Source organism: Campylobacter coli, assembly GCF_009730395.1.
Classification (GTDB): domain Bacteria; phylum Campylobacterota; class Campylobacteria; order Campylobacterales; family Campylobacteraceae; genus Campylobacter_D; species Campylobacter_D coli.
The window spans coordinates 1152623-1267965 of sequence record NZ_CP046317.1 but is presented as its reverse complement, the minus strand read 5'-3'; the positions used below and the strand labels follow the sequence as shown (position 1 = coordinate 1267965).

Here is a 115343-nt window from a genome sequence, read left to right as displayed (position 1 = left end):
GGGGTAAAAGCGGGTGAAAATTCAGCTTTTAGCAATAAAATCAGTTTAGATCGTGCTTTTTATGATGAAAAGGGTAATAAAATCAGTCCTAGCGAGATTGGTTCTGGACAAACCTTTTATATGAGAATTTCAGCGAGCTTAAATGAGGGTGCAAATTATGTTTCTAATATCGCTTTAACACAAATTTTACCAAGCGGTTGGGAAGTGAGCAATACGCTTTTAGATGATAACACTCCAAGTTTTATTAAAAATTCAAGCTATGATTTTATTGATGTTAGGGATGATAAAATCATGTGGTTTTTTAGTTTAAATAAAAATCGCACGCATCATTTTTATATAAAACTTAATGCCATAACTCCAGGAAGTTATACTTTAAGTGGTGCTTATGTAGAAGCGATGTATGATGATACTTATAGAGCTTTAAGTGAAAGTGAAAAAGTAGTTGTGAAACGCTAAATAAAACATGAAAAATGCTTTAAAAATTTTTAGCTTTTTGCTACTTTTTTTTCTTGCTTATGTTTTTTATGTATATTTTTCTTTTGATAAAAATACCTTACTGGATGATTTTAAAAGCCGTTATAGTAAGATTTTATACGATAAAAATGGCGAAATTTTAAGTGTTTTTTTAAATGATGAAGAGCAATGGCATATCAAGAGCACTGATATTCCCAAGCGTTTGAAAGTCTCTGTGATTAATTATGAAGATAGGAAATTTTATTCTCATTTTGGAGTAGATTTTTTAGCTTTAATGCGGGCTTTTGTAAATAATTTTAATTCTACTCAAAGAAGTGGTGCAAGTACTATTAGTATGCAAACGATTAAGCTTTGGGATAAAAAAGATAGAACTTATTTTAATAAATTCAATGAAATTATACAAAGCTTAGCTTTGGAAAATGCCTTCAGTAAGGATGAAATTTTAAAGCTTTATTTAAGCAATGCTCCTTATGGCGGGAATTTAATCGGTTATGAAGCTGCTATTTTATTTTATTTTGATAAAAATCCTAAAGATTTAACTTGGGCTCAAGCTGCTTTGCTTGCGATTTTACCCAATCAACCAGGACTTATTAATTTAGAAAAAAATAAAACGAAACTTTTAGATAAACGCAACAAACTTTTAGCAAAACTTTATGAAAGAAAGTTAATCAACAAAGATATTTACGAACTTTCTTTAAAAGAGCCCTTGCCAAATTTTAAGCCTCGCAAAAATATTGCACCCCATCTTGCTTTAAGACTTTTAAGTGATGATAATAAAGAAATTTTTTCAAGCATAGATAAAAAAATTCAACTTAAAATCGAAAAAAAGGCTAAAGAATTTTCTTATACTTTGCAACAAAAAGGCATACAAAATTTAGCCATTATTTTAGCCGATACTAAAACACGCAAAGTTTTAGCTTATGTGGGTTCGCAAGATTTTTATGATATGGCAAATTTAGGACAAATTAATGGAAATATTGCCAAGCGCAGTGTGGGTTCTACTTTAAAACCCTTTTTGTATGCTTTAAGTATTGATGAAGGCATTATCGCACCGGATTCAATTTTGCTTGATGTTCCAACCTTTTTTTCTAATTTCAATCCCCAAAATGCAAATAAAAAATATTATGGGATAATCAGTGCAAAAGAAGCTTTACAAAGATCTTTGAATGTTCCTTTTGTATCGCTTTTGCAAGATTATGGTTATGAAAAATTTTTTTATAAATTAAAAGCTTTTTTAAATTTTGAAGATGAGAATTACAAGCGATATGGGCTTTCGCTTATTTTAGGAACTAAAGAATTGAGTCTTGAGGATCTTATAAAACTTTATTTGGGTTTGGCAAATTATGGAGAGCTTGCCAATCTTTCTTTTATAAGAGATGAAAATTTAAGCGGAGTAGCAAGAATGTTTTCTAAGGGTAGTGCGTATTTAACCTTAGAAGCAATGAAAGAACTTCAAAGAGTGGGTTTAGAAAATTACAATAAAGAAAAAATTATTTCTTGGAAGACGGGCACAAGTTATGGTAGAAAAGATGCTTGGGCCATGGGCGCAACTCCAAAATATACCTTAGGAGTTTGGGTAGGAAATTTTAGCGGTGAAGCTAATGCAAATTTATATGGCGTGAGTATAGCAGGAGATTTGCTTTTTGAGATTTTAGGACTTTTAGATGAGGTGGATTTGGAATTTGCGCCGCCTGATGATTTGATGACAATCAAGTTAGATAGTATCAGTAAATATAGATATGATGAGGATTTAAATACAAGTTATATTAATGTTTTATATCCTAAAGGGGCAAATATTTTAAGAACTTCCCCTTTTTTGAAAAAAGTTTATGAGTATCAAGGTAGGGAGCTTGATTCTAAGGATATTCATTTTAAAGATGCAAAAGCATTGATAAAGCTTGATTTTCCTGCTTATGCACTCCATTTCTTTCAGCAAAGAAATTTTAAATTTTCAAATAAAAAGGGTGTTAAGATTATCTATCCTAAAGATAATTTAAAACTTATTTTAGCCAAAGATTTAAATGGAATGAAAGGTCTTGTGGCAAAAGTAGCTAATTTAAATAATGAAAAGCTTTTTTGGTATTTAAATCAAAAACTTATTTATGAGGGAGATGAAAATACACAAAATTTAAATTTAAAAGAAGGCAAATATCAGCTTTTTATTATTTCTCAAAGCGGTGAGCAAGATACGGTTTGGTTTGAAATTAAATAATTTTTTTACAAATTTTAAAAATTTATAAAAATATAAGAGTTTTTTTGTATTATTTTTAAAATTTATCATCATAGGAATTTATGATGAAATGATTCGAGGGAATATGCAAAAAACATACTCTTTACTCGAACTCACCTTGCGCGGTTTGCTTTTGGGAAGTATTTTAACTATTATTTTTAAAGCTTCAAATGTATATTTGGGGTTAAAAGTGGGACTTACTTTTTCATCATCAATTCCAGCTGTAGTCATCTCCATGGCAGTTTTGAGTCTTTTTAAGACTTCAAATATTTTAGAAAATAATATGGTTCAAACTCAAGCTTCAGCAGCAGGAACTTTATCATCAGTTATTTTTGTTATCCCAGGGCTTTTTATGTGTGGGTATTGGAGTGAATTTCCACTTTGGCAAACTTTTATGATATGTCTTTGTGGTGGCGGACTTGGAGTGCTTTTTACCATACCGTTAAGAAGGGCTATGGTAGTTGAAAGTAAACTTGCTTATCCTGAAGGTAGGGTAGCAGCTGAAATTTTAAAAGTAGCCAATAAAGATCAAAGTGATAAAAAAGGCAAACAGGGTGTAAAAGAAATAGCCTTAGGCTCTTTTATAGCTGTTTTTTTAGTTTGTTAAGCAATGGTTTTAAACTTGCTGCAAGTGAAAGCAGTTTGGCTTTTATTTGGAATAAAATGGCCTTTGGTTTTTCAGCAGGATATTCTTTAGCGCTTTTAGGAGCAGGATATTTGGTAGGTTTAGCAGGTGCTATAGCACTTTTTGTAGGGATGTTTTTAGCATGGGGAGTTTTTACTCCTTATCTTTCAAGTTTTGAATTTGATGGTGTGAAAAATGCTAGTGAACTTGCTTCTAGTGTTTGGGCGGCTAAAGTTAGACTTATTAGTACTGGAGCTATTGCTATAGCAGCGCTTTGGACCTTAATAGAACTTTTAAAACCAGTGATTTCTGGCATTAAAGAAATTATTAAAAATGTTACAATTTCTAATACAAAAAGCCAAGAAAGCACCGATTAAGATCTTTCTTTAAAAAGCATTTTTATACTTTTTATAATTATGACTATAGGACTTTTCATTACTTTTTATAGTTTTGTATCGGATGCAAATTTAAATAATTATTATCAAATTTTATTTGCCTTTGTTGGAACTTTAGTTTCTGTTTTAATAGGTTTTTTTGTTGCAGCAGCTTGCGGATATATGGCAGGACTTGTAGGATCTTCTTCTAGTCCTATTTCTGGAATCGGGCTTATTGGGATTATTGTTTCATCCTTGGTTATTTTACTTTTGGGTGCAAATTTATTTGATGATCCTATGCTTTCTAAATTTGCTATAGCCTTGGCTATTTTTACTACAAGCGTAATTGTAGCAACTGCTGCTATTTCAAATGATAATTTACAGGATTTAAAAACAGGATATTTAGTGGGCGCTACCCCTTGGAAACAGCAAGTTGCTTTGCTAATAGGTTGTGTTTTTGGTGCTTTGGCTATAGTTCCTGTTTTAAATTTACTCTATCAAGCTTATGGTTTTGTTGGAGCTATGCCAAGAGAGGGTATGGATCTTTCATCTGCGCTTGCAGCTCCTCAGGCAAATTTAATGAGCACTATAGCACAAGGAATTTTTAATCACAATATAGAGTGGAGTTATATAGCATTTGGAGTAGTTGTAGGTATATTTATCATTATTATAGATAAGATACTAAGAAAAAATGGCAATTTATCCTTACCACCTTTGGCTGTGGGTATTGGTATTTATTTGCCACCATCTGTAAATATCCCTTTGGTAATTGGTGGAATTTTAAAATATTTTGTGATGAGATATTTAGCAAACAAATATCAAAATAATTCTCACAAAAATGAAAAAATAGCAACCCATGAACAAAAAGGGACTTTATTTGCCTCAGGACTCATCGTAGGGGAAAGTATTTTTGGCGTTATTATAGCTGCAATTACTGTTTTTTCTGTTAGCATGGGCGGAAGTGAAAGTCCTTTGAAATTAAGCTTTTTAAATATACACAATAATGAATTATTAGGTTTGATATTTTTCATAGGAGTCATACTTTATTTTATCAAGCGTATTGTTAAAATTCATTAGAATTTAAAACATTCATAAAGAAGAATTTTAAATTTTTTATAAAATTCTTCTTAGTTTATTTATCTTGTAACTTTATTTTTAATATCTTGATCCAAAGTATAAAATGCTCCAATAGTAAAAAATTGTATTCTTACCCAAGCCAGTAAAATGAGAAATAAAACTCAAAATTAATCAGCTTTTTCATACAAATAGTTTATTTTTATCGTCTGCTTTAAGAAATTGTTTTTATATTTTTGTCGTGTTTAAAAAAAGTTTGTAGAATTCTTTTTTTATTTTAAGGAAAAATATGGATAATTTACATGCTTTAATACTAGGAATCATTGAGGGTTTGACTGAATTTTTACCCATTTCTTCTACAGGACATATGATTTTAGGGACGACTATTTTAGGTATTGATATTAATGAATTTTGGAAAAGTTTTTTAATCATTATACAACTAGGATCGATTTTAGCAGTGCTTTTTGTGTTTTGGCGTAAGCTTTTTAAAGGACTTGATATTTGGTTTAAACTTGCAGTTGGTTTTTTTCCTACAGGGCTTATAGGATTTGTGCTTTATAAGTATTTAAAAGAGCTTTTTAATGGCTATGTAGTAGTTGTGATGCTTATTTTAGGTGGTATTGTTTTTATTGTTATTGAATTAGCTCATAAAAATAAAGAATACAAAACCAATTCTTTAGAAAAAGTGAGTTTTTTACAAGCTTTTTGCATAGGTATTATCCAATCTCTAGCAATGATTCCAGGTACTTCAAGAAGTGGAGCAAGTATTATAGGTGGACTTTTATTAGGACTTAACCGCAAAACAGCAGCTGAATTTAGCTTTTTACTTGCTATCCCTACGATGATAGTTGCAACTGCTTATAGTATTTACAAAGAACCTGAACTTCTTAGCAACGCTAATGCTTTAATCCCTTTAAGTATAGGCTTTGTTACAGCTTTTGTGGTAGCGGTTTTTGTGATTAAATTCTTTTTAAAATTCATTTCAAAATTTGATTTTATTCCTTTTGGAATTTATAGGATAGTGTTGGGAATTTTATTTTTTTATTTGTATTATAGCGGAATTTTAAATTCTGGGAGTGAGTTTAAGTTATAAACAAATATTAAATTTATTCTAAGATTTTTTTAAAAATAAGCTGAATTTCAAAAAAAATTAAGTCTTAGAAAGCTAAAATTAGAACTTTATAAACACTCACAGAGTCAGTGAGCAAAATAAGGTTAAAAGTTATGGAAAAAGAAGTTATTGCATACTTAGATGATGAAAAAATAGTTGATTCTCAAAGTAAGAATTCTATTGATTTAAAAGAAATTTATTTTGATAATTCTAAAGAAAGTTTAGAAGTAATCCGTCATTCTTGTGCGCATTTAATGGCACAGGCGATTAAGAGTTTGTATCCTGAGGCTAAATTTTTCGTTGGTCCTGTTATAGAAGATGGTTTTTATTATGATTTTCGTGTGAATTCTAAAATCGGCGAAGAAGATTTAGCAAAAATTGAAAAAAAGATGAAAGAATTAGTCGAAGCCAAACAAGAAATCGAAAAATATGAAATCACAAAAAACGAAGCTATTGCTAAATTTAAAGACGATGATTTAAAACAAGAAGTTTTACTCCGTATTCCTGATGGAAAAGTAAGTATTTATAAACAAGGAGAATTTGAGGATCTTTGTCGTGGTCCTCATGTGCCTAATACCAAATTTTTACGCAACTTCTCACTTACACGCGTCGCGGGAGCTTATCTTGGTGGCGATGAAAAAAGAGAAATGCTTACGCGTATTTATGGTACTGCTTTTGCAGATAAAGAGAGTTTAAAAGAGCATTTAAGAATCATAGAAGAAGCTAAAAAACGCGATCATAGAAAATTAGGAACCGAACTTAAACTCTTTACTTTTGATGATGAGATAGGGGGTGGACTTCCTATTTGGTTGAGTAATGGTGCAAGACTTAGATCTAAACTTGAACATATGCTTTATAAAATTCATCGCTTGCGTGGTTATGAGCCTGTGCGTGGGCCTGAGCTTTTAAAAGCAGATGCATGGAAGATTAGCGGGCATTATGCAAACTATAAAGAAAATATGTATTTTACACAAATTGATGAACAAGAATATGGCATTAAGCCTATGAACTGTGTGGGGCATATTAAAATTTATCAAAGTGATGTAAGAAGTTATCGTGATTTGCCTTTGAAATTTTTTGAATATGGCGTGGTACATAGACATGAAAAAAGTGGCGTTTTACACGGACTTTTTAGGGTAAGAGAATTCACTCAAGATGATGCGCATATCTTTTGTATGCCAAGTCAAATCAAAGAGCAAGTGCTTGAAATTTTAGCCTTTGTTGATAATTTGATGAAATTATTTGACTTTAGTTATGAGATGGAAATTTCAACCAAACCTGCTAAAGCTATAGGCGATGATGAAATTTGGGACACAGCTACTAAAGCTTTAAAAGAAGCCTTAGATGAACAAGGCTTAAAATATGGCATTGATGAGGGTGGAGGTGCTTTTTATGGGCCAAAAATCGATATTAAAATCACTGACGCTTTAAAAAGAAAATGGCAGTGTGGTACCATACAAGTAGATTTTAATCTTCCTGAACGCTTTAAGCTAGAATACACAGATAGTAACAATGAGAAAAAGCAGCCTGTAATGTTGCATCGTGCGATTTTAGGTTCTTTTGAAAGATTTATAGGAATTTTAACTGAACATTGCGCAGGGGAGTTTCCATTTTTTATCGCACCAACCGCAGTGGGTATAGTGCCGATTTCTGATTCTCATATTGCTTATGCGAAAGAAATTCAAAGAGCCTTGCTAGAATTAAATATCGATAGCGAAGTATATGAGAAAAATGAGAGCTTAAGTAAGAAAATTCGCACTGCTGAAAAACAAAAATTACCTATGATTTTAGTTTTGGGCGATGAAGAGGTGGCAAAGCGAAGCGTTGCTTTAAGAGATAGAAGAGCTAAAGAACAAAAAAATCTTAGCTTGGACGAATTTATTAAATTAGTTAAGGAGAAAATGAGTGAGGTACATTTTTGAGTAAAGAAAAAGAAGTATTGCTCAACGAAGAAATTAGAGCGGACGAAATCAGATGTATAGGTGATGATGGCAAAGCATATGGCATTATCAGCAGTGATGAAGCTTTAGAGATTGCAAATCGTTTAGGACTTGATCTTGTAATGATAGCTGCAGATGCAAAGCCACCTGTTTGTAAGATTATGGATTATGGAAAATTCCGTTATCAGCAAGAAAAAAAGCAAAAAGAAGCAAAGAAAAAACAAAAAGTAATCGATATTAAAGAGATTAAACTTTCTGTGAAAATTGCTCAAAATGATATAAATTACAAAGTAAAACATGCTTTAGAATTTTTAGAACAAGGTAAGCATGTGAGATTTCGTGTGTTCTTAAAAGGGCGTGAAATGGCGACTCCTGAAGCAGGTGTAGCTTTGCTTGAAAAAATTTGGACTATGATAGAGAATGATGCTAATCGTGATAAAGAGCCAAATTTTGAAGGACGCTATGTTAATATGCTTGTAACTCCAAAAAAAGCTTAATCTGTTTTTACAGATAAGCTTTTTAAAGGTTTAAAAATTTTGAAGGAAAATCCCTCTTTTTTAAAAGAACAAATCATTACTTATTTAGGCAATAAAAGAGCACTTTTAGGATTTTTAAATAAGGGCTTTAAGGTAGCTAAAAAAGAACTTGGTAAAGATAAATTTAGTTTTTGTGATATATTTAGTGGCTCAGGTGTTGTAAGTCGTTTTGCAAAAGCACACTCAAATTATATTTTAGCCAATGATTTAGAAAATTATTCCAAACTTATCAACAAATGTTATCTTTCTAATAAAGATAAAAATTTAACCGAGCTTTTAAAACATTATCATAAAATTTTAACCCAAAATTTAGAATTTCAAGCAGGTTTTATAAGTGAACTCTATGCTCCAAAGAATGAGGCTTGCATCCAAAAAGATGAACGCGTTTTTTATACTCTTAAAAATGCTTTATATCTTGATACTTTAAGACAAAAAATCGAAAAGGAAATTCCTGAAGAGTTAAAGCATTTTTTTATAGCGCCTTTAATCTATGAAGCAAGTGTGCATTCAAATACTAGTGGAGTTTTTAAGGGTTTTTATAAGGGTAGAGATGGAGTGGGTAAATTTGGTGGAGAGGCGCAAAATGCCTTAAAGCGTATCAAAGGTGATATCGAGCTTAAAATGCCTATTTTTTCAAATTTTTCTTGTGAATTTGAAGTGGTGCAAAAGGATGCTAACTTACTTGCAAAAGAGCTTGAAAATATCGATGTGGCTTATCTTGATCCTCCTTATAATCAACACCCTTATAGTTCGAATTATTTTATGCTTAATTTAATCGCAAATTATCAAAGGCCTGATGAAATTTCAAAGATTTCTGGTATACCAAGAGATTGGAACCGAAGTATTTTTAATAAAGAAAAACAAGCAGAAGATGCTTTGTTTGAGCTTATCAATGATTTAAAAGCCAAAATCATTTTGCTTTCTTATAATTGTGAGGGTTTTGTAAAGAAAGAAAAATTTCTAAAGCGTTTGCAAAGCTTAGGTAAATGTCAAATTTTAGAGCAAAAATACCCGACCTTTAGAGCCTCTCGCAATCTTAAAAATCGTTCCATTCATATACACGAACAATTATACATACTTAAAAAAAAATATTTAATTTATTAATCCATCAAAAGGCATTAAAATCTAGTAGCAAATCTTAGCGTCCATTGTCTTTGTATACAAAAAGCTTCGTGATAATTTTTGAGATATATGAGTATTTTTGTAAGAGTCTATCAAATTTTATAAACCCATAAGTGTTATTTTAAGCATTTTTTGTCTATAATTAAGCCATTTGAAATTCAGTAAGGACTAGGAATGAGATTAAAAGTAGGAATTTTGGGAGCAAGCGGATATGCAGGTAATGAGCTTGTGCGTATCTTACTGAATCATCCTAAAGTAGAAATTTCCTATATAGGTTCTAGTTCAAGTGTGGGGCAAAGCTATACGAAGCTTTATCCCAACACGCCTTTAAATTTAAATTTTGAAGATAAAAATTTAGATGAACTTGAACTTGATGTCTTATTTACCGCTACTCCGCATGAATTTAGTGCTAAACTTTTTAGCGAGTCTTTATTAAAAAAGATGAAAATCATAGATTTAAGCGCTGATTTTCGTCTTAAAAATCCTAAAGATTATGAGCTTTGGTATAAATTTACTCATCCTAATCAAGAGCTTTTAAAAAATGCAGTTTATGGACTTTGTGAGCTTTATCAAGAAGAGATAAAAAATGCAAATTTAATCGCAAATCCTGGTTGCTACACTACTTGCTCTATACTTAGTCTTTATCCGCTTTTTAAAGAAAAGATGATTGATTTAAATTCGGTGATTATCGATGCAAAAAGTGGAGTCAGCGGCGCAGGAAGAAGTGCAAAAGTAGAAAATCTTTTTTGTGAGGTAAATGAAAATATCAAGGCTTATGGATTAGCTTCACACCGTCATACCCCTGAAATCGAAGAGCATTTAAGCTATGCAGCAGGAGAGAAAATCACTTTACAATTTACCCCTCATCTAGTACCTATGCAAAGGGGAATTTTAACTACTGCTTATGCAAATTTAAAACATTCTGTAAGTGAAAAAGAAATTCGTGAAATTTATCAAAAATATTATCAAGACAGGAAATTCATAAGGCTTTTACCACCGCAGTCGTTTCCGCAGACTCGGTGGGTTAAATCAAGCAATTTTGCGGATATAAATTTCAGCATCGATGAACGCACAAATCGTATTATTGTTTTAGGTGCTATTGATAATTTAATCAAAGGTGCAGCAGGACAAGCTGTTCAAAATATGAATTTAATGTTTGATTTTGATGAAGATGAAGGACTTAAATTCTTTGCAAATTTGTAAAGGATAAAAATTGCAAGTTAGAGCAATGCAAAAAAGTGATTATGAAGGAGTTTACAAGCTTTGGTGTGATATCAAAGGTTTTGGAATTCGATCGATTGATGATAGTAAAGAAAATATAGAAAAATTTTTAGATAGAAACCCAAACCTTAGCGCAGTAGCTGTGATTGATCAAGAAATTGTTGGAAGTATACTTTGTGGGCATGATGGTCGCACAGGAGGTTTTTATCATGTGTGCGTGCATAAAGATCACAGAAAAAAGGGTATAGCCCATGAAATGACAAAATTTTGCCTTGAGGCATTAAAATCTGAGAAGATTAACAAGATCGCATTGATAGCCTTTAAGAGCAATGATTTGGGTAATGAGTTTTGGAAGCATTATGGTTTTACCTTAAGAGAAGATGCGAATTATTATGATTTATCGCTCAATTCTCACAATCAAACTAGTTTTAATGTTTGAGGGTAAATCATGCAAAAATATTTAGAAAAAGCAAATGTCTTAATCGAAGCTTTGCCTTATATACGCAAATTCAGCTCAAAAATTATACTTATAAAATACGGCGGCTCAGCTATGGAAAATGAGGAGCTTAAACATTGTGTGATGCAAGATATAGCTCTTTTAAAGCTTGTAGGCTTAAAGCCTATTATCGTTCATGGTGGGGGTAAAGATATCTCCAAAATGTGCGAAAAATTAGGCGTAAAAAGTGAGTTTAATAACGGACTTAGGGTGAGTGATCAAGCCACAACAGAAGTAGCAAGTATGGTGCTAAATTATATCAATAAAAATTTAGTTCACAGCTTGCAAAATTTAGGTGTTAAAGCTATAGGGCTTTGTGGCAAGGATGGGGGACTTTTAGAATGCGTGCAAAAGGATGAGAATTTAGGTTTTGTAGGCGAGATACAAAAGGTAAATTCAAGTGTTTTGCAAGATCTCTTAGAAAAAGATTTTTTACCCATCATAGCTCCTATTGGAATGGATGAAAATTTCAATACTTACAATATCAATGCCGATGATGCAGCTTGTGCTATTGCCAAAGCTTTAAAGGCGGAAAAACTTGCTTTCTTAACCGATACTGCAGGACTTTATGAGAATTTTGAAGATAAAAATTCTTTAATTTCTAAAATTTCTATAACCCAAGCAAAAGCCTTGGTTGACAAAATTCAAGGCGGTATGCATGTAAAATTAAAATCTTGTATAGATGCTTGTGAAAGTGGAGTTAAGAAAGTGCATATTTTAGATGGACGCGTGAAGCATTCTTTGTTGCTTGAATTTTTTACCGATGAGGGTATTGGGACTTTAGTGGGTTAAAGGATGAAAATGAATTATAAAGAGCAAAGTCATATTATCCCTACTTATAAGCGTTTTGATATTGTTTTAGAAAGCGGAGAAGGGGTTTACCTTTTAGATGATAAGGGTAAAAAATATCTTGATTTTTCAAGTGGTATAGGTGTATGTGCTTTAGGATATAACCATGCTGAATTTAATGCTAAGATTAAAGCCCAAGTTGATAAACTTTTACATACTAGCAATTTATATTATAATGAAAACATAGCCCAAGCAGCCAAGCATTTAGCTAAAGCGAGTGGCTTAGAGCGTGTATTTTTCACAAATTCAGGAGCAGAAAGTATAGAAGGAGCGATGAAAGTCGCTAGAAAATATGCTTTTAATAAAGGTATCAAGGGTGGAAATTTTATAGCCTTTAAACATTCTTTTCATGGAAGAACACTAGGAGCTTTATCTTTAACCGCTAATGAAAAATACCAAAAACCATTCAAGCCTTTAATTTCAGGTGTTAAATTTGCAAAGTATAATGATTTTTCAAGCGTAGAACGCTTAGTCAATGAAAAAACTTGCGCTATTATCTTAGAAAGTGTGCAAGGAGAAGGTGGTGTCAATCCTGCTCAAAAAGATTTTTACAAGGCTTTAAGAAAGCTTTGCGATGAAAAAGATATATTGTTAATCGCTGATGAAATTCAATGCGGCATGGGGCGAAGTGGTAAATTTTTTGCTTACGAGCATTCAGGAATTTTACCTGATGTAATGACTTCTGCTAAAGCTTTGGGATGTGGGCTTAGTGTCGGAGCTTTTGTAGTGAGCGAAAAAGTAGCACAAAAATCCTTAGAAGCAGGCGATCATGGAAGTACTTATGGAGGAAATCCTTTAGTTTGTGCAGGTGTTAATGCGGTTTTTGAAATTTTTAAGAAAGAAAAAATTTTAGAAAATGTTTCTAAACTTACGCCTTATTTAGAGCAAAGTTTGGAAAATCTTATCAAAGAATTCAGGTTTTGTAAAAAAAGAAAAGGTTTGGGTTTTATGCAAGGGCTTAGTCTTGATAAAAGTGTAAAAGTAGCTGAGGTGATTAAAAAATGTCAAGAAAATTCTCTTTTGCTTATCAGTTGTGGGGAGAATGATTTGAGATTTTTACCCCCTTTAATCATAGAAAAAAGCCATATAGATGAAATGAGCGAGAAGCTAAGAAAGGTTTTTAAAAGTTTTGAATAAATTTTTTATTGATAAAAATTTATTCTTTTCCATCTACTATGGGTACAAAAAGACATTCTTCTAGAATTTCTTTTTGTAAATGAGTACCGTTTTTGGTTATGCGAGTGATAAATTGTTTGCCATTGTGCAAAATAGGGGCTACAAGTATGCCCCCATCACTTAGCTGATCGAGTAAAATTTCAGGAAGTTGTGTCGTATAAGCAGAGAATAAAATTCTATCATAAGGCGCATAATTTTTCCATCCATTTTGTCCATCTTCAAATTTAACATTAATATTAAAAAGCTCGAGTTCTCTAAAGGTTTGTGCTGCTTTTTTGGCTAAATTTTCTATGCGTTCTATGGTAAAAACACGCCTTATAATCTTGCTTAAAATCGCTGCTTGATAACCACTTCCACAGCCTATTTCTAAGACACTGTCCGCATCTTTAAAATTTAAAGCCATAGTCATTTTAGCCACGGTTAAAGGAGAGCTGATCCATTGAGAATTAGCTAAAGGTAAAGCATCAAGACGATAAGCATGGGCTTTAAGCGGGGAAAAAATTTCGCGTGGAATTTGACAAAAAGCATTAAAAAGTTCTTCGTTGATGAATATTTTTTGTGCGATTTCTTCGGCCATACTTTGACATCGTTTTTGCTCAAATGCGTTCATTTTTTCTCCTCGTAAATGGCAAATTGTAACGAATAAAGTTTCAAAATTTGATTAAAAACTAAAAAATTTGTTTTTCTTATTGATATTTTGGTTATACTAAAAATAAAAAAGGATGAAAATGCTTATTCGATTTAAAGATAAATTTCCAAATTTGGGTCAAAATGTCTTTGTTGCAGAGGGTGCTAAGATTATAGGAGAAGTAGAGATAGGTGATGAAAGCAGTGTGTGGTTTAATTGTGTTCTAAGAGGCGATGTTAATTTTATTAAAATCGGTAAAAGAACAAATATACAAGATTTAACCACTATCCATGTGTGGCATAGAGAATTTAATAAAGATGGAAGTTTAAAAGATGCAGGCTTTCCTACTTGCATAGGAGATGATGTTACTATAGGGCATAATTGCGTGATCCATGCTTGCAAGATCGGCTCTCGTGTGCTTGTGGGGATGAATGCAGTGATTATGGATGATGCAGCTATAGGAGATGATAGTATAGTGGGTGCAGGTAGTGTGGTAACCAAAGGCAAGAAATTTCCACCCAAATCACTCATACTTGGAAACCCTGCAAAACTTATACGCGAACTAAGCGATGAAGAAGTGGCATTTTTAAAACAATCTGCTTTAAATTATGTTGAATTTAAAAATGATTTTTTGGATTGATTTAAAATTTTAACAACGCTGTTTTTATGAAAAAGCTCAAATTTATCCATTTTAAATAGACAAATGGAGCATTTGAGCTATATCGACAAAATTTCATAGAGTTGTGTTTGTAAAATTTTGTCTTAGCTTTGTTAAATCTTTTGAAAGTTTGATTTTATATTTTTCTTTGTTGTTAAAATTAAGAAATTTCTCATCCAGCTTTGAAATTTGACTTTTTGCATATAGGGCAATTTCTTCTACATTTTTTTGTTTATTAAGAATTTTACCCTCTTTAAAAACACATTTTAAAAGTTCTTTTCTTTCTAAATTTTCATCAAGTTTAGGTAATTTTTCATTATAAATATAAAGCTCATCAAAAAGCATTTTTTGAGTGTTTTTGTCATAAATTCTAAAAAGTTTTTTAAAATGCGGTAGGGTTATTTTTTGTTTGTCTTCGCTGATTTTAATTTTAGGCGTGATGAGTTTATCTTCTTCTATGGCAACGAGTTTATAAACACAGCCAAAAATAGGATCACTTGAAGCAGTGATGAGTTTTTCGCCTACCCCAAAAGCATCAATAGGTGCATCATTTTTAAGCAGTTTGTTTATGCTTTTTTCATCTAAAGAATTTGAAACGATGATTTTGCATTCTTTTAAATCATTTTTATCCAAGATAGTACGAATTTCTTTGCTAAGTATTTCTAAATTTCCAGAATCAATACGCACACCGCATTGTTTGATTTTAAATTTTTTAAATGCTTTGACTGCGTTTTCTAGCCCTTGTTTGTAATTATAAGTATCGATGAGTAAGGTAGGATTTTGAGGATAAAGTTCTAAATAATGACAAAAAGCACTCAATTCATCATCAAACATTTGTACCCAAGAATGCGCCATAGTTCCACTTGTCATAATGCTATAATTTTTCCCTGCAAGTGTACAAGAGCTAGCTTTGCAACCTCCTATTATGGCCGCTCTTGCCCCTTTGAGTGCCGCCTCGCTTCCATGAGCTCTTCGCGTGCCAAATTCAAGCACGCTAAGATTTTTAGCTGCTCTTACGATACGATTGGCTTTTGTGGCAATTAGGCTTTGATGATTGATACTTAAAAGTAAGAAGCTTTCAAGAATTTGTGCTTCAATAGCATTGGCTTTGATGATCATCAAGGGTTCGTTAGGAAAGATGATTTCGCCTTCTTGCATGGCATAAATTTCGCCCTTAAATTTAAAATTTTTCAAATATCTTAAAAATTCTTCTTTAAATATCCCTTGAGAGTGCAAATAGGCTATATCATCTTCATCAAAATGCAAACAAGATACAAAGTCTAAAATATCCTCAAGTCCTGCAAATATAGCAAAAGAGCCGTGATCGGGAATTTTTCTAAAAAATATATCAAAATAAGCTGTTTTGTTTTCAAAACCATTTAGAAAATAACCTTGCATCATGGTTAATTCATAAAAATCACAAAGCAAGGTGTTATTTGGTTTTGTATAAGAATCTTTTTTCATAAAAGTTAATTTCCAAGAAATTTAAAAATCATCAAAGCTTATACTACCTTTAGAATAGTTTGTGACCTTACTTTCAAAGAAATTGCTTTTTTGATCATTAAATTTAGAAAAATCATCTACCCATTTGATAGGGTGTTTTGCATTGTAAATTTTATCAAGATTGATAGCAACAAGTCTTTGATCTACAAGATAGTGGATGTATTCTTCTATAATATCGTCTGTAAAACCCATGATTTGATTTTGAGTGATGTATTTGCCCCATTTGATTTCTAAATCGCCCGCTTTTTTAAACATATCATAAATTTTGTTGATATTGTTTTCATTAAACAAATCAGGTCTTTCTTTACGAACTGAATTGATCATATTTTGAAAGAGTAAAAGATGAGTGATTTCATCTCTTTGAATGAAACGAATCATTTGAGCAGAACCAAGCATTTTACCTGCTCTTGCAAGCGCGTAAATCGCAGTAAATCCACTATAAAAATATACTCCTTCTAAAATTTGATTTGCTACCATGGCCAAAAGAAGTTTATTATCATCTACATCGCCCGCTAATTCTTCATAGATACTTGAAATAAAATCATTTTTTTCGCGCAAGGTTTCATCGTGCTTTTCCATTTCATAGATTAAATCCGTATTATCGCAAATGGCTTCAACCATTACTGCATAAGATTTTGAATGGTTAGCTTCTTCATAAGCTTGGCGTGCTAAAACCGCATTGATTTCAGGAGCAGTGATGTAAGGATTGATATTATCAGCTAGATTGTTGGTTTGAAAGCTATCCATAGAAATGAGCTGAGACCAAACAAGATCATACATTCTTTTTTCACCTGCAGTTAAATTACAGCGATAATCTAATGCATCTTTAGTCGTATCTACTTCTTTTGGAAACCAAGTGTTTGCTTCCATTAAATCCCATAATTTTAAAGCCCAAGTGTATTTTGCTTTTGTAAAATTTAAGATTCCATGAGGATTTCCGCTAAAAACTTTACGATCTGTTAATGTTTCATTTGAGCCTGGATTATAAATTCTTTTTCTTTGCATTTTTTACCTTTCTTTCATATCTTTGTGACTATGCAAGTTTGGGTTAGAATATCGTGTAAATTTAGTTTATCTTTTCTTAAAAAGCTTATAAATAAACCAAAAATCAACCCAAAACTTATAATAAATATAATATATCTTAATAAAATTCTAAAAAAAGTTATTTTCTTACCCGTTTTTAGATCGATTAGATAAAGATCATAAGCCTTAAGCCCTGGACTTTGAGCTTTTGAGGCTAAAAATAAAGCTTGAATAAAACCAAATAAGAAAGTACATAGGGCTGTGATATAGGAGTTGTTTAAAAAAGCCTCCTTAGAGCCCAATAAAAAATAAAATAAATATAAGATAGGGACATAAATTAAAAATATATCTATAAGCAAAGCTCTAAATCTTAACCATCTAGAGGCTATTTTTGCCTTAGTTTTCATTTAATTTCCGCGACTTCCTGGCTTAATAGCTTTACTTCCTTCTTTGCAAAACGGACAATCATTTTCATCATAAATTTGAAAATCAAAATTTCCTAAAGTAAAAAGAGGTAAATTATCAGGCAGTTTTGCACTCGGTTTTCTAGGATTTTTTAAATTTTCAACCGCGCAAAAACCGCGATTTGCCAATGCTGCAAAACCTAAAACTTTTCCTCCTAAGCTTTCTATGATTTTAGCACTTTCTAAAGCACTTCCGCCCGTTGTGATGATATCCTCGCAAATGATAAATCTTTCGCCTTCTTTTACCTCAAAACCGCGTCTTAGAGTCATTTCTCCATTAACTCTTTCGGTAAAAATAAAGCGTTTATCACAAGCTCTAGCAAGTTCATATCCTGCTAAAATTCCTCCCAAAGCAGGAGAACAAATGCTGTCAAATTCTATATTAAATTCGGCTATAATTTTAGCAAGCTCATCACAAAGTCTTGCTGCTAATTTTGGATTTTCTAAGACTTTAGCACTTTGAAGATAAAACTCAGAGTGCTTACCCGAACTGAGTAAAAAATGTCCTTGTAAATAAGCCCCACAATCTTTATAAATTTGCTCTAAATCCATTTTTAAACCTTTAAAAGTTCGCTTTCTTTGTTTTTTACACTTTCATCGATTTTTGCAGTATAAGTATCTGTTAGTTTTTGCACTTCATCATAGGCTTTTTTAGCTTCGTCTTCTGAAATGGCTTTATCTTTTTCAAGTTTTTTTACGGCATCGTTTGCATCTTTGCGAATATTTCTTACCGAAACTTTTGCTTTTTCACCCATAGCTTTTGCTTGTTTTACATTTTCTTCTCTTTGCTCTCTTGTCATTGGAGGGAAGAATAATTTTACACTTTCGCCATCATTGTTTGGATTTACCCCTATATTTGCTGCTGCAATAGCGCTTTCTATAGTTTTTAACATAGGTTTTTCCCAAGGAGTAATGCTTATTGTTGAAGCATCACTTGCTAAAACGGTTGCAACTTGATTTAAAGGAGTTAAAGAGCCATAGTAATCTACTTGAATATGATCTAAGATATGTGTATTGACTTTACCTGTGCGTAGGGTAGTAAAATCTTTTTTTAAAGCTTCTAAGCTTTTTTCACTTTGAGTTTTTTGTTTGTTTAAAATTTCATTAATCATATTTTTTCCTTATAAATTACTTACTTGTATTTGATTCGTTAGGTATTTGTGGAGCACTTGGAATAGCTGGCACGTTTATAGCATTTGGAGCAGTAGGAATGCTTGTATTTGTTTCAATTTTGATTTTTTCAGCTAAAGAATCTTTACTTGTACTATTGTATAAATATCCTAAACCTATAGTGTTTGCAATAAGTAAAATTCCCATGATGAAAGTAAATTTCGCTAAAAATCCTGCGGGTCCTTTTGCTCCAAATAAACTTTCATTGCTTCCGCTATAAGCTCCAAGTCCTATGCTTGAGCTCTTTTGAAGTAAAACAGCTATACAAATAATAACGACGATGACAAACTGCAAAATAGTTAAAAGAGTAATCATAAATTTTCCTAAATTTTAAAAATTTTTTGAGTTAGATATTGTAACTAAATAAAACTTGAAAAGATTTGAAATTTTAAGAATTTTGCGGGGACTTTCCCGCAAAAAATTATCTACTATTGAAACTTCTTAGGATATTAAGTAAAGATACAAAAAGGTTTACAAAATCAAGATAAAGCGCTACAGCACCTTCAATTGGAGTTTCATAGTTTCCGCGAATAATATTTTGTGTATCATAAAGAATATAAAATGAAAATAAAATCGCTGCTACGGCTGAAATAGCTAAATTTAATAAACTGCTTTGGAAGAAGATATTAAGCAAAGAAGCCGCTACAACCACGATTAAAACTATAAATAAAGCTTTACCCATTAGTGTGAAATCTTTTTTGGTATTCATAGCAAAAATACTAAGCGCTGCAAAAGCTACTGTTGTTAGAGCAAAAGCTTGAGCGATGATTACTCCACCTGCTGGTAGGGCAAGAACAGAAATGAGTAATGGCGTTAGGGTTAAGCCTGAACAAAAAGTAAAACCAAAAAGTAAAATTAAATTCAATGGAGCTTCGCGTTTTTTAAATTGCAAGGCAATCAAAAGTCCTATTTCAACAGCAAAAAGTATCCAAAAGGTTACTTGTGATTGTATAAAAAATGCCGCTAAAGCATAAATTCCTACATATGCACCAACAGTTGCTGCTAAAAGAGAAGCCGCAAAAAGTTGATAAGTTTGTTTAATAAAAATACCAAGTTCACTTGAACGAGTGTTTTCAAATTCTCTTGATCGTGAATAGTCTCTATCATAAAGACTCATATTCATCCTCCTTAAAAGATTTCGATTTTAACTTAAATCTTGAGCGAACTCTAGCATAAAAAATTTAATAAAGAGTTAATTTGCGAATGTTTGCTTGTAGGTGAAATTCTTTGCTGAAAATTTGTTATAATTTTAAGATTTTTCAATTAGGTTGATATATGGATAATCTTATTAGCGGTGCGATCAAATTTATGCAAGAGGATTTTAAAGAGCATGAAGAACTTTTTGAAAGTCTTAAAAATAAGCAAAATCCTCATACTCTTTTCATAGGTTGTTCTGATTCTAGAGTGATCCCCAATTTAATCACCAATACAGGCCCAGGTGAGCTTTTTGTGATACGAAATATTGCAAATATTGTCCCACCTTATCGCGTGGGTCAGGATTATTTAGCAACTACTTCAGCAATAGAATATGCTTTAAATTCTTTACGCATTAAGAATATCGTTGTATGTGGACATAGTAATTGTGGTGGTTGTAATGCATTATACTATTCTGATGAAGAATTGGATAAAATTCCTAATGTAAAAAAATGGCTCACTATGCTTGATCCTATAAAAAGGGATGTTACGATCTTTGCAAGAGATGATATAGCTATGCGTTCTTGGCTTACTGAAAAACTTAACTTAGTGAATTCTTTGCAAAATATTTTTACCTATCCTGGAGTGCAAGAAGCTTTAGATGAGGGAAGATTAGAAGTGCATGCTTGGTATTATATCATCGAAACGGGTGAAATATATGAGTATGATTTTAAGACTAAAATTTTTAAATTAATTCAAAATAGGAAAATGCAATGAAAAAAATAATCATTTTGTTTCTTTTAGGTATTTCATGTCTTTGGGGGGATGAATTTCGTCTTATAGATACCAATGCAAGTGCGCAAGATAAGAGTGTTTATAGTTTGGTGCAAAAATATATCGATTTAAATCGCCAAATTAAAGAATTTAAAAAAAATAATGATGAAAATTCAAGTTCCTATGATGGAATTTTAAGCGAATTTGAAAAAGATAAAAAGTCTATTCTTTCTAAAATACCCGATATGATAGTAAAGCAACAAATCAATGAAAAAGCAGTAGAAAGCTTTTTAAAAACAAGGCAAAATTTGTTAGATTTACAAAAGAAGAGCATAAACAAACCTTATGTTTATGTAGATACAACCTTAAATATTATGTATTTAGATGTTGTTAAAAGTTTTTATTCGTCTTTATTTGAGCTTGAAAGACTTTTTAAAAATGCAGCAAATAGTGAAAGTATAATCTCTACGGTCGATAAGGCAATGGAAAATTTGCAAAATTCAACCAATATAGATCTTAGTATTTATAAAGCTAAAATCAATAATCCATCTGAATTAGAGAAAATTTCCAATAAAGAAGAAATGATTTTTAATGCTGTGGATGCTTATGTAGAAATTTTAAAATATTTGCGTGCGAATGCAGATTTGTTAGAAAGTAATTATATTTTTTCTTTGCTTGAACTTCAAGTATGGATAGATCGTATCAATGAAATGGCCAATATTGATTTTATAAATACGGGTAAGATAGTTATTTCGATTTTAGTTTTAGTTTTTTTTATGTCTTTAAGACGCTTTTTTTCAAATATAGTTTATTTTATCCTCGTTCGTTTAGTTTATCACAATAAAAGCGATGCAGATGATATTAAGGTTATTTTTATAGACAATATTAAAAAACCTGTGGGTTTTTTGCTTATTTGTTATGCCATTTCACTTTGTCTTACAATAGCAACTTATCCTGCTCCTTTAAGTATTAATTTAAGTAATCTTTTCCACATAGTTTATGCTGTTTTAATCGCTTGGTTGATTTTAAGGATACTTGATGGATATGGCGTGGTTTTGGTTTCAAAACTTGCACAAAAGAGTGGCAAAAAAGAAGTGGTAAATTTAGTCATTAAAATTTTATATTTTGTTATTTTTGTGATCGCACTTCTTTATATTTTAGCACAACTTGGTTTTAATATCTCGGCTATTATTGCATCTTTGGGAATTGGTGGTTTAGCTGTTGCTTTAGCGGCGAAAGATATCATTGCAAATTTCTTTGCTTCTATACTCTTACTTTTTGATAATAGCTTTAATCAAGGAGATTGGGTAGAGGTTTCAGGCATAGAAGGAACCGTGGTTGAAACAGGACTTAGAAAAACTACTATTAGAACTTTTGATAATTGTCTTGTATTTTTACCAAATTCAACTATTATGGGAGCTAATATCAAAAATTGGAGCAAAAGACGCATGGGGCGTCATGTTAAAATGTATTTGGGTGTTGGTTATGATGCTACTCCTGAAAAATTAGAAAATTGTGTGAAAGATTTAAAAGAGCTTTTATATACAAGTCCTTTAGTAGCACATGAAGATGATGGAGCATTAAAGTATGGCGATCATACAACAAAATATCGTCAAAATTTAGTTTCTATCAATGATCTTGAGGGTTATAAAAATGCTTGTTATGTGGCTTTAAGTGAATTTGCAGATAGTAGTATTAATATAGAGCTTTATTTTTATATCAAAGAAATAGGTGGAAAAGATTTTAGAGAAGCTAGACAAAGTTTAATGCTTGAGTTTATGCGTATAATTGAAAAAAATGGTTTAACCTTTGCTTTCCCAAGTCGTAGTATTTATATAGAAAATTTACCACCCCTTGATTTGCAAGCAAAAGCTATAAAATAGCAAGATTTTATCCTTGCTATTTTTTAAACCGGCATAACGCGTATATTTGGACTTAATTCTTCTTGTAAAATTGTTTCAATAGCATAAAGTGTTGCACCACTTCCACTAGAACAACCACTACAAGCACCAAGATAACGAATATAAACATCAATTGCTGCACCTTCAGCCTTTTGTATATCAATCACTTCCAAATCTCCACCATCATTATGAAGCATAGGGCGAATTTCAGCATCTAAAACACTTTCAACTGCTTTTAATTGTCCCACTACGGTCATTTCATCAAAAGCTACATCACTTTTCATTGTATTTTTGAGTTTTTCTCTATCTATTTCAGCTCTAGTTTCAGCTAAAATATCTACAAGGTAATAATCTCTTTTTTCATGTCCGCCTGGTTTGATACAGGATTTACAAAAAGCACCCGCTTTAGTATATTGTGTGATTTCTTCTACAGTGTGTAAATCATTAAGTTTAATCACTTCTTTAATAGTTCCAAGACTTACCCTAGCGCACTCGCAAACTATAATTTGATCTTCAAAATCTTCAGGACTTATACCTTTATAATGCGCTGCTGCTTGTTTGATTACATCATAAGCCATAACCGAACAGTGCATTTTTTGAGGTGGAACAGCTGGAGTTTCTGGATTATCACGCATAGCAAATTCCACATCTAAATTTGTGATTTTTACTGCTTCATCTACAGTTTTTCCTATACAAAGATCCACCATAGTATCACTACTTGCTATAGCTGTACCACAACCAAAACTTTTAAATTTTGCATCGATAATTTTATCAGTTTTTTCATCTACAAGCCAAAAAAGTCTTACCGCATCGCCGCAACTTTCTGCACCAAAATCAGCTACGATCAATTTTGCATTGCGTGCTTTAGCATCTTCTTCACTAAATTCTCCCATATGTTGAGGATTATTCATTCTATCTTGAACTTTTTGTGAATACTCATCCCAGATAGATCCACCAATTAAACTATTTTTTCCCATTTTTCATCCTTATTTGTAATTATTTGGATTATAAGCATAAGTACAAGAAATTGCTCTTAATCTCTGTGTTGCATTTTTAATTTGTTTTGCTGCATAATCAATTTCTTCTTCAGTGTTAAAGCGTGATAAAGAAAGTCTTAAAGCTGTATGTGCTAAGTCATTTTCAGCTCCGATTGCTTCCATGATAGGATTGCTTTCTAAAGCTTCACTTGCACAGGCTGAGCCCGTACTTGCAGCTATACCATTTTTATTTAAATCCCAAAGCATTGCTTCGCCTTCAACTCCTTTAATACTTGCTAAGATTGTATTAGGCACACGGTGTTCTCTTTTTCCAACCACTGTTGTATCAGGCAAGGCTAAAATTTGATCTTCTAGTTTATCTCTTAAACGGCGTATATGAGAATCTTCAAAATCAAGCATAGTATTTGCAATACGCAAAGCCTCGCCCATAGCCACTATATAAGGCACATTTAAAGTCCCGCTTCTACGACCACCCATGTGTTCTCCACCGTGTAAAAGTGGAGTAAGCTTAAGACCTTTTTTGATAAAAAGTCCGCCTACACCTTTTGGTCCATGGAATTTATGAGCTGAAAATGAAGCAAAATCAACTCCTACTTGGTTTAAATTTACTTTGATTTTTCCTACTGCTTGGGTAGCATCTGTATGAAAAAGCGCTCCAAATTCATGAGTAATTTCTGCCATTTTTTGAATATCAAAAATCATTCCTGTTTCATTATTAGCCCACATAACACTTACAAGTGCTGTTTTATCGCTAATCACTTTACGCAAATCTTCTACAGTAGAAACTCCTTCTTCGTTTACAGGAAGTTCTATGACTTTTACTCCAAGACTTTTTAAAAAATAAGCAGCAGCAGCAACAGCAGGGTGTTCTACGCTAGAGATAATCACTTCATTGCGTTCTTTATCTAAAATATGATCAAAATATATACCCTTAAGCACCCAGTTGATACTTTCAGTAGCACAGGATGTTATAACTATATCATCTAAATCATTTGCGCCAAGTCCCGCATAAAGTTTATCCATAGCTTCTCTTAGGGCAGGATGAGTTGCGCTGCCCCATTGGTGAAGACTGTTTGGATTTCCATACATGTCTTTTAAAAATGGCAACATTAATTCGTATGCGCTTGGATCAAGCATCGTTGTTGCATTATTATCTAAATATACTTTCACTTTAATTTCCTTAAATTTTAATTCGGATATTTTTTATCTTTTTATGAAAATGGATAATAACAGAAAAATATAAATTCTAGTTTAAAAATTATAGCAAAAATATGAATATTAAAGTAAAAAAATACAAAGAATTATGGATTAAAATTTGTATTTTTAAATATTTATAAAATTACTTTAAAGTAATACTGATAAATAAGAATTTAATATCTTATTTAAATTGGCTTGTTTTTGACGACGATCTAAGAAATTTTCTATGGAGCTAGAACGCATATTATTAGCATTATCTAGCTTTTCTAAATCTTTATTTTGGCTTTGATATTCTTCTTTAAGAGAGTTAAATTCGCTATGATTTTCATCAATATAAATTTGGAAGATAGAGCTTGAATTTGCAAATTCTCTTAAATCCATATCTTTTTGATAATTGACATATTGTTGAAAAAAACTGAAAGCTTATCTTGAGAAGCGGTTTTTTTATCTACTCCATTCACATAAAGATATAAATCAAAGCTCATTTTTTGTTCGTTTTGTTGTTTGATATAGTCTTTTATATCCATTTCCCCTCTAAGGATTTTTTGAAAATTAGTATGAGCATTGAGATCCAAACTCGCAGGTTTCATAAAAAAATTAAGCTCGTTATCATTTTGTGTTTTGATATCATGATAAATAAAATTCATCAAAAGCCCTGATTTTGAAACTTCAGCATTTTTGGTTAGGTAAGGTTTTAAAATTTCATTAGATGAGGTATTGTTTAAAGCTCTATCGAAGTGAAAATTAGTAATTTTGTTATCTAGCATTAAAGTATTTAGGCTTAGAGTTTTGTTTAGCGCGGAGTTTAATTCTTCTTGATTGTTGTAAATTCTTGAAATTTTGCCTAAAAATTCCCCATTTTCAGTAGAAAATCCGGTGGCAAATTTTGAAATCATATCGCGACTTAAATTAGCATTATCATTTTCGCTAAATTCTAAATTGACAGACTTTAGCGAGCTATAATAGCTGTTTAAAAGATAGGGTAGGTCTATTTTGTTATAATTTAAAGTTGCATCTTGTCTTGTTAATTCTTTGGCTATATTTCTAACACTTTTGATGTTGATATTATAAGATTCAGGTATATTAGCGATTTTATTTAAATCTTTTTCAAAAAAACCTTTCTCGTCTATCCTAAAGCTAAATTCACTTGCATAAGAAGTGGTGTTAAAAATATAATTTAAATTTTCTAAATTGTTTTCATTTTCTTCTAAATTTGAACCTTTTTTATCTTTGATTAAATTCAAAGCTTGGCTATTTTGTAAAGGATTGGATAGGGCCAAATTTTGATAAGGGTTTGCCGAATTTATAGTCATTTTAAATCTTTCAAAAATATTGCTAGTTTTTTATAAGCAAAAGGTGTGCCAAGTTTTTTAAATACAAAATTCAGTCAAAAATTAGCAAAAATTTGCTAGCATTTAGCTTTTCTTTTTGAAAAAATTTAAAAATTTATCCGAAAGGAAAGCGTATGCCAAAGATGAAAAGCGTAAAAAGCGCAGTTAAACGCTTTAAAGTAGGTAAAAATAAAATCAAAAGAGGCTCTGCTTTTAGAAGCCATATTTTGACTAAAAAACCTGCAAAAAGAATGCGTGATCTTCGCACAGCTAAATATGTGCACAGCACTAATGTAAAAGCTGTAGAAAAAATGCTAGGAATTTAAGTTTTTGACATAAGTCATTCAAACTCTCCTTAAGTTGCTAAAAATTTAAGGGCAAGCTCCAAAATGGACGCCACTTTATGAAAGGAAATAAAAATGGCAAGAGTAAAAACAGGTGTTGTAAGACGCCGCAGACATAAAAAAGTTCTAAAATTAGCACGCGGTTTTTATAGCGGACGCCGCAAACATTTTAGAAAAGCAAAAGAACAATTAGAAAGAAGTCTTGTTTATGCGTATCGTGATAGACGCCGCAAGAAAAGAGATTTTCGCCGTCTTTGGATTGTGCGTATCAATGCTGCTTGCAGATTAAACGATTTAAGTTATTCTAAATTTATCAATGGACTTAAAAAAGCAGGCATTGAGCTTGATAGAAAAATTCTAGCTGATTTAGCAATGAATGATGCTGCTGCTTTTGCAAAAATCGCAGAAGCTGCAAAAAAAGCGCTTTAATTTAATGAGTTAAGATTTAAATCTTAACTCATGATTGTCAATATAAACTGCATTTAAATTTTAAAATACAACTCATTAAAAACTAATTTTATTTAGGATTTATTAATAAAATCATAAAAATTATATGATAATAAAATTAAAATATCACTTATAAGCCATAGAGTTTTGTAACACAATAAGGCCATTTTAGAAACTTTCTTGCATATATATTAAAAATCATCGTATAAGTAAATTAAAATTTAGTTATAATAATAGATTAATAAAAATTATAGCCCAAGGAAAATATATGGCAACTGATATGAATGAAATTTTACTTCGAAGTGTTGAAGTTTTACCTCCTTTGCCTGATACTATAAATAAACTAAGAAAATATATCAACGAATCGGGTTCTAATGTAAAAATTGATGAAATTGCTAATATTATTTCAAGTGATCCTTTAATGACTGCTAAGCTTTTACGCTTGGCTAATTCTCCCTTTTATGGTTTTTCAAGAGAAATCACCTCTTTGGCTCAAGTTGTCTCTCTTTTGGGTATAGGTAATATCGTTAATACTATCATGGCAGATTCAATTAGAGATAGTTTTAAAATCGATGTATCACCTTATGGATTAAGCACGACAGAATTTGTAAATAAATGCAGCGAGGAAACTTCTTTTATCATGGATTGGTTGGGCAATGAGGATAAAAAGCTATCGCATTTACTAGTGCCTTGTTCTATGCTTTTAAGACTTGGTATTGTAGTTTTTTCTAATTTTCTTATTCAAAATAAAAAAGATGCCGAGTTCTTAGCTAGATTGGAAAAAAATAATTTTAGTGATTTATCTATGGTAGAGAATGAATTTTTAGGTGTTGATCATATTTCATTCTTAGGATTTTTGCTTTATCGTTGGAAATTTGATGATATGCTAGTTGAAACTATTTGTTTTGCTCGCTCTCCGCACGCAGCTAGAAATGAGGTTAAAAAATCAGCTTACGCTCTTTCAGTTGTTGATCATCTTTTTACACCTCATAATAATTTTTCTTCTTTTAATATCAAGGCTTCTATCGCTTTGATTAATGAGGCTCGAAGTCAAGGGATTGATTTTAATCTTGATAATTTTATTTCAAAACTTCCAAAAGAAGCTAAAGAAAACCTAATAAAAGAAGGTTAAATTGTTTATTTTATTAAATTAATGAAAAGTATCATTTTACCTCCTAATGAATTTTTAGATCATTATGTTTTAAACGCGGAATTTCATCGTTTAGCTGGAATTTCAAAAAATGCTTATAAATTTTGGAAAAAAGTAGAAATTGGTAGATATCAAGGGACTCGTATTATTTTTTTACACAAGAATTCCATTTTAGAAAAACATCGAGAAGTTTTAAAACAATGTAGCGATTTAAGTGGTTTTGTGCTAGCAAGTGCTTTTTGTTCTTTTACGGGATTAGCTCCATCGCATCTTGTAAAAAAAAATAATTCTTCAATCTATAAACTTTTAGATTTAAAAGAAATTCATGGTATTAAATTTGTAAATTTAAAAAAATTTTATGATTTTTTAGGGCTAAATTATTATCAGCATATTTACATAGAAAAATGCCATTTTTTTAGCCCCACGCCTTTTGAAAAGCGTATAAAAATCACTGAGAGTATGTGCGTTGGGTATTATTAAGATATCTAAAAATAAAAGCTGATAATAAAGCCAATAAAACGATTAAAAACATATAATAGCCCAAAGAAAAACGCCACGCATTATCTAAATTTGCAAATGCAAATTTATGTAATAAAAGTGTAAGTTGAGGGGTTATACCTCCTGCAATGGCATAGGCGATATTATAAGAAAAAGAAAGTCCTGAAAATTTAATCTTTGCTTCAAAAGCTTCATTCATTATTAAAGGACAAAAATTCATCACTCCACCAAAAAGACAAGCTAGCAAGTAAAAAATACTGACTAGAGTTATATCGGCATTTGTATTGTAAAGAAAGTGAAAATAAAACGCACAAGCTAAGCCAAAAAACAAGGAAAAAATAATACTAGATTTAAAAATACCTATTTTATCAGCTAAAATTCCACTTATAATACAACCCAAAGAAATAAAGAAAATTCCACCCATTTGTAAATAAGTTTGGAAATTGGTATCAAATTGTAAAATTTCTGCCATATATTTTGGGATAAATAAAATCATTACAATAATACAACCTGTTAAAACCCAAGTGATTAGCATAGAGATAAGAACACCTGCTTTTGCTCTTTTAAATACTTCTTTAAGTGGAAATTTTTCTAAAACATTTTCTTTTCTCATTTGCTCAAAAACAGGAGTTTCACTTAAAAATTTTCTAAGATATATTGAAATAAGTCCAAAAATTCCACCTAAAAAGAAAGGAACTCTCCAAGCCCATTCGTATAATTCTTCTTGAGTGTAAATTTTGTGCATCAATAAAAATACTATACTTCCAAGTAAAATTCCACCCACCACAGAAGCTGTTAAAAAGCCTATATAAGTTCTTCTTTGTCCTTGCGGTGAATGCTCATATACAAAAATCCAAGCACCGGGTAATTCTCCTCCTATGGAAATACCTTGAGCTATTCTTATAAGCATTAAAAATACTACACAAAGATAACCAATACTTTCATAAGAAGGGATAAAGGCCAGTGCAAAAGTTGGTATTACCATAAGCAAAATACTTAGCATAAACATTTTTTTGCGCCCAAATTTATCGCCAAAATGTGCCATCACTATACCGCCTAGCGGTCTTACTACATAAGCTGCTGCAAATATGCCATAGGTATTAAAAAGTTGCCAAAAAGGGCTTAAATTTTCAGGGAAGAAGTTTTTTGAAATATAACTTGAAAAGAATGCAAAGATAATAAAATCATAAAATTCCAAGGTTCCACCTAAAGATGAAAGTCCTAGCGTTTTTATATCTTTTTTACTAAGAATTTTTCTCATTTTTAATCCATTTCATAAAAATCATCATCATTTACTTCATCATCAAAGTCATAATCATCATCATCATAATTATAGGATTTGTGATGATTGTGAGCATACTCATCCTCTTCACCTTCATAATCATCAAATTCTAAATCTTCATTATCATAAGCCATTATTTACTCCTTGATAAACAAAATAAAATCTAATTTTAGCTTAAATTTGATTGCTTTTGCTATAATTTTTTATATTTTTTAAAAAAGGTTGATTATGGAATTGACTCATTTAGATGAAAACAACCGCCCTAAAATGGTAGATGTAAGCCAAAAAGATATAAGTAAAAGAGTGGCTACAGCAAGCGGTATGATCAGTATGAGCGAAGAAGCTTTTAAGGCTATAAAAAACAATACTGCTAAAAAAGGCCCCGTACTTCAAACTGCTGTTATAGCAGCTATCATGGGTGCTAAAAAAACAAGTGAAATTATCCCTATGTGTCATCCTTTGATGATTTCTAAGGTTGAGACAGATATAGTTGAATTTCCTAAAGATTATACTTTTAAACTTATAGTAACGGTAAAATGTGAGGGTAAAACAGGGGTAGAAATGGAAGCTTTAAGCGGCGTTAGCATAGGACTTTTAACTATCTATGATATGATTAAAGCCATCGATAAAACAATGAAAATAAGTGAAATTGTACTTGAAAGCAAAGAAGGGGGTAAAAGTGGTAAATTTGTGCGATCTTAAACAAGAGCCTATTGTTAATTATCCTACTTTTTGGGATTATAAGGTGATTTTTGAAGCGCATGTTCATGCAGGAGCTTTGTTTGAAGAGCTTTTGGGACAAAGAGATTTTAAATACAAACATTCTAATGCAAGTTCTAGTGGAAAATATCAAAGTTTTTTACTCAGTGTTTATGTAGATAGCAAAAAGGATCGTTTGGATATTTTTGAAAAATTAAAAGCTAAAGCCAAATTTGTGCTTTAAGAAAGAGGGATTAAATGAAAAATACTTTGATTATATTTGAGAATTCTTTATCCAATCTCAAAAAAGATGAAGTGAAAGACTTGCTTGAGGATTTAAGTTTTAATCTTGCGTATAAGCAAATTTCACAAGATCCACACAGCACTAAAAAGATTTTAAATTCACTTTTGGTTGAGTTTTTAACCATTTTGAAAAAACTTGATTTATTTGATGATGAAAATGTTGCAAAAGTTATCAAAGCTTTGGTAAAAGCTAGTGTAGGAGATGCTCAAAATGTCCTTTATGAATACATCAGCGAGGCAGAATTATTAAACAAACAAATCGAAAATCAAAAGAATTTAATTAAAAATCAAATCAGTGATAATTTCCTTGAATTTGAAAATATCTTACAAGAATGTTCTTTTTGCGATGAATTTAGCAGCGGATTAAATGATGCGATTTTATTTGATATAGAAATGCTTGGAATTTTAAAAGAAACTGCTGAAAGTGCTTTTTTAACTACTCTTGAAAAAGCTGAAGATATAGAACTTACTAGCAGTGAAATTGCCAAAAGTCTTGTTTACAATGCTATTTGCGAGGCACATTTTGAAAAAGAGCGTATTTTAAAAATTTCAAGTATTATTTTAAATACAGCTTTTGAGATAGCAAATGAATCTATAGCTTATGCTAAAGATCTTTGTCTTGGTGCGATTAAAGGGACTAGAGATGGAATTTCTTTAGCTATGGAAAAATTTAAAACTACACTTGCTTACGCAAAATTCGAAGAAGATGTGAGTTTAAAAAGTAAAGAGTTAATAGGCATAGAAGATGATTTTATCGCACTTTTAAAAAGAGAAATTAAAGAACAAAAAAATCCATCAAAGGATATAGTTGAAAATTTATTAGAGCATGAGCTTGATAATCTTTTTGCTAAATTCAAACGCCTTGCTGTTGAGAGTAGGGAGCAATTGCTTTTGGTTTTAAATGATATCAAGAAAAACCCAAAAATCAATGATTTTAATAGACTAACTCAAAGAAAACTGCATCGCTTTAAGCAAGAAATTCTTGAGCTTGAGAAAGTAGCAGGGGAAAAATACAAAGAATTAAATTCAAAAAAAGCTAAAAAGTTAGGCGTAAGACTTTGGGAAAGGGCAAAAAAACTCATTAAAAAATAATATCCCATTTTGGGATATTAAATATCTATTTCTATGCCTACAGGTGCGTGATCTGAACCAAAAATATCATCTCTTATGAAAGCATTTTTCAGCTTGTCTTTTAAACCTGTTGAAATGAAAAAATAATCGATTCTCCAGCCCACATTTCTTTCTCTTGCCTTCATTCTATAACTCCACCACGAGTATTTTTCTTTGATATCGCCATTGATCTCTCTAAAAGTATCAATAAAACCAAGTTTTAGCAAATCATCAATCCAAGCTCTTTCTATCGGTAAAAATCCCGAGGTATTGGCATTTGCCTTTGGATGGGTAAGATCGATTTCTTTGTGTGCGGTATTGACATCACCACAAATGATAATTTCAAAGCCATCCTTTAAAAGTTTTTCTAAATACACCAAAAATTTCGCATAAAATTTCATCTTAAAGCTTAAACGCTCTTCATCTTTTTGTCCATTTGGAAAATAGATATTAAAAAGTGCTATGTTTTTAAAACGATGTTCTAAAACTCTGCCTTCTTCATCATCAAAAAATTCACATTTTTTAACTTCACTATCAAAATTGCAAAGGCTCATAACACCCGAGTATCCAGCCCTTTTGGCAGAATTAGAATACATATGCTTAAAAGGGTATTCATAAATTTTTTTAGGAAATTTATCTTCATGTGCTTTAATTTCTTGAAAACCTATAAAATCAATATTTTCTTTTATTATCCAATCAAGCGCATTTTTATCACAAATAGCTCTTAAGCCATTGACATTCCATGAAAGTAGTTTCATCAGTTAATCCTTAAATTTTTGAAATAAAAATAATATCATAATTAATAAAAAATATTACTAATGGTTAGTTTTTTCTTTCTAAACTTTGCTTTTTAGTTATTTTTAAGGGGAGAATATGTTTAAATTTAAACTTTCTTGGTTTGGATTTGTACTTTTTAATTCCATACTCATTACACTTTTAAATTTTAATTTACATTCATTTGTTTGTGAAAAATTATCCCAAAATTTACTGCTTACTTTAGTTTTTATCGTAGCTTATTTTGGTTTGGTTCATATGATTTTTTCACTTATTTTTGTAAAATATTTAACTAAAATATTGTCTATATTTTTTATTTTATCATCCTGTACCAGTCTTTATTTTATCACTTTTTATGGAGTTTTAATTGATTCAGATATGATACAAAATGTTATGCAAACTGACATAAAAGAAGTGAAAGATTTGCTAAGTTGGCGTTTGGTTTTATTGGCTATTGTCGTCTTGCTTTTTTGTGTTTTTATTTTAAGAATTCGTATTGAAAATAATACAGAGCAAGGTTTCTTTAAAAAGATACGGGTTAGAGTTTTAAGTGCTTTGTTGGGTTGTTCTATCTTTTTAATCGCCTTTGTGCCTTTAAGTAAAACCTTTATACCTTTTTTTAGAACTTACAATGAAATAAGAATGTATAATGTTCCTTTTTATCCAATTTATGCCGTATATCGCTATTGTGTTCGTTTTGTAAAAGTTAAGCCAGAATTTAAAACTATAGCTAATGATGCTTATAGAGAAAACAATCACACTAAAAAACTTTTAGTTTTGGTAGTGGGTGAAACCGCTAGAGCGGCAAATTACTCTTTGGGTGGATATGCTAAAAATGATACCAATTTTTATACCAAAAAAGATAATGTAGTATTTTTTGATAATTTTTCTTCATGCGGCACTGCTACAGCGGTGAGTCTGCCTTGTATGTTTTCTCTTTCAAAGCGTCAAAACTATTCAAGTAGTGAATATCAAGAAAATGTTATGGATATCTTGCAAAAAACAGGCGTAAAAGCTTCTTGGATAGACAATAACTCAGGCGGATGCAAGGGAGTTTGCGATAGATTATCTGACAAGCAGCAACTTTCTAGCGATTGGGATGAGAATTTATTGCCATTTTTAAAAGAAAGACTAGGAAATTTAGATACTCAAAATATCATAGTTCTTCATTTACAAGGCTCTCATGGACCAGCTTATTATAAGCGTTATCCAAGCGAATTTAAAAAATTTATCCCAACTTGTGATACTAATGAACTTTCAAAATGTGATAGTGAAGCTTTAATCAATACTTATGATAATACTTTGCTTTATACGGATTATCTTTTAAGTGAGATTATCAAACTTTTAAAAGAAAAAAAAGATTATGAGAGTTCTTTAATATACCTTTCAGATCATGGAGAAAGTTTGGGTGAAAATGGAATTTATTTACACGGAATGCCTTATGCTATAGCGCCAAGCTATCAAACTCATATCCCTGTCATTTTTTGGAGCAATGATAAAAAACTCATGATGACAGCTCAAAATCATAAAGGCTTAAAACTTTCTCAAGATAATCTTTTCAGCACACTTTTGGGTTATTTTGATGTTAAAACCATGGTTTATGAGTCAGATTATGATTTATTAAATCAAACCTTAAAGGCCAATTAATGAAACCAAAATATCATCTTTTAAACAATGCACGATATGCTCTAGAAGGAATTCTAGCCCTGCTTAAAAATGAAATGGCTTTTCGGCTAGAGCTTTGTGTGATTATCCCCGCTATCGTTTTTAGCTTTTTTTTAGATGTAAGCTTTTTGGAGCATTTGTTTTTAATCACTGTTTTAATTCTCATCTTAATCACTGAAGCTTTAAATTCAGCTATTGAAGCTTGTGTGGATTTGATTACAAATGAATGGCATGAAAAAGCTAAAGTTGCTAAAGATTGTGCAAGTGCGGCAGTATTTTTTAGTGTGTGTTTAGCACTTTTTATTTGGGGATTTATCTTAGGAAAATTATGGCTGTAAAAATTGAAAATTTAATGAGAGAAATTTTAGGTAAAAAACGCTTTGAGCTGCTTCAATTTTTATGTGAAAATGCGGATGAAAATGGTTTTGTGATGATAAAAATAAGCGAGCTTGAAGCAAGATTAAACCAAAGCAAACCTACCATCATCGCCACTTTTAAATTTTTAGAAGAAAAAAAGCTTTTTAAAAAGTTGAAAAATGGATTTTATCAACTTTGCATCCCTTGTGATTAGAAAATAAATTTTTATTTTAAGTATTCTTTATCTTAGAACCACTTTTTATTATTATTTTTAGCTTTATAGGATAAAATTTGCTGATTGATTTAGGAGAAAAAATGACACTTAAAAACCCACTAGATATGCATTTGCATTTAAGAGATAAAAACATGCTAAGCTTGGTTGCACCTTTTAGTGCTAAAGATTTTCGTGCGGGTGTGATTATGCCAAATTTAGTTCCACCGCTTTGTGATTTAGAGAGTTTAAAATCTTATAAAACGCGTATAATAAATGCTTGTGAAAATGAGAATTTCACTCCTTTAATGACTCTTTTTTTTAAAAATTATGATGAAAAATTTCTTAAAAGTGCTAAGGATGAAATTTTTGGTATCAAGCTTTATCCTGCGGGCATCACCACAAATTCAAAAGGTGGGGTTTCAAGTTTTGATATAGAGAATTTAAAACCCACTTTAGAAGCGATGAGTGATTTGCAAATTCCACTTTTGGTACATGGAGAAACCAATGATTTTGTGATGGATAGGGAAAGCAATTTTGCTAAAATCTATGAAAATTTAGCTAAAAATTTTCCGCGTCTTAAGATTGTTATGGAGCATATTACGACTCAAACCTTATGTGAACTTTTGAAAGATTATGAAAATTTATATGCAACCATTACTTTACATCATTTAATCATCACTTTAGATGATGTTATCGGTGGAAAAATGCAGCCCCATCTTTTTTGCAAGCCTATAGCAAAGCATTATAAAGATAAAGAAGCGCTTTGTGAGCTTGCTTTTGGTGGATATGAAAAAGTGATGTTTGGAAGCGATAGTGCACCACATCCTAAGCATGAAAAAGAATGTTGCGGTTGTGCAGCGGGTGTATTTAGTGCGAGTGTAGCACTTTGTGTTTTGGCTGATCTTTTTAGTAAAAATTCAAATGAAGTTAATTTGCAAAAGTTTATTTCGGATAATGCTTGTAAAGTGCATAATTTAACCTTTGAAAAAGAAAAAATCATTGTTTTAGAAAATCAAGAATGGCAAGTTCCAAACGAATATAAAAACGAGAATGAAAAAGTAGTTCCTTTTATGGCGGGGGAAAGTTTAAAATTTAGAGTAAAATAAAAACTAGTTTTAAAACTAGTTTTTATCTAAGTTGCTATTTTTATAATACAGCTAAGATTTTATTAAGATTGTCTTTTTTGATGCCTTTCCATACTAAAAACCAATCCACAATGCACCATATCCATAAAACGAATAAAATTAAACCACCGATATAAATCCAAATGGTAACAACACCTGCTAACCAAGTTATAAGTTTAGCAATACCCAAACCTATATCACCCTTATAAAAACGATCAATTCCAAAGGCACCTAAAAACAGACCTAAGATCAAACCTATAATATGACTTTTAAAAGGTAAGATAGCAAGAGAGTTGATTTTATCTTCACTTGCATTTTTAAGCTTATCTTGCACAAGGGGCAAGCTATTGGATGGAATTTTGTCTGAAATCATCATCAATACAGTATTTATATCCATAAAATCTCCTATAATAATATTAGAACAAAATAATAACTAAAATAATCTAAAATTAATTTTAAGTTTAATTTTATAAAATGAGCATTTTGATAAAAATATTTCAGTATTACAAGATTATATATCTACCTTAAGATAGAATTTTATCTCAAGGATTAAAAAACCAAAAGTTTGATTTTTGATTGTATGGTTTCTTTGATATCGCCTTTCACAAAAGTTTCTAAATCTTGCTTAGAAGCTTTAACTCCATTCATATTTAAATGCCACAAGGTATTTTCTATGGCTTCATCTTTTTTTCTTTCTACTATGCGTGTTTCATCAAAGATAAATTTATGAAATTTCACATTATTTTCTAACAAATAACTTTCCAAATCTTGTTTATAAATACCCTTAAATTCTGTATTAAAATGTTTAAATATAGGATCTAAAAAATCACTCTTTCTATAATCGGCCCAGCCAAGATAAATTCGAATTTTAGCCAATCGCATAAAGTTTAAATAGTCTTTTTTGTCTTGCAAAGCAGGGGACATACTTAAAAATGCTATGTCAAATTGAGCGTTTTGATTTTTATTTATCCATTCTGTAAAAGTGCAATTTTCGTATTTGATATTTGTTAGTTGGAGCTTGTTAGCATCTTCTTTTAAAATTTCTAACATAGCTTTTGCATTATCAAGAGCAGTGGTTTCTTTTGCATTTTGTGCTAAGTACAAAGTCCATACTCCTGTGCCACAACCTATATCTATAATCTTTTTATCTTTAAAGCTTATATTTAGTTTTTCTAATTCTTTAAAACTTTGCTCTTGTATGGAATTGAGTTTTTGATTGTATCTTGCGTAGCTCTTAGCTTTTTTATCCCAAAGATTCATTGATAGTCCTTATTTTTAAATCAATAAAATCATAGCATAAAAAAATACTAAATTATTAAATTATCTATTTGTAAATTCTACTAACACCTAGTTCAAACTAGGTGTTAGTGAACAATCAATCAAAACCTTTTCTTTTTCACATCTTCAAGTATGTTATTAGCTATATCACTTACTGTACTAGAAATAATAGCAGACTCATTAGCAATCTCTACATTATCCTTAGTGGTTTGATCAATTTGAGCTACACTCTCATTGATTTGAGTAATACCTGCAGTTTGCTCTTTAATAGATTCTGCCATATCATTGATAGATTGAACCAATAAATTAGTATTAGCTTCTATTTCAGATAAAGACTTTTGAGTTCTCTCAGCTAACTTTCTAACTTCATCAGCAACAACGGCAAAGCCTCTACCATGTTCTCCTGCTCTTGCAGCTTCAATAGCAGCATTTAATGCTAGAAGATTGATTTGATCTGCAATATCTCCAATAATACCTGTAACATTTTTAATCTCTTCAGATTGAGTGATAACATCACTAGTTTTAACTGAAACATTTTGCATAGAAGAAGTAATCTCTTCTAAAGCAGCTGCGGTTTCTTCTAAAGAAGCTGCTTGAGAATTAGAAGATGAAGTAAGGTTTTGAACTGCACTTTGAAGTTTAGAACTTTCACTAGCTAAGTGATTAGCAAAGTCAGAACTTTGTTTTAACATCTTAACAATTTCATCCCCTAAAGCATTAGTAGTAACTTCAACACTACCATTAGCATTATCAAGTTTATTTCTAAAGTCTAAAGACTTATATTCTTCAAAGATCTTATGAATAGCATTCATATCTGATCCTACTCTAGTTTGTAAAACATCTAAAAGTCTATTTAGAACATTTTTAAGTTCTATTAATTGTGGATTTCTAGGATTAGCTGTAATTCTTGCAGTAAGATTACCACTTTCTACTACTCCTACAGTTTCAACACTTTCTTTTACTGCTTTAGCATCTTGTTCTAAACCTTGTTTAGTAGCAAGGATGTTTTCGTTGATAGTTTTACCCATTTTGCCCAATTCATCATTAGCTTTAATTTCAATTGTCTGAACTTCTATTTTTTCATGATTTAAAAAGCGAAAGAAATTTTCCAAAGACTTAAGTATAAGAGGAATTCTAGAGCCTATGATTTTTCTTATAAAAAAGTACACAACAGCCAAAATAGCAATTAGTGCTATTATGGCAACACTAATAATAATATATTGTAGTTTATATAAAGGGGCTAAAACTGATTTTTTAGGAGCTGTTACAATTACACTCCAATGACTAGAATTACCTAAAGTGCTAAATGAAGAGATACTAGCATAACTAAGATCTCCTGTTGAGGCAATATAATTATCTAAGATTTCATCTTTATGGTTTTTAACTGCCTCAACAATTAATTGAGCAGATTGATCTTTGTTAATATCAAATAAAGTTTTTAAAATTGCATTTTTATTTTTATGAATAGCAATAATACCCTGATCGTTCATTAAGAATCTTAGATCCCCTTCAAAAAAGTCGAATTTTGGATCCAATATAGTCTCGGAAATTTCTAGTAAATCTATAGTATATCCTATAACTCCAATAAATTTGCCCTTATTGTTAAAAATAGGCATACCGAAATTTATACCTAAAAATTCATTATTATCATAATTAAGTTTTCTAGGAGAATCTACAAAAACAGAGTCTTTATCTCCATATTTTGCATTTTGTTCGATATTTTGTATTAGATTTAATTGAGAGAAATTGTTTGGAGTTGAAATAGTAGTTATTCCACCAGATTTTTCTACTATTTGATCAAAAAATATCATAGAAAAAGTTTTTCCATCTGGGCTAATATATTTTTTATCTACATTCTGCATATCACTTAATACAGTAGTATCTTTTAAATAGAGAAATGTATATGCTGCATAGTGACTACTATCAAAAGTATTTTTTATAAGACTTTCAATTAAATCGATATCTATATGATCATTATTTTGAAACATTTCATTTAACGATGTAGCAACTCCTTTGGTTAGTGTGACTTCTTCATTTAACATACCTTGTATATAATTCACATATCTTTTTGAAGATAATAAAATAGTATTTCTGGCTTCTTTTTCTGAATATGAAGCAACTTGAAAAGAAACAATAGCAATCATAAGAGCTGTAGCTAAAATAACACTAATAGCAACTGATAATAAGAGTTTTGAACTAACGCTCGATAGTCTAAACATGAAAAACCTCACATAAATTTTTTACTAAAAATAAAGCTCGTTAGCATATCAAAAAAAATAAAATTAATATAAAATTATTTTTTATAGATGTTTTAAAACTATTTAACAATATCAAATACATTTTAAGGTGTGATAAAATTCAGGATTATTAAAAGTTGGAGGAAAAGGAACGCTAGCTCTAAATTCTTTATAGGTATTACCCGGGAGTGTGTCTATGATTTCTATAGTATAAGAAACACTTGTATTTTGCATTTTAGCGTTACGGATATTTTTATCATTGAAAATTTCACCTCCAACTCGCTTTTTATTTAGTATACTTAGCATTAAATAGCATTTACGAATATTAAATTTGGTAAGATTTTGCACTCTTCCTGTAATAATAATACTTTCATGTCTTAAATCTCTAGAAAAGGTAAGTTTGCTAAGACTAGCTTGGGTTGTGAATTGATTGATAGTGAGAAATACAGAATAAATTAAAAGTGCGGTGAAAATGGTCGCGATAGTATAGGAAATAAGAGCAAATTCTTTTTGCTTCACTTTTAAAAAAATTAAAATACAAACTAAAATAAAGCAAAGAAGCAAGATAACAAAAGCCAAAATATGAAAAATTGTAAATTGCATTAAAAACACTCCGAATTGAGGCGTATGGTGTAATTATTGTCATAGTTGAAATTATCAAAAGAAATTCTTTGAAATTGAGTTGTATTTTTTTTCAGATTAAAAATTTCCCTGCTTTTTTGCCTAAAGGGAATGAGTTGATTTTTATATTCATTGATGAGATTATCTTCGGGTAATTTATCCTTGAAAATTCTAGCAATCACTTTACATTGTTTAAAGTCGTTTTTAGAAGTATTTGTGATATTAAAATCAATAATTAAAGCTTCAGAGCTTTGGATGAATTTTTGTTCTACAATGGTTGTTTTTCTACTCCTTACTTCGCTATCTATGAATTTATATCCATATGTATAAATCAAAAAACAAATAATTATATTAAGTGCGATGATCAAAAGAGCCGCCACAGGTTTGTGGCGTAAAAAGATACACAAGAGTAGAACGCAAGTAAAGAGGAAAAAGACAAATAAAATCAGCATATAATCCACTAAATATAAGTGAGTAGTGTAAAAATGCACAATTTCTTTTAGTCTTTCCACTTTATATATCCTAGTTCATGTTAGTAGAACTTTGTTTTTTAGCATCCTTAGTATCCACCCAAATATTTGGTACTGCTCCACCAGGAGTTAAGAAAATTTTAGCATCTTGATTGACTTTCAAGGCTTCATTAAATTCTTTTTGGGTTTCAATTTGTTTTAAGTTAAGCAAAGGAGTATTTAAACTATTCGCAATTTCTTTATTAGAATAAGCTTGCGCATCTGCTTCTATTTTTACAGCCATTGCTTTACCTTTAGCACTGATGATGGTTGCATTTGCTTCCCCTTCAGCCAAAGCAGCTTTTTTTAAAGCTTCTTGATTTGCTCTTTCTACCTCATATTTAGTTCTTTCTGCTTCTTGTTTTGCAATTTGCACGCGTTCAATTTGCTCTTTTACTTTCAAAGGCAATATAATTTCTCTAAGTTGAACCGCACGAAGTTCCACTGGCTCATTAGGTTGTGCTTCTATGGTTTTTCTTATCCCTTCTTCGATTTGGGTTGCGATTGCATTACGATTTGTTGGCAACTCTTCAGCAGTATATTTTCCTACAACACTTCGAACCACATCACGCACCACAGGATCTATGATTTTATTTTCCCAATTTAAACTCCAAGTTGCTATAGTTTGAGGAACTTGTAAAGGATTTAAGCGGTATTGAACTGTTACATCAATAGAAACAGGCAAGCCGCGTGAATCAAGCACGGAAATGCTGTTTTTATTAATCACACCTGAACCTGAAGTTAAATTCTCATTACTTCCTTCTATAGAAGCATAATTGATTTGTCTTACTCTCGTATCAATTGTAGTTATTTTTTGTATAAAAGGTATAAAAAAATGGAGTCCTGGCTCTAAAGGATTTGGGTCGTATCTACCTGTAGTGGATTTAATCCCCATTTCTCCAGAATTTATCACCATAAAAGGTTTTGCGATAATTAAAAACAAAACAATAATAATTACACCATAAACAAAAGGAGAAAATTTTCCAAAACCCTTGAAATTAAATTCAGGAGCTTTGAAATTGAAATTTTGTCGGTTGTTATTGTTATTAGAATTTCCATTTTTTTTATTGAAATAATCATTCAAATCAGCTGGCATTTATTTCCTTTATCTTTAAATATAAGTTAGCATAGATGCGTATTTTTCATTGCGTCCATAAACTACATCAAAATAAGCATCTTGAAGTTTTTTAGTAATAGAACCTCTTATACCACTGCCTATAATTCTTGCATCAACATTATTAATAGGAGTGATTTCTGCAGCAGTTCCAGTAAAAAATGCTTCATCAGCAGTATAAACCTCATCCCTTGAAATTCTTTGACGAAGTACAGTTAAACCAAGATCGTGAGCGATTTTAAGAACTGTGTCTTGAGTGATACTTTTTAAAGAAAAATCATTAGGTGGAGTGATTAAAACTCCATCTTTTACGATAAAGAAGCACTCTCCCGTACCTTCTGCTATAAAACCCTCTTCATCAAGCATCAAAGCTTCTTCATATCCTGCTTCAATAGCTTCAAATTTTGCAATTTGAGAGTTAAGATAGTTTGCGCTCGCTTTTGCTTTACCCATACAAGATTTTACACTATTTCTTACAAAAGATGAAATTTTTACTTTAATACCTTTTTCTAAACCTTCTTCACCCAAATAAGCACCCCATTCCCAAGCAGCGATGCCAACGCGTACAGGGGCTTTTACATGATAAAGTCCCATTACTCCATCTCCTAAGAAGATTACAGGGCGAATATAGACATTGTTTTTAAAATCATTTACTTTTAAAAGTTCAATTTGTGCCTTTTCAAGCTCTTTTTGAGAAAAAGGGCAGTTTAAAAGAGTAATTTTAGCAGATTCTAAAAGTCTTTTAGTGTGATCTTCAAGTCTGAAAATCGCTAAGCCTTTATCTGTTTTATAAGCTCTTGTTCCTTCAAAAACAGCATTACCATAATGTAAAGAATGGGTTAAAAAGTGCAAGGTTGCATCTTTAAAATCAACTAATTTTCCATCCATCCAAATTTTATCTGCTGAGATCATTTTTAGCCTTAATAGTCATATTTTTGTTAAAAAACTTTTAATTTTAGCAAAAGTAAATTAATGATAGCTTGATATATAAAGTATAAATTTAAACATTTATGAAGGATTTTAATAAAAAATAAAATCAAACTTTTAGAATTTATCGAGTCGATTTTATTAAGGATATGGCCTTTTTCTGATGATTAAAATAAGAATGAGAAATTTAATACCACGATTTTTAAGTCAAGATTGTGAAAAACTGAATTAAATTTTTTATAGAATTTAGTGTAAATTTAAAAATTTATTTATTAAAGTTTGAAATAATTATAAAAATCAAAGGAGAAAAAATGCCAATTGTAAATATTAAACTAGCAAAGCCAGCTTTAAGTAAGGAGCAAAAAGCTGAATTGATAGCCGATATAACTGAGCTTTTAAGCACAAAATACAACAAAAGCAAAGAAAGGGTAGTGGTGATGTTAGAAGATATCGAAAGTTATGACATAGGTTTTGGTGGTGAAAGCGTAGAGGCCATTAAGGCAAAGGCAAATAAATGAGTGTTTTAAAAGTAGGGGATGAGGCGCCACAATTTGAACTTTTAAATCAAGATGGGGTGAAAATCGCTCTTAAAGATTTTATTGGTAAAAAAGTGATTTTATATTTTTATCCTAAGGACAATACTCCAGGTTGCACCACAGAAGCTTGCGATTTTAGTGCAAATTATGATAAGTTTTGTGATAAAAATGCAGTGATTATCGGTGTAAGTCCTGATGGTGTGACAAGTCATGATAAATTTATTGCTAAATTTAATTTAAAGCACATATTATTAAGTGATAGCGAAAAAGAAGTGGCAAAAGCTTATGGAGCTTGGGGACTTAAGAAAAATTATGGTAAAGAATATGAAGGCATTATAAGATCGACTTTTGTTATCGATGAAGCGGGAAAAATTGCCCAAATTTATAGCAATGTCCGCGTAAAAGATCATGCACTAAAAGTGCTTGAAAGTCTTTAATGTTGGTGCATATTTGTTGTAGTGTAGACAGTCATTATTTTATAGAAGAGCTTAGAAAAGAATATCCTAAAGAAAAAATTATAGGATATTTCTATGATCCTAATATCCATCCTTTAAGCGAATATGAATTAAGATTTTTAGATGTAAAAAGATCTTGTGATAAGCTCGGTATCAAGCTTTATAAGGGCGAGTATGAGTATGAAAAATGGCTAAAAGCTGTAAAAGGCTATGAAGATGAGCCAGAAAAAGGTGCAAGATGTGAAATTTGTTTTGATCTAAGAATGGGTTCAAGTGTAGAATTTGCAGCCAAAATAGGAGAAAAAAAGCTTACAACAACACTTTTAACAAGCCCTAAGAAGGATTTAGAGCAGTTAAAAAATGCTTTGCAAAAAGAGTGTGAGCCTTATGGGGTGGAATTTTTAGCTCCTGATTTTCGTAAAAATGGAGGCACTCAAAGGCAATTTGCTTTAGCAAAAAAAGAAATGCTTTATCATCAAAATTATTGTGGTTGTATTTATGGGCTTAAAAAGCAAAAGCAAGATAAAAACTTTATTGATGAATTAATGTCACCTATTAATGCTCAAATTTTACCCGCAAGCATAGAAGCTAGAATAGCTCTTTATAAAAAAGTTAATTTATTAGAAAAAAAGGGTATAAAATTTGAAATCATAAGACAAAAATTCTTAAACTACCGACTTTTAAGTGCTTTAATAAAGCTTGATAAAAAAGCCGTTAAGAGTCATATTTTATTTTATTCTCATTTTAAAAATCATTATACAAGATTTAGTTTAGATGAGAAAAATTTAAATGAAAATTTAAAGAATGGAATCTATAAAAGCACGAAAGATGAAATCAGCTTTATAGAATTTTGGCGCTTTAATTCTGATTTTAAAAACAAATGGAAAAGTTTTGAAGATTTTTTAAAACATCCTTTAAAAATAGAAGAAGAAATTAAATGGCGAAATAAACATTTTGGAGCTTATGATCTTAGCCCTGTTATAGTGCTTGAAAAAATTTTACCTACAAGATATGAGATTGTAGCCAAGAGTGAAATTTACTATGATGTTAAGGAAGTTATAAAAAGAACATAGATTTAAAATATTTTAAAATCACTTAAAATTTTGACTAAAATTGATTGGATTAACATAATTTTTAATGATTTTTTTATATAATTATGTTTTTTAATTGTTTTTAAGGCCGATTTAATGATAGATGTAATGAAAATTCAAGAAATTTTACCTCACCGTTATCCTTTTTTGCTTGTTGATAAAATCACAGAGTTAAAAGTTGGAGAAGTTGTTCGAGGATATAAAAATATCAGCATAAGCGATCATGTTTTTATGGGACATTTCCCAGGTCATCCTATTTATCCTGGAGTTTTGATTTTAGAAGGTATGGCGCAAACGGGTGGGGTTTTGGCTTTTGAAAGCATGGATGCTAAGGTAGATCCAAAAAGTAAGGTTGTATATTTTACAGGTATTGATGGAGCTAAATTTAGAAATCCTGTTCGCCCTGGAGATAGACTTGATTATGAAATGCAAGTAGTTAAAAATCGTGGCAATATGTGGATTTTTAAGGGTCAAGCTTTTGTAGATGGAAATTTGGTTGCAGAAGCAGAACTTAAAGCTATGATAGTAGACAAATAAGAGAGAATCAGTGAAAAAAATTCATCCTAGTGCTGTAATAGAAGATGGAGCTATTTTAGGTGATGATGTTGTTATTGAGGCTTATGCATATGTAAGCAAAGAAGCTAAGATAGGCAATGGGGTTGTTATCAAGCAAGGGGCGAGAATACTTTCAGATACTACCATAGGTGATCATTCTCGTGTATTTTCATATGCTATAGTAGGTGATATTCCTCAAGATATATCTTATAAGGACGAGCAAAAAAGCGGAGTAATTATAGGGCAAAATTCTACTATTAGAGAATTTGCTACGATAAATTCGGGTACAGCTAAAGGCGATGGTTTTACTCGTATAGGAGACAATGCTTTTATAATGGCGTATTGTCATATCGCACATGATTGCCTTTTAGGGGATAATATTATTTTAGCCAACAACGCAACCTTAGCAGGGCATGTAGAACTAGGAGATTTTACCGTTGTGGGTGGTCTTACTCCTATTCATCAATTTGTTAAAGTGGGTGAGGGCTGTATGATAGCAGGTGCGAGTGCGCTTTCGCAAGATATAGTACCTTTTTGTTTAGCTGAAGGAAATCGTGCAAGTATTAGAAGTTTGAATTTAGTAGGAATTCGTCGTCGTTTTGATAAGGATGAAGTAGATAGGCTTAGTAAAGCTTTTAAATTCTTGTTTAGACAGGGGGATTTAAAAGAAAATGCTCAAAAATTATTAGAAAATAATGAAAGTGAAAATGTTAATAAAATGTGTAAATTTATATTAGAAACAAAACGCGGAATCCCTGTATATAGAGGTAAAAATAATGCCTAGAAAATGCAGTTTTTGTAATGAAGTGGAAAATCCACAAAGAAGAATTTTAGCCAATGAAAACGATGATGCATTTATTTGTGAGTATTGTGTTGAGGGGGCTTATAGTATTATCTATGGGGAAGAAAAAGAATTTAAAGAGCCAAAACATGAACATGGCGTTGATTTTAAAGATATTACCCCAAAAGAATTAAAAGCTTATTTGGATCGCTATGTCATAGGGCAAGATAGGGCTAAAAAAGTTTTTAGTGTAGGGGTTTATAATCACTATAAAAGACTTTTCAAATCTGAACTTCAAGATGATGATGTGGAGCTTTTTAAATCCAATATCCTTCTTATAGGTCCTACAGGTAGCGGAAAAACCTTACTTGCTCAAACTTTAGCTAAATTTTTGGATGTACCTATAGCCATTTGCGATGCGACTTCTTTAACCGAAGCAGGTTATGTGGGCGAGGATGTAGAAAATATTTTAACCCGTCTTTTGCAAGCTGCTGATGGAGATGTAGAAAGAGCTCAAAAGGGCATAGTATTTATCGATGAGATTGATAAAATAGCTAGAATGAGTGAAAATCGCTCTATCACTCGTGATGTGAGTGGAGAAGGCGTGCAGCAAGCTTTGCTTAAGATTATAGAAGGAAGCTTGGTTAATATTCCGCCTAAAGGAGGAAGAAAACATCCTAATCAAGATTTTATTCAAATTGATACTTCAAATATTTTATTTGTTTGTGGTGGTGCATTTGATGGCTTAGAAACTATACTTAAGAGAAAATTAGGCGATAAGGTCGTAGGCTTTTTCGATAATGAAAAAGAAAATAGCAAAGCTTTGCTTGAAAAGATAGAGCCTGATGATTTAGTGCATTTTGGCCTTATACCTGAACTTATAGGGCGCTTACATGTTATAACTTCTTTAAACGAGCTTAATGAAGATGATATGGTAAGAATTTTGACCGAGCCAAAAAATGCTATCGTAAAGCAATATCAAAAACTTTTTGCTATTGATGGCGTGAACTTAAAATTTGAAGATGATGCTTTAAGAGAAATTGCAAAATTAGCCTTAGAACGAAAAACGGGCGCTAGAGGACTTAGAAGTATTATAGAAGAAATAATGGTGGATTTGATGTTTGAGTTACCAGAATATAAAAATTATGATATCGTTATCACCAAAGAAGTGGTAAGAGATGGTGCAAAAGCGTTATTAATCAAAAAGAAAATAAGCTAAAAAAGGGATAAAAATGATTTTAGATCAACTTATAGGATTTTTTTCAAGCGATATGGGTATAGACTTAGGAACTGCTAATACTCTTGTTTTGGTAAAAGATAAGGGCATAGTTATCAATGAGCCTTCTGTTGTGGCAGTTGAAAGAGAAAGGTATGGTTCTAGGGCTAAAATTTTAGCCGTAGGTAAAGAAGCTAAAGATATGGTGGGAAAAACTCCAGGTAACATCGAAGCTATTCGCCCGATGAAAGATGGAGTTATTGCTGATTTTGATATGACAGAAAAAATGATTCGTTACTTTATAGAAAAAACTCACCGCAGGAAAAGTTTTTTAAGACCTAGAATCATCATTTCAGTCCCTTATGGCTTAACTCAAGTTGAAAGAAAGGCTGTTAGAGAAAGTGCCTTAAGTGCAGGTGCAAGAGAAGTATTTTTGATAGAAGAACCTATGGCAGCAGCTATTGGGGCAAATTTACCTATACAAGAACCTAAAGGAAATTTAGTTGTAGATATAGGGGGTGGAACAACTGAAATTGGTGTGATTTCACTAGGTGGGCTTGTTATTTCAAAGTCTATTCGTACTGCAGGTGATAAGCTTGATACAAGTATAGTAAATTATGTCAAAGAAAAATACAATCTTATCATTGGCGAAAGAACGGGCGAGGAGATTAAGATCGCTATTGGTTCAGCTATCCAGCTTCCAAAAGAACTTTCTATGGTTGTAAAGGGGCGCGATCAAGTGAGTGGACTTTTAAGTCGTATCGAGCTTACAAGTGAAGATGTTAGAGAGGCGATGAGGGAATATTTAAAAGAAATAGCAGATGCTTTAAAAATGGTACTTGAAATGATGCCACCTGATCTTGCAAGTGATATAGTAGAAAATGGTGTTGTCTTAACAGGTGGTGGAGCATTGATTCGTGGACTTGATAAATATTTAAGTGAAATTGTTCGCTTGCCAGTATATATTGCTGATGAACCACTTTTAGCCGTGGCTAAGGGAACGGGTAAAGCTTTGGAGGAAATTTCACTATTGCAACAATTGACGAATGAAGAATAAGCTTATCTTTGTCCTTGTTTTATTTTTTTTAGTTTTTATATCTTTTTACTATGGGGGCTTGGTAAAAAAAAATGTTCTTTTGGTAAATGATACGGTTTTAGAAAAATTTTATGGAATTAAGGATGCTATCACCGAATTTTTTTCCAAGCATTTTGATCAAGTAGATCAAATTGAACAATTAAAAGCAAGAAATCAAGAGCTAGAATATGCAGCTGTATTAACTACAAGCTTTGCAAACCAATTAAATCGTATTTTAGAGGATAAAAATTCAACAAGATACTTACCTCAAGTTTCTTTAGTAAGAGTTATTTCTTATGTAAAATTAAATGATTATAAAAGATTGTGGCTTGATTTTGCCAAAGTATCTCCTAATAAAAATAAAGGTTTGATTCATCAAGGATACACTATAGGCATTGCGATCAATAAAGATGGCAGAGCTATGGCACTTTTACAGGGTGATGAACAATGTGTTTTTTCTGTATATATAGGTAAAAATAAAATTCCTGGCCTTATCCAAGGCGAAGATGATAAACTTAAGGTTAAATTTATACCCAAATGGGCAAAAATTAATATAGGAGATGAGATTTTAACAAGTGGCCTTGACAATATCTTTTTTTCAGATGTTCCAGTGGGTATTGTAAGTGCAATCAAAGATGAGGATATGTATCAAAGTGTTGAAGTAAAACCTTATGCTAACATCAATATCCCTGCCTATCTTTATATAATCGATAGTTTATAAATCAACACTTAGACTCTTTTTAAATAAATTTCCATATGGGCTTTTTTTATCTAGGATATCACAGCTTTCTTTAATGTCTAAATTGTCTTTTAAACATTGTAATAAAATTTCCATGATAAAACATGCATCTTGAGTTAAAATATGCGCAGGACATTTTTTTGCATGGGTATAATGCTCGTGAATTTTATGAACTAGGGTTGAGTTTTTAATCTCGACTAATAGCATTTCCAAAGGGGCTTTAAAAAACATTGTATTTTCTTTAGCATTGATAGAAAGATAAAACACATCAAGCCCATAAATTTTTTTATCATAAGAATCAAAGAAATATAAAGATTTGTTAAGATTATCTTTAAAGGTATTAATCATGAGTTCTAAAATTTGAATTTTTTGTTCTTTTGTATAAAAATTTCCTATAGGCGAAAAACAAAATTCAAGTAAAGACTTGATAGAATACCACTCGCTTGCATTAAAAGAATATGCTCTCATTTTTTCACCCCTTTTTATGCGATATATTCTAGCCTCTTCGCTGTCGTTATTTTGATATACTAAAGGCACGATAAAATCCCTATAAGCGGGATTTGGAAAAGCAGGGTGTAATATAAGTGAACCTTCATTTTCATTTTCAAAAATATATTTTAATCCTCCGATGTATCCTTCGTCAATGATGCGAATTTCATTATTTTCTATTTGATTTAAGAGTGTATAAAATTCGTTTTCATTGCTTTCCCATATTTTAAAAGGATAGCGAAAAAATTCACAAATTTTTTCTTTACTTTTGGTATCGAGTTCTTTTACTGTGTCATTTTCTATAAATTTAGCAAGCGTTCTACGATCTTTGCCCAAAATTGTTGCAAATTTGCTCAAACTTAAGCCTGATTTTTCCAAAATTACTTGTGTTCTATCTTTAGAATTTAACATTGTCTCACTCTTAAAAATTATTTTTGTTACTTTTTGATACAAATATATTTTTTTCATTATTTTTTATATTTTCTAATTATTAAAAATATAGGTAAATATATATACAAAAATTAAAATTTTGTTCAAAAAATATACAAAATTTATTTTTTTAGCTACAAAATCACACAATTAAACCAAAAAATTGGCATTTTATTTTTCAAACAAAAACTCTATAATGCAAATTCAACTTATCAAGAAAGGATGGATTATGGGTATTGTTTATGAGCAGACTTATCGAGAATCTCTTCAAAATCCTGAAGCATTTTGGGCTGAAGCAGCTAAAAAAGTGCATTGGTATAATGAATGGGATAGGGTGCTTGATGATAGCGATGGGCATTACAGATGGTTTGTTGGCGGGTGTATGAATACTTGTTATAATGCGCTTGATTTACATGTACACAATGGCAGGGGCGATCAATTAGCACTGATTTATGATTCTCCTGTTACGGATACAAAGAAAAAATATACTTATAAGCAACTTCGTGATCGTGTTGCAAAAGTAGCCGGAATTTTAGCAAACAAGGGCGTGGTTAAAGGGGATCGCGTTGTTATTTATATGCCAATGATACCTGAAGCACTTATAGCTATGCTTGCTTGTGCTAGGCTTGGGGCTATTCATAGTGTTGTATTTGGAGGCTTTGCAGCACATGAACTTGCTACGAGGATAGAAGATGCTAAACCTAGAATGATTATCAGTGCAAGTTGCGGGATAGAAGTAAGTAGCATTATCGAGTATAAACCTATTTTAGATGAGGCTATTAAAAAATGTACTCATAAGCCTACGACTTGTTTGATTTGGCAACGCCCACAATATAGAGCAAATATGCTTCCTTGGAGGGATATTGATTGGGAGCTTGAAGAGGAAAAAACTCGGGGTGTAGATCCTGTACCTGTTTTAGCTACCGATCCGCTTTATATACTTTATACTTCAGGCACCACAGGTTCTCCAAAAGGAGTAATCCGCTCTAATGGAGGTCATTCTGTGGCTATGAAATGGTCGATGGATAATATTTATAATGCTAAAGCAGGAGATGTCTTTTTTACCGCTTCTGATGTAGGTTGGGTTGTGGGACATTCTTATATAGTTTATGCACCTTTGATGAATGGATGTACAACTATAGTTTATGAGGGAAAACCTGTAAGAACGCCTAATCCTTCAGCATTTTGGAGAATTATTGAAGAATATAAAGTGAATGTGCTTTTTTCAGCCCCAACTGCTTTTAGGGCGATTAAAAAAGAAGATCCTAAAGGAGAATGGATTAAAAAATTTAATCTTGATAGCTTAAGATCTATTTTTGTGGCAGGTGAAAGATGCGATAGCGATACGCTTAAATGGATAGAAAAGCTTACAAAAAAACCTGTGATTGATAATTGGTGGCAAACTGAAACAGGTTGGGCGATCGCGGCTAATCCTTTGGGCTTGGAAGCACAAGTTGTTAAAGCAGGAAGTCCTACAAAACCTATGCCAGGATTTAATCTTAAGGTTTTAGATGAAAAAGGTCAAGAGCTTGGAGCAGGAAAAAAAGGAATTTTGTGCCTAAAACTTCCTTTACCTCCAGCTTGTTTAATGGGAATTTGGGAGAATGATGAAAGATATCGTAGGGGATATTTAGATCAATTTCCAGGCTATTATCTAACAGGAGACACAGGCTATATCGACAAAGATGGCTATGTGTATGTTTTAGGAAGAATGGATGGAATCATCAATGTTGCAGGCCATAGACTTTCAACTGGAGAAATGGAAGAGATTATAGCAAAACATCCTGATGTTGCAGAATGTGCGGTTATAGGTGTAAATGATGAGCTTAAAGGTGAAATACCTATGGGCTTTATCGTTTTAAAAGAGGGTATAGAGCGAGATCATAGGGGTATAGTTGAAGGAGTTGTAGCTTTGGTGCGTCAAGAAATTGGAGCCGTAGCTTCGTTTAAAATTGCCACAGTTGTTAGTGCTTTACCTAAGACAAGAAGTGGAAAAATTTTGCGTAAAAATTTAAGAGAAATAGCTGATGGTTCAACCTTAAATGTTCCAGCTACTATAGAGGATAGTAATGTTTTAAAAGCTTGCGAAAAAGCTATTAATGCTTTAGGATACCCAAAAAATAAAGGAGAAAAATAATGAGTGCAGGAAAAAAATTTAAAGAATTAGTAAAGACAAGCAAACCTTTGACCATAGTAGGAGCTGTCAATGCTTATAGTGCTTTACAAGCTACTAAAATAGGACACAAAGCTTTATATCTTTCGGGAAGTGGCGTGGCAAGCGCGAGTTATGGCTTGCCTGATTTGGGGATTATCGCACTTGAAGAAGTATGCATTGATGTAAGACGCATTTGCTCTAGAGTGGATACGCCTTTATTAGTTGATGCAGATACAGGTTTTGGAGGTGCTTTTAATATTGCAAGAACGATAAAAGAATTAATTCGTGCGGGTGCAGCGGCAACTCATATTGAAGATCAAGTGGCTCAAAAAAGGTGCGGACATCGTCCTAATAAAGAATTAGTAAGCACTGAAGAGATGTGTGATCGTATTAAAGCAGCAGTAGATGCAAAAATCGATCCTGATTTTGTGATTATGGCAAGAACGGATGCGCATGCAATTGAAGGTCAGCAAAAAGCTATCGAACGGGCTTTAGCATATGTTGAGGCTGGAGCTGAAATGGTTTTTGCTGAAGCTATTACAAGTTTGGAAGAATATGAAGAATTTGTTAAAAATGTAAAAGTTCCAATTCTTGCAAATATCACAGAATTTGGAAAGACTCCTTATTTTACCAAAGAAGAATTAAATAGAGCAGGAGTGTCTATGGTGCTGTATCCTTTAAGTGCAAATCGTGCGATGAATAAAGCTGCAGTACAAGTTTATGAAAGTATATTGAAAAACGGACATCAAAAAGATGTTCTTGAGATTATGCAAACTAGAGAAGAACTTTATGAAATGCTAGATTATTATTCTTATGAGCAAAAATTGGATGAATTATTTAAAAGGGGTGCAAAATGAGTATAAGTGAAGCAACTAAAAAAACGGGTGGATTGGCAGGAGTTATCGCAGGACAAAGTGCAATTTGTACTTGCGGGCTTGGAAATGGACTAAATTATTATGGTTATAGTATAGAAGAGTTAGCGCAAAATGCAGAATTTGAAGAAATAGCTTATTTACTTCAGTTTGGAGAATTACCCAACGCAAAAGAATTGGAAAATTATAAAGAAAAAATCATTGCTCAAAGAGCTTTGAGTGAAAATTTAAAAAACGTTTTAAAAGCTATACCTAAAGAAGTTCATCCTATGAATTTGATGCAAACAGCTGTTGCAGCATTGGGAGCTTTAGAGGGTGAAAATGAGGATTTTAGCGATCAAGATGAAAAAATCATCAGACTTTTGGGAATTTTACCGAGCATGCTTTGTTATTGGCATCATTATGTGAATTTTGGTAAAGAAATTGATTTTGATTCCAATCAAACAAGTATAGCGGGATATTTTTTGGAAAAATTAAAACTTGAAGCTCCAAAAGAAGATTTTATCAAGGCTATGCAATGCTCATTAATCCTTTATGCAGAGCATGAATTTAATGCTTCAACTTTTACAGCTAGAATTTGTGCTTCTACAAAAAGTGATATTTTTAGTGCGGTTGCTGCGGCTATTGGAGCTTTAAGAGGGCCTTTGCATGGAGGAGCAAATGAAGCAGCGATGCACTTAATAGAAAGTTTTAAAAGTGTTGAGGATGCCATTGAGGGTGTGAATAAAAAATTAGAAAATAAAGAGCTTTTAATGGGTTTTGGTCACCGTGTTTATGGACTTGGAGGTGATCCTAGAAATGCACTTATTAAGGTTTGGAGTAAGCATTTAGGGGGCGATGATTTGCTTTTTAAAATCAGTGAAGCCATAGAAGCTTTGATGAAAGAAAAACGCCCAAGTTTGCCACCTAATGCAGATTTTTATAGTGCATCAGCTTATCATTTTATGGGAATTCCAACTGAGTATTTTACGCCGATTTTTATTATGAGTCGCGTAAGTGGTTGGTGTGCGCACATTAAAGAGCAAAGAGCAAACAATAAGCTTATACGCCCAAGTAGCGAATATATAGGCGTTGAACCAAGAAAATTTGTAAAAATTCAAGATAGATAAGGAGAAAAAATGAGTGATATGGGAATTTTAGAGGCAAAACGCCCTGAATTTGATGAACTTTTAACAAAAATTGCAAAATATGCTGATGAATTTGAAATTACAAGTGATTTGGCTTTAGAAACGGCTAGATATTGTTTGATGGATACTATAGGTTGTGGACTTTTAGCGCTTAAATATCCTGCTTGCACCAAGCTTTTAGGGCCAAGTGTTGAAGGGGCTGAATTTAGACCTTTAGGCGCAAAAGTGTTTGGAACTTCTTATCAATTAGAGCCAATCCGTGGAGCTTTTAATGTGGGTGCTATGGTAAGATGGCTTGATTTTAATGATACATGGCTTGCGGCTGAATGGGGGCATCCAAGTGATAATTTAGGTGCGATTTGGGCGGTAGCTGATTATGTAAGTCGTAAAAATATCAGCGAAGGAAAAGAGCCTTTAAAAGTAAAATGTGTCCTAAAAGCCATGATAAAAGCTCATGAAATTCAAGGAGTTTTGGCGCTTGAAAATTGTTTTAATAAAGTAGGAATGGATCATGTTTTACTTGTAAGAATAGCAAGCACTGCAGTAGCTGCAAAGCTTTTGGGTTGTGATTTTGAAGAAATTCGCAATGCTATTTCTCATGCCTTTATCGATGGTGGAGCTTTAAGAACTTATCGCCATGCGCCAAATACAGGCAGTAGAAAAAGCTGGGCAGCAGGTGATGCTTCAAGTCGCGGTGTGGATCTTGCTTTAAAAGCTAAAACAGGAGAGATGGGTTATCCTTCGGCTTTAAGCGCTAAATTTTGGGGTTATGAAGATGTGAAAATGAAAGGACAAAAACTTACCATTCCTCAAGAATTTGGTTCTTATGTAATGGAAAATGTTTTATTTAAAATTTCTTTTCCAGCTGAATTTCACGCACAAACTGCAGTAGAAGCAGCTTTAGCTTTACATGATGAGGTAAAAGATCGTTTGGATCAAATAGAAAAAATCATCATCACAACTCAAGAATCAGGACATCGCATCATTAACAAAGTAGGCGAGCTTGCAAACCCTGCCGATAGGGATCATTGTATCCAATATATGGTTGCTGTGCCACTTATATTTGGGCGTTTGAATGCAGATGATTATGAAGATAGTGTTGCAAGTGATGAAAGAATCGATGCTTTAAGGGCTAAAATGCAAGTAGAAGTGGATGATCGCTATACAAAAGAGTATTTAGAAAGCGATAAAAGAAGCATAGCTAATGCCGTGCAAGTTTTCTTTAAAGATGGCACAAGTACAAAAAAAGTCGAAGTTGAGTATCCTATAGGACACAAAAGACGCAGAAGCGAAGGAATTCCTCTTTTAATCGCAAAATTTAAAGCCAATCTTGCTACGCGTTTAAGTCCAAAACAATGCGAAAAAATAATGAAAATTTGCGAAGATCAAAAGAGCTTAGAGCAAATGAATTTTAATGAATTCAGCGATCTTTTTTGGCTGGGTTAAAAACATAAAACAAGACTATTTTGGTCTTGTTTTATGTTTAGATAGAGTAAAATAATAAATTAAAACTCATAACTGCTTAATATTTTTATAGTAAAAAACTAAAGCAAAATACTTGATAATTGAGATTAAAAAGTTTTTTTATGAAAGCCAAAGGAGAATAAAATATGCTAAAATCCTAAATTTCAAGCTTTCTTTTTTGCTTTTTTAGCCGCTATATTTAACGCTTTTGTTGGAATTTTTAGTGTTTTTCTTTTTAAAAAAGGTTTTATGAGTTCAGAAGTAGCTTTTTATAAATGCTTTGTGGCTAGTGTGATTTTGTTTGTGATGTTAATTTATATGAGAAAATTGACCACTTTGTTGGCTTTTATCAAGCAGAAAATTTTCACACTTTTGCTTCTTGCTTTTTTTGGATTTTTTATGCTTTATCATTTTGAGAGTGCTGCTTACACAAGTATGGGTGTGGCTAATGTAGTTTTTGTGCTTTTGGGACTTTGGATGATTTTTTTGGCTGAAGGTGGGACTTTGGAAAATTTTACTCATTTAAAAGGCCTTGTAAATGCTATTTTAGCAGGGATTGGCTATGCTTTATTTTTATTTTTTACTAGAAAATTAAAACTGGGTTTTGGGTTAATTCCTCTTTGTGCTTTGCTTTTTATAGGAAGCTTGTATTTGAGTATTCCTTTATTTGGAGCAAATTTAAATCTTAATTTTTCTTTAGAAAGTCTATTTTGCTTTTAGCTTTGGCGTTTTTGCCTACTATAGGTGGATTTTACTGCACTACTAGAGCCTTAATTCTTGCAAAGTCAAATTCAGTCCAGCTTATAGAACTTAGTGAACCTTTGTTTGCTATGTTTTTTGGGTCTTTGTTTTTGGCTCAAAGTATTTCGTTTTTGCAAATTTTAGGTGGAGTTTTTATACTTTTTGCTATTTTCGTCCATGAATTTAAATTAAAATTGTAAAAAGCAGTTTTTCAGAAATTTTTTTCAATTGGATTTTTAAAATTTCTTTAGAAAGAGCAGATGCTTTATGGCAAGCAAAAGATTGTTTATTGCTTGAGTTTTGACATTGATTTTGACTATTTTTTTGTGTGATTTTAATAAGATTTAATTGCATAGCTTGATCTTTGGAATTTTTATCAACTGCCATATTGCAATCAGTATAATATCCGGCCTGACAAGATTTATAAAAAAGTTTTTGGGCTAAAATATCATTTTGATTAAATAATTCAACCCAGCCTTGCGCAAAGCACAACTTTGTATCTTTTTCACAAGCTTTAGAGCTTAATTCTTTAGCTTTGATTAAGTCTTTTTCCTACCCCTTGTCCGCATGCATACATATAAGAAAGTCCTGCACAAATAGCATCATGCCTTGCTCGCAGCTTTTTTTTGGCTAGTATAATTGCTGATTTTATATCTTGTTTACTAAGCGTAGTGATATGTTCTAATAAAGCAAAACTTGAGTTTTGATCTAAAAAATATTTTAAATTGCTTTGATAAGTTTCTTCATCTAACTTTTTCAGTAATTTAAATTTTATATTGTTGATTCTCACGCAAGAGTCCAATCTCCCAAGTTTACAAGCTTTTTGGAAAAGCAATAAAGCTTTGTTTAAATCCAAAGGAAGTCTCGTGTTTGCTGCAAATTCTCTTCCTAATAAGCACATGCGGTGGCATTATTTTCTAAGCATTGTTTTTGAAAAAGACTTAAATTACCCTCGAAAAAATATTCCCCCTTTGGAGTAAGAGCAAATTTTTCCTTTAAGGGCTGATTTAAAATTTCTTTTAAACTCTCGTCCAAGAATTGATTAATGCCTAAATTTTCTTTTATATTTTGGGGTAAATTATTTGCTAAAACGGAAAATTGACAAAAAAATATTAAAAAAACTAAAATTTTAATTTTTTTCATGAGTATTTCTTTCTTGCCTATTTTTTTAAAATTATAACAGAATTTCAAAGTTTGTAAAACTAAAATTTGTTATAATCAGCCCAAATTTATGCTCTTAGGAAAATTCATGCCAAAACGAACAGATATTAAAAATATTTTACTTATAGGAAGTGGTCCTATCGTTATAGGTCAAGCTTGTGAATTTGATTATTCAGGAACTCAAGCAGCAAAAACTTTAAAAGAACAAGGGTATCGCGTAGTTTTAATCAATTCTAACCCAGCGACTATTATGACTGATCCTGAATTTGCTGATGCTACTTATATAGAGCCTGTAACCAAGGAAAGTATTTTAAGTATTATTAAAAAAGAGAAAATCGATGCCATTTTGCCAACCATGGGTGGACAAGTGGCTCTAAATGTAGCTATGGAAGTTTATGAAAGCGGACTTTTAGGTGATGTGAAGTTTTTGGGTGCAAACCCTGAAGCGATTAAAAAAGGCGAAGATCGTCAAGTTTTTAAAGAATGTATGAAAAAAATCGGCATGGATTTGTCAAAATCTATGTACGCGTATAATTATGATGAAGCTTTAAAAGCTGTAGATGAAATCGGCTTTCCTTTAATGATCCGTGCTTCTTATACCTTAGGTGGTACGGGAAGCGGTGTGGTTTATAATATGGATGAATTTAAAGAACTCGCTAATACTGCCTTAGCACTTTCGCCAATCCATGAAATTCTTATCGAAGAAAGTTTGCTTGGATGGAAAGAGTATGAAATGGAGGTTATCCGCGATAAAAATGATAATTGCATTATCGTGTGTAGTATAGAAAATCTTGATCCTATGGGAGTGCATACAGGAGATAGTATCACGGTTGCACCTGCTCTTACTTTAACTGATAAAGAATACCAAGTTATGCGTAATGCCTCTTTTGCCATTTTGCGTGAAATAGGCGTCGATACGGGCGGATCAAATGTGCAATTTGCTGTCAATCCAACAAATGGTAGAATGATAGTTATTGAAATGAATCCAAGGGTTTCAAGATCAAGCGCCCTAGCTTCTAAAGCAACGGGTTATCCTATAGCAAAGGTTGCAACACTTTTGGCGATTGGATTTAGCTTAGATGAGATAAAAAATGATATTACCGGTACTCCTGCTAGTTTTGAACCTGTGATTGATTATATTGTTACAAAAATTCCTCGTTTTACTTTTGAGAAATTCCCAGGAGCCAATACAACTTTAGGCACAGCGATGAAAAGCGTGGGTGAGGTAATGGCGATTGGCCGAACTTTTAAAGAAAGTATACAAAAAGCACTTTGTTCTTTGGAAAGAAATTTAAGTGGTTTTGATAGAGTGAAATTTGAAGATAAAAACGATCTTATCTTTAAAATTCGCAACGCTAACGAAAAGCGTTTGCTTTATGTAGCGCAAGCTTTTAGAGAGGGTTTTGATGTAAAAGAGCTTTATGAGCTTTGTAAAATTGATCCTTGGTTTTTATCCCAAATTAAAGAAATCGTAGATTTTGAAGAGCAAATTGATATGGATATCTTGCATAACAAAACCCTTTTAAGAAAAGCAAAAACTATGGGTTTTTCAGACAAGATGATCGCCTTACTTGTGAATCTAAAAGATAATTTAGAATTAAGTCAAAATGATATCTATTATGCAAGAATGAAGCAAAAAATCATAGCAGAATTTGGCGAAGTAGATACTTGTGCAGGGGAATTTGAAGCTTTAACTCCTTATCTTTATTCTAGTATCAATGTAAGTGAACTTACTCAAAGCAAAAATGAAGCAAGAGATAAAAAAGAAAAAAAAGTGATGATTATAGGCGGGGGGCCAAATCGTATAGGACAAGGGATAGAATTTGACTATGCTTGTGTGCATGCTTCTTTTGCATTAAAGGATTTAGGCGTAAAAACTATTATGTATAATTGCAATCCAGAAACCGTTTCTACAGATTATGATACGAGTGATATTTTGTATTTTGAACCTATTGATTTTGAGCATTTGCGTGGTGTAATTGAACGCGAAAAGCCAGATGGAGTTATAGTGCATTTTGGTGGTCAAACTCCGCTTAAATTTGCTAAACGCTTGAGTGCTTTTGGGGCTAAAATCATAGGCACAAGCGCAAGAGTGATCGATATGGCAGAAGATAGAAAGAAATTTGCTGAATTTATTACAAAACTTGGTATCAATCAACCTAAAAATTCTACCGCTACAAGCGTAGAAGAAGCGGTTTTAAAAGCGAGCGAGATAGGTTATCCTGTACTTGTAAGACCAAGTTATGTTTTAGGCGGAAGAGCTATGCGTGTGGTTACTGATGAGAGTGAACTTAGACTTTATATGCAAGAAGCTGTGGATGTAAGCGATAAAAGTCCTGTTTTGATCGATCAGTATTTAGATAATGCGACTGAAATCGATGTTGATGCTATCAGTGATGGTAAAGATGTTTATGTAGCAGGAATTATGGAGCATATTGAAGAAGCAGGAATTCATTCAGGTGATAGCGCATGTTCTTTGCCACCTTGCAATATTGATGAAAAAATGCAAGAACAAATCGTACAAAAAACCGCAGATATTGCTTTAAATTTAGGCGTTGTAGGACTTTTAAATATACAATTTGCAATTTACAATAACGAACTTTATATGATAGAAGTAAATCCTAGAGCAAGTCGTACCGTACCTTTTGTAAGCAAAGCTACAGGTATACCTTTGGCAAAAGTTGCAACACGCGTAATGTGGCAGGGGAATTTAAAAGAAGCTTTAAAATTTTATGATGCTTTTGGTGTGGTGAATTTTGATAATGCGATTTTGCGTCCTAAGCCTTCAAAATATATCAGCGTAAAAGAAGCGGTATTTCCTTTTGCTAAGCTTAGTGGAAGTGATTTAGAGCTAGGACCTGAGATGAGATCAACAGGTGAGGTTATGGGCATAAGTAAGGATTTTGCCAATTCTTACGCGAAAAGTCAAATTTCATCTTTTAATCATTTGCCAGAAAGTGGAGTGGTTTTCATTTCTTTAAAAGAAAAAGATAAAAAGTATGCTAAAAAACTTGCGAGTGAATACTCTAAATTAGGTTTTAAACTAATGGCTACAAGTGGAACTTGTAAAGAAATTGTAGAAACTGGTTTTGAGTGTGAGCTTGTACATAAAATTTCAGAAGGGCGTCCAAATGTGGAAGACAAGCTGAAAAATGGAGAAATTCAGCTAGTGATAAATACAAGTGATAGTCATACTTTTGCAGGGGATACGAAAAAAATTCGTGAAAATATTATCCGTTTTAAAATCCCTTATTTTACAAATTTGCGTTCAGCTCTTGCGGGTGCAAAATCGATTAAAGCGATACAAAATCAAAGTTATTTAGAAGTTAAAAGCCTGCAGGAGTATTTAAAAGCTTGATTTATCTAGCGCAAACAGATACTACAGCAGGATTTTTAAGTAAAAATTTAGAAGAAATCAATGCTTTAAAAGGCAGGGCTAAAGATCAGCCCTGCTTGATCACTTCTGCAAAATTTGACGAGTTAAAAAAAATCGTAAGAGTTCCAAATCAATTTAAAAACTGGGTGCGTCGTGCCAAAAAAACAACTTTTATTTATCCAAACAATCAAGCAGTAAGAATTGTCAAAGATTGCAAACACGCACAATTCTTAGAAAAAATGGGTTGTTTTTATTCAAGTTCTGCAAACAAGCACGGACAAAAATTTGATGAGCTTTGGGCTAGAAGTGTCGCAGATGTTGTGGTTGATGAGATATTTGTTGAAAATACCCCATCAAAAATAATAAAACTTCATCGTAAGAAGCTTAAAAAAATTCGTTAGTTTAGTGCTTGTAAAATTTCTTCAAAAGCTATGCAAAATTGCTCTAAACCATCTTTTAGTAATTCATCACAAGCTTTTTCTCTTTCATTTTGTGAAATAATAGCATTAAGTTGTGTGTAAATTTCAAAATTCATTAAAGGTTTTTTAAATTCAATTTCGGTTTTAAATGCATTGATAGCATCTAGTGGGGCAGTATTTATGCTATTTTCAAAAAGAAGTTCTTTGATATAATAATCTTTTGGTAAATCATCGCCTTTTACACCCGTGCTTGCAAATAAAGCTCGGATATTAGGTTCGTTTTTGGAGATGATATTATTATAGGCTAAATTTGCATTTAAAATTCCTATACGATTTTGTTCTTTTGCTTTAGAATTTAAAAGTCTATCAAAACGACTTACAAAGATGCTTATAACAGCTTGCGGAGTTCTTAAGTGAGTATTTTTTCCTTGCAAGGCTATATTGTTTTTTCTAAATTCAATCAAACCTGCATTTAAAGCTTCAAAGCATTTTTGGCTTTGCTCTAAAGAAAAAATTAAAGTAGCATTTACGCTGATGCCATTTTTCATCAATTCATACATTACTTCATAAGAAGCATTGGTTGCTGGAACTTTAATCATCACATTGTCTTTACCAATGGCACTATAAAGTTTTTTTGCTTCGCCCAAACTTAAGCTTGTATTATCATAAAATCTCGGATCGATTTCAAGACTTATAAAACCATCATTTCCCGTGTGATATAAAGGAGCAAGCTTGTCTGCTGCTTTTTGTATGTCAGCAATAGCAAGTTCTTCATAAATTTCTTTTGCCTTTTTTCCTTTTAATTTGGCTATTTTTTCTTTGTAGATAGGCGAATTTAAAATAGCATTTTTAAAAATAGCGGGATTTGAAGTTGCTCCATTGACACCGCGAGATAGTAAATTTAAAAAATCATCATCTAAAAAACTATTTTCTATAAAATCACACCAAAGAGAAAATTTTTTCATCTTATATTACCTTTATTATTTCTTTCAAGTCTTTATTGTCTACGCAAATATCTGCTTTTGATCGCAAAATTTCTTTAGCACAAAATGCGACTTTTAAACCGCTTTCATTAAACATAGCGATATCGTTTGCTCCATCGCCCACACACATGACTTCATGAGTTTGCAAATTTAAAAAGTTCTTGAGGCGTTGCAGCATTAAACCCTTTGAATTTGAAAACATCATTTCTCCGCCCACTAGTCCTGATAAAGTATTATTTTTATGATGTAGATAATTTGCAAAGCCTAAATTTACTTTTAGTTTTTTCATAGCAGGATCAATACCTTCATGAAAACCCCCACTAAAAATAACAACAAAAATATTTTTAGAATTTAAAAATTCAATAAGCTCATAAGCTCCATTCATCAATGGAAGATCTTGTCCTATTTTAAGAACAAGATCATAAGGCATTCCCTTTAGAAAACTGACACGCTCTTGCAGACTTTCAAAAAAATCAAGTTCACCCGCCATAGCGCGATGAGTGATATCCACCACTTCTTTTTCTTTGTCGTAAGCCTTAGCTAATATATCAATAGTTTCTCCATCCATCAAAGTGGAATCAAAATCAAAAACACAAAGTTTTATCATTAAAATTCACGCTTAAGTAAGGCTTCAACTTTAAGTATGGTAAGGATATTTTCATCTCTTTTGCCTATACCATAGATCATACCCTTATCTTTTACCAAAGTTTCAGGTGGCGGATCGATACGGTTTCTATGAATTTTGATAGCCTCGGTTAGTCTATCTATTACAAAGCCCGCATTTCCTCCAACACCACTTCCATTGGATTCGCCTCTTAAAACAATATAACGAGTTTGAGGAGTCATTTTAGAACTTCCTAGATTAAAACGCTGTGCCAAATCAATTAATGGCATAACATTTCCACGCATATTAAATACACCCAAAACATAATCAGGAACGCTTGGAACCCTTGTATATTCTATAGGTTTGATGATTTCTTGTATGTTAAGAATTGGAATAGCATATTCCTCATCTCCTACGACAAAACCTACAAGTTGTATGATATCATCTTCTTTTTGATCACCAACAGGACCAGCTATCTGAGTTTGCTGTTTTTGCAATATTTGCTCTAATTTTTCATTACTCATATTCTTATCCTAGTTTCAAATTTTTTCTAACCACATTTTCCAAATATTCTGGAGAATAAGGTTTGGTAATGTATTCCGTCATACCTACTTCAACACCTCTTAAACGGTCAGTTTTACTTGTTCTTGAAGTAACTGCAATGAGCGGTAAATTGCGATATTTAGAATATTTTCTAATTTCACCCGCTAAGGTATAACCATCCATTCTTGGCATCTCGATATCAATTAATATCGCATCAATATCATGATCGCCCGATTTTATAATATTTAATGCTTCAACGCCATTGGTAGCTTCAATAAGACTAACTCCTAGCGGTTCTAAAGCTTTTTGCATTAAAGTTCTATCCATTTTAGAATCATCAACGATTAAGACCTTGTAATCACTTGGTTTTTCTTTTGGTTTTTTAGCACTTGATTCAATCTGAGCTTTGATGTCAACTTTTATTTCTTTTGCCATATCCATCATAGCGCCTACATCTATGATAAGTGTTACTCTACCGTCACCACGGATAGTAGCACCTGCTATACCTTGGATGTTTTGTAAATAATCGCCCATAGATTTAATAACTATTTCTTCTTGTCCTACAAGAGTATCTACTATAATACCAAGCTTGCTTTCTGCTACCCCTATAACAACGACATAAGTTTGATCACCGCTTTCAAGCACTTGTTTAACTCCAAAGACATCAGAAAGTCTTACAAGAGAAAGTACTTCATCTCTAAGGCGCAATACATTTTTGCCTTCAATAGTGTAAATATCATCAATTGGCACTCTAACTGTTTCAAGAACGCTTGCAAGTGGAATTGCATAGAATTCCTCTTGAGTTCCTACAAGTAAAGATTGAATGATTGCCAAGGTAAGAGGAATTTTAAGTTTAAACGAACTTCCTTTACCTAACTCACTATCAATTTCAATTACCCCATTAAGTTTTTCGATGTTGGTTTTAACAACATCCATTCCTACGCCACGACCTGAAACATTTGTTACTTTAGCCGCAGTTGAAAAACCAGGCTTGAAAATCAAAGCAAAAGCTTCTTTGTCTGTCATTTGATCTGCTTCTCTTTCGGTAATCAAATTCTTTTCTATAGCTTTAGCTTTTAGGCTATTTGCATCAAGTCCCTTACCATCATCGGTAATTTCTACAACTATATGGTTTCCTTCATTGTAAGCTTTAAGTTGGACTATACCTTTTTCAGGTTTTCCATTCGCTGCACGAGTTGCTGGATCCTCAACACCATGATCACATGAATTTCTAATCATATGCATGATAGGATCGCCAATTTCCTCTACGATAGATTTATCAAGTTCAGTTTCTTCACCTGTAATTTCAAGTTCTATTTGCTTTCCTAATTCACGACTTAAATCACGAACAACTCTTGGGAATTTATTGAAAACTTTTGCTATAGGTTGCATTCTTGTTTTCATCACAGCAAGCTGAACATCAGTTGTAATAATACTTAATTGACTTACAACCTGATTAAGTTCTTCAAGGAATTTTTCTCCTTCATAACGCTCTTCAACATCATCGTAAATTTTAAGCAAACGGTTTTTGCCTAAAACAAGCTCCCCAATTAGATTCATTAAGTGATCTAATCTTTTTACTTCAACGCGTATGGTTTGATCCATACCGCCTCCACCGCCTCCACTAGCAGGAACTTTTTTCTCCATATTTTCAGCTTTTGGTGTGCTTGCTGCTGGTTTAGAAGTTGTAGAAGCTGCAGTATTTTGCTTTTTCTGAGCACGACGTGCTTGATCTTCTGCTTTCCTAGCCTTTAGTAATCTTTCTATTTCGGCTTCAACTTCAGAATCGCTTAATTGATTAACATCTACTTCAGGTTCTGGTGTAGGAGCTGGTTCTTCCTTTTGAGGAGCTTCTACAGGAGTTTCATTTTCAACGCCATTTGGAGATTCTCCTTCTGATATAGCTGTTAATCTTGCACAAATTGGTTCTATATCCATTCCTATAGCTGTATCATTGCCGTTATCGCGTATAGAGTTAAGTAAGGTTTTCATTCTATCGATGGATTCTAAAACAACATCCATAATATCTGGAGTGATTTTTAATTCTCCATGTCTTGCTTTGTTTAAAACATCTTCCATATGATGTGTTAATTTTGTTAAAACATCAAAATTTAAAAAGCTTGAAGAGCCTTTTACAGTGTGTGCTACACGGAAAATTCTGTTTAATAATTCTAAGTCTTCTGGATTTGTTTCAAGCTCCACTAAATCATGGTCGATTTGCTCAACTAGCTCAAAAGCTTCAACCAAAAAGTCTTCAAGTATTTCTTGCATATCTTCCATATTTTACCCCTGTTCTTGAGATTGGTGTTTTTTGATGACTTTAGCAATTTCATTGAAGAAATCACTTGCATTAAATTTAACCAAATAGCTTTCGCCACCGGCTTCATGAACACCTTTTTCATTCATAAATTCGTTAGATAAAGATGAGTTAAAGACTATAGGAATATCTTTAAATCTTGCATCTTCTTTGATGCGTGCAGCAAAATGAAATCCATCCATTTGAGGCATTTCAACATCACTTACGATAATTTTTAATACAGAGCTTAAGTTTTCTCCATAAACTTGACTGAGTTCTTCAAGTTTATTTAAGCCTTCAACTCCGTCTTTAGCTTCAATTACTTGGAAGCCCATTTGTTGCATCATTTCTTTAACGCGTTTTCTAGCTGTCATACTATCATCTAAAATAAGTGCTGATCCGCTGAATTTTTCAATTTTACTAAAATCTATATCGGTTTTAGGAGAGTAAATTCCTAAATCTTCAACAACACTTTCCAAATCAAGTATCAAAAGAACTTCATCATTTTCTATACGAGTGACACCTGTAATTTTTCCTTTATCTAAGGCACCTGAACCTGTAGAGAAAGTAGCTGGTTCTATATCTTTCCAATTGATACGGCGAATTCTTTTAGCTTCATGTACTATAAAGCCTATAAGAATATTACTAAATTCAGTGATAATAACTCTAGGTTTTAGCATAGTGCTTTCTGGCTCTGTGATTTGCATCCATTTAGCAAGATTTACTACCGGTATAACTACGCCTCGAAGATCGAAAATTCCTTCGATATAATCAGGCACACCAGGAAGTTCTGTGAGGCTTGGAATTTTGATAATTTCTCTAACCTTAGAGACATTTACCCCATAAATTCCCTCATAGACTTTATCGTGTCCTTGCTTAAAGATACGGAAATCGACAAGCTCCATTTCATTTGAACCCGTTTTCACGATATTTTCATCAAACATTTTGACCCCTCAATTTCTGTTCTCGAAATTTGATTTCTTGACAGCATTCTACTACAAAAAAACTTCTCTCATATGCAAAACTAGCTAAGTTGAAATATTTAACATCTTTTTCATCTAATATTAAATTTTGATGATAATGCCCTTCACATACCCAAAAGCCTAAATTTTCATATTTTTTATATCTTTCTTTGGCTAAATTTTTAAAATTTTCAATTTTATAAAAAAGATTTTTTTTATTTTGATTTTTAAGAATTTTATTTGAGATAGAATTGAAACTTATTTGATTTAAAAAATTTAAAAATACTAGCAAGTAATGATTTCTCAAGCTTTTAAGAGCAAATTGTAAAGGTGGAGATAAAAAAATATCCCCATGAGCTAGAGTGATAAAAGAATTTTTAAAATCGGTATTTTTACCTTTACTTGTATGTAAATTAAGTTTTAAGGGTTGTTCTTGTAGATTAAAAATTTTAACCCTTTGAAAAAAACGAGCGAGATTAAAATCATGATTTCCTTCAAGATAAATAATTTCCATTTTTAAAGCGAGTTCTTCAAGAAGTTTAATATAGGGTTTCGCAAATTCATGCGTAGCAGAGATTTCACCTATAAGTAAGTCAAAAATATCTCCCATTAAAATGAGTTGAGGTGTGGTAATTTCACTCCTTTTTAAAGCTTGTAAAAATTCCCAAAAGCCTCTTCTTTTATCATTTTCATGAGCATCTGCGATTAAAATCGCTCCATTTTGTAGTAAAATTTTCTATCCTTAAAATTTTAAAGGTTCATAGTTGATAGAGATAATTTCAAATTCGCTTTCTCCTTTTGGCAAACGCACTTTAAATTCATCTCCTTCTTTTTTACCAAGCATAGCCTTTGCAATAGGTGAAGCAATAGAAATATAACCCTTATCTAAATCCCCTTCACAAGTACCTACTAGGGTATATTTGTTTTCTTTTTCGGTGTCTAAGTCCATAATCACCACAGAAGATCCAAATTTAACGCTATCGTGCTCATAGCTCGAAGGATCGATTATCTGTGCTCTTGCGATTAAATCGCTAAGTTCTGCGATACGACTTTCTATCAAGGTTTGTTTTTCTCTTGCAGCGTGGTATTCTGCATTTTCTTTTAAGTCACCATGACTTCTTGCGGTATCAATTTCTATCACAACAGCAGGGCGTTGGTTGTCTTTTAAATCTTTTAATTCAGCGCTTAATTTATCATAGCCAAATTGGCTCATCGGTTCTTTTTGCATTTATATATCCTTAATTGTTATTGATTTAATATTTTAGCGAGATTTTTCGCACTTCCAAATTTTAAATATTCTTTTAGAAAGTGCACTTTATCAAAAAATGCCTTATAATCATATTTATTATAAGCTTCATAAAGGTTTAAAACATTGACTTGTTCTTGTAAAAATTCAGGGTTTAAAGCTTCTTTTCCAGCAAAATCACAAAAAATATTTGCAAGCCCAATGTGTTTTAATTTTACAAAAAGTCTTGCGATAAATATATCAATAGTCTTTGCTTTATAAGCAAGCACAAAAGGAGTTCCTACCAAAGCTGCTTCTAGGGTAGCAGTTCCACTACAAATAAAAGCAAAATCAGCTTTTTTAAGCACTTGGGGTGTATTGCTTTGTATTTTAAAATCCTTTACATCGCCATAAATTTCTAATCTTTCGAGATTAAAAGGTGGCACACAAAGGATTTTTTCTCCTTCAAATTTGCGTGATAATTCTCTAAAAACAGGCATTAAACGCTTGATTTCACTGCGTCTTGAGCCTGGTAAAAACGCTATAGTCTTTTCACTTTCGTTTTTGCTAAGTAAAATTTTAATATCGTTTTCGTTTTTAAAATCTTTGATTTCATCCAAAAGAGGATGTCCTACATATATGCTTTTACTAAAAAATTGCTCATCAAAAGGCAAGATAGAGGCTAAAACATCAAAATGGCTCTCTATAACAGGAATACGCCCTTTTTTCCAAGCCCAAACTTGAGGCAAGATATAATAAATTCTTTTTGTTTTTGAATTTGCCTTTTTTAAAGCCTTGGCAAAAGGGATATTAAAAGCGGGAGAATCGATACATAAAACCGCGTCCATTGTTTGGCTTAAAGTTAGATTTACTAATTCTTTGATCGCTTTTTTTGCTTTGAAAATCAAAGGCAAAATTTCTACAAAACCCATAGCACTAAATTCATGCGAGCTATAAAGTGGCTTAGAATTTAAGGCAAATTCTTTGCATAAATTTTCATCATAAATTCCATAAATTTTGAATTCGCCAAATTCTTCTTTATAGGCTTTTAAAACTTCTTTTAAATGTAGGTTTGCCGAAGGCTCTAAGGCGCATACTAAAAGATTTTTCATTTGAAAATATCCTCTATGTTTGATTTAACAAAATCTTTTAGCTCATCTGAAACATAATTTTTATTTTTATTGTAAAAAAATAAATTTACTTTTATATTCTTATCTTCATAAGTTAAATTTCTATTCTCAAATATCATTTTAAAGCCTTTTAGTTTAAATCTAGGATTATCTTCTATTTTTAAACCTTTTGGATCTATAAAATATATATCAAATTCTCCGCTTTGTTTATTCTTTAGCCAAAATATAAAATCAGGGTAAAATTTTCTTTCTTTTTGCTGTTCTTCATCAAAATAAGGAATATAAATTTCATCTTGATTTTCTACCAATTTAGAAAAATACCATTCGTATTGTTCAAAAAAAGACAAATTTAAATTCTTTTCTAGATCTTCTAAAAATTCTTTTTCACTTTCATTGGAAATAGCAAAGTTAATTTTGCTTTCTTTATCGTTTTTATTGTAAATGATTAAAGGGTTGTAGTAATGCTTGCTAAGCTTTGCACTAATTATATAGTTTTTTATTTCTTTACTTTTTTGATTTTCTTTTATGCCTTGCATTAGCTCATCTAAATTGATTTTTTTATTTTCAAAGTCTGCTTTTAATTCATCTTCACTTTTTGCATTTAAAACATCTTTTATAGTTTTGTTAATTTTTTGAACTGTTTCAAAATCTAACTTTGCTTGTATATTTTTATGGTGTGTTATTTCTTTCTCTAGCTTTACAAATTTATCCAAAACTTTAGTATTAGAATTTAACACGCTATTGATTGTTTTTAATATTGTTTTTTCATTAAATTCTACCTTATTTCCTGATAATTGTATTCTACTTTCTTTTCCTTTTATAAATTTGTTGAATTCTTGCAATGTAGAATATTTAAAATTTTTATACAAACACTGCTCTAAAATTAAAACATCCTCATCATAAGATTTTATCAATTCTTCTAAAGATTTTGCGTCATCTTTTGAAATTTTATAAATACTTTTTAGTTTTGTCTCATTTTTATACTTTGGTATAGGCAAATTAAACGACAATTTTGTTTCTTTAAATCCTTTTAAATGTTTGCTTTCTACAAATTCGTATTCTATACCTTCTATGATGGCTTGAATGGCTTCATTGTCACTTGCCATTACAAAAAGAGTTTCTAAGCCACATGCTAAATTTATACATCGCTCATCGATTTTAAATGTTTCTTTTAAAGCATTTAATCTCTTTCTTATATTTAAGAAAGGTTCTATTCTAACACCTCTCCCTATGGTTTGTAAAACATATTTTTTAGCATTAACACTGCCTATATTGATAAAAGAAATTAAATTTACACGATTGCTATCCCAACCTTCTGAAAAAACTTTGCTTCCTAACATTATATTGATAGAGGATTCTAGGCTATTGATGTTTTCAAAATGACTTTGCGATATATCGCTTATACTTTCTACTCCAAGTTCAAGCAAAAAGTTTTTTTCCCATTCTTTTGCGTTTGAAATATTTAAAAGCATAAAGGGTTTGTTTGAATTTTTGCTCTTAAAAGCTAATTCTTTGTCATTTCCTTTAATGCTATAGCACTCTAAATTTGCATTTGCACTCGCATAAAAAATATTTTCTCTAAGTTCATCGTTATTTGCATTTTTTATATATTTTAAAAAATCATCACTTAGTGTATTTATACCAAAATGTAAATTTTGATTTTGAAGTTTTTCATAAAGTTCTAAGGCTATGTTGCCTATATCTGCTTTATTTTTTAATACATTATGCACTGCTTTAAAATATGCTTTTATACCCGCATCTTGAGTATTTACTTTATCAGAAACTGCTATGATTAAAGGATTATGATATGTAAAATCTTGTCTTTTTAAAAACAATTCTTCTTTTGATTTTACAATAGCATTAAAGATTATAAAACTTTCTAAAATCGTTTTAATTTTTGCCTCTTCGTTATTTTCACTTTTAAAATCTAAATTCTCATTTAAAACCGCTATATTTTTACCATATCCTTCTTGATTGAATTTTTGAAGATTATAATTATAAGCACAAGTTATAAAGTCTATTTCATCTTCAAAAGTAGCAGAAAAATTAAAAACAAAGCCTTTTGGAAATTCATCTTCTTTGATAAAACCTCTAGCAAGCTCATGATAATAGTTTTTTCTTAGTGATGTTTTACTATCGCCTCTATGAGCTTCATCTAACAATATATACCAACCATCTTTATTAAGATAATTTTTATAGTTTAATCTTTTTGCTTTTTTATCTTTGCCTACATTTTCTTCACTCTCAAGTAAATCACTTCTTGCAAAATACACCACCGCTTCATTTAACAAACTAGCTTCTTTTTCTATGCTTTCAAAATCTTTTAAATCTTTTATTTTGATAAAATTGCTGTGATGATTGTTGTATTTAGCTATATTTGCTTTGAATTGATTTAAAATCTTATCATTTGGTGCTAAAAGCATAATGGGTTTTTTAGGTAATTGATTATTTTTAATAAATTCATGTATCAAAGCTATAAGTTTAATCATAACTATAGTTTTACCACTTCCTGTAGCCATCCAAAATGAAGCTCTTGCGATATGTTCTTTTTGTAGTTTTAAATCCTTGCCTTCATCTTGATAAAAATCTAAAAGTTTTCTGCGTTCTTGATTGTAATTATGCGAATTTAACTCATCTTCCATATAAAAAGAGAGTATAGCTAAAGCATTTTTAACACCTTCTTGCTGATAAAATTGCAAATTTATAGCTTGAGAAAAATTACTAAAATCATAACTTTCATTAAGCTTTTGCACTAGTGATTTATCATGGATAAATTGATTTAACAATAAATGTTTTTTTGTATTTTGTTTTGCTTTAGCCATTATTTTTCCTTTAAAGCTTTAATTGTTCTTTATCATTTTCAATATGTAAGAATTTTTACATACTGAAATTTCTTGTAATTACTTATCTTGCAAGTGGTGTAAAGAATGATGTTATTTCAATTGCTATTTACTCTCTAATTTTTAAATCTTCTTGTTTTAAAATATTAAAAATATTATCAATAATTTTTTGATTATAGTTTTTTATTATTATTTGAATTTTCTCCAAGATCTTATCTTTATCGCAAAAACTTTCTTTACTTTTTATCCAATCTTCAGTATTTATTTTTTCCCAATCATACCAGTTGTTTTTATAATATTCAATTATATTGCTATAAAAAACAATATCAAGATTATTATGAAAATTAATAATATTTATCAAATATCTATTAATATTATCAATATCTTCTTTAGGATTAAGAGATATAACAATACCTATTGGCAAAATATCATCTACTAAACAAATAGAATTAACTATATTTCTGTATTTTTGAACTTCTTTTTCTTCATAATTCTTACCCAAAAACTGATCATAAGAAAAACGCCCTGTAATATCATATGGATTTTTCTTTTTTGGAATCCACTCTGTAGTAGTATAAGCCTCTTGTTTATATTCAAGATTAATAAAAAAATGTTTTTTATTTTTTTCTATTTCATTATACAACTTATTGATATTATCAATATTATAATCATTGTGTTTTTCGATTTTTATATCATAAATTAACTTTATATCATCATTAAACATATTATTGATATTATTTTCATCAAAAATGTATTCAATAGTTTTTTGCGCTACATCTTTAACTATATATTTTTTAGATAAAGTTTTCAACTTTTCTACTATATCGATTTTATCATTTTCTATTTCTTGGATAATGTCTTCACCATTATTTGCCATGAGATCATTGTTTTTAAAAAATTTTTGTATGGATGTAAGATCACTGAGAAAAATTTCAGTTGCATTGGATTGATGTACAAAAAATGGTGTTTGAAGTTCATTTTTACCATTAAAATAATCGGCAATATAGGATTGAACATCTGCGTATCGAATAGAATCTGTTTTATGTGTTACGATTGATTCTATAATAGTATTTGTAAAATAACTACCCTTATCATCGCCCATCGAAGATTGATTATTCATAGAAGAAAAGAAAAAATAACATTTTTTAAAAGAATGTTGAGTTAAACTTTTTTTGACAGACATTTGGTCAGGTTCTTTGATATATTGTTGCCCTGATTGACAAGCATCAATTATTTTAATTACCATTTCCGTATCTAAACTTTTAAGCATATCATCCAGTTCATTATTAGATAAACTCGTTGTTTCAAATTGCTTATCAGTAAAATTAATTGGTAAATAATAAAATTGCTCTTTAAATACTCCGTGTCCAGTGTAATAAAATAGCAACTCATTAATTTTGGATTTTTCAAGTTCTCTAATAATTTTTGATAGTCCACTTTTTAATTGTTCACTTTGGTAATTTTCAAAAGTATGAATTTCAAATTTTTTACTCAAGCTTAATATTTTTTGCATAGAACTAATATCTTTTCTACAAAAATGTAATTTATTTAAATTTTGATATTCAGAATTTCCCACTAGAATTGCTATATTTTTCACTTTATTTTTCCCACCAAATTAGATTTTTTAGTTTTGGATATTTAATTAAGTCTATATTTTCTAAATTTACAATCTCATCGTTTTCAAATTTGCAAGATTTTATACCGTTGTTGTCTATAAAAATATTTTTGATTTTAAGTCCTAAAAGATTGGACATCGTTAAAAATATATCAAATTCTTTACCATAAGCTTTCATATCAAGGTATATATTTTCATCTTTTTTGAGTGCTTTTATAAGTTTGCGTGATTTTCTATAATCTATGAGTGAATTTTCATCAAGCTTATACTCACAATTTTCTAAACTTTCTTCATAGCTTTCAAGTTCATAATATCTAAAAGCACCACCACCTTTAAAATTTATCATTTTAGAAAGAGATGATCTTCTTTTTTTATCTATAGCACAAAATTCGATATCTCCAGCTATAACATTCTTCATTCTTCCAAGCAAACCCAACCTATATTCATATTTCTTGGTATCTTTGTTAATTGTTAAATATTTTTCATAAAAATGCTCACCCATTTCTATACCAATGTATTTTCTATTTAATTTATGAGATACAGCCAAAGTAGTTCCACTGCCTACAAAAAAATCCATTACAACACTATTTTCTTCAGAGCTAGACTGTATTATTCTTCTTAGCATATTTTCCGGTTTTTGTGAACTATAAAAAGATATATTTTCACTAACTCTCATTTCAGATTGAGTAAAAGAATACAAATCATTCCAAATATCACCCAATGGATATATTTTTTCATCTTTAATGTCAATCTTTTCATGATATAATTTACCATTTTTCCATTTTTGAACATAATATTCGTAATCTGTTATTTTTTTAGGTGTTTCAATTGTAGAAATTCCTATTAAATCAAGCTGCCCTAAATTTAATAAAGAAGAATTTCTATTTGGCTTCCACAGTTTATTGAAAATGCTATTTGTTTTTTTTAAAAAAAGAATAGTCGAGCTTTTTAAGACAAAATTATTACCAAAGCTTTTATATCCAAATAAATCAGCTTCTTCATCTTTGGTAGCATTTGTATCAAATGTAATTTTTTTACACTCCATTTCTCCAAAAAATTCGTTCAATAAAATTCTCCCAAAATAATCAGCATTTTCATCCAAATGCAAATAAAAACTTCCTTTATCGCTTAAAAATTCCTTTGCTAACTCTAAGCGATTGTGCATTAAAGAAAGCCAAGTGCTATCTTGAAATTTATCTTTGTAGTCAAAGTCACTTCCTGTGTTAAATGGTGGATCTATGTAGATTAGATCTATTTTGCCTTGATATTTTGGCATTAGAGAATTTAGCGCTTGAAAATTATCTGCTTTTACAAGTTCTCCGTTTAAAATTTCATCTAAATTCTCAAATGAACTTAAAAGTTTATAGTAGTTTTCTTCGCTTAAATACTTTGTATCAAATGGCAAAAATTTGTATTTTTCATCGTTTATAGCATTTGCATCAAATTCATCATTTATGAAATTTAATTCTTTCCATTCTGCGATTTGCTCATTAAAATTTACATCTTTGTAGATGGATTTTAAAATTTCATCGGCATTGTTTGAGTGTGATTTAATAGTATCTAAGCTAAATACATAGTGAACATTTTTAGCAAATTTTGGCTTTAGCCATATAGCTTTTAACTCATTTTCGAAGTCAGCTATCAAGTCAATAATATCAAAAGCGATTTGTTTTAAAGTTTTGATCTCATCTATCTTTTCTTGAGTCCATTCGGTAACACCATCATTTACATAAGAAAACAACCACAAATTAAATTGTTCTTTTAAAAAATCTTTCGCATTTTTATGTATGAAAAAATCTACTTCATTTTGTTTTTTATAAGTTTTAAAAAGCTTTTTTAGCTCTTCTTCTTTTATGTTTATTTGTGCATTTTTTAAAGTCTTTAAAAAAACATCGCTAAATTCACTTGAGTTTTGTTTAAAAACATTTGTGCCATCATGATTTTTAAAATTTATCACTTTTATGTTTATATTATCATCTTGTATATTTTGTAAATAAAAATTGATTTTACTTTTATTATTATCAGCATTTTGCTCATACTCATCGGTAAGAAAATTTAAAGTGTATTTTTTATCTTCACTTTGCAAGCTTAAAGGGTTATAAATAGTATCTGATTTTACATAGTATAAATTTTGTGTTTTATAAAAAAGATTTGTGTCTTTTGAGTTTGAATATACCCTTGCATAAATATTTTTATACATAGGTGTATCATAAAAAAATGGCGTTCCTGTTTCATTTAAATAAGTGCTAAAAAAATTATAAAGTTTATTATAAGTATCTGTATAAAGCTTTCGTGTGTTTAGATAGTCTTTGATTTTTTGAAAATATTTTTCTTTTATAGCAAGTAAATTTGTAAAACCATTTTTTGCTTGATTTTGCGAGTTTTTGATTTTCGCACCTAAATAACAATCCTCCAACTTTAAATAAAATGCTTTTTTATAATCCATGCTTTACCTTATAAATTTATACATTGAAATAATAGCTCTTTTTACTTTAAAAATCAAAGATAAAATTTCTATATAGTTGGTAATTTTTATTTTTTAAATTAAATATTTTTGATAAAAATTATCATTAGATAAAATTTATTTAATTATTTTTTGCTATAATGTTTTTATGGAATTTACATTAGATCAAATTTTAGTAGCGATGGCTTTGACCATCCTTGCCGGACTTTCAACCGCTATTGGTTCTGTGATAGCATTTTTTAGTAGAAATGACAATCTTAGAATTCTTTCTTTTGGCCTTGGTTTTTCTGCCGGAGTGATGATATATATCTCTTTTATGGAAATTTTGCCTTCTGCTTTTGTGGATTTTAAAAAATATTATCATTCAGGTTATGGAGAGCTTTTAGCGCTTTTATGTTTTTTTGGTGGAATTTTTTTATCAGCCATTATTGATAAATTCATCCCTGAAGATGTCAATCCTCACGATCCTAAAGAAGATCTAAGCGAGCTTAAGATTTGCCCTTTGCCTCAAAAAAATGAAAAAGCACCCGCTTTTCATGCAGGTGAGCCTTTAAAAAAAATCAATGTAAAGGCATTGAAAAGAACGGGTATATTTACTGCGCTTGCCATAGCGATACATAATTTTCCTGAGGGTTTTGCGACTTTTATCTCAAGCCTTGATAATCTTAGTTTTGGTGTGGCTATCGCCGTAGCTGTGGCTATACACAATATCCCTGAAGGAATGGCAGTTTCTTTACCGATTTATCATGCTACAAAAGATAAGAAAAAAGCCTTTATTTACTCTGCACTTTCGGGTATAGCCGAGCCTGTAGGAGCTATCGTGGGAGCGTTTTTGATCTTGCCTATCATGAATGAGCTTACTTTAGCTATCACCTTTGCTGTAGTGGCTGGGATCATGGTGTTTATCTCTTTTGATGAGTTATTGCCTGCAGCAAAAACTTATGATAAAGCCCACGATAGTCTTTATGGGCTTGTTTTAGGAATGGCTGTAATGGCAGTGAGTTTGATTTTATTAAATCCTTGAGTTAAATCAAGTTATAAACCAAGCCATGAAAGCTTGGTTTTGTTAGAAAAGTGTTAGTAAATTGCGCTTGCTTCGATTATAGCAGGGGAGAAAAAGAAAAGTTTGCTTAATACAGTTACGATAGAACGATCCAAAAGGTATTCTCCTAAACCAAAGCGATTTTCTATGGCGATACTAGAGTCAGGAAAAGTGCTCATGCATTGATTGCCACCATTGGTTAAAGATCTAATTTGTATAGAACCATTTGTCATTGGTATGATAGAAAAAATAGTCTGCATTGTTCCATCTTGCAAATCTTGTTTGCAAGATTTGGTGCCAAAACTTTTTTCACTTAAAACAGCTAGGCATATATCATCGCCCCTAGGGCTTATAAACTGAACATAGCCAAAAGGCAAATCTTTTGCGTGCATATCCCTAGCTTTTAGCTCATCATTTGCTACAATCTCTTTTAAAAACCAATTTTGATCTTCTAACCTTTTTGAAGTTTTTCTAAAAGGACTTAAAGAAATTCCTGTTTCTAAAGATCTTATAGCAAACATAGGAGTAAAGTCTGCTAATTCATCCAAGCTAGGCTCTGCTTTCAAAAAGCTCAAAAGGGCAAAAAATAAAATAAAAATTTTTTCATATTAAGCTCCTAAGGTCTTCTAAAATTTACAGGAAAATGATCTGAAGCCAAAAAGGTTCTTAATCCTGCTAAAGCTAAAATCGCAACTATCGGTGGTGGGTTGTATAAAGCTGCAGTGTTGGAATTTCCAGTGATAGCATAATCAATCGTTCTTCCACTTGTTTGCGTAGAAGAAGGCGGAACAACTACGCGAGTGCGCGCTCTTAAGTCAGGATCTAGCAAGGTTACTAAGGCGCCTGATTCTCTATTAAAATCGCCTAAAATCATCCAATTAATATCAGGTCTATTTCTAAAAAACATATCCACAGCAGCGACAATGGCTCCTGCGTCATTTCCCCCACTTGCTAGAGTGTGTATATTGAAAAAAGCATCATTGCCTATGCGTATGCCTATAATAGGTCTTGAAGCAACTGTTGGAGGGGGTAAAACAAAAACTTCATCCGCTTGCACTCTGCTAACGATAGCTAAATTCACACGATTTGCTCCTACATCCACTCTAGAATAATATATATAAACAGAGCTAGGTCTTGATACAGAGCCTAAATTCCATATGTATTCATGTATAGGAATACCCACGCCCACGGGTTGTACCTGTCTAGGAGTCATCATGGCTGTACTAGGTAAAACCCCCGCTTCTTGAACAGCTAAAACATCCATAGGATTTGCACCGGTTATGAGTTGTCTTATACTAACATTCCATTTGCTTTCAGTTGCAGCTGATGAGCCTTGCAAATTCCAAGTTCCGGTGTTGTAATTTTCTAAAGCGGCAAATAATACATTAAAACTTAAAATCAAAAATACTATTTTTTTCATTATCTTCCTTTCATAGCGAAAAAATTAAATAGGAGCGCCTATATACCACTGTCTATCCAAATTCTTTTCTTTTTCTTTCAAACAATCGGTTAAATAAATATTATAAAAGCTCAAATTAAATTCTTCCATTACATTTGAAACAGGTGTTTGTATACATTGTTGGGTGGCAAAATTTTGAATTTGATAAGCTCCATTAGTCATCGGATAAAGTCTCCAAAACTGCGCAAAATTTGTTTGATCACAAGGATAATGAACGATGCCATTTCTATAGGCGTTTAAGCAAGTAAATGTTTTTGCATTTTTAATCATTACTGTATTGTTTGGAAATTCAATAAGCTGCCAAGCTCTTGCATCTCCAAAAGGTCTACTAGCAAATAAACTATATCCCCATATCCAATTGCCAGGATTTAAAGCCCAGATTGTTAAAGATGCTCCATTAGGATTCATAATAGTGACAAAATCACTTACCATACCTGTGTTTTCGTATAAAGCATTTGAAGCAAATTCGTTTGGAGATTTTAGCCTTGGCAATGGACCTTTGACGGCATTATCTCCTTTAAAGGTATTAGGAGTGATTACAGGTGGGACAAGTGGTATGGCGGGAAATTTTTTACCTTCTACCAAGCTTGGTGTTTTTTGTTTGACAGGGGGTGTAGGTTTTGAACCAAGTTTTAAAGGATCGTTATCGTTAAATTTACCATAAGATCTTCCTAAATGATTGATTTGTTGTTCTTTTGAAGAACAAGCTGAAAAAAATGATTGTTACAATCAAAAACATTAGGCTTAATTTTATTTTTTGCATATATCCTCTTTTTTCTTAGCACCAAAATGACACAAGATAGAGCAAAGTATACAAAGTATACAAGCGCTTAGAAGCATTATAAGTCCAGCATTCCAACTACCATAGTAATCCACAGCCCAGCCTATAGCTTTTGTTCCAAGTGAAGTGCCGACTACATAACTCATAAAACCACGAAGTCCTACACAAGATCCTACTGCAAAAGCAGGAACGACTTCCATAGTTTGTACACTTGCTAAAAATTGTGGTATATAGACCAAACACCCCGCCATAGCTGCAAAGAAAGTAACCATATAAAGATTATTTGAAGTAAAATATCCAATAATCATAAAGAAAATAATCACCATAGCACCTATAGCAGGAGGCATTCTATAGCCTTTAAAAATTTTATCTGAAATATATCCTGCAAGTAAAGTAGAAGGTATAGCAGCCTATTCAAAAAGCCAAAAGGCAATACCCATTTGTTCTTTATTAAAGCCTTTTGTTTCTAGCAAGTAAATAGGAAGCCAAGAAATAAGCCTAAAACGCACCATATAAACAAAAGTATCCATCCAAGCCACATACTAAGCATTTTTGTTTTTAAGTACATAATGATAAAAAATTTCAAAACTGCTTAAATTTGGAGTTTCTATAGCTTTGATTTCTTCTGTTTTAATCCCTCGCATTTCATTGATTTCAGTAATATCAACCAAACCTTCATTTTTAGGACTTCCTTTGACTGCATAAAACACATAAAGGCTAATAAGCACAGCACAAAAAGCAGGAACATAAAAATGATTGATATGCTAATGTGTTTCATAAAATCTGCCAAGCTTACGCCTAAAAATGCTGCTAAAGCAAATCCAGAAAGCGACACTATAGGAGCGATTATACCTCCTCCTAAATTGTGCGAGATATTCCAAATAGCTGTATAAATTCCCCGCTCTTTTTAGGATACCAGTTTGCAAGAGTGATAAAAGAAGGACCTACCCCCATACCTTGAAAAACCCCAAGCGCGATAACAAAACCTACATAAGCGTAAAAAGAATTTGAAAAACCAAGTAAAACATTTACAAGAGCACATAAAATAAGACCTAAAGCCATGTATTTTTAGGATCAGCTTTATCGCTTATAACGCTCATTTCACCTTTGCTAATCCCGTAAGTTATAAGCATTGAGCCTGTGATTGTTCCGATGTCTGATTTACTGAGATTAAGTTGATTTTGTATAAATGGAGTTGAAAGAGTGATATTATTTCACACAAGATAATATCCCATATATCCTATAAAAACCCCACTTAAACTCCAAGTTCTCATTTTGTAATATCTAGGTAAAATTTCCTCTTTAGGAAATTTAATAGCTTTTGCCTTAGGTTTGAAAAAATCAAACATGCATGCTCCGCCTCCCTTTTTTGTAATTTATTATGTAAATATATTAATAAATATTAAATAAAAATATAATTAAAAATAGTATTAAAATTAATATTTTAAAATCAAAATTTATATTACAAAAATATGCTACAATCCAAATTTTATCTTTTGCAAGGAAGAGCAATGAAAGAAATTCTTATTACCAATGATGATGGTTTTGAAAGTGAGGGACTTAAAAAACTCATTAAAATGTTAAAAAAAGAATTTAAAGCAAAAATTACCATAGTTGCGCCTGCTACTGAAAAATCAGCTTGTTCACATTCTATAACCCTTACAAAACCCTTGCGTTTTATCAAAGTAGGAAAAAGATTTTACAAGCTTGATGATGGAACCCCTGCAGATTGTGTTTATCTTGCTCTTCATGCGCTTTATAAAACGCGTTTGCCTGATCTTGTGATAAGTGGGATTAATAAAGGTGCAAATGTGGGTGAAGATATCACATATTCAGGTACTTGTGCGGGTGCTATGGAAGCAGTTTTACAAGGAATTCCAGCCATAGCTCTTTCGCAATTTTACAAAAAAAGTGAAAAAGAGCTTGATTTTAAAAATGCTTTAAAAATTACTAAAAAAATCGTTCAAAATATTTTTGATAAAGGCTTTCCTTTAGGAAAAAAAGAATTTTTAAACATTAATTTTCCAGCAAAATCCAATATAAAAGGCATTAAAATTTGTAAAGCAGGTAAGCGAGTGTATAATTTTGAAGCGCATTCAAATATCAATCCACGCGGAGTGGAGTATTATTGGCTAGCAGCAGCAAATTTGGATTTTGAAGATGAGAAAGATAGCGATATAGCTTTATTGAAAAAGGGTTATGTGACTATAACTCCTATAATGCTTGATTTAAGTGCTTATGACAAAATGAAAAAAGTTAAAAAATGGTTAAAGGCAAATAATGAATGATAGATTTACGCGTATAAAATGGCTAGTAAGCGAGGAAAACTTCAATAAAATTTCACAAACCAAGGTGCTCGTATGCGGACTTGGTGGAGTAGGTGGGATGTGTGTAGACGCACTTTATCGTAGCGGTTTTCAAAAACTTACTTTAATCGATGCGGATAAATTTGAAATCACCAATCAAAACCGCCAAATTCATAGTGAAAATTTGGGCGAAGAAAAAGCTAAGGTTTTTGCTAGAATTTACAATGCTAAGGGTATAGTAAGTAAAATAGATAATGAATTTTTAGCGAATTTTGATTTAAGTGAATTTGATTTAATCATCGATGCAATTGATGATATTCCTGCAAAAGTAGCGCTTGCAAATTTGATCGATTTTAAGCGTCAAATTTTTATCTCTTCTACGGGTGGGGCTAGAAAGCTTGATCCTACGCGTATAAAAACTACAAGTATATTTAAAACCCACGGAGATGCTTTAGCGAAAAAATTCCGTTATGAACTTAGAAAATCAGGCTTTAAAGGAAATTTTGATGTGGTATTTTCAGATGAGGAAGCGCATTGTAAAGATCTTGGATCTTTTATGGGTGTGACTGCATCTTTTGGTTTAGCCCTAGCCAGCTTGGCATTAAGAAAAGTTCTTGCTAAGAAAAACTGATATTAAAGATTTAAATGCTTGTTTGTCGCTTTTTGAGCAAAGCGTAAAAACACTTTGTGCTAAGGATTATACAAAAGATCAAATTTGTGCTTGGATTAAAATTGATAGACAACAATGGGAAGAAAAATTTAAATATGATGAGATCTTTGTCTATGAAAAAAGAGGAAAAATCGCAAGTTTTATAAGTGTTAAACAAGAGCAGAAATTGCTTGATTTGCTTTTTACTCATCCTGATTTTGTTAGACAAGGTTTAGCACAAAATTTACTTGATTTTATTTTAAAAACTTATTTTCATAATGAAATTTACACTTTCGCATCCTTAAGTGCTAAAGATTTTTTCTTAAAAAATGGTTTTGAACTTATAAGGGAAAACAAGGTTATCAAAGAGGGACAAAATTTAAAAAAATTTTTAATGAAAAAAGATGTGGTTTATAAAAACTAGAAGTTAAGATAAGCAAAAATAATGGATTAAAAGATATAAAAATCATTTTTTACTTATCTTAGATAAATGAATTTATCTAAGATAGAAAAAATTACAAAAATAGCTAGATGTTAGAAAATAGCTCCGTGTTTTTCATAATTTGTTATTTTTGTAGCAGTGTTATTTTCATCCACAAAAACAACTTTTGGTTTAAATGTTTTTACTTCTTCTTCATTAAAATCAGCATAAGACATGATGATCACCTTATCTCCCACTTCTGCAAGACGAGCCGCAGCACCATTTAAGCATACAACTCCTTCTTCTTGCGTGGCTATGGTATAGGTTTCAAATCTAGCGCCATTATTGACATTGACTACTTGGACTTTTTCGTATTCTAAAATTCCACTCGCTTGCAATAATTTTTCATCTATACTTATACTTCCTACATAATCAAGCCTAGCTTCTGTTACGCTTGCGCGATGTATTTTTGATTTGAGTAAAGTGATATTCATTTTAATCCTTGTACTAAAAAATTATCAATGAGTCTTGTTTTTCCAACAAAAGCAGCCACCGCTCCTAAAACATTATCAGTGATATTTTCGATATTTTCCATGGTGTTAAAATCGACTAATTCTATATAATCGATTTTGATTAGTTTTTCTTTTTCTAAAATATCTTTCATAGCTTGGATGATCTTAGAAGTATTTTTTTCTCCCTCTCGGACTAATTTTTCAGCCAAAAAAATGCTTTGAGATATAGCTAGTGACGCTTTTCTTTCTTCTTTGCTAAGATATACATTTCTAGAGCTTTTAGCTAAGCCATCTTCTTCTCTAATGATAGGACAAATTTGAATTTTTAAATCAAAATTTAAATCATCAACCATATGCCTAACGACTACGCATTGCTGCGCGTCTTTTTGCCCCATATAGACTATATCAGGGTTTAGGATATTAAAAAATTTAGTTAAAACCGTGCAAACGCCTCTAAAATGCCCCGGTCTTTTAGCTCCACAAAGTTTATCAGTGATCGTATTCATATCTACATAGGTGCTAAAATTCTTAAGATACATTTGAGTTGCATCGGGGATAAAAACCATATCAACGCCATTATCTTGACACATTTTAATGTCGCGTTCTAAATCTCTTGGATAACTAGAAAAATCTTCATTAGGCCCAAATTGCATAGGATTTACAAAGATACTTACTATAACCTTATCTTGTGTTTTGGCATGTTTGACTAAACTTAAATGTCCATCGTGTAAAAAACCCATGGTTGGAACATAGCCTATACTAAGTTGATGTGATTTCCAATCTTTTACAATTTGTTTTGCTTCTTTGACAGAAGTAATGACTTGCATATTTGTATCCTTAGTATAATTTATCTAATAATTCATCATCTAAATAATCAAAGCTGTGCTCTTGGGAAGGAAAAATACCGCTTTTAACTTCATCTCTATATTTTTCAACTCCTACTTGAGGATCAATTTTATCAAAATGCTTTACAAATTTTGCTTTAAAATCTTTATTTAAACCCAAAAGATCGTGATAAACTAAAACTTGTCCATCGCAGTATTTGCCTGAACCTATGCCGATTGTTGGAATTTCTAAAATAGAGCTTATTTTTTGTGCTAGTTTTACAGGCACACATTCTAAAACCAACATACAAGCACCCGCATCTTGCACAGCTTTTGCATCATCTATAATTTTTTGGGCCGATTGTAAATCTTTACCTTGAACCCTATAGCCACCTAGCATATTTACAGCTTGTGGGGTTAGTCCTAGGTGAGCAACGACGGGTATTCCTGATTGGGAAATCAATTTAATCTTACTTGCGATTTCTATACCCCCTTCCACTTTTACCCCATTTGTGTGGCTTTCTTTGATAAATCTTGAGGCATTTAAGATAGCGTCACGATCTGAACTTTGATAAGACATAAAAGGCATATCAGCAAGTACGAAAGACTTTTTAGCTCCGCGAGAAACAGCTTTGGTAAAAATCAACATTTCATCCATAGTAACACTTAAAGTATCTTGCATACCAAGTACCGTCATGGCTAATGAATCTCCAACCAATATAATATCTATATCGCTATTGTCTAAAATTCTTGCACTATGATAATCATACGCACTTACCATGGTTATTTTTTCATTTTTGGCCTTTTTTTCCAAAAAACTAATCATACTTTTTCTCATTTTGCATACCTCAATTTTTAGCTATAAAATAATAAGCAAAAAACTAGCATATAATTTTTCATAAATAGTAAATGAATGATAAAGTAAGTTATATTTAATCGATGGATTGCTTTAATGGTTACAATTTTAGAAAATTTCAGTTCATGTTAAAGGATATTTAAATAAAATAAAGCTTTAAAAAGTATTTTGTTTAAAATTATTTAAATAGAAAGATATTTTATGAAAAAAATAACTTTATTTTTACTTTTCTTAAATTTAGTGTTTGGGCAAGATAAGATATTAAATAATTGGTTTAAAGAGTATAATACAAGCGGCACTTTTGTTTTTTATGATGGAAAAACTTGGGCGAGTAACGACTTTTCAAGGGCTATGGAGACTTTCTCTCCCGCTTCCACTTTTAAAATTTTTAATGCTCTAATTGCACTTGATAGTGGTGTGATAAAAACTAAAAAAGAAATTTTTTATCACTATAGAGGTGAAAAAGTATTTTTATCTTCTTGGGCGCAAGATATGAATTTAAGTTCAGCTATAAAATATTCTAATGTTCTTGCTTTTAAAGAAGTGGCAAGAAGAATTGGTATCAAAACTATGCAAGAATATTTAAACAAGCTTCATTATGGTAATGCTAAAATTTCCAAGATCGATACTTTTTGGCTTGACAACTCACTAAAAATAAGCGCTAAAGAACAAGCAATTTTGCTTTTTAGACTTTCACAAAATAGCTTACCTTTTTCTCAAGAAGCAATGAATAGTGTTAAGGAAATGATTTATTTAAAAAATATGGAAAATTTAGAGCTTTTTGGAAAAACAGGTTTTAATGATGAGCAAAAAATTGCTTGGATTGTAGGTTTTGTGTATTTAAAAGATGAAAATAAATATAAGGCTTTCGCGCTAAATTTAGATATTGATAAATTTGAAGATTTATATAAAAGAGAAAAAATTTTAGAAAAATATTTAGATGAACTTGTAAAAAAAGTTAAAAATGATGGCTAGTGAGTATTTCGTAAAATGCAAAAATACTTAATTGTATGATTTGCGTACACTTAAAGTACTCATTAAAAAATTAAATTTTTGCTCTTATTTATCAAGTTTTCCTACGATGATAGGGTTAAAGGCTTTTATGGATAGCAAAAGCGTATCGCCGATTTTTACATCTTGATAAGCTTTTAGAAATTCCTCTTCACTAAGAGTGATTTTAATAATATCTTGATTTAAAAGCAAGGTTAAAACCACTAAAATATCACTTTTTTTAATTTCTAGCAAAGTTGCACTTAAGCGTAATTTTGCGCTGATATTTGAATGAGTAAAAAATTCATTTTTAGGAAAATCTTTAATAATTTTTCCGTTTTTAAGCTCTAAAATTCTATGGCTCAATTTGTAAATTTCAGCCAAATCGTGACTTACTAATAAAGTCGTGATTTTAAAATGTTGTAAAATTTTCACAAGCTCATCTTGTAAAAAAGATCGCATTTTAAAGTCCAATGCACTCAAAGGCTCATCTAAAAGTAAAATTTGTGGCTCTCTTGCTAAAGCCCTTGCTAAAGCCACTCTTTGTGCTTGTCCGCCACTTAAATTTTTGGGATAAATTTTGGCTAAATTTTCCAAATTCATTAAGCTTAAAAGCTCTTCTGCTTTTTGTTTTGAAGTCGCAGCATAAGAAATGTTTTCTTTTACGCTCATATTTGGAAAAAGAGCGTAATCTTGAAAAACAAAGCCGATTTTTCTTTTTTGTATGGCTAAATTGACATTTTTTTGGGTATCAAACCAAAGCTCATCTCCTACTTCTATGCGTCCAAATTCAGGTTTTATAAGTCCTGCAATGATTTTAAGTAGAGTTGTTTTTCCCGCACCGCTTTCCCCAAAAATAGCAGTGATTTCATTTGCTTTTAAGCAAGTGTTTAATTCTAGTTGCTTCTTGCCTTTTGCTGTGTTGATGGGAAGTTTTATATCGATTTTTATCATAAAAGTGGCCTATAGAGCGATTTTTTTATTTACAAAATAAAGACTTAAGAGTATGGTAAAAGAAATCGCAAATAAAGTAAAAGCGTATTGATGTGCTAAAGTATAGTTTAAAACTTCAAGCTCATCATAAATAGCAATACTTGCGACCAAAGTTTCACCTTTTTTATGTCCACCTATCATCATCACCACTCCAAATTCACCGATAGTGTGTGCAAAACTCATCGCACAAGCGCTAAAAATCCCTACTTTAGAATTGGGCAAAATTACTCTAAAAAGTGTGTAAATTTTACCCTTTCCTAGAGTATAAGAAGCATCAAGTAGGTTTTGATTGATCGATGAAAAAGCGCTTTGTAAAGGATTTACCATAAAGGGTAGGGAAAAAATCAAAGAAGCAAATACCAAACCTTCAAAGCTAAAAACCAAAGAAAGGTTAAAATATTCTTTTAAAAATTGTCCTAAAAAGCTGTTTTGTGAAAAGCTTATGAGCAAATAAAAACCCAAAACACTTGGAGGCAAAACCAAGGGCAAAGCTACAAAGGTTTGCACCAAGCTTTTAAAAGGAAATTTCACAAAGCTTAAAAGATAGGCTAAAAATACTCCGATGAAAAAGAGCATAAAGGTGGTGATAAATGCAAGTTTAAAGGTAAGATAAAGGGTTTGTAAAAAATCATTATCCATAAACAGCCTTTAAAATGATATCATTTTCCTTGACAAAGCAGAGCCATTCTTGTCCTTCTTCAAGTTTGAGCTCTAAGGCTTTTTCTTTGGTGATAATGCTAGAAATTTCATCACCCTCAAAATCAAAAAAGATATGATATAGAATTTTGCCTTTTTTGATACTTTTAATCCTTGCTAGAAATGAATTTTCCACACTTAAAATAGAATGGGGTAAAGTAAAGCCAAGTTCGTGTTCTTTGAAAAGTACTTGAATTTTTGTACCTATTTTAAGATCTTGCAAAGAATGAAGATCAAGCATTAAAACTTTAAAAATTTGCTCTTTAATACTGATCTTAACGATGACAATCTCACCCTCATTTAAAAGCTCTATAATCTTACCATTTAAGATATTCAAGGTGTGTCAAATCCGTATTTTTTAAAGATTTCTTTTGCTTTTTGCGAACTGATAAAATCGCTAAATTCAAAGGCTAATTTTTTATCTTTAGCGTATTTTGTGATGACATAGCTTTGTTTTAAAGGAGTGAAGTATTTTTGATCAATTAAAATAGCTTTGCCTTTAGGATGATTGATAGAAGATACTAGAGAATAAGCCACAATACCCAAATCCGCATTATTGCTATCGACATGTAAAACAGGCACGGAGATATTTTCACCTAAAACAATTTTATCTTCAAAGAGTTTGTCTAAATTTAAATTTTCAAGCACTTCTTTAGCAGCTACTCCATAAGGAGCAACCTTTGGATTTGCAAGGCTTAGGTGATGAATTTTATTTGCTTTATCTTTTAGCTTTTCTATCCCACCTTCAAGTAAGCTTTCATCTAAGCTATATAGGGCTAAGATACCTAAAACATAAACTTTTGGTTTATCTAAAGCGTTTTGATCCTCATAAATTGCTTGCGCGTATTTTGTATCGGCTGAAAAAAATAGATCAAATTCCCGCCCTTGTTTCAAAAGTTGATAATACTTTCCTGAAGCGCCAAAAACAAGATCTATATTGTCATTAGGGTGTGATTTTAAAAATTCATTTTTGACCTCTTCCATAGCTTTTGAAGCCGAAGAAGCTACGAAAACACTTAAATTTTGTGCATTTAAATTTAAAGATAAAAACAACACTATAAAACATAACACGAGCTTTTTCATTGCACTTTCCTTTGTCGATAATCTTGATTTTTTGTATTATAACATAAGAAATTTTATTTTGTATCTTTTTTGCATAAAATAAAAATAGGATGATAAGTGAGTTTATTTTGAAATTTTTCTTCAAATTCTTTTAAGAATTGCTTGTTTAAGCGATAAAATCCCAAAGAATTTACTCCGCTTAATTTTAAATGTCTAAAAACTTCTAAAGCGTTTTGAAATTCCAAATTTACAATTTCTTCTGTGATTTTAATATCGGAAAAATAGGGTTTGAAAATTTGTTCAAGTTCTTTTGTGCTAAAATATTTTAAACCCAAGCTTGTGCTTTGTTTGATCTCTTTTAAATTCATTTCTCCAAAAGTAGAAAGAAGTAAAATTCCTTTTTTATTTAGCATATTTGCTAGCGTGGGCAAAACCTGCTTTAAATCAAGCCATTGCAAACTTGCATTAGAAGTGATAAGATCAAATTTTTGCTTGCTTAAATTCTGTGTAGCTAGGGTATTCATATCAAAAATTTCTACATTAAGATTATCAGGATAATCCAAAATATCATTTTTTAAATATTCATCAAAAGTGATAATTTTTGAAAGTTTGTCGCTAAATTCGCCCCTGCCACAACCAAATTCAAACACTTTTTTAAAATGCGAAATTTCTAAATTTTTTAAAATTTCACAAAGTTTTAAGCCCATTAAATCTTGCACTTTTGCGTGTTTTTGATAATCTTTTGCTTTTAAAAAATTCAAATTTCATCCCAAGTTTTAAAATGAAAAAAAGCAAAATGCGGCTCATCTAAAAAAATAAGCTTTGAAAAAGTATTTTTTAAAGCATTTTGAGGAAAAATTTCATCATGATTGCTTGAGTAAATTTTATCCCAAATAAAGCTTTCATTACGCTCTTTTAAGGCAAATTCGAAAAGTTTTTCAAGCTCGGTTTTTAAATCTTTTTCATCTTTAAAGATAAAATCTTTTGCTTCATTTTCGCGCTCTTTAAATAAAGATTTTTTAAAAGCTGTAAGATCAAATTTTTTAATTTGCTTAGCAAAAATTGCAGGATGAATTCCTTTTAATTTATCTATACCAAAAGGAGTACCATTGATAGCTATTTTTTGCGAAAACTCTATATTTTTTAAAACTCTACTTGCCACGCAAACTCCCATAGAAAAAGCTATGAGAGTGATTTTAGAAAAAGAGTTTAAATCAAATTTAAAGTCTAAATTTTCATAATCATAAACCAAAACTACATTTTTATCGCTTTTTAAATGTGCAAAATGACTAGGATGTGAAGCAAAACCACCAAATACCAAGATAAGTTCTTGTGAGTTTTCATTTTGAATTAAATTGCTTATTTTCATAAAAGTTCTACCACTTTCTTTAAGTCTTCTTTGCTAAGTCCTGCATGCAAAGAAAAACGAATTCTAGCTGTATTTTTAGGCACAGTAGGTTCTTTTATAGCGGGTGCAAAAATGCCATTTACTTCAAGTTTTTTTGCTAATTCTATAGCCTTTTGATTTTCTCCTAAAACCAAGGAGATGATGTAAGCATCGCCTAAAATTTGATGACTTTTTTCTATGAGTTGATTTTTAAAAAAATTGCCTATGATTTGTAGTTTTTCTCTTTTTTCTTTTAGTTCGCTCATTTTTTCAAAAATAAATTTTGTCCAAGCTATATTGATAGGAGGCAATGCTGTAGAATAAATAAAAGCTCTAGCCTTGTTGATAAAAAAGCTTTTATAAAGATTATTACAAATCATACAAGCACCCATAGAAGCAAGAGCCTTGCCAAAGGTAAAAACTATAAAATCAACCTTTTCTTCCAAATTTAAAGCTTTAACAAGTCCCAAGCCCTCCTCATCAAAGCAACCCACGCTGTGTGCTTCATCGATATAAAGTTTGATTTTAGGGTATTTTTCTTTAAAGGCGATGAGTGTATTAAAATCAGAAAAATCACCATCCATGCTAAATAACGCTTCGCTTAAAATGATGATATTTTCATAATGATCATAATGTTTTTGAATTAAATTTTCTAAATGATTCATATCGTTATGATAAAAGCGAAAAAATTTTGCTCCGCCAAGTTTTAGTCCATCAATCATACTTGCATGGATGAATTTATCTGCTAAAAAAAGTGTGTTTGGAATGCTTGCAAGTGCAGCTATACAAGAGATATTAAGATGATAACCGCTGTTAAAATGTAAGATTTCTTTTTCTTTAAATTTGGATTTTAAAAAGCTTTCTAATTCTTCATAAATTGTAAAATTTCCACTCAAGCTCCTTGAACTTGAGCTTGAAAAAAATAAGTCTTGTTCTTTGATATTGTCTAAAAATTCATCTTTTAAAGATTTGCAAGAGCTTAAATTTAAATAATCATTCCCCGCTAAATTTAAAAGCTTTTTGCCCTCTTTAAAAACAAAATTTCCTTCATGTTTGAGGCTTGTAAGTTTTCTAAGGTTGTTTTGTTCTTTTAATTTATCTAAAATTTGTTTGATTTGCATGTTTTAACTCGAATTTATCTTTTAAGTCTTGCGTAGTTTTTACAACCTGTATCATATTTTAGATCGCAAGCCTTACCATAAAATTTTAGAGCTTTAGAAATATCTTTTCTAACACCATAGCCATTTTCATACATACCGCCAAGGTTAACGCAGCTATTTGCGTAGTCCATATCGCATGCTATTTTTAAAAATTTTACCGCTTTAAAATCATTTTTTTCTACATATGTACCATTTGCATACATGGCACCGACAACACCGCAACTGCTTCCTTCGTTTAAATTACATGCTTTTTCATAAAGTTCTATCGCTTTAAATTTATCATCTTTAGTTCTCATGCCTAGCATATACATAAATCCTAAGTTGCTACAACCTTGCTTATAATTCAAATCGCAAGCTTTTTGATATGATTCCATTGCTTTAAAATTGTTTTTTTTGACTAGTGTATACATAGTACCAAGTTCATTGCAGCCATTTCCATTATTTAAATCACAAGCTTGTTGAAAATATTTTATAGCGTTTGTATAATCCTTATTTTTATAAGCATTTTCACCTTTTTCTATTAAATCTTCTTGAGAACATGCGAAATTTAAAAATATAAATCCCAAGATAATTAATACTTTTTTCATAGCTTACCCTATTAAGAAATTTCTGACTCAAAATAATAATTATATAAATATTTCCTAAATAATTCTTTTTAGTTATAAATGTATGATTTTAACTAAAAATTGTAGTATTATTGTATTAAAAAAATAAAGAAATGAAAATGAATTTAAAAGAACTAGACTTAAAACATATTTGGCACCCTTGTACGCAAATGAAAGATCATGAAAATTTGCCACTCATTCCTATAAAAAGAGCTAAAGGAGTGTGGCTTTATGATTTTGATGATAAGGCTTATATGGACTGTGTGAGCTCGTGGTGGGTAAATCTTTTTGGGCATTGTAATGAAAAAATCGCAAATGCCATTAAAAAACAAGTTGATGAGCTAGAGCATGTGATCTTAGCAGGCTTTACACATGAGCCCATCATCAAGCTTTCTGCAAGACTTTGCGAAAAAGTAGGCAGGAATTTTAACAAATGTTTTTATGCAGATAATGGCTCAAGCGCTATTGAAGTCGCACTTAAGATGAGTTTTCATTATCATTTAAATAAGGGGATGAAAAAAAGTAAATTTTTATCTTTAAGCAATTCTTATCATGGTGAAACCTTAGGGGCTTTAAGTGTGGGCGATGTTGCGCTTTATAAAGATACTTATAAGCCTTTACTTTTAGAGTGTTTAAGCACGCCTGTGCCACAAGGCAAAGACTACACTAAAGAGCTTGAAATTTTAAAAGATATTTTAGAAAAAAATGCAAGTGAAATTTGTGCTTTTATACTTGAACCCTTGGTGCAATGTGCAGGAAATATGCATATGTATCAAGCAGGGTTTATTGATGAGGCCATAAAGCTTTGCCATAAATTTGGAGTGCAAGTGATTTTTGATGAAATTGCAGTGGGCTTTGGACGCACAGGAACTTTGTTTGCCTTACATCAATGCAAACAAAGCCCCGATTTTATCTGCCTTTCAAAAGGGATAACGGGTGGATTTATGCCACTTTCTGTAGTGCTTACAAGAGATGAAATTTATAATGCTTTTTATGATACTTATGAAAGCCAAAAGGCTTTTTTACATTCTCATAGCTATACGGGAAATACCTTAGCTTGCGCGGCAGCAAATGCGGTTTTAGATATCTTTGAGGATGAAAATATTTTAGTAAAAAATCAAATTTTAAGCGAGTTTATCAAAAAAGAATTTTCAAGACTTGAAAAATTTGACTTTTTGGGTAATTTTAGAACTTGCGGGATGATCAGTGCTTTTGATATTTTAAGCACCAAGTATAAACGCGTAGGACTTTTTGTATTTCAAAAAGCCTTAGAAAAAGGTTTGCTTTTAAGACCTTTAGCAAATACGATTTATTTTATGCCTCCTTACATCATCACAAAAGAACAAATCGTTTATGTACTAGAGAGTTTAGAGCAGATTTTTAAGGAATTTTAAGTTGTAAAATTTCTTGCATTTGCTCTTTAAAATCTTTATTTAAAATGCTATTTTCATCAAAAAAATCAAGATTGATTATAGGAATTTTTGCATAATTTTTTATAAAATCATCTTGTAAGATATCTTTTTTACCCATCATTACAAGGGCCAAAAGATTGATATTTCTTTGCTTTAAAGCTTCAATGCTAAGCAAGATATGATTAATACTTCCAAGATAGTATTTTGCTACCAAAATCGTAGGGTGTTTGAAAATATTCACAAAATCAATCATAGTGTAATTTTCATCCATAGGAGAAAAAAGCCCACCCGCAAGCTCAATAAGTAGGTTTTTGCTTTTTGGTAAAATGATATCTAAGGATTTATAATCAAGCTTTTCTTTGATTTTTCCAAGATGAGGAGAAGCTGGAGTTTGCAAAAAAATACCTTCTTTAAAAATCTTTGTTTTTGGGCTAAATTTTGCAATAAACTCACTATCTGTTGGAGTTCCTGCTTGAATGAGTTTAAAATAATCATAGCTAAAATTCGCACAAAAAGCTGCGCTAAAATGTGTTTTTCCTACATCAGTATGTATTCCACTTACATAAATTTGCACAAAAAATCCTCAAGAAAGAAATTTTAAACCCGCTGTACAAGTAATAATCACAGCGATTAAAAAAAGTTTCAAAAAACATTTACTTTCTTTATAAAAAAGCACTCCTATCATTACCCCACCAGCGGTTCCAGCTCCTGTCCATATAGCATAAGCAACGCTCATAGCGATATTTTGCATACTTAAGCTTAAAAAAGTAAAAGAAAATCCAAAACACACTATCAAAACTAAAAGGTAAAGTTTGTTTTTAGTGCTTACAAGTTCTTTCATGATCACCACGCCAAAAATTTCACAGGCGGTAGCTAAAAACAAATAAAACCATTCCATAGATTAAGTTTCCTTGCTTACCCATTTAAGGGCTATAATACTTAAAAGTAAAATTGCTATAAGCACAAGTTTAATTATAGAAACAGCTTCGTTAAAAATAAACATTTCATTTAAAACCACCCCAATAGTGCCGATGCCTACAAAAACACTATAAGTAATACTTACTTCAAGTCTTTCACAAGCTTTTAAAAAGCAAGTAAAAGAAATACAAATCCCAATGGCTGTTAAAATATAGTGCCAAATTTCTGTAGAATATTTAAGTCCACTTACCCAAAAGCATTCTATAAGCCCACCAAAAATAACCATAAACCACGCGATATTGGTATTCATTATGCGCTCCTTAATATTTTTTGCGCGGCAATTATAACCAAAACAAAGTAAATAAAAAACTACCATAAATTTACTTTTACCTAAGCCAAGATTAGATACAATTATAAGCTTATTTTTTAAGAAAGGAAAAAGATGTTAGAAGGTATCGTTAGAGAGAGTATCGGTAGAAAAGCGGCTAAAGCTTTAAAAAGAGATGGTTATCTAATCGCAAACATCTATGGAAAAGGATTAGAAAACATCAATGCTGCTTTCAAAGTAAATGATTTTATCAAAGAAGTTCGCAAAAAAACAACTTTAGCTTTTGATGTAAAAGTAGGTTCGCAAACTTTAAATGTTGTTGTAGTGGATTATCAAAAAGATCCTGTGACTGCAGAACTTAAACATGTGGATTTAAAAGTTGCACAAAAAGGTGTGATTTCTAAATACATGGTTCCAGTTAAAATCACAGGAACAGCTATAGGTCTTAAAAATAAAGGTGTTTTAATCCAATCAAAAAGAAGATTAAAAGTAAAATGTGCAGCTGAAAATTTACCAAATTTCTTCGAACTTGATGTAAGTAAGCTTGATGTGGGTGATGCTTTACTTGTTCGTGATATTGTAGTTCCTGCGGGAGTAACTATGATAGATGCTGATAGAGTAGCGGTAGTGGGCGTAGAAAAAGCTAGATGATCTTAGTCGTAGGGCTTGGCAATATAGGCAAAGAGTATGAAGATACTCGCCATAATGTCGGCTTTATGCTTATTGACTTGCTTTTAAAAGAAGGCAATTTCACAAATCTCACAAACTCAAAATTCAAAGGAGAGCTTTTCAAAATGGGCTCTTCTTTACTTCTTAAACCTCATACTTATATGAATAATTCTGGATTAAGCGTAAAAGCGGTAAATGATTTTTACAAATGTGAAAGAATCATAGTCGTTCATGATGATATCGATATCAATTTAGGCGCTTTGCGTTTTAAAAGAGGCGGTTCTAGCGGAGGACATAATGGACTTAAAAGCATAGATAATCTATGCGGAAGTGATTATGAAAGAGTGCGTATAGGAGTGGGCAAGGGTGAGAATGTTATTTCTCATGTTTTAGGTAAATTTAGAGCCGAAGAAGAGTTAATTTTAAGTAAGGTTTTAGAGCATTCTAAAAAAGCTTTACTTGAGCTTATCCGCAATGATGATTTATCAGCCATATCTTCAAAGTATAGCTTAAAGGCTTAAGATGTGGATATTTTTTCGTTTTATTTCAGGAATTTATCTTAAGAATTTTTTTATTATCTTTCTGTCTTTACTGGGTTTTTATTGTGGTATTGATTTGCTTTTAAATTTCAATGATTTACCCGATGCAGCAAATCTTAGCTTGCTTTATGTGATTTTTTTGGCTTTTTCTGCTGTTACTTATGTCTTGCCTGTTTCTTTAATCTTTGCTTTGGTGCTTTCTTTGGTTTCTATGATAAGGGCTAATGAATTTGTAAGCCTTTATGCTTTAGGGCTTAGTAAAAATTTGGTCATAATATTTCCTTTTTTGTGGGCTTTATTTTTTTGTTTTGTGTATGTGGGGTTAAATTTTACTCCTTTTGCTTATGCAAATGATTATAAAAGAAATATTCTAAAAAATGGCACTATGCTAAAACAAAGCGGTGAAGTTTTTTTAAAATTTAATAACGAATTTATTTATATTTCTAAGGTTAATAATGGACAAAGTACCGCACAAAATATTAAAATTTTTAATATTAAGGATTTAAATTTAAGTTCTTTTATCGAAGCTAAGAGCGGTATTTTTGAAAAGAAAAATTGGATTTTAAAAGAAGGAAATTTAACCTTACTTCCTAAAGAATATGAGCTTGGCAATAAGGGGTTAAATATCAGCGAATTTAAAGAGCTTAATACTCTTGAAGGTTTTAAGCCTAAGATCATCGAAGGGGTAGCTAGTGATAGTGATTATTCTATCTTAGATATACTTGAAAGTTTGGAGCTTTTTAAAACACAAAATATCAGCATAGAATCGCTTAAAATTAGTCTTTATAAGCTTGTATTTATGCCGTTTTTTGCACCCTTTTTAATGCTTATTATGTATTATTTTTTCCCAGTTATTGCAAGATTTTTTAATTTAGCTTTTGTAGCTTTTGTAGCTTTTGTAGTCACTTTGCTTACTTGGAGTATGTTATTTTTACTATCAAGATTGAGCGAAAATGGTGTGATTTTAAGTGAATTAGGCATTGTTATGCCTATTGTTTTGTTAATTTTTTTAGGTGGTTTTATGTTTTACAAGCACCGATAAATTAAGCTTTAATATAGTAAAATTAAAAATAAAGGTGAAAAATGGATTATAAAAAACTCAAAGATGAATTTCAAACCCCTTTTTATATTTATGATTTTGATTTTATTAAAGAGCGTTTTTTAAAGCTTAAAAATGCTTTTAAAGCTAGAAAATCTCAAATTTTTTATGCGGTAAAAGCAAACTCAAATTTAAGTCTTTTACAAATGCTTGTAAAGCTTGACAGCGGGTTTGATTGTGTAAGCATAGGAGAGGTTAAACGCGCTTTAAAAGCAGGTGCAAAATCTTATAAGATAATTTTTAGTGGCGTAGGAAAAACTCAAGAAGAATTAAGACTTGCTTTAGAATACGATATTTTATATATCAATCTTGAAAGCGAAGCTGAAATGATGCTTTTAGAAAGTGTAGCTAAAGAGTTAAATTTAAAGGCAAGGATAAGTATCCGTGTCAATCCAAATGTAAATGCTAAAACTCATCCTTATATTTCTACAGGTTTAAATGAAAATAAATTCGGCGTAGAAATTGACCTTGCAAGAAAAATGTATCTTTATGCTAAAAATTCACCCCATTTAGAGCCTATTGGAGTGCATTTTCATATAGGTTCTCAATTATTAGATATCTCGCCTATCCATGAAGCGGCTGCGATTGTTGCAAAATTAGTAAGAGAGCTTAAGGCCTTGCAAATAGAGCTTAAATTCTTTGATATAGGCGGTGGACTTGGAGTAAGGTATGAAAAAGAAGATGTAGAGCCTGATCTTTATGATTATGCACAAGGAATACTTGCTCAACTACACGGACTGGATGTAACTATAGGAATGGAGCCAGGAAGATTTTTGGTTGCCAATAGTGGAGAATTTGTATGCTCTGTGCTTTATGAAAAACACAATAAAACAAAGCGTTTTGTTATAGTAGATGGGGCTATGAATGATTTAATTCGCCCAAGTTTGTATGAAGCTTATCATGAAATTTTACTGCCTTATAATCAAGGAGAAGAAAGTCCTTGCGATGTTGTGGGTGGAATTTGTGAAAGTGGAGATTTTTTTGCCAAGGCAAGGTCTTTGCCTAGCACTCAAAGTGGTGATATAATGGTTATTAAAAATACTGGAGCTTATGGTTTTAGCATGAGTAGTAATTACAATACTCGTAATAAAGTTTGCGAATTAGCCCTTGAAGAAGGACAGGTAAGATTGATCCGTCAAAGAGAAAATTTTGAAGATCAAATCGCTTTAGAAGAGAAATTTTTAAAGGCTTAAAATGTTTTTTTTAGATGTTCAAGGGACTTTAATTTCTGATCATGATAAATCTTTAATCCATGGTGCTAAAGAACTGATCGATTTTTTAAATGCAAAAAATCTTCCTTATCTTATCATCACTAACAATACAAAAAAACTTGATTTTTTAGAAAAATTACAGCAAAAAGGATTGGCTATAAAAGAAAATGCTTATATTGATCCTTTCAGCGTTTTAAAACACCTTTTAAGACCTTGTAAAGTTGCGGCTTTTGGTGCAGATGAGTTTGTAAAAAGTCTTGAAAATCTTGGTTTTGAGCTCGATTTTGTAAATCCTAGTGCTGTGCTTGTGGCTAGTTATGATGATTTTAAATTTAAAGATTTTGCCACTATGATAGAATTGGCTAGAAGAGAAGTTAGATTTATAGCTATGCACGAAACTAGTATTTATAAAAAAGATGGTAGGCCTTATCCTGGTGTAGGTAGCATTATGGCTATGCTTAAAAATGCTATTGATTTTGAATATGAGGTTGTGGGTAAGCCTAGCATTGCTTTTTATAAAGAAGCTTTAAATTTAATAAGAAGACAAAATTCAAAAATCGATTTTGAAGATATTAAAATCATTAGTGATGATTTTAGGGGTGACTTGCTTAAGGCAAAAGAACTTGGCATGAAAACCTTGCTGGTTTTAAGCGGAAAGATAAGCGACACAAAAGGGCTTGATACGGATTTGCTTGATGGAGTTTATCCTAGTGTTTTAGAAATTTTAAAGGATTTGAAATGCCAAATTTAAACTTAGAAGATTTTAGAAATAAAATCGATATGGTAGATGATAAAATTTTAGAACTTTTAAATGAAAGAATGAGCTATGTTAAAAGCATAGGAGAGATCAAGCAAACAAGTGGTGGAGCGATTTATCGTCCTGAACGTGAAAGAGCGATTATCAATCGCTTAAAAAATGCAAATTTAGGACTTTTGGATCAAAATGCCATAGAGGCAATTTATCAAGAAATTTTTGCTGTTTCAAGGAATTTAGAAATGCCTCAAATTGTTGCTTATTTGGGGCCTGAAGGTACTTATACTCATCAAGCAGCAAGAAGTCGTTTTGGTGCTATGAGTCGCTATATCGCACTTGCAACCATAGAGGATGTTTTTAAAGAGCTTAGCAATAAAGAAGCAAAATACGGCGTTGTTCCTATAGAAAATAATACAGAAGGCGCTGTAGGTGTAACTTTAGATTGCTTAGGTAAGTATAATGAGCTTAAAATTTTTGGTGAAATTTATATGGATATTCATCATTCTTTTGTAGGAATTAATGAAAATTTAAAAGAGATAAAACGCATTTATTCCCACCCACAAGGTTATAATCAATGTCGCAAATTTTTAGAAAGCCACGAATTAAGCAATATAGAATTTGTGCCTTCAAAATCTACAGCAAATGCTGCTTATTTAGCCTCTCAAGATAAGTACTCGGCTGCAATTTGTTCTAAAATAGCTGCAAAGCTTTACAATGTGCCTGTACTTTTTGATAAGATAGAAGATAATGCGGCAAATCGTACAAGATTTTTGATTTTAAGTGATATTAAAAATCCAAAAATGCCAAATTGCAAAACTTCTATTTTAGCTCACACTGCACATAAGCCTGGCGGTCTTAGTTCTTTACTGGAGCAATTTAAAAAAGAAAATATCAATCTTACCAAACTCGAATCTCGTCCCGTAAAATCAAAAGAATTTTTACATAGTTTTTATATAGATTTTGAAGGGCATATTGATGATGAAAATGTTCAACGCGCTTTGAAAAACGCAGATGAGGTAGTTTGGCTTGGATCTTATTTATCAGGAGAAAAGAATGAAATTCAATGACTTTTTAAATCATTTAAGCAATTATGAGCCGGGCAAGGATATTGAAGTTATCGCTAGAGAATATGGCGTAAAAGAAGTGATAAAATTAGCAAGCAATGAAAACCCTTTTGGTGCTCCACCTAAAGCGGTTAAAGTTTTGCAAGAAAATGCTTTTAAAGCAAATCTTTATCCAGATGATAGTATGGTAGAGCTAAAAGGTGAGTTAGCACAAAAATACAATGTAAAAAATGAAAATATCATCATTGGTGCGGGCAGCGATCAGGTTATTGAATTTGCTATACATTCTAAACTTAACCCTCAAAATGCTTTTTTGCAAGCAGGGGTAAGCTTTGCTATGTATGAAATTTATGCTAAGCAATGCGGTGCAAAATGCTATAAAACTCAAAGTATCACTCATGATTTATCTGAATTTAAAACACTTTATGAAGCACATAAGGATGAGATTGAGATCATATTCTTATGTTTGCCTAACAATCCTTTGGGCGAGTGCTTAGATACAAACGAGGTGTTTGAGTTTATACGCGGTATTGATGAGAATTGTTTAGTGATAATTGATGCAGCTTATAATGAATTTGCAAGTTTTAAGGATCAAAATAAGTATCTAAAGCCTTGTGATCTTGTGCAAGAATTTAAAAATGTGCTTTATTTAGGAACTTTTTCTAAACTTTATGGATTGGGTGGGTTGCGTATAGGTTATGGTATAGCAAATGCAGAAATTATCAGTGCATTTTATAAACTTCGTGCCCCTTTTAATGTAAGCAATTTAGCATTAAAAGCAGCGGTTGCGGCTTTACATGATGAAGAATTTGCTAAAAAAACTTTGGAAAATAATTTTTCTCAAATGGAGCTTTATAAGGAATTTGCCAAAAAGCATCATATTAAATTTATCGAAAGCTATACAAATTTTATCACTTATTTTTTTGAGGAAAAAAATAGCACAGATTTGTCTGAAAAATTGCTTAAAAAGGGTATAATAGTAAGAAATTTAAAAAGTTATGGTTTAAATGCTATGAGAATTACCATAGGAACGCCTTATGAAAATGAAAGATTTTTTACAGAATTTGAAGGAATTTTAAAATAGTCTTGATTTTTCAAATCAAGGATAATTTTTATGGTATTTAGAATAAAATGGGTAAGATTCACTAAACTAAGGGATGAGAATTAATGGATTTTAAAAATATGCTTCACCAAATTGGACAGCTTTATCAAAATTTGACTCGAAAGCAACGTATAGTTATCGCAGCTTCTATCGTTGTGGTTGTTGGATTTTTGGTATTTTTGGCACTATTTCGTGGAAGTGGCAGTGGTGCTAATAATGGCTATGCTGTTTTAGTTGATAATGTTGATCCAAGTTCTTCTGCAGCTATTGTAGCTAAACTTGAACAAAATAATGTACCTTATATACTAGAAAGCGAAAGTAAAATTTTAGTTCCACAAGATCAGGTATATCGTCAAAGAATGTTTATCGCTAGCGAAGGATTGATAAAAGATAGTCGCGTGGGTTTTGAAGCTTTTGATACGCAAAGTTTTGGAGCTACAAATGAAGAACAAAGAGTAAAGTATCAAAGAGCTATAGAAGGAGAGCTTGCAAGAACGATTGAAACCCTAGAGCCTATACGCAGTGCGGTAGTGCATATAGCCTTTCCAAAAGACAGTGTTTTTACCGAAAGACAAATTCCTCCTACAGCTTCAGTCGTTGTAAATGTGCGCGAGGGATTAAAACTTACTAGAAAACAAATCGATGGGATTAAAAATATAGTTTCAGCTGCTATTCCGAAATTAACCAAAGAAAATGTAAGAATTAGTGATCAAAGTGGTGTGCCTTTAGATGAGCAAGAAGCTTATGAAGATGATTTGGTTCGTGCTCAAATTAAATATAAAAGCGATCAAGAAAGAGCTTTAGAAGATAAAATCATAGAAACCCTAGCTCCTTATGCAGGAGGCACAGATAAAGTAAGGGTAAGTGTCAATATAGATTTTGACTTTTCTAAGCAAGAATCCCAAAGTGAAATTTATGATCCAAACCCTATAGTTCGAAGTGAGCAAACTCTTAATGAAGAAAGAACAGGCAGAAAAGAGCCTGAAATTCAAGGTGTGCCAGGTGCGGTTTCAAATATAGGTCCAGTAGAAGGACTTGATAATAAAGGACAAATTGATACCTATAAGAAAAATCAAGTTACTACAAACAATGAGCTTTCAAAAACTATCACAAATACCAAAAAACAATTTGCAACCGTTGTGCGTACTTCAGCAGCAGTAACAATAGATGGAAAATATCAAGATGTTGTGGATGAAAATGGGGATGTGAAAAGTGAATATGTTCCTTTAAGTAAAGAAGAGCTTGCAAGTGTAGAAAGCATAGTTAAAAATACTATTAATTATAGTGCTAATAGAGGGGATAGTGTAGTCGTGCAGAATTTACCTTTCCATCGTGAGTCTATTAGAGTAGAAAGCAAGGTTAAAACTTTCTATGGCCGTTTTATCGAGCCATTTATCCCACCGGTTAAATATATTATTGCGGCTATTTTGCTTTTTATTTTTTACAAAAAAGTTATTGCTCCATTTACGCAAAAAATGCTTGAAGATGTTGCAGCACAAGAGGAAGTGCAGCAAGGTCCAAATGCTGTTTTAGATGATGCTGAGGATGCGTTAGAGAAATTTAATGCAGCTAGGAAAAAGGTTGAAGAGCAGCTTGGTTTTGGGGAGAATTTCAATGAGGATTCTATCCAATATGAAGTTTTACTTGAAAAACTAAGAGGCTTAGTAAGTGATAAAAGCGAAGAAATTGCAGCACTTTTGCAAAACTTAATCCAAAATGATACCGAATTCGGCGAAAAGGATATGTGATGATAAAACTTAGCGAAGAACAAAAAATGCTTTATGATGATTTATCGATGCCTGAAAAGGTAGCGATATTTCTCATACAACTTGGCGAGGATGCAACGACTTCAGTTTTTTCACATATGGAAATTGATGTTATTACCGAAATTTCACGCTATATTGCTACGGCAAAAAATGTTGACCGCGCTGTAGCTACTGCGGTTTTGGAAGAATTTTATACCCTGCTTCAATCTAATCAATACATTAAAAGCGGTGGTTTGGAATACGCTAAAGAAATACTTTTCCGTACTTTTGGTCCAGAAATTGCCAATAAAATTCTTGAAAAACTTACCAAAAGTATGGAGAATAACCAAAACTTTGCTTATTTGGCTCAGATTAAACCTCAACAACTTGCTGACTTCATCACTAAGGAACACCCGCAAACCATTGCACTTATTTTAGCTCATATGGATTCAATTCATGCAGCTGAAACCTTAGAGTATTTTAGTGATGAGTTAAGAGCTGAGGTTGTTATAAGAATGGCAAATCTAGGTGATATTTCTCCAAGTATCATTAAAAGAGTGTCTGCAGTACTTGAAAGCAAACTCGAAAGTCTTACTTCTTATAAGGTTGAAGTGGGAGGCCCAAGAGCAGTTGCAGAAGTACTTAATCGCTTAGGACAAAAAGCAAGCAAATCTACCATTACTTACATCGAACAAAGCGATGAACGTTTGGCTGAAACGATTAAAGAATTGATGTTTACTTTTGATGATATACAAAAACTTAGCACTCAAGCTATAAGAGAAATTTTAAAAGTTGCAGATAAGCGCGATTTAATGATAGGTTTAAAGGGTGCAAGCGAAGAATTAAAGCAAAAATTCTTAGCCAATATGTCTACGCGTGCAAGTGAAGCCTTCCTTGAAGAAATGGGCTTTTTAGGTGCGGTGCGTGTTAAAGATGTTGAAGATGCCCAAAGAAAAGTGGTTGAAGTGGTGCAAAAACTTGCAGAGCAAGGACTTGTACAAACAGGCGATGCTGATGAAATGATAGAGTAGGTGAGTGATGGTTAATCGTAGTAATGTTATTTCAGGAGGAACTTCTGATCAACATGTTGTTGAAGGATATCGTTTTAAGGTAATTTCAGAATTTGATAACCATGCAGAAGAGAAGCAGCATTCACAGATTTCAAATGAAGAAAATATAACTACATCTTCAAAAGATGAAAGTCCTGTCGAAGAAAGTCAAACCCCCGCACCCTCTCAAGTAGTACAAGAGGTGCAAACTCCTGCATTTCAACCTAGTTTTGTTGAGGATTTGCTTAAAAAAACAGATGAAATGTCAAGCAATATCATTAAGCTTCAAATGCAAATTGAAAGTCAAGAAAATGAGTTTAATAACCGCTTAAATTCAGAGCTTGAAAGCGCTAAGGAAAAATTTTCTAAAGAGGGTTATGAACAGGCTAGAGCTGAATTTGAAAAAGAATTAAATGACTTGCGCGATAAGTATTTAAAAAGTGTTTCAAAGTTAGAAGAAGCTTGTGTAAATCTTAATGCTTTTATTGAAAAAAATGAAAAAGAACTTGCTGATACAGCTATAGATATTGCCAAAGAGGTTATTTTAAAAGAGCTTGAAAATAACTCAAGCAAAATTGCTTATGCTTTAGCTAAAGATCTCATCAATGAGCTTAAAGGAGCAGGTTCTATTGAAATAAAAGTAAATTCTATAGATTATAATTATCTAAAAGAGCATTTTAGTGAGAATTCTCATATTAAAATCACTCTTGATGATGCTATTAGCAAGGGTAGTGTTATCATTTTAAGCGATAGTGGCAATATAGAATCCAATTTGAATGCGCGTCTTATTAAAATCAAAAAAATGGTTAATAATGAATGAAATAATTAAAAAAGATTATCAATTTGCTTATACTAAAGAAGAGTTAGAAAAGCTAAATTTAACCCAGCTTGAAGATTTAGCGGCTCGCATTAGAGAAAAAATTATTGATGTAGTAAGTAAAAATGGAGGGCATTTAAGCTCCAATTTGGGAGCAGTTGAGCTTACTATAGCTATGCACACGGTATTTGATAATGGGATAGATCCTCTTATATTTGATGTATCCCATCAATCTTACACACATAAGCTTTTAAGTGGAAAAGAAAATGTTTTTGAGTCTTTGCGTCAATTTGGTGGGCTTAGTGGGTATACCAAGCCTAATGATGGGGATTATTTTGTAGCAGGACACTCAAGTACTTCTATTTCTTTAGCTGTAGGAGCCTGTAAGGCCATAGCACTAAAAGGCGAAAAACGCACTCCTGTAGCTTTGATAGGCGATGGAGCTCTAAGTGCAGGTATGGCTTATGAGGCCTTGAATGAATTAGGAGATTCTAAATTTCCTTGTGTAGTTATCTTAAATGATAATGAAATGAGTATTTCAAAACCCATAGGTGCAATTTCAAAATACCTCTCTCAAGCCATGGCAACGCAGTTTTATCAAAATTTCAAAAAACGCGTGGCTAAAATGTTAGATGCATTACCTGATTCTGCTACTTATATGGCTAAGCGTTTTGAAGAAAGCTTTAAATTAATAACCCCAGGACTCTTATTTGAAGAATTGGGTCTTGAATATATAGGACCTATTGATGGACATAATTTAAGTGAGGTTATTTCTGCATTAAAACAAGCAAAGGCTATGCAAAAACCTTGTATTGTTCATGCGCAAACTTTAAAAGGAAAAGGTTATAGTTTAGCCGAAGGAAAAAATGCTAAATGGCATGGGGTCAGTGCTTTTGATGTAGATAGTGGAGAGAGTGTTAAAAAAAGTGATACTAAAAAATCTGCTACTGAAATTTTTTCTAAGAATTTGCTTGATTTAGTCTCAAAATATGAAAATATTGTTGGAGTTACGGCGGCTATGCCAAGTGGAACAAGTCTTGATAAGCTTATAGAAAAATATCCAAATCGTTTTTGGGATGTGGGTATTGCTGAGCAGCACGCTGTTACTTCTATGGCGGCTATGGCTAAAGAAGGATTTAAACCTTTTATTGCTATATACAGCACTTTTTTACAACGCGCTTACGATCAAGTTATCCATGATTGTGCGATTATGAATTTAAATGTGGTTTTTGCTATGGATAGGGCAGGTATAGTAGGAGAAGATGGAGAAACCCACCAAGGAGCTTTTGATGTAAGTTTTTTAGCTCCCTTGCCTAATTTAACCCTTATAGCTCCAAGAGATGAGCTTATGATGAAAAATATTATGGAGTATGCTTATACCCATGAGGGATGTTTGGCTTTTCGTTATCCTAGAGGATCTTTTATTTTAGATGAGGAATTTAACCCTACCAAGATAGAACTTGGAAAGGCGCAATGGCTTGTAAAAAATCAAAGCAATATCGCTTTTTTAGGTTATGGACAAGGGGTGGGTAAGGCTTGGAAGGTTTTAAGAAAATTGCAAGATGAGGGGCAAAATGCTAATTTGATTGATTTGATTTTTGCTAAACCCTTAGATAAACTACTTTTAAAAGAGTTAGCAAAACAGAGTCAAATTTGGTTTGTTTTTAGCGAAAATGCAAGGATAGGTGGTGTGGCGAGTTTGCTAGAGAGCTTTGTACAGGAGAATGATTTAAAAATTAAAATTGTTTCTTTTGAATATGAAGATAGTTTTATTGAGCACGGCAAAACCAATGAAGTGGAAAAAGCTTTAAAACTTGACATTGATGGTTTGGTGCAAAGGGTAAAAATAAATTGGGTCGATAACATCCTTTAAATTTGAACCAAAACAACAAAAAAATGTTTAAAATTTCATAGCTTCTTATTATCTAATAAAAAATATCATTTGATATAAACTTTTTTTAATAAAAAATTTATTATTATTCCTAGTTAAAAAGAACTAGGATAAAAGAATGGAATTGTTACAAATACTTAAAAAACATGAATTGAAGGCAACCCCACAAAGATTGTGTGTTTTAAAAATTTTAAAAAGACATGAACATCCAAATATCGAAGAGCTTTATGAGGAAATCAAAAAAGAATACCCTTCCATTTCTCTTGCTACAGTTTATAAAAATCTTAACACTTTACAAGAACAAGGCTTAGTTGTAGAAATCAATGTAGCAAATCAAAAAACTTGTTATGATATCTATGAAGAAAGACATATACATATAATTTGCAACAAATGTGGCAATATCGAAGATATGAGTTTTCAAGATGCTGAACTTGATGAATATCAAGAAAAATTAGAGAAAAAAATGGGAAATATCATCGACCATTTAGCAGTTTGTGCTCATGTTAGCACTTGTAAAAAGTGCCATTAAGCAAAATAAAGTTAAAATAACCCAAAGAATTTAAGGGTTATTTTAATGGTTCATGAAATTCAGAAGACTTTTTTACTTCCTGATGCTACTCTTTTAGAAAAATTACAAAAAGATGGAATTGTTTTTGAAATTTATGAAATTGAAACATTCTATACTAAGATAACATATTTTTATGATGTAAAATTTCAAAATTTAAATGGAAATTTTTATAAAATAACCCGATTAAATAACCCGATTTTAGAGCAAAATCAAGAAGAAAAGATTTCTAAAAAGGATTATGAAAAAGCTCGTAAAAAACTCATAGAAAAAAGCATCAAGAAAAAACGCTATGAATTTAAACTTTGTTCTTTTAAAAGCCTTATTGATGTATATGAGGATTTTAATTTGTATGTTTTAAAGGTTTTTTTTCCGACTTTAGAGATGGCAAATCTTTTCACACCACCTAAAGAATTTAGAATTCAAAGAGAGCTTTGCGGGGTTTTGGATTCTAAAAATATAATACTTTATGGTTTTAATAATTTAGAAATAGATATAGAAAAATGTTTTAAAATTATAGAAAAAAATCAAAATTTTACTCTAGATTTTCCAAGTTCTATTTTAGCTTTTGATGGATATAGAATTTTTTTATTTTATCTATTTAGAAAATTAAAATTGTATTGGAATTTAGCTTTAGAAAACCGGCAAAGAGAGGTTTTTTGTGAGTTTTTTTCTTATGCGAGAAAGATTTACATTATCTTAATGAGTACAGAAGAAATTTTTGATGAGGAGTTAAATAAAAATTTAGCTCTTAGATTTGAAGATTTGGTAAAGCAATCTTATTGTATTTTGGCAAATAATGAGCTAGATGAAAATTTACTTTTATTTTTAGGTAGTGAAGATTTACAAAATTTATTGAGTGATTTTGATTTTTTTATCAAAGAAGATTCATTCTATAAGAGCGAGCAAGAAAAATATTTTTTTAAGCAAATGATTGCCATGCAGTTAAGAAAAAGACTTGTATTGTTTAAGAAAAATTTATTGAAAAATTTTGAAATCGAAACTTTTGAAGAAAATTTTTTAGGACTCTCAGTTTTTTTAGAATATTTTCATAATTTATATAATTTGAAAATTTTGAGCAAACTATATAATAAATATTTTATTTGCGATCTTGAAAAAAAGACGCTTTTAAAATTAACCAAGAAAAAAGAAAAACTTGGAAAATTAATCCATAAAGCAAGTAAGAAATTGAAAATTTATAAAGGATATTAATGCAAAAGCAAGATAAAATCATAAAAATGTTTAATGAAATAGCTCCGACCTATGATAAGGCTAATAGAATTTTGAGTTTTGGTGTTGATGTAAGTTGGCGTAAATTTGCTTGTAAAAGAGTTTTAAAGCTTTACCAAAAGGATAATTTAAACATAGTTGACGTGGCTTGTGGCACAGGAGATATGATAGAAATTTGGCAAGAAAGTGCGAAAAAATTAAATAAAAATATAGCCCACATCAAAGGTATTGATCCAAGTGAGGGTATGTTAAATATAGCAAAACAAAAATTCCCAAATATCGAATTTATAGAAGCTGGAGCGCAAGAATTGCCTTTGCAAAGTGAAAGTGTTGATATCGTAAGTATAAGCTATGGGATACGCAATGTAGTGGAGAGAAAAAAAGCCTTGAGAGAATTTTCAAGAGTGCTTAAACAAGATGGAATTTTTGTAGTTTTAGAATTTACTAAAAGAGAAAAAGGAGGTTTTGTAGCCTCTTGTAGGGATTTTTATCTTAAAAATATTTTACCAAGCTTGGGAGGAATGATAAGCAAAAATAAAAGTGCATACGAATACTTGCCTAATTCTATAGAAGGTTTTTTAAGTAAAGAGGAATTTATCGCCGAACTTAAACAGGTAGGTTTTGAAATGCTTGAATTTAAAAGTTTTAGTTTCGGCGTAAGTTCTATGTTTATAGCTAAGAAAGTCTAAAATTTAGACTTTCTTAGCTTTTTTATTAAAAGGGGTATTAGTATAATTAGCACAGCTCCTATCAGTAAACTTTGAGCTATGATCCCACTCCAAAGTATTGAAAAATCTCCATTGCTGATAGATAAAGCTCTTCTTAGATTGGTTTCTAATTGTTCTCCTAATACAAAACCGAGTATAAGTGGAGCCATTGGAAATTCAAGTTTTCTTAAAAAATAGCCTAAAATACCAATAATTAAGATTAAAATGATATCAAAATCAGTACTATTGATAGAATAAACACCTATAATTGAAACAATTGCTATAATTGGAGCCAAGCTCCACATAGGTATGCTTAAAATTTTTACGAAAATTCCTACCAAGGGCAAATTCATTAAAAGTAAAATTACATTTGCAAATAACAAGGAAGCTATAAGTCCCCACACTATATTTACTTGATCAGTAAACATTGTAGGACCTGGAGTAATATTATAAAGTGTTAATGCGCCCATCATAACCGCAGTTGTTCCTGAACCTGGAAGACCAAGTGTTAACATTGGGATAAAAGAACCACAGGCTGAAGCATTATTAGCTGCTTCAGGGGCTGCCACACCTTTTAAATCTCCTTGGCCGAATTTACCCTTTTCACCGGCTATTTTTTTCTCACTCATATAAGTAATGGCACTAGCTATAGTTGATCCAGCACCCGGTAAAACTCCTACAAAAAATCCTATAATAGAGGATCTTATAATGGTCCAAAAGCAAAAGAAGAATTCTTTGATATTTACCAAAATCTTACCTGTTTTATTGATGATGTTTTGACTTGTTTGAGTATGCTCTAACATTAGAAAAATTTCACTAACAGAAAAAAGTCCCATTACTAAAACAACAAAAGAAATTCCATCATATAAATGTGGACTATCAAAAGTAAAGCGATAAACACCTGTATTTCCATCTATACCTATAGTGGTTAAAAAAAGTCCTATCAAAGCTGATAGAAAAGATCTTATAGGTTTTTGGGCTAACATACTTCCTAAAGTTGCTAAACCAAAGACAATAAGAGCAAAATATTCAGCAGGACCAAATTTTAACGACCATTGTGCAATAAGTGGAGCAAAAAGTATAATACCGCAAATTGCTATAAATGAACCAATAAAAGAACTAAGAGCTGAGATGCTAAGAGCTTTTCCTGCTTGACCTTTTTTAGCCAAAGGATGTCCATCTAAGGTTGTCATAATAGCTGCTGCATCTCCGGGTATTCCAAGTAGTATGGAAGAAATTCTACCTCCATATTCACAACCCATATAAACCGTTGCAAGTAAAATAATTGCGGATTCTGCAGGTAAATTCATTGCAAAAGCTAGAGGAAGTAAAATGGCTACTCCATTAATGGGTCCAAGTCCTGGAAGCATACCTACAATAGTACCTATAAAACAACCGATTAAGGCTATAAGAATATTATAAGGATCTAAGGCTATGCTAAATCCTTGCATTAAATACATCCAAGTATCCATAAATTTCCTTTAATTAAAAATTATCAAATATAAAACCAAACGGCAAAGTAATTTGCAATAAAGTATTAAAGAGATAGTATAAAATAATACTACTTGAGATAGAAAAAACAATAGCTTTAATTAAAGTTGCCCCAAAAAGTAAAGTTATTGTAAAAATTAAAAAGATTGTGCAAATTATAAAGCCTAAAAACTCAAAAAAAAGCGCATAAATTAAAAAAGCTAAAGTTAAAACGATGAGCTTTTTCCAAAGAATAAAATCACCCCATTTAACCTTAGTATCTTCAGAGAAAAAAACAAGAAATATAGAACAAAGGGCGATTAAAATTAAAGTACCTACTGGAAAAGGACGCGGTCCTAAGGGCTCATAATTAAAATCTGAATGTATATTCCACCCTATGTAAATTCCAATTAAACTTATAACCAATAAAATTCCAGCGACAATTCTTATACTTGACATGATTTTACTTTATAAGATCGAATTCTTTGGCTAAAATTCTGTATTGATCAGTTTGTTTTTTGACAAAATCTTCTAACTCTTTACCTTTTTTATCGAATTCAAATAGAGATCTTTGTTTTAATTGATCTTTATATTCTCGGGTTTGTTGAAATTTATCAAATGCATCAAGCCACCAATTATAAGCTTCGTCTGAAACTTTTGCCCCCATATAGTAAGCTCTAATTACTGGCCATTCTACCTCATAACCCAATTCTTTAGCGGTTGGAATATTTGCTAAAGTGCCCGGAAGTCTCTTTGGGGAAAAGATAGCCAATACTCTAATAGTTCCTGTTTCGATTTGAGGTACAAGTTCAGCTATGCCTGCGCTAATCACATCAATATGATTTCCTAAAAGAGAAGTTAAAGCATCTCCTCCTCCTTCAAAAGCCACATAGCGTATCTTTTTTACATCGATATTAATAGTTTTTGCAAGTAATGCTGTTTGCATCCAGTCTTGTCCTCCTATTGAACCTCCCGCACCTATACTAATAGAATTTGGGTCTTTATGCAAGGCATTTATTAGATCTTCTAAATTTTTATAAGGAGAGTCTGATTTGACGGCTATCATTCCGTAATCTACACCCGCTGAAGTAAGCCATTTGACATTATTTTCATTATATTTTCCATGTTTTCCTGTGGCTATATTCAGTAATGTCCCACTTGAAAAAGCTACAACAACATTACCATCTTTAGATCTATTATTAACCATAGTGTTATAAGCTACAACACCTACTCCTCCGGGCATATAGGTAACTCTCATAGGAGTTGAAATAATGTTAGCTTTAAGCATACCTACTTGAATTAGCTTACATGTTAGATCAAAACCGCCTCCAGGTTGAGCTGGGGCAATACACTCGGGACGGTTAGGTTCTTTAGCAAAAGTTAACGAAAAACCAAAAATCAAAACAGAACAAAAAATTTTTAATTTCATGATAAAATCCTTTAATTTTTAAGTTTGAAATATATAAGTATTATATATAATCTTTTTTATAAAATTTACTATTTTTATAAGATAAAGATTAAAATTCTTAAAAAAATGTAACTTTATTATACAAAATATAGTTAAATTGATACTTTTTGTAATACTTTATATATGGAAAATCATGAAAGTAAGCGAATTAAATTTAAAAGCCAAGGCTTTATTGGAAACACATCTTAATGATATTGTTTTAAGCGGAGAGCTTTCAAAAATCACCATGCACGGATCAGGACATTGGTATTTTGATCTAAAAGATGAAAAATCAAGTATAGCTTGTGCTATGTTTAAGGGTGCAAATTTAAAAGTTGATTTTCAGCCTAAGGTGGGTGATTTTTTAGAGCTTGTTGGAAGTGTGAGTTTGTATGCTGAAAGTGGGCGTTATCAATTTATTGCAAGTAGTATGAAAAAAGCGGGAATGGGAGATTTAGAGGCTCAATTTCTAGCATTAAAAGAGCGCTTGCAAAAAGAAGGATTGTTTAATAGTGAGTATAAAAAAACCTTGCCTCAATTCCCTAAAAAAATCGGAATCATCACTTCAAAGACTTCAGCGGCCTTGCAAGATATGTTAAAACTTATCAATCAAAAAGAATATTTTCTAGCTAAAATTTATGTTTTTAACGCACTTACGCAAGGAAGTGGCGCAGCTTATTCTTTGATTCAAGCTTTAAAAAAAGCTGATGAGATAGGATTAGATGTTATCATTATCGCTAGAGGGGGTGGTAGCAGAGAGGATCTTTTTTGTTTTAATGATGAGGGCTTAGCAAGGGAAATTTTTAAAGCTAAAACACCTATTATTTCGGCAATTGGTCATGAGATTGATTATGTGATCAGTGATTTTGTAGCTGATTTTAGAGCACCCACTCCATCAGCTGCTATCGATACTTTGCTTTATTCTAGACTTGATTTAGAACAAGGACTTGACCTTTTGGAAGAAAAATTGACAAAGCTTTGGGAAAGTAAATTAGAATATTGTGAAAATTTACTCAGCAATCTACACAAATTTTTTAAAGCAAAATCTTTAGAAACTATGATAGAGGCAAAAGAAAAACAGCTTGCATTTTTGCTTAAGCAAGCAAAAATCATAATAGAAAGCAAAATTCAAAAAGCTGAATTAGAACTGCAAAAACTCCAAAATGCTTTTTTTCAGCATGAAAATTTTTTTAAAAAAAGCAAAAACCTAATTTCCATTAAAAAAAATGGTAAAATAGCAAATTTAGAAGAGCTAAAAAGTGAAGATATCATCACTTTGAGTTCTCAAACTTTACAAAAAGAAGCAAAAATTCTATAAGGAAAAATAATGAGAAAAATTAATTTTAGCGCAGGTCCATCTACTTTACCTTTGGAGCTTTTAGAATATGCCAAAAATGAGCTTTGTGATTATCAGGGCAAGGGCTATTCTATCATGGAAATTTCTCACCGTTCAAAAGTATTTGAAGAAGTGCATTTTGGAGCAATGCAAAAAGCAAAAGAACTTTATGGTTTAAATGATGACTATGAGGTTTTATTTTTGCAAGGTGGTGCGAGTTTGCAATTTGCTATGATACCTATGAATTTATCTTTAGGCGGGGTTTGTGAGTATGCAAATACAGGAGTTTGGACTCAAAAAGCTATAAAAGAAGCTCAAATTTTAGGGGTAAATGTCAAGGTTGTTGCTAGTAGTGAAGAAAGTAAGTTTGATCACATACCTCAAGTTGAGTTTAGTGATAATGCCGATTATGCCTATATTTGCTCAAATAATACTATTTATGGCACACAATTTAAAAACTATCCTAAAACCAAAGCCCCTTTAATCGTCGATGCTTCGAGTGATTTTTTCTCAAGAAAAGTTGATTTTTCAAATATTGCGCTTTTTTATGGCGGAGTACAAAAAAATGCAGGAATTTCGGGCATCGGCTGTCTTTTTATACGCAAAGATATGCTAGAAAGATCTCAAAATAAAAACTTGCCAAGTATGTTAAAATACTCCATACATGCACAAAATCAATCTTTGTTTAATACTCCTCCGACTTTTGCAATTTATATGTTTAATCTTGAAATGAAATGGCTTTTAAATCAAGGTGGACTAGATGCTATCGATGCTAAAAATTCTCAAAAAGCTGCGATGCTTTATGAGTGTATTGATTCAAGTGAAGGATTTTACAAGGGACATGCTGATAAAAAAGATAGATCCTTGATGAATGTAAGCTTTAATATCGCTAAAAATTCAGAACTTGAACCAATATTTGTAAAAGAAGCTGAAGAAGTGGGTATGCTAGGACTTAAAGGTCATAGAATTTTAGGAGGAATTCGCGCAAGTATTTATAATGCTGTTACTTTAGATCAGGTTAAAACCCTGTGTGAATTTATGAAAGAATTTGCTAAAAAATATAACTAAACTAATCCTTCTGCCACTTTGCATAAAATTCACTCAAAGGTGGCAGAAAATTTACTCAAGTTTTAAATAAAAAATCCCAAAAAAGTAAAAATAGAAATATGTAAATTTTCAAAATAAATTTAATCCAATAAAATATCTAGTATTAAGATATAGAAAGTTTAATTAGATTTGGTTCAAATCTTTTTTAAGGTAAATTTTACACAGTGTTAAAATGTAAATTTAAGGTTTTAGGAGAAATTCTCACCACCAAATTTAAGTAAGGCAGAACCCCAAGTAAAACCACCGCCAAAAGCATCAAGCAGGATCAAATTCCCTTTTTTAAGACGACCCTCTTCATAGGCATCATTCATCGCCATAGGGATAGAAGCAGCTGAGGTATTGCCATATTTGTGCACAGTTACAACGCATTTTTCATCGCTTAAATTCAGTCTTTCTTGCACAGCTTTAATGATGCGTAAATTTGCTTGGTGTGGGATAAAAAGATCAATTTGTTCAGGCAAAATTTGATTTTTAGATAAAATTTCAACGACATCATTGCTTAAAGTTTGCACCGCTATTTTAAAGACTTCATTACCTTTCATTTTCATTGCTAGGCTTGAAGCTTCTTTTGATTCTTGAGAGCGTTCTGTCATTAGTAAATCACCATAATTTCCATTGCTTGCTGTATGTACATCGATTATAGGATTGTTCTCATCAAGACTTACTACTCCAGCACCTGCACCATCGCCAAAAAGTATACAAATACTCCTATCGGTATAATCCATGATAGAGCTTGCCTTTTCGGCTCCTATGATTAAAACATTTTTTTTCAAACCACTTTCTACAAGAGCCTTAGCTTGCTCTAAAAGATAGATAAAACCTGAGCAGGCTGCTGAAATATCAAAGGCACTGATTCCATTAAGTCCTAAATTTGCTGCGATTTTACAAGCAGTTGAAGGCATGGTAAAATAATCAGGGCTTAAGGTAGCTACTAGTATCGCATCAATATCTTGTGGTTTTAAATTCGCTCTTTCTATAGCTTTTATAGCTGCTTTGGTGCCTAAATCACTTGTGCTTTCATCTTTGCTTGCAATGCGTCTTTCTTTTATACCTGTGCGTCTTGTGATCCACTCATCTGTTGTATCAATAATCTTTTCAAGATCGTGATTACTTAAAATTTGTTCAGGTATATAAG

At 31.5% G+C, this 115343-nt stretch carries 117 protein-coding genes and 6 pseudogenes (2 of these 123 running past the window's edge); 62 read left to right on the top strand and 61 right to left on the bottom strand.

The window, feature by feature from the left end; all coding sequences use genetic code 11:
- The 11 genes and pseudogenes from FOC43_RS06425 to FOC43_RS06375 all read left to right on the top strand — a co-directional run.
- A protein-coding gene (locus FOC43_RS06425; protein ID WP_004284746.1) for an alpha-2-macroglobulin family protein crosses the window boundary here: on the top strand, positions 1-456 show its end. It extends 4797 nt beyond the left edge of the window; 456 of the gene's 5253 nt are visible here — the last part of the coding sequence; the start codon falls outside the window, past its left edge; its stop codon occupies positions 454-456.
- Positions 457-463: 7 nt separating this feature from the next.
- Complete coding sequence (gene pbpC, locus FOC43_RS06420; RefSeq protein ID WP_002790233.1) at positions 464-2686, top strand: penicillin-binding protein 1C; 2223 nt, start codon at positions 464-466, stop codon at positions 2684-2686.
- A 103-nt stretch (positions 2687-2789) separates the two neighbouring features.
- Positions 2790-4780, top strand: a pseudogene (locus FOC43_RS06415) (OPT family oligopeptide transporter).
- 286 nt (positions 4781-5066) lie between these two features.
- Positions 5067-5870, top strand: a complete 804-nt coding sequence (locus FOC43_RS06410) for an undecaprenyl-diphosphate phosphatase (RefSeq protein WP_002781863.1) — start codon at positions 5067-5069, stop codon at positions 5868-5870.
- 131 nt (positions 5871-6001) lie between these two features.
- Positions 6002-7810, top strand: coding sequence for a threonine--tRNA ligase (gene thrS / locus FOC43_RS06405; protein ID WP_002777939.1), 1809 nt, complete (start codon positions 6002-6004; stop codon positions 7808-7810).
- On the top strand, positions 7807-8325 hold the full coding sequence (gene infC / locus FOC43_RS06400; RefSeq protein ID WP_002781867.1) for a translation initiation factor IF-3: 519 nt from the start codon (positions 7807-7809) through the stop codon (positions 8323-8325). The genes thrS and infC overlap by 4 nt, the downstream gene beginning before the upstream one ends.
- Before the next feature lie 39 nt (positions 8326-8364).
- Complete coding sequence (locus tag FOC43_RS06395; RefSeq protein WP_002777944.1) at positions 8365-9468, top strand: DNA adenine methylase; 1104 nt, start codon at positions 8365-8367, stop codon at positions 9466-9468.
- A gap of 192 nt (positions 9469-9660) precedes the next feature.
- Positions 9661-10689: an N-acetyl-gamma-glutamyl-phosphate reductase gene (argC, locus tag FOC43_RS06390; protein WP_002783640.1), complete on the top strand. Its 1029-nt coding sequence runs from the start codon at positions 9661-9663 to the stop codon at positions 10687-10689.
- Positions 10690-10699: 10 nt separating this feature from the next.
- Complete coding sequence (locus FOC43_RS06385) at positions 10700-11146, top strand: GNAT family N-acetyltransferase (RefSeq protein ID WP_002781870.1); 447 nt, start codon at positions 10700-10702, stop codon at positions 11144-11146.
- Positions 11147-11155: 9 nt separating this feature from the next.
- Complete coding sequence (argB, locus tag FOC43_RS06380) at positions 11156-11995, top strand: acetylglutamate kinase (RefSeq protein WP_002781872.1); 840 nt, start codon at positions 11156-11158, stop codon at positions 11993-11995.
- 3 nt (positions 11996-11998) lie between these two features.
- A complete protein-coding gene (locus FOC43_RS06375; protein ID WP_004284757.1) occupies positions 11999-13189 on the top strand; it encodes an aspartate aminotransferase family protein in 1191 nt (396 codons plus the stop codon).
- A 19-nt stretch (positions 13190-13208) separates the two neighbouring features.
- On the opposite strand, the gene FOC43_RS06370 is transcribed toward FOC43_RS06375, so the two are convergent.
- Complete coding sequence (locus FOC43_RS06370; protein ID WP_002783642.1) at positions 13209-13838, bottom strand: protein-L-isoaspartate(D-aspartate) O-methyltransferase; 630 nt, start codon at positions 13836-13838, stop codon at positions 13209-13211.
- Positions 13839-13956: 118 nt separating this feature from the next.
- Here FOC43_RS06370 and FOC43_RS06365 point away from each other — a divergent pair, with 118 nt between their 5' ends.
- Entirely contained in the window at positions 13957-14496 is a 540-nt protein-coding gene (locus FOC43_RS06365) for a gamma carbonic anhydrase family protein (RefSeq protein WP_002781878.1), read from the top strand.
- A gap of 93 nt (positions 14497-14589) precedes the next feature.
- Here FOC43_RS06365 and FOC43_RS06360 read toward each other — a convergent pair whose 3' ends face one another.
- The 7 genes from FOC43_RS06360 to FOC43_RS06330 form a co-directional block, all read right to left on the bottom strand.
- Positions 14590-15978 carry a nicotinate phosphoribosyltransferase gene (locus FOC43_RS06360; protein ID WP_002783644.1) on the bottom strand — a complete coding sequence of 463 codons (1389 nt, stop codon included), beginning with the start codon at positions 15976-15978 and terminating at the stop codon, positions 14590-14592.
- A 21-nt stretch (positions 15979-15999) separates the two neighbouring features.
- Complete coding sequence (locus FOC43_RS06355; protein ID WP_002777960.1) at positions 16000-17022, bottom strand: ribonucleotide-diphosphate reductase subunit beta; 1023 nt, start codon at positions 17020-17022, stop codon at positions 16000-16002.
- Between the two features lie 14 nt (positions 17023-17036).
- Positions 17037-17447 (bottom strand): RDD family protein, encoded by a 411-nt coding sequence (locus FOC43_RS06350; RefSeq protein WP_002777961.1) that lies wholly within the window; start codon positions 17445-17447, stop codon positions 17037-17039.
- A complete protein-coding gene (gene pyrE / locus FOC43_RS06345; RefSeq protein ID WP_002777962.1) occupies positions 17448-18056 on the bottom strand; it encodes an orotate phosphoribosyltransferase in 609 nt (202 codons plus the stop codon). It abuts the gene before it with no gap.
- Between the two features lie 2 nt (positions 18057-18058).
- A complete protein-coding gene (gene frr, locus FOC43_RS06340; protein ID WP_002777964.1) occupies positions 18059-18616 on the bottom strand; it encodes a ribosome recycling factor in 558 nt (185 codons plus the stop codon).
- A 16-nt stretch (positions 18617-18632) separates the two neighbouring features.
- Entirely contained in the window at positions 18633-18989 is a 357-nt protein-coding gene (gene secG / locus FOC43_RS06335; RefSeq protein WP_002777966.1) for a preprotein translocase subunit SecG, read from the bottom strand.
- Positions 18990-19095: 106 nt separating this feature from the next.
- Complete coding sequence (locus FOC43_RS06330) at positions 19096-19791, bottom strand: Bax inhibitor-1/YccA family protein (protein WP_002777968.1); 696 nt, start codon at positions 19789-19791, stop codon at positions 19096-19098.
- Between the two features lie 158 nt (positions 19792-19949).
- On the opposite strand from FOC43_RS06330, the gene FOC43_RS06325 reads away from it, so the two are divergent.
- Complete coding sequence (locus FOC43_RS06325; RefSeq protein WP_002777974.1) at positions 19950-20585, top strand: carbonic anhydrase; 636 nt, start codon at positions 19950-19952, stop codon at positions 20583-20585.
- Positions 20582-22465 carry a mechanosensitive ion channel family protein gene (locus tag FOC43_RS06320; RefSeq protein WP_002777975.1) on the top strand — a complete coding sequence of 628 codons (1884 nt, stop codon included), beginning with the start codon at positions 20582-20584 and terminating at the stop codon, positions 22463-22465. The genes FOC43_RS06325 and FOC43_RS06320 overlap by 4 nt, the downstream gene beginning before the upstream one ends.
- A 23-nt stretch (positions 22466-22488) precedes the next feature.
- Here FOC43_RS06320 and FOC43_RS06315 read toward each other — a convergent pair whose 3' ends face one another.
- The 3 genes and pseudogenes from FOC43_RS06315 to FOC43_RS06305 all read right to left on the bottom strand — a co-directional run bounded on the left by FOC43_RS06315 (position 22489) and on the right by FOC43_RS06305 (position 25991).
- Complete coding sequence (locus FOC43_RS06315; RefSeq protein ID WP_002777977.1) at positions 22489-23460, bottom strand: iron-sulfur cluster assembly scaffold protein NifU; 972 nt, start codon at positions 23458-23460, stop codon at positions 22489-22491.
- A gap of 9 nt (positions 23461-23469) precedes the next feature.
- Entirely contained in the window at positions 23470-24651 is a 1182-nt protein-coding gene (locus FOC43_RS06310) for a NifS family cysteine desulfurase (protein ID WP_002777980.1), read from the bottom strand.
- 174 nt (positions 24652-24825) lie between these two features.
- Positions 24826-25991 (bottom strand): annotated as a pseudogene (locus FOC43_RS06305) (hypothetical protein).
- Between the two features lie 152 nt (positions 25992-26143).
- On the opposite strand from FOC43_RS06305, the gene rpmI reads away from it, so the two are divergent.
- The 4 genes from rpmI (at position 26144) to cheQ (ending at position 28430) form a co-directional block, all read left to right on the top strand.
- Entirely contained in the window at positions 26144-26335 is a 192-nt protein-coding gene (gene rpmI, locus FOC43_RS06300) for a 50S ribosomal protein L35 (RefSeq protein WP_002777995.1), read from the top strand.
- Between the two features lie 93 nt (positions 26336-26428).
- Positions 26429-26782 (top strand): 50S ribosomal protein L20, encoded by a 354-nt coding sequence (rplT, locus tag FOC43_RS06295; protein ID WP_002777997.1) that lies wholly within the window; start codon positions 26429-26431, stop codon positions 26780-26782.
- 286 nt (positions 26783-27068) lie between these two features.
- Positions 27069-27932, top strand: coding sequence for an HDOD domain-containing protein (locus FOC43_RS06290; RefSeq protein WP_002782711.1), 864 nt, complete (start codon positions 27069-27071; stop codon positions 27930-27932).
- 21 nt (positions 27933-27953) lie between these two features.
- Positions 27954-28430 carry a cheVAW transcriptional regulator CheQ gene (cheQ, locus tag FOC43_RS06285; protein WP_002782712.1) on the top strand — a complete coding sequence of 159 codons (477 nt, stop codon included), beginning with the start codon at positions 27954-27956 and terminating at the stop codon, positions 28428-28430.
- Here the strand turns inward: cheQ and FOC43_RS06280 are convergent.
- The gene (locus FOC43_RS06280) at positions 28399-29709 is read right to left on the bottom strand and encodes an MFS transporter (RefSeq protein WP_002778004.1); all 1311 of its coding nucleotides are present in this window, start codon (positions 29707-29709) and stop codon (positions 28399-28401) included. The genes cheQ and FOC43_RS06280 overlap by 32 nt on opposite strands.
- A 2-nt stretch (positions 29710-29711) precedes the next feature.
- Complete coding sequence (locus tag FOC43_RS06275) at positions 29712-29864, bottom strand: highly acidic protein (RefSeq protein ID WP_002799336.1); 153 nt, start codon at positions 29862-29864, stop codon at positions 29712-29714.
- A 94-nt stretch (positions 29865-29958) separates the two neighbouring features.
- On the opposite strand from FOC43_RS06275, the gene moaC reads away from it, so the two are divergent.
- The 3 genes and pseudogenes from moaC to FOC43_RS06260 all read left to right on the top strand — a co-directional run bounded on the left by moaC (position 29959) and on the right by FOC43_RS06260 (position 31824).
- Positions 29959-30432 carry a cyclic pyranopterin monophosphate synthase MoaC gene (gene moaC / locus FOC43_RS06270; RefSeq protein WP_002782713.1) on the top strand — a complete coding sequence of 158 codons (474 nt, stop codon included), beginning with the start codon at positions 29959-29961 and terminating at the stop codon, positions 30430-30432.
- Entirely contained in the window at positions 30410-30673 is a 264-nt protein-coding gene (locus tag FOC43_RS06265; protein WP_002778007.1) for an HP0495 family protein, read from the top strand. Before moaC ends, FOC43_RS06265 begins: the two co-directional genes overlap by 23 nt.
- Positions 30663-31824, top strand: a pseudogene (locus FOC43_RS06260) (hypothetical protein). Before FOC43_RS06265 ends, FOC43_RS06260 begins: the two are co-directional and overlap by 11 nt.
- Positions 31825-31841: 17 nt before the next feature.
- On the opposite strand, the gene FOC43_RS06255 reads toward FOC43_RS06260, so the two are convergent.
- Positions 31842-32600: an exodeoxyribonuclease III gene (locus tag FOC43_RS06255; RefSeq protein WP_002778010.1), complete on the bottom strand. Its 759-nt coding sequence runs from the start codon at positions 32598-32600 to the stop codon at positions 31842-31844.
- Positions 32601-32715: 115 nt separating this feature from the next.
- Between FOC43_RS06255 and FOC43_RS06250 the strand changes: the two genes are divergently transcribed.
- The 4 genes from FOC43_RS06250 (at position 32716) to pyrC (ending at position 35958) form a co-directional block, all read left to right on the top strand.
- The gene (locus FOC43_RS06250) at positions 32716-34263 is read left to right on the top strand and encodes a phosphoethanolamine transferase (protein WP_004284763.1); all 1548 of its coding nucleotides are present in this window, start codon (positions 32716-32718) and stop codon (positions 34261-34263) included.
- Positions 34263-34619, top strand: a complete 357-nt coding sequence (locus tag FOC43_RS06245; RefSeq protein ID WP_002778018.1) for a diacylglycerol kinase — start codon at positions 34263-34265, stop codon at positions 34617-34619. The genes FOC43_RS06250 and FOC43_RS06245 overlap by 1 nt, the downstream gene beginning before the upstream one ends.
- Positions 34610-34852: a replication/maintenance protein RepL gene (locus FOC43_RS06240; RefSeq protein WP_002778019.1), complete on the top strand. Its 243-nt coding sequence runs from the start codon at positions 34610-34612 to the stop codon at positions 34850-34852. Before FOC43_RS06245 ends, FOC43_RS06240 begins: the two co-directional genes overlap by 10 nt.
- A gap of 101 nt (positions 34853-34953) precedes the next feature.
- Positions 34954-35958, top strand: a complete 1005-nt coding sequence (gene pyrC / locus FOC43_RS06235; RefSeq protein WP_002778020.1) for a dihydroorotase — start codon at positions 34954-34956, stop codon at positions 35956-35958.
- 40 nt (positions 35959-35998) lie between these two features.
- Here the strand turns inward: pyrC and FOC43_RS06230 are convergent, their stop codons facing one another.
- The 7 genes from FOC43_RS06230 to ilvE all read right to left on the bottom strand — a co-directional run bounded on the left by FOC43_RS06230 (position 35999) and on the right by ilvE (position 42647).
- Positions 35999-36373 (bottom strand): TM2 domain-containing protein, encoded by a 375-nt coding sequence (locus FOC43_RS06230; protein WP_002778021.1) that lies wholly within the window; start codon positions 36371-36373, stop codon positions 35999-36001.
- Between the two features lie 152 nt (positions 36374-36525).
- Entirely contained in the window at positions 36526-37236 is a 711-nt protein-coding gene (locus FOC43_RS06225; protein ID WP_002786810.1) for a class I SAM-dependent methyltransferase, read from the bottom strand.
- A gap of 119 nt (positions 37237-37355) precedes the next feature.
- Positions 37356-39473, bottom strand: a complete 2118-nt coding sequence (locus FOC43_RS06220) for a methyl-accepting chemotaxis protein (protein ID WP_155820408.1) — start codon at positions 39471-39473, stop codon at positions 37356-37358.
- A gap of 111 nt (positions 39474-39584) precedes the next feature.
- Positions 39585-40094 (bottom strand): DUF2393 family protein, encoded by a 510-nt coding sequence (locus FOC43_RS06215; protein ID WP_002778025.1) that lies wholly within the window; start codon positions 40092-40094, stop codon positions 39585-39587.
- Complete coding sequence (locus FOC43_RS06210; RefSeq protein WP_002782463.1) at positions 40094-40624, bottom strand: DUF2393 family protein; 531 nt, start codon at positions 40622-40624, stop codon at positions 40094-40096. The genes FOC43_RS06215 and FOC43_RS06210 overlap by 1 nt, the downstream gene beginning before the upstream one ends.
- A 10-nt stretch (positions 40625-40634) precedes the next feature.
- Positions 40635-41717: a prohibitin family protein gene (locus tag FOC43_RS06205; RefSeq protein WP_002778030.1), complete on the bottom strand. Its 1083-nt coding sequence runs from the start codon at positions 41715-41717 to the stop codon at positions 40635-40637.
- A gap of 15 nt (positions 41718-41732) precedes the next feature.
- On the bottom strand, positions 41733-42647 hold the full coding sequence (ilvE, locus tag FOC43_RS06200; protein WP_002782466.1) for a branched-chain-amino-acid transaminase: 915 nt from the start codon (positions 42645-42647) through the stop codon (positions 41733-41735).
- Between the two features lie 326 nt (positions 42648-42973).
- On the opposite strand from ilvE, the gene FOC43_RS06195 reads away from it, so the two are divergent.
- The 8 genes from FOC43_RS06195 (at position 42974) to mreC (ending at position 49092) form a co-directional block, all read left to right on the top strand.
- The gene (locus tag FOC43_RS06195; RefSeq protein ID WP_002778034.1) at positions 42974-43180 is read left to right on the top strand and encodes a tautomerase family protein; all 207 of its coding nucleotides are present in this window, start codon (positions 42974-42976) and stop codon (positions 43178-43180) included.
- Positions 43177-43635, top strand: coding sequence for a thioredoxin-dependent thiol peroxidase (bcp, locus tag FOC43_RS06190; protein WP_002778035.1), 459 nt, complete (start codon positions 43177-43179; stop codon positions 43633-43635). Before FOC43_RS06195 ends, bcp begins: the two co-directional genes overlap by 4 nt.
- A complete protein-coding gene (locus FOC43_RS06185) occupies positions 43635-44726 on the top strand; it encodes an epoxyqueuosine reductase QueH (protein ID WP_002778036.1) in 1092 nt (363 codons plus the stop codon). Before bcp ends, FOC43_RS06185 begins: the two co-directional genes overlap by 1 nt.
- Before the next feature lie 114 nt (positions 44727-44840).
- On the top strand, positions 44841-45281 hold the full coding sequence (gene fabZ / locus FOC43_RS06180; RefSeq protein ID WP_002782472.1) for a 3-hydroxyacyl-ACP dehydratase FabZ: 441 nt from the start codon (positions 44841-44843) through the stop codon (positions 45279-45281).
- A 10-nt stretch (positions 45282-45291) separates the two neighbouring features.
- The gene (lpxA, locus tag FOC43_RS06175) at positions 45292-46083 is read left to right on the top strand and encodes an acyl-ACP--UDP-N-acetylglucosamine O-acyltransferase (RefSeq protein ID WP_002778038.1); all 792 of its coding nucleotides are present in this window, start codon (positions 45292-45294) and stop codon (positions 46081-46083) included.
- Positions 46076-47299: an ATP-dependent Clp protease ATP-binding subunit ClpX gene (gene clpX, locus FOC43_RS06170; RefSeq protein ID WP_002778039.1), complete on the top strand. Its 1224-nt coding sequence runs from the start codon at positions 46076-46078 to the stop codon at positions 47297-47299. The genes lpxA and clpX overlap by 8 nt, the downstream gene beginning before the upstream one ends.
- A gap of 13 nt (positions 47300-47312) precedes the next feature.
- Positions 47313-48353, top strand: a complete 1041-nt coding sequence (locus tag FOC43_RS06165; protein WP_002788045.1) for a rod shape-determining protein — start codon at positions 47313-47315, stop codon at positions 48351-48353.
- Positions 48343-49092, top strand: coding sequence for a rod shape-determining protein MreC (gene mreC, locus FOC43_RS06160; protein WP_002778048.1), 750 nt, complete (start codon positions 48343-48345; stop codon positions 49090-49092). Before FOC43_RS06165 ends, mreC begins: the two co-directional genes overlap by 11 nt.
- Here the strand turns inward: mreC and FOC43_RS06155 are convergent.
- On the bottom strand, positions 49087-50010 hold the full coding sequence (locus FOC43_RS06155) for a hypothetical protein (RefSeq protein WP_002790321.1): 924 nt from the start codon (positions 50008-50010) through the stop codon (positions 49087-49089). The genes mreC and FOC43_RS06155 overlap by 6 nt on opposite strands.
- Before the next feature lie 247 nt (positions 50011-50257).
- Between FOC43_RS06155 and FOC43_RS06150 the strand changes: the two genes are divergently transcribed.
- The 5 genes and pseudogenes from FOC43_RS06150 (at position 50258) to FOC43_RS06130 (ending at position 56587) form a co-directional block, all read left to right on the top strand.
- Positions 50258-52165 (top strand): propionyl-CoA synthetase, encoded by a 1908-nt coding sequence (locus FOC43_RS06150; RefSeq protein ID WP_002778051.1) that lies wholly within the window; start codon positions 50258-50260, stop codon positions 52163-52165.
- Positions 52165-53040, top strand: coding sequence for a methylisocitrate lyase (gene prpB / locus FOC43_RS06145; RefSeq protein WP_002778052.1), 876 nt, complete (start codon positions 52165-52167; stop codon positions 53038-53040). The genes FOC43_RS06150 and prpB overlap by 1 nt, the downstream gene beginning before the upstream one ends.
- Entirely contained in the window at positions 53037-54164 is a 1128-nt protein-coding gene (locus FOC43_RS06140; RefSeq protein ID WP_002778053.1) for a citrate synthase/methylcitrate synthase, read from the top strand. Before prpB ends, FOC43_RS06140 begins: the two co-directional genes overlap by 4 nt.
- A 9-nt stretch (positions 54165-54173) precedes the next feature.
- A complete protein-coding gene (gene prpD, locus FOC43_RS06135; protein ID WP_002794094.1) occupies positions 54174-55628 on the top strand; it encodes a 2-methylcitrate dehydratase in 1455 nt (484 codons plus the stop codon).
- A 213-nt stretch (positions 55629-55841) separates the two neighbouring features.
- A pseudogene (locus FOC43_RS06130) lies at positions 55842-56587 on the top strand (EamA family transporter).
- Here FOC43_RS06130 and FOC43_RS06125 read toward each other — a convergent pair.
- From FOC43_RS06125 to FOC43_RS06120, 3 genes and pseudogenes are all read right to left on the bottom strand, one after another.
- Positions 56571-56879 carry a hypothetical protein gene (locus FOC43_RS06125; RefSeq protein ID WP_004284772.1) on the bottom strand — a complete coding sequence of 103 codons (309 nt, stop codon included), beginning with the start codon at positions 56877-56879 and terminating at the stop codon, positions 56571-56573. The pseudogene FOC43_RS06130 and the gene FOC43_RS06125 sit on opposite strands and share 17 nt — an antisense overlap.
- Positions 56880-56939: 60 nt before the next feature.
- Positions 56940-57288, bottom strand: a pseudogene (locus FOC43_RS08880) (hypothetical protein).
- On the bottom strand, positions 57276-57530 hold the full coding sequence (locus tag FOC43_RS06120; protein ID WP_002778060.1) for a hypothetical protein: 255 nt from the start codon (positions 57528-57530) through the stop codon (positions 57276-57278). The pseudogene FOC43_RS08880 and the gene FOC43_RS06120 overlap by 13 nt, the downstream one beginning before the upstream one ends.
- 106 nt (positions 57531-57636) lie before the next feature.
- Between FOC43_RS06120 and carB the strand changes: the two genes are divergently transcribed.
- Both carB and FOC43_RS06110 read left to right on the top strand, forming a co-directional pair.
- Positions 57637-60906 (top strand): carbamoyl-phosphate synthase large subunit, encoded by a 3270-nt coding sequence (gene carB, locus FOC43_RS06115; RefSeq protein WP_023890702.1) that lies wholly within the window; start codon positions 57637-57639, stop codon positions 60904-60906.
- The gene (locus tag FOC43_RS06110) at positions 60903-61325 is read left to right on the top strand and encodes a Sua5/YciO/YrdC/YwlC family protein (RefSeq protein WP_002778064.1); all 423 of its coding nucleotides are present in this window, start codon (positions 60903-60905) and stop codon (positions 61323-61325) included. The genes carB and FOC43_RS06110 overlap by 4 nt, the downstream gene beginning before the upstream one ends.
- On the opposite strand, the gene FOC43_RS06105 is transcribed toward FOC43_RS06110, so the two are convergent.
- The 11 genes from FOC43_RS06105 to FOC43_RS06055 all read right to left on the bottom strand — a co-directional run bounded on the left by FOC43_RS06105 (position 61322) and on the right by FOC43_RS06055 (position 75987).
- Complete coding sequence (locus tag FOC43_RS06105; RefSeq protein WP_002778066.1) at positions 61322-62308, bottom strand: transaldolase; 987 nt, start codon at positions 62306-62308, stop codon at positions 61322-61324. The genes FOC43_RS06110 and FOC43_RS06105 overlap by 4 nt on opposite strands.
- 1 nt (position 62309) lies before the next feature.
- Positions 62310-62933 (bottom strand): phosphoserine phosphatase SerB, encoded by a 624-nt coding sequence (gene serB, locus FOC43_RS06100; protein ID WP_002778068.1) that lies wholly within the window; start codon positions 62931-62933, stop codon positions 62310-62312.
- Positions 62933-63454, bottom strand: a complete 522-nt coding sequence (locus FOC43_RS06095; RefSeq protein ID WP_002778071.1) for a chemotaxis protein CheW — start codon at positions 63452-63454, stop codon at positions 62933-62935. Before FOC43_RS06095 ends, serB begins: the two co-directional genes overlap by 1 nt.
- Positions 63455-63458: 4 nt before the next feature.
- The gene (locus FOC43_RS06090; RefSeq protein WP_002782069.1) at positions 63459-65753 is read right to left on the bottom strand and encodes a hybrid sensor histidine kinase/response regulator; all 2295 of its coding nucleotides are present in this window, start codon (positions 65751-65753) and stop codon (positions 63459-63461) included.
- Positions 65754-65756: 3 nt separating this feature from the next.
- Positions 65757-66713: a chemotaxis protein gene (locus tag FOC43_RS06085; protein WP_002778075.1), complete on the bottom strand. Its 957-nt coding sequence runs from the start codon at positions 66711-66713 to the stop codon at positions 65757-65759.
- Complete coding sequence (locus FOC43_RS06080; RefSeq protein ID WP_323321445.1) at positions 66706-67464, bottom strand: metallophosphoesterase; 759 nt, start codon at positions 67462-67464, stop codon at positions 66706-66708. Before FOC43_RS06080 ends, FOC43_RS06085 begins: the two co-directional genes overlap by 8 nt.
- 9 nt (positions 67465-67473) lie before the next feature.
- A complete protein-coding gene (gene greA / locus FOC43_RS06075) occupies positions 67474-67959 on the bottom strand; it encodes a transcription elongation factor GreA (RefSeq protein ID WP_004284775.1) in 486 nt (161 codons plus the stop codon).
- Between the two features lie 17 nt (positions 67960-67976).
- Complete coding sequence (gene lpxB / locus FOC43_RS06070) at positions 67977-69068, bottom strand: lipid-A-disaccharide synthase (RefSeq protein WP_004284777.1); 1092 nt, start codon at positions 69066-69068, stop codon at positions 67977-67979.
- Positions 69065-71908 (bottom strand): DEAD/DEAH box helicase family protein, encoded by a 2844-nt coding sequence (locus tag FOC43_RS06065; RefSeq protein WP_004284779.1) that lies wholly within the window; start codon positions 71906-71908, stop codon positions 69065-69067. Before FOC43_RS06065 ends, lpxB begins: the two co-directional genes overlap by 4 nt.
- 127 nt (positions 71909-72035) lie before the next feature.
- On the bottom strand, positions 72036-73523 hold the full coding sequence (locus FOC43_RS06060; RefSeq protein WP_004284780.1) for a caspase family protein: 1488 nt from the start codon (positions 73521-73523) through the stop codon (positions 72036-72038).
- A 1-nt stretch (position 73524) separates the two neighbouring features.
- Positions 73525-75987 carry a DNA methyltransferase gene (locus tag FOC43_RS06055; protein WP_004284781.1) on the bottom strand — a complete coding sequence of 821 codons (2463 nt, stop codon included), beginning with the start codon at positions 75985-75987 and terminating at the stop codon, positions 73525-73527.
- 166 nt (positions 75988-76153) lie between these two features.
- On the opposite strand from FOC43_RS06055, the gene zupT reads away from it, so the two are divergent.
- A complete protein-coding gene (gene zupT, locus FOC43_RS06050; protein ID WP_004284782.1) occupies positions 76154-77029 on the top strand; it encodes a zinc transporter ZupT in 876 nt (291 codons plus the stop codon).
- Positions 77030-77082: 53 nt separating this feature from the next.
- Here zupT and cdtC read toward each other — a convergent pair whose 3' ends face one another.
- The 7 genes and pseudogenes from cdtC to FOC43_RS09065 form a co-directional block, all read right to left on the bottom strand.
- Positions 77083-77646 (bottom strand): cytolethal distending toxin subunit Cc-CdtC, encoded by a 564-nt coding sequence (cdtC, locus tag FOC43_RS06045; RefSeq protein WP_032685037.1) that lies wholly within the window; start codon positions 77644-77646, stop codon positions 77083-77085.
- Between the two features lie 17 nt (positions 77647-77663).
- Positions 77664-78467, bottom strand: a complete 804-nt coding sequence (gene cdtB / locus FOC43_RS06040; RefSeq protein WP_002788033.1) for a cytolethal distending toxin nuclease subunit Cc-CdtB — start codon at positions 78465-78467, stop codon at positions 77664-77666.
- A gap of 24 nt (positions 78468-78491) precedes the next feature.
- Positions 78492-79269: pseudogene (gene cdtA / locus FOC43_RS06035) on the bottom strand (cytolethal distending toxin subunit Cc-CdtA).
- Positions 79257-79634, bottom strand: coding sequence for an MFS transporter (locus tag FOC43_RS06030; RefSeq protein ID WP_004284785.1), 378 nt, complete (start codon positions 79632-79634; stop codon positions 79257-79259). Before FOC43_RS06030 ends, cdtA begins: the two are co-directional and overlap by 13 nt.
- Positions 79635-79829: 195 nt before the next feature.
- Positions 79830-79997 (bottom strand): hypothetical protein, encoded by a 168-nt coding sequence (locus FOC43_RS06020; protein ID WP_004284787.1) that lies wholly within the window; start codon positions 79995-79997, stop codon positions 79830-79832.
- 148 nt (positions 79998-80145) lie between these two features.
- Positions 80146-80349 carry a hypothetical protein gene (locus tag FOC43_RS06015; RefSeq protein WP_002788016.1) on the bottom strand — a complete coding sequence of 68 codons (204 nt, stop codon included), beginning with the start codon at positions 80347-80349 and terminating at the stop codon, positions 80146-80148.
- A 152-nt stretch (positions 80350-80501) separates the two neighbouring features.
- Positions 80502-80636, bottom strand: coding sequence for a hypothetical protein (locus FOC43_RS09065; RefSeq protein WP_002788014.1), 135 nt, complete (start codon positions 80634-80636; stop codon positions 80502-80504).
- A 162-nt stretch (positions 80637-80798) separates the two neighbouring features.
- On the opposite strand from FOC43_RS09065, the gene surE reads away from it, so the two are divergent.
- Genes surE through FOC43_RS06000 form a run of 3 tightly spaced genes read left to right on the top strand, consistent with a single transcriptional unit; the run spans position 80799 to position 82666 of the window.
- Complete coding sequence (gene surE / locus FOC43_RS06010; RefSeq protein ID WP_002781752.1) at positions 80799-81575, top strand: 5'/3'-nucleotidase SurE; 777 nt, start codon at positions 80799-80801, stop codon at positions 81573-81575.
- On the top strand, positions 81565-82224 hold the full coding sequence (locus FOC43_RS06005) for a ThiF family adenylyltransferase (RefSeq protein ID WP_072214034.1): 660 nt from the start codon (positions 81565-81567) through the stop codon (positions 82222-82224). The genes surE and FOC43_RS06005 overlap by 11 nt, the downstream gene beginning before the upstream one ends.
- Complete coding sequence (locus tag FOC43_RS06000; protein ID WP_004284794.1) at positions 82208-82666, top strand: GNAT family N-acetyltransferase; 459 nt, start codon at positions 82208-82210, stop codon at positions 82664-82666. Before FOC43_RS06005 ends, FOC43_RS06000 begins: the two co-directional genes overlap by 17 nt.
- A gap of 110 nt (positions 82667-82776) precedes the next feature.
- On the opposite strand, the gene panD is transcribed toward FOC43_RS06000, so the two are convergent.
- The 3 genes from panD to panB are packed head-to-tail and all read right to left on the bottom strand — an operon-like array spanning position 82777 to position 84837.
- Positions 82777-83157, bottom strand: coding sequence for an aspartate 1-decarboxylase (gene panD / locus FOC43_RS05995; protein ID WP_002778106.1), 381 nt, complete (start codon positions 83155-83157; stop codon positions 82777-82779).
- Entirely contained in the window at positions 83154-84002 is an 849-nt protein-coding gene (gene panC, locus FOC43_RS05990) for a pantoate--beta-alanine ligase (RefSeq protein ID WP_002778123.1), read from the bottom strand. Before panC ends, panD begins: the two co-directional genes overlap by 4 nt.
- 10 nt (positions 84003-84012) lie before the next feature.
- Positions 84013-84837, bottom strand: coding sequence for a 3-methyl-2-oxobutanoate hydroxymethyltransferase (gene panB / locus FOC43_RS05985; protein ID WP_004284805.1), 825 nt, complete (start codon positions 84835-84837; stop codon positions 84013-84015).
- Between the two features lie 219 nt (positions 84838-85056).
- Between panB and FOC43_RS05980 the strand changes: the two genes are divergently transcribed.
- Positions 85057-85830, top strand: a complete 774-nt coding sequence (locus tag FOC43_RS05980) for an OXA-61 family class D beta-lactamase OXA-193 (protein ID WP_002783228.1) — start codon at positions 85057-85059, stop codon at positions 85828-85830.
- Positions 85831-85914: 84 nt separating this feature from the next.
- Here FOC43_RS05980 and FOC43_RS05975 read toward each other — a convergent pair whose 3' ends face one another.
- Genes FOC43_RS05975 through FOC43_RS05940 form a run of 8 tightly spaced genes read right to left on the bottom strand, consistent with a single transcriptional unit; the run spans position 85915 to position 91730 of the window.
- The gene (locus FOC43_RS05975; RefSeq protein ID WP_004284811.1) at positions 85915-86799 is read right to left on the bottom strand and encodes a sulfate/molybdate ABC transporter ATP-binding protein; all 885 of its coding nucleotides are present in this window, start codon (positions 86797-86799) and stop codon (positions 85915-85917) included.
- Positions 86800-86808: 9 nt separating this feature from the next.
- On the bottom strand, positions 86809-87477 hold the full coding sequence (modB, locus tag FOC43_RS05970; protein WP_002778136.1) for a molybdate ABC transporter permease subunit: 669 nt from the start codon (positions 87475-87477) through the stop codon (positions 86809-86811).
- Positions 87470-87871 (bottom strand): TOBE domain-containing protein, encoded by a 402-nt coding sequence (locus FOC43_RS05965; RefSeq protein WP_002778137.1) that lies wholly within the window; start codon positions 87869-87871, stop codon positions 87470-87472. The genes modB and FOC43_RS05965 overlap by 8 nt, the downstream gene beginning before the upstream one ends.
- Entirely contained in the window at positions 87868-88617 is a 750-nt protein-coding gene (gene modA / locus FOC43_RS05960; RefSeq protein WP_002778139.1) for a molybdate ABC transporter substrate-binding protein, read from the bottom strand. Before modA ends, FOC43_RS05965 begins: the two co-directional genes overlap by 4 nt.
- A 53-nt stretch (positions 88618-88670) precedes the next feature.
- Positions 88671-89357, bottom strand: coding sequence for a malonyl-ACP O-methyltransferase BioC (gene bioC / locus FOC43_RS05955; RefSeq protein WP_002778141.1), 687 nt, complete (start codon positions 89355-89357; stop codon positions 88671-88673).
- Positions 89354-89965 (bottom strand): pimeloyl-ACP methyl esterase BioG family protein, encoded by a 612-nt coding sequence (locus FOC43_RS05950; RefSeq protein WP_002778143.1) that lies wholly within the window; start codon positions 89963-89965, stop codon positions 89354-89356. The genes bioC and FOC43_RS05950 overlap by 4 nt, the downstream gene beginning before the upstream one ends.
- Positions 89962-91104 carry an aminotransferase class I/II-fold pyridoxal phosphate-dependent enzyme gene (locus FOC43_RS05945; protein ID WP_002778145.1) on the bottom strand — a complete coding sequence of 381 codons (1143 nt, stop codon included), beginning with the start codon at positions 91102-91104 and terminating at the stop codon, positions 89962-89964. Before FOC43_RS05945 ends, FOC43_RS05950 begins: the two co-directional genes overlap by 4 nt.
- Before the next feature lie 14 nt (positions 91105-91118).
- Positions 91119-91730 carry a tetratricopeptide repeat protein gene (locus FOC43_RS05940; RefSeq protein ID WP_002778147.1) on the bottom strand — a complete coding sequence of 204 codons (612 nt, stop codon included), beginning with the start codon at positions 91728-91730 and terminating at the stop codon, positions 91119-91121.
- A gap of 137 nt (positions 91731-91867) precedes the next feature.
- Here FOC43_RS05940 and FOC43_RS05935 point away from each other — a divergent pair, with 137 nt between their 5' ends.
- A complete protein-coding gene (locus FOC43_RS05935) occupies positions 91868-93142 on the top strand; it encodes an adenosylmethionine--8-amino-7-oxononanoate transaminase (RefSeq protein ID WP_002790388.1) in 1275 nt (424 codons plus the stop codon).
- On the opposite strand, the gene FOC43_RS05930 is transcribed toward FOC43_RS05935, so the two are convergent.
- From FOC43_RS05930 to FOC43_RS05920, 3 genes are read right to left on the bottom strand one after another with little or no spacing between them, the layout of a single operon-like run.
- Positions 93129-93734 carry a dethiobiotin synthase gene (locus FOC43_RS05930; protein WP_002778151.1) on the bottom strand — a complete coding sequence of 202 codons (606 nt, stop codon included), beginning with the start codon at positions 93732-93734 and terminating at the stop codon, positions 93129-93131. The two genes, FOC43_RS05935 and FOC43_RS05930, sit on opposite strands and share 14 nt — an antisense overlap.
- A gap of 9 nt (positions 93735-93743) precedes the next feature.
- On the bottom strand, positions 93744-94058 hold the full coding sequence (locus FOC43_RS05925; protein ID WP_002778153.1) for a DMT family transporter: 315 nt from the start codon (positions 94056-94058) through the stop codon (positions 93744-93746).
- A 3-nt stretch (positions 94059-94061) separates the two neighbouring features.
- A complete protein-coding gene (locus FOC43_RS05920) occupies positions 94062-94388 on the bottom strand; it encodes a DMT family transporter (RefSeq protein WP_002778155.1) in 327 nt (108 codons plus the stop codon).
- A gap of 132 nt (positions 94389-94520) precedes the next feature.
- Here FOC43_RS05920 and FOC43_RS05915 point away from each other — a divergent pair, with 132 nt between their 5' ends.
- The 14 genes from FOC43_RS05915 (at position 94521) to ubiE (ending at position 108830) form a co-directional block, all read left to right on the top strand.
- On the top strand, positions 94521-95057 hold the full coding sequence (locus FOC43_RS05915; RefSeq protein WP_002778158.1) for a 50S ribosomal protein L25/general stress protein Ctc: 537 nt from the start codon (positions 94521-94523) through the stop codon (positions 95055-95057).
- Complete coding sequence (gene pth, locus FOC43_RS05910; protein WP_002778160.1) at positions 95054-95596, top strand: aminoacyl-tRNA hydrolase; 543 nt, start codon at positions 95054-95056, stop codon at positions 95594-95596. The genes FOC43_RS05915 and pth overlap by 4 nt, the downstream gene beginning before the upstream one ends.
- A gap of 1 nt (position 95597) precedes the next feature.
- Positions 95598-96656, top strand: a complete 1059-nt coding sequence (locus FOC43_RS05905) for an LptF/LptG family permease (protein WP_004284821.1) — start codon at positions 95598-95600, stop codon at positions 96654-96656.
- Positions 96657-96697: 41 nt separating this feature from the next.
- A complete protein-coding gene (gene lysA / locus FOC43_RS05900) occupies positions 96698-97906 on the top strand; it encodes a diaminopimelate decarboxylase (RefSeq protein WP_002778164.1) in 1209 nt (402 codons plus the stop codon).
- Between the two features lies 1 nt (position 97907).
- Positions 97908-98675 (top strand): HAD-IIA family hydrolase, encoded by a 768-nt coding sequence (locus FOC43_RS05895; RefSeq protein ID WP_002778166.1) that lies wholly within the window; start codon positions 97908-97910, stop codon positions 98673-98675.
- Positions 98663-99745 carry a prephenate dehydratase gene (gene pheA, locus FOC43_RS05890; RefSeq protein WP_002778168.1) on the top strand — a complete coding sequence of 361 codons (1083 nt, stop codon included), beginning with the start codon at positions 98663-98665 and terminating at the stop codon, positions 99743-99745. The genes FOC43_RS05895 and pheA overlap by 13 nt, the downstream gene beginning before the upstream one ends.
- The gene (gene hisC, locus FOC43_RS05885) at positions 99732-100826 is read left to right on the top strand and encodes a histidinol-phosphate transaminase (protein WP_002778170.1); all 1095 of its coding nucleotides are present in this window, start codon (positions 99732-99734) and stop codon (positions 100824-100826) included. The genes pheA and hisC overlap by 14 nt, the downstream gene beginning before the upstream one ends.
- An 83-nt stretch (positions 100827-100909) precedes the next feature.
- Positions 100910-102592: a flagellar basal-body MS-ring/collar protein FliF gene (gene fliF / locus FOC43_RS05880; RefSeq protein ID WP_002778177.1), complete on the top strand. Its 1683-nt coding sequence runs from the start codon at positions 100910-100912 to the stop codon at positions 102590-102592.
- Entirely contained in the window at positions 102592-103620 is a 1029-nt protein-coding gene (fliG, locus tag FOC43_RS05875; protein WP_002778179.1) for a flagellar motor switch protein FliG, read from the top strand. Before fliF ends, fliG begins: the two co-directional genes overlap by 1 nt.
- Positions 103621-103627: 7 nt before the next feature.
- Entirely contained in the window at positions 103628-104458 is an 831-nt protein-coding gene (fliH, locus tag FOC43_RS05870) for a flagellar assembly protein FliH (protein WP_002778181.1), read from the top strand.
- Complete coding sequence (gene dxs, locus FOC43_RS05865) at positions 104451-106328, top strand: 1-deoxy-D-xylulose-5-phosphate synthase (RefSeq protein WP_032685569.1); 1878 nt, start codon at positions 104451-104453, stop codon at positions 106326-106328. Before fliH ends, dxs begins: the two co-directional genes overlap by 8 nt.
- A gap of 136 nt (positions 106329-106464) precedes the next feature.
- A complete protein-coding gene (perR, locus tag FOC43_RS05860) occupies positions 106465-106875 on the top strand; it encodes a peroxide-responsive transcriptional repressor PerR (protein WP_002778185.1) in 411 nt (136 codons plus the stop codon).
- A 45-nt stretch (positions 106876-106920) separates the two neighbouring features.
- On the top strand, positions 106921-108123 hold the full coding sequence (locus tag FOC43_RS05855; protein ID WP_002787980.1) for a CYTH domain-containing protein: 1203 nt from the start codon (positions 106921-106923) through the stop codon (positions 108121-108123).
- Positions 108123-108830 carry a bifunctional demethylmenaquinone methyltransferase/2-methoxy-6-polyprenyl-1,4-benzoquinol methylase UbiE gene (gene ubiE / locus FOC43_RS05850; protein WP_002787978.1) on the top strand — a complete coding sequence of 236 codons (708 nt, stop codon included), beginning with the start codon at positions 108123-108125 and terminating at the stop codon, positions 108828-108830. Before FOC43_RS05855 ends, ubiE begins: the two co-directional genes overlap by 1 nt.
- Here the strand turns inward: ubiE and FOC43_RS05845 are convergent.
- From FOC43_RS05845 to FOC43_RS05835, 3 genes are read right to left on the bottom strand one after another with little or no spacing between them, the layout of a single operon-like run.
- Positions 108827-110320, bottom strand: coding sequence for a tripartite tricarboxylate transporter permease (locus FOC43_RS05845; protein ID WP_002787976.1), 1494 nt, complete (start codon positions 110318-110320; stop codon positions 108827-108829). The genes ubiE and FOC43_RS05845 overlap by 4 nt on opposite strands.
- Before the next feature lie 13 nt (positions 110321-110333).
- Positions 110334-110777 (bottom strand): tripartite tricarboxylate transporter TctB family protein, encoded by a 444-nt coding sequence (locus FOC43_RS05840; RefSeq protein ID WP_002778194.1) that lies wholly within the window; start codon positions 110775-110777, stop codon positions 110334-110336.
- A gap of 4 nt (positions 110778-110781) precedes the next feature.
- Positions 110782-111747: a Bug family tripartite tricarboxylate transporter substrate binding protein gene (locus tag FOC43_RS05835; protein ID WP_002778196.1), complete on the bottom strand. Its 966-nt coding sequence runs from the start codon at positions 111745-111747 to the stop codon at positions 110782-110784.
- A 172-nt stretch (positions 111748-111919) separates the two neighbouring features.
- On the opposite strand from FOC43_RS05835, the gene xseA reads away from it, so the two are divergent.
- Complete coding sequence (gene xseA / locus FOC43_RS05830) at positions 111920-113083, top strand: exodeoxyribonuclease VII large subunit (protein WP_002778198.1); 1164 nt, start codon at positions 111920-111922, stop codon at positions 113081-113083.
- 9 nt (positions 113084-113092) lie between these two features.
- Positions 113093-114169 carry a phosphoserine transaminase gene (gene serC / locus FOC43_RS05825; protein WP_002791325.1) on the top strand — a complete coding sequence of 359 codons (1077 nt, stop codon included), beginning with the start codon at positions 113093-113095 and terminating at the stop codon, positions 114167-114169.
- Positions 114170-114396: 227 nt separating this feature from the next.
- On the opposite strand, the gene FOC43_RS05820 is transcribed toward serC, so the two are convergent.
- Positions 114397-115343, bottom strand: partial view of a beta-ketoacyl-ACP synthase III gene (locus tag FOC43_RS05820; RefSeq protein WP_002778202.1) — the 3' portion only. 31 nt of this gene lie beyond the right edge of the window; 947 of the gene's 978 nt are visible here — the last part of the coding sequence; the start codon falls outside the window, past its right edge — the gene reads right to left on this strand; its stop codon occupies positions 114397-114399.

Bases quoted from the DNA above. Each gene is read 5' to 3' on its own strand.
- pbpC (WP_002790233.1), top strand. From the start codon at position 464: ATGAAAAATGCTTTAAAAATTTTTAGCTTTTTGCTACTTTTTTTTCTT.
- FOC43_RS06410 (WP_002781863.1), top strand. From the start codon at position 5,067: ATGGATAATTTACATGCTTTAATACTAGGAATCATTGAGGGTTTGACT.
- thrS (WP_002777939.1), top strand. From the start codon at position 6,002: ATGGAAAAAGAAGTTATTGCATACTTAGATGATGAAAAAATAGTTGAT.
- argC (WP_002783640.1), top strand. From the start codon at position 9,661: ATGAGATTAAAAGTAGGAATTTTGGGAGCAAGCGGATATGCAGGTAAT.
- argB (WP_002781872.1), top strand. From the start codon at position 11,156: ATGCAAAAATATTTAGAAAAAGCAAATGTCTTAATCGAAGCTTTGCCT.
- FOC43_RS06375 (WP_004284757.1), top strand. From the start codon at position 11,999: ATGAAAATGAATTATAAAGAGCAAAGTCATATTATCCCTACTTATAAG.
- FOC43_RS06370 (WP_002783642.1), bottom strand. From the start codon at position 13,838: ATGAACGCATTTGAGCAAAAACGATGTCAAAGTATGGCCGAAGAAATC.
- FOC43_RS06365 (WP_002781878.1), top strand. From the start codon at position 13,957: ATGCTTATTCGATTTAAAGATAAATTTCCAAATTTGGGTCAAAATGTC.
- FOC43_RS06360 (WP_002783644.1), bottom strand. From the start codon at position 15,978: ATGAAAAAAGATTCTTATACAAAACCAAATAACACCTTGCTTTGTGAT.
- FOC43_RS06355 (WP_002777960.1), bottom strand. From the start codon at position 17,022: ATGCAAAGAAAAAGAATTTATAATCCAGGCTCAAATGAAACATTAACA.
- FOC43_RS06350 (WP_002777961.1), bottom strand. From the start codon at position 17,447: ATGAAAACTAAGGCAAAAATAGCCTCTAGATGGTTAAGATTTAGAGCT.
- pyrE (WP_002777962.1), bottom strand. From the start codon at position 18,056: ATGGATTTAGAGCAAATTTATAAAGATTGTGGGGCTTATTTACAAGGA.
- frr (WP_002777964.1), bottom strand. From the start codon at position 18,616: ATGATTAATGAAATTTTAAACAAACAAAAAACTCAAAGTGAAAAAAGC.
- secG (WP_002777966.1), bottom strand. From the start codon at position 18,989: ATGATTACTCTTTTAACTATTTTGCAGTTTGTCATCGTCGTTATTATT.
- FOC43_RS06330 (WP_002777968.1), bottom strand. From the start codon at position 19,791: ATGAGTCTTTATGATAGAGACTATTCACGATCAAGAGAATTTGAAAAC.
- FOC43_RS06325 (WP_002777974.1), top strand. From the start codon at position 19,950: ATGGATAATCTTATTAGCGGTGCGATCAAATTTATGCAAGAGGATTTT.
- FOC43_RS06320 (WP_002777975.1), top strand. From the start codon at position 20,582: ATGAAAAAAATAATCATTTTGTTTCTTTTAGGTATTTCATGTCTTTGG.
- FOC43_RS06315 (WP_002777977.1), bottom strand. From the start codon at position 23,460: ATGGGAAAAAATAGTTTAATTGGTGGATCTATCTGGGATGAGTATTCA.
- rpmI (WP_002777995.1), top strand. From the start codon at position 26,144: ATGCCAAAGATGAAAAGCGTAAAAAGCGCAGTTAAACGCTTTAAAGTA.
- rplT (WP_002777997.1), top strand. From the start codon at position 26,429: ATGGCAAGAGTAAAAACAGGTGTTGTAAGACGCCGCAGACATAAAAAA.
- FOC43_RS06290 (WP_002782711.1), top strand. From the start codon at position 27,069: ATGGCAACTGATATGAATGAAATTTTACTTCGAAGTGTTGAAGTTTTA.
- cheQ (WP_002782712.1), top strand. From the start codon at position 27,954: ATGAAAAGTATCATTTTACCTCCTAATGAATTTTTAGATCATTATGTT.
- FOC43_RS06280 (WP_002778004.1), bottom strand. From the start codon at position 29,709: ATGAGAAAAATTCTTAGTAAAAAAGATATAAAAACGCTAGGACTTTCA.
- FOC43_RS06275 (WP_002799336.1), bottom strand. From the start codon at position 29,864: ATGGCTTATGATAATGAAGATTTAGAATTTGATGATTATGAAGGTGAA.
- moaC (WP_002782713.1), top strand. From the start codon at position 29,959: ATGGAATTGACTCATTTAGATGAAAACAACCGCCCTAAAATGGTAGAT.
- FOC43_RS06255 (WP_002778010.1), bottom strand. From the start codon at position 32,600: ATGAAACTACTTTCATGGAATGTCAATGGCTTAAGAGCTATTTGTGAT.
- FOC43_RS06250 (WP_004284763.1), top strand. From the start codon at position 32,716: ATGTTTAAATTTAAACTTTCTTGGTTTGGATTTGTACTTTTTAATTCC.
- FOC43_RS06245 (WP_002778018.1), top strand. From the start codon at position 34,263: ATGAAACCAAAATATCATCTTTTAAACAATGCACGATATGCTCTAGAA.
- FOC43_RS06240 (WP_002778019.1), top strand. From the start codon at position 34,610: ATGGCTGTAAAAATTGAAAATTTAATGAGAGAAATTTTAGGTAAAAAA.
- pyrC (WP_002778020.1), top strand. From the start codon at position 34,954: ATGACACTTAAAAACCCACTAGATATGCATTTGCATTTAAGAGATAAA.
- FOC43_RS06230 (WP_002778021.1), bottom strand. From the start codon at position 36,373: ATGGATATAAATACTGTATTGATGATGATTTCAGACAAAATTCCATCC.
- FOC43_RS06225 (WP_002786810.1), bottom strand. From the start codon at position 37,236: ATGAATCTTTGGGATAAAAAAGCTAAGAGCTACGCAAGATACAATCAA.
- FOC43_RS06220 (WP_155820408.1), bottom strand. From the start codon at position 39,473: ATGTTTAGACTATCGAGCGTTAGTTCAAAACTCTTATTATCAGTTGCT.
- FOC43_RS06215 (WP_002778025.1), bottom strand. From the start codon at position 40,094: ATGCAATTTACAATTTTTCATATTTTGGCTTTTGTTATCTTGCTTCTT.
- FOC43_RS06205 (WP_002778030.1), bottom strand. From the start codon at position 41,717: ATGCCAGCTGATTTGAATGATTATTTCAATAAAAAAAATGGAAATTCT.
- ilvE (WP_002782466.1), bottom strand. From the start codon at position 42,647: ATGATCTCAGCAGATAAAATTTGGATGGATGGAAAATTAGTTGATTTT.
- FOC43_RS06195 (WP_002778034.1), top strand. From the start codon at position 42,974: ATGCCAATTGTAAATATTAAACTAGCAAAGCCAGCTTTAAGTAAGGAG.
- bcp (WP_002778035.1), top strand. From the start codon at position 43,177: ATGAGTGTTTTAAAAGTAGGGGATGAGGCGCCACAATTTGAACTTTTA.
- FOC43_RS06185 (WP_002778036.1), top strand. From the start codon at position 43,635: ATGTTGGTGCATATTTGTTGTAGTGTAGACAGTCATTATTTTATAGAA.
- fabZ (WP_002782472.1), top strand. From the start codon at position 44,841: ATGATAGATGTAATGAAAATTCAAGAAATTTTACCTCACCGTTATCCT.
- clpX (WP_002778039.1), top strand. From the start codon at position 46,076: ATGCCTAGAAAATGCAGTTTTTGTAATGAAGTGGAAAATCCACAAAGA.
- FOC43_RS06165 (WP_002788045.1), top strand. From the start codon at position 47,313: ATGATTTTAGATCAACTTATAGGATTTTTTTCAAGCGATATGGGTATA.
- mreC (WP_002778048.1), top strand. From the start codon at position 48,343: ATGAAGAATAAGCTTATCTTTGTCCTTGTTTTATTTTTTTTAGTTTTT.
- FOC43_RS06155 (WP_002790321.1), bottom strand. From the start codon at position 50,010: ATGTTAAATTCTAAAGATAGAACACAAGTAATTTTGGAAAAATCAGGC.
- FOC43_RS06150 (WP_002778051.1), top strand. From the start codon at position 50,258: ATGGGTATTGTTTATGAGCAGACTTATCGAGAATCTCTTCAAAATCCT.
- prpB (WP_002778052.1), top strand. From the start codon at position 52,165: ATGAGTGCAGGAAAAAAATTTAAAGAATTAGTAAAGACAAGCAAACCT.
- FOC43_RS06140 (WP_002778053.1), top strand. From the start codon at position 53,037: ATGAGTATAAGTGAAGCAACTAAAAAAACGGGTGGATTGGCAGGAGTT.
- prpD (WP_002794094.1), top strand. From the start codon at position 54,174: ATGAGTGATATGGGAATTTTAGAGGCAAAACGCCCTGAATTTGATGAA.
- FOC43_RS06120 (WP_002778060.1), bottom strand. From the start codon at position 57,530: ATGAAAAAAATTAAAATTTTAGTTTTTTTAATATTTTTTTGTCAATTT.
- carB (WP_023890702.1), top strand. From the start codon at position 57,637: ATGCCAAAACGAACAGATATTAAAAATATTTTACTTATAGGAAGTGGT.
- FOC43_RS06105 (WP_002778066.1), bottom strand. From the start codon at position 62,308: ATGAAAAAATTTTCTCTTTGGTGTGATTTTATAGAAAATAGTTTTTTA.
- serB (WP_002778068.1), bottom strand. From the start codon at position 62,933: ATGATAAAACTTTGTGTTTTTGATTTTGATTCCACTTTGATGGATGGA.
- FOC43_RS06095 (WP_002778071.1), bottom strand. From the start codon at position 63,454: ATGAGTAATGAAAAATTAGAGCAAATATTGCAAAAACAGCAAACTCAG.
- FOC43_RS06090 (WP_002782069.1), bottom strand. From the start codon at position 65,753: ATGGAAGATATGCAAGAAATACTTGAAGACTTTTTGGTTGAAGCTTTT.
- FOC43_RS06085 (WP_002778075.1), bottom strand. From the start codon at position 66,713: ATGTTTGATGAAAATATCGTGAAAACGGGTTCAAATGAAATGGAGCTT.
- greA (WP_004284775.1), bottom strand. From the start codon at position 67,959: ATGCAAAAAGAACCGATGAGCCAATTTGGCTATGATAAATTAAGCGCT.
- lpxB (WP_004284777.1), bottom strand. From the start codon at position 69,068: ATGAAAAATCTTTTAGTATGCGCCTTAGAGCCTTCGGCAAACCTACAT.
- FOC43_RS06065 (WP_004284779.1), bottom strand. From the start codon at position 71,908: ATGGCTAAAGCAAAACAAAATACAAAAAAACATTTATTGTTAAATCAA.
- FOC43_RS06055 (WP_004284781.1), bottom strand. From the start codon at position 75,987: ATGGATTATAAAAAAGCATTTTATTTAAAGTTGGAGGATTGTTATTTA.
- zupT (WP_004284782.1), top strand. From the start codon at position 76,154: ATGGAATTTACATTAGATCAAATTTTAGTAGCGATGGCTTTGACCATC.
- cdtB (WP_002788033.1), bottom strand. From the start codon at position 78,467: ATGAAAAAAATAGTATTTTTGATTTTAAGTTTTAATGTATTATTTGCC.
- FOC43_RS06030 (WP_004284785.1), bottom strand. From the start codon at position 79,634: ATGCCTCCTGCTATAGGTGCTATGGTGATTATTTTCTTTATGATTATT.
- FOC43_RS06015 (WP_002788016.1), bottom strand. From the start codon at position 80,349: ATGGCTTTAGGTCTTATTTTATGTGCTCTTGTAAATGTTTTACTTGGT.
- FOC43_RS09065 (WP_002788014.1), bottom strand. From the start codon at position 80,636: ATGTTTGATTTTTTCAAACCTAAGGCAAAAGCTATTAAATTTCCTAAA.
- surE (WP_002781752.1), top strand. From the start codon at position 80,799: ATGAAAGAAATTCTTATTACCAATGATGATGGTTTTGAAAGTGAGGGA.
- panD (WP_002778106.1), bottom strand. From the start codon at position 83,157: ATGAATATCACTTTACTCAAATCAAAAATACATCGCGCAAGCGTAACA.
- panC (WP_002778123.1), bottom strand. From the start codon at position 84,002: ATGCAAGTCATTACTTCTGTCAAAGAAGCAAAACAAATTGTAAAAGAT.
- panB (WP_004284805.1), bottom strand. From the start codon at position 84,837: ATGAGAAAAAGTATGATTAGTTTTTTGGAAAAAAAGGCCAAAAATGAA.
- FOC43_RS05980 (WP_002783228.1), top strand. From the start codon at position 85,057: ATGAAAAAAATAACTTTATTTTTACTTTTCTTAAATTTAGTGTTTGGG.
- FOC43_RS05975 (WP_004284811.1), bottom strand. From the start codon at position 86,799: ATGATAAAAATCGATATAAAACTTCCCATCAACACAGCAAAAGGCAAG.
- modB (WP_002778136.1), bottom strand. From the start codon at position 87,477: ATGGATAATGATTTTTTACAAACCCTTTATCTTACCTTTAAACTTGCA.
- modA (WP_002778139.1), bottom strand. From the start codon at position 88,617: ATGAAAAAGCTCGTGTTATGTTTTATAGTGTTGTTTTTATCTTTAAAT.
- FOC43_RS05950 (WP_002778143.1), bottom strand. From the start codon at position 89,965: ATGAAAATAAGCAATTTAATTCAAAATGAAAACTCACAAGAACTTATC.
- FOC43_RS05945 (WP_002778145.1), bottom strand. From the start codon at position 91,104: ATGCAAATCAAACAAATTTTAGATAAATTAAAAGAACAAAACAACCTT.
- FOC43_RS05940 (WP_002778147.1), bottom strand. From the start codon at position 91,730: ATGAAAAAAGTATTAATTATCTTGGGATTTATATTTTTAAATTTCGCA.
- FOC43_RS05935 (WP_002790388.1), top strand. From the start codon at position 91,868: ATGAATTTAAAAGAACTAGACTTAAAACATATTTGGCACCCTTGTACG.
- FOC43_RS05925 (WP_002778153.1), bottom strand. From the start codon at position 94,058: ATGGAATGGTTTTATTTGTTTTTAGCTACCGCCTGTGAAATTTTTGGC.
- FOC43_RS05920 (WP_002778155.1), bottom strand. From the start codon at position 94,388: ATGAATACCAATATCGCGTGGTTTATGGTTATTTTTGGTGGGCTTATA.
- FOC43_RS05915 (WP_002778158.1), top strand. From the start codon at position 94,521: ATGTTAGAAGGTATCGTTAGAGAGAGTATCGGTAGAAAAGCGGCTAAA.
- pth (WP_002778160.1), top strand. From the start codon at position 95,054: ATGATCTTAGTCGTAGGGCTTGGCAATATAGGCAAAGAGTATGAAGAT.
- FOC43_RS05905 (WP_004284821.1), top strand. From the start codon at position 95,598: ATGTGGATATTTTTTCGTTTTATTTCAGGAATTTATCTTAAGAATTTT.
- lysA (WP_002778164.1), top strand. From the start codon at position 96,698: ATGGATTATAAAAAACTCAAAGATGAATTTCAAACCCCTTTTTATATT.
- FOC43_RS05895 (WP_002778166.1), top strand. From the start codon at position 97,908: ATGTTTTTTTTAGATGTTCAAGGGACTTTAATTTCTGATCATGATAAA.
- pheA (WP_002778168.1), top strand. From the start codon at position 98,663: ATGCCAAATTTAAACTTAGAAGATTTTAGAAATAAAATCGATATGGTA.
- hisC (WP_002778170.1), top strand. From the start codon at position 99,732: ATGAAATTCAATGACTTTTTAAATCATTTAAGCAATTATGAGCCGGGC.
- fliF (WP_002778177.1), top strand. From the start codon at position 100,910: ATGGATTTTAAAAATATGCTTCACCAAATTGGACAGCTTTATCAAAAT.
- fliG (WP_002778179.1), top strand. From the start codon at position 102,592: ATGATAAAACTTAGCGAAGAACAAAAAATGCTTTATGATGATTTATCG.
- fliH (WP_002778181.1), top strand. From the start codon at position 103,628: ATGGTTAATCGTAGTAATGTTATTTCAGGAGGAACTTCTGATCAACAT.
- dxs (WP_032685569.1), top strand. From the start codon at position 104,451: ATGAATGAAATAATTAAAAAAGATTATCAATTTGCTTATACTAAAGAA.
- perR (WP_002778185.1), top strand. From the start codon at position 106,465: ATGGAATTGTTACAAATACTTAAAAAACATGAATTGAAGGCAACCCCA.
- FOC43_RS05855 (WP_002787980.1), top strand. From the start codon at position 106,921: ATGGTTCATGAAATTCAGAAGACTTTTTTACTTCCTGATGCTACTCTT.
- ubiE (WP_002787978.1), top strand. From the start codon at position 108,123: ATGCAAAAGCAAGATAAAATCATAAAAATGTTTAATGAAATAGCTCCG.
- FOC43_RS05845 (WP_002787976.1), bottom strand. From the start codon at position 110,320: ATGGATACTTGGATGTATTTAATGCAAGGATTTAGCATAGCCTTAGAT.
- FOC43_RS05840 (WP_002778194.1), bottom strand. From the start codon at position 110,777: ATGTCAAGTATAAGAATTGTCGCTGGAATTTTATTGGTTATAAGTTTA.
- FOC43_RS05835 (WP_002778196.1), bottom strand. From the start codon at position 111,747: ATGAAATTAAAAATTTTTTGTTCTGTTTTGATTTTTGGTTTTTCGTTA.
- xseA (WP_002778198.1), top strand. From the start codon at position 111,920: ATGAAAGTAAGCGAATTAAATTTAAAAGCCAAGGCTTTATTGGAAACA.
- serC (WP_002791325.1), top strand. From the start codon at position 113,093: ATGAGAAAAATTAATTTTAGCGCAGGTCCATCTACTTTACCTTTGGAG.